Source organism: Polaribacter septentrionalilitoris (assembly GCF_009832745.1).
In the GTDB taxonomy this organism is placed as follows: domain Bacteria; phylum Bacteroidota; class Bacteroidia; order Flavobacteriales; family Flavobacteriaceae; genus Polaribacter; species Polaribacter septentrionalilitoris.
The window spans coordinates 1-115343 of the sequence record NZ_VRMJ01000028.1 but is presented as its reverse complement, the minus strand read 5'-3'; the positions used below and the strand labels follow the sequence as shown (position 1 = coordinate 115343).

General features: G+C 30.6%; 95 protein-coding genes, 2 tRNA genes, 2 pseudogenes and 2 riboswitches (1 of these 101 running past the window's edge). Of the genes and pseudogenes, 52 read left to right on the top strand and 47 right to left on the bottom strand.

Features of this window, described 5'->3' with window-relative positions; genetic code table 11:
• The 6 genes from FP421_RS06475 to FP421_RS06450 form a co-directional block, all read right to left on the bottom strand.
• Positions 1–2321: the 5' portion of an ELWxxDGT repeat protein gene (locus tag FP421_RS06475; RefSeq protein ID WP_159948803.1), read on the bottom strand. It extends 550 nt beyond the left edge of the window; only the first 2321 of its 2871 coding nucleotides appear in the window; its start codon is at positions 2319–2321; the stop codon falls past the left edge of the window.
• 62 nt (positions 2322–2383) lie between these two features.
• Positions 2384–2929, bottom strand: a complete 546-nt coding sequence (locus FP421_RS06470) for a hypothetical protein (protein ID WP_159948794.1) — start codon at positions 2927–2929, stop codon at positions 2384–2386.
• Between the two features lie 203 nt (positions 2930–3132).
• Positions 3133–3783 carry a response regulator gene (locus FP421_RS06465; RefSeq protein ID WP_159948792.1) on the bottom strand — a complete coding sequence of 217 codons (651 nt, stop codon included), beginning with the start codon at positions 3781–3783 and terminating at the stop codon, positions 3133–3135.
• Entirely contained in the window at positions 3783–5498 is a 1716-nt protein-coding gene (locus FP421_RS06460) for a tetratricopeptide repeat-containing sensor histidine kinase (protein WP_159948790.1), read from the bottom strand. Before FP421_RS06460 ends, FP421_RS06465 begins: the two co-directional genes overlap by 1 nt.
• A 303-nt stretch (positions 5499–5801) precedes the next feature.
• The gene (locus FP421_RS06455; RefSeq protein ID WP_159948788.1) at positions 5802–7700 is read right to left on the bottom strand and encodes an amidophosphoribosyltransferase; all 1899 of its coding nucleotides are present in this window, start codon (positions 7698–7700) and stop codon (positions 5802–5804) included.
• Positions 7701–7769: 69 nt separating this feature from the next.
• Positions 7770–8696 (bottom strand): PfkB family carbohydrate kinase, encoded by a 927-nt coding sequence (locus tag FP421_RS06450; RefSeq protein ID WP_159948786.1) that lies wholly within the window; start codon positions 8694–8696, stop codon positions 7770–7772.
• 168 nt (positions 8697–8864) lie between these two features.
• On the opposite strand from FP421_RS06450, the gene FP421_RS06445 reads away from it, so the two are divergent.
• From FP421_RS06445 to FP421_RS06420, 6 genes are all read left to right on the top strand, one after another.
• Positions 8865–9284, top strand: coding sequence for a SufE family protein (locus tag FP421_RS06445; RefSeq protein ID WP_159948784.1), 420 nt, complete (start codon positions 8865–8867; stop codon positions 9282–9284).
• Positions 9285–9300: 16 nt separating this feature from the next.
• Positions 9301–9621, top strand: coding sequence for a DUF59 domain-containing protein (locus tag FP421_RS06440; RefSeq protein ID WP_114427463.1), 321 nt, complete (start codon positions 9301–9303; stop codon positions 9619–9621).
• 85 nt (positions 9622–9706) lie between these two features.
• A complete protein-coding gene (locus FP421_RS06435; protein ID WP_159948782.1) occupies positions 9707–10216 on the top strand; it encodes a DUF2480 family protein in 510 nt (169 codons plus the stop codon).
• A gap of 50 nt (positions 10217–10266) precedes the next feature.
• Positions 10267–11127 (top strand): DUF3078 domain-containing protein, encoded by an 861-nt coding sequence (locus tag FP421_RS06430; RefSeq protein ID WP_159948780.1) that lies wholly within the window; start codon positions 10267–10269, stop codon positions 11125–11127.
• Between the two features lie 64 nt (positions 11128–11191).
• Positions 11192–12097 carry a DUF3078 domain-containing protein gene (locus tag FP421_RS06425; RefSeq protein ID WP_159948778.1) on the top strand — a complete coding sequence of 302 codons (906 nt, stop codon included), beginning with the start codon at positions 11192–11194 and terminating at the stop codon, positions 12095–12097.
• An 82-nt stretch (positions 12098–12179) separates the two neighbouring features.
• Positions 12180–13295, top strand: coding sequence for a CNNM domain-containing protein (locus FP421_RS06420; RefSeq protein ID WP_159948776.1), 1116 nt, complete (start codon positions 12180–12182; stop codon positions 13293–13295).
• A gap of 421 nt (positions 13296–13716) precedes the next feature.
• On the opposite strand, the gene hflX is transcribed toward FP421_RS06420, so the two are convergent.
• The gene (gene hflX, locus FP421_RS06415; protein WP_159948764.1) at positions 13717–14928 is read right to left on the bottom strand and encodes a GTPase HflX; all 1212 of its coding nucleotides are present in this window, start codon (positions 14926–14928) and stop codon (positions 13717–13719) included.
• Positions 14929–15189: 261 nt separating this feature from the next.
• Here hflX and FP421_RS06410 point away from each other — a divergent pair, with 261 nt between their 5' ends.
• Positions 15190–16152, top strand: a complete 963-nt coding sequence (locus tag FP421_RS06410; RefSeq protein WP_159948762.1) for an endonuclease/exonuclease/phosphatase family protein — start codon at positions 15190–15192, stop codon at positions 16150–16152.
• Here FP421_RS06410 and FP421_RS06405 read toward each other — a convergent pair.
• The gene (locus FP421_RS06405) at positions 16149–16367 is read right to left on the bottom strand and encodes a hypothetical protein (protein WP_236548059.1); all 219 of its coding nucleotides are present in this window, start codon (positions 16365–16367) and stop codon (positions 16149–16151) included. The genes FP421_RS06410 and FP421_RS06405 overlap by 4 nt on opposite strands.
• A gap of 68 nt (positions 16368–16435) precedes the next feature.
• Here FP421_RS06405 and glpQ point away from each other — a divergent pair, with 68 nt between their 5' ends.
• Positions 16436–17410: a glycerophosphodiester phosphodiesterase gene (gene glpQ / locus FP421_RS06400; RefSeq protein WP_159948758.1), complete on the top strand. Its 975-nt coding sequence runs from the start codon at positions 16436–16438 to the stop codon at positions 17408–17410.
• 150 nt (positions 17411–17560) lie between these two features.
• Entirely contained in the window at positions 17561–18085 is a 525-nt protein-coding gene (locus tag FP421_RS06395) for a hypothetical protein (protein ID WP_159948756.1), read from the top strand.
• On the opposite strand, the gene FP421_RS06390 is transcribed toward FP421_RS06395, so the two are convergent.
• The 3 genes from FP421_RS06390 to aspS form a co-directional block, all read right to left on the bottom strand.
• Positions 18082–19857 (bottom strand): chloride channel protein, encoded by a 1776-nt coding sequence (locus tag FP421_RS06390; RefSeq protein ID WP_159948754.1) that lies wholly within the window; start codon positions 19855–19857, stop codon positions 18082–18084. The genes FP421_RS06395 and FP421_RS06390 overlap by 4 nt on opposite strands.
• Before the next feature lie 78 nt (positions 19858–19935).
• Positions 19936–20643: a DUF6503 family protein gene (locus FP421_RS06385; RefSeq protein WP_159948752.1), complete on the bottom strand. Its 708-nt coding sequence runs from the start codon at positions 20641–20643 to the stop codon at positions 19936–19938.
• A 44-nt stretch (positions 20644–20687) separates the two neighbouring features.
• Positions 20688–22442, bottom strand: a complete 1755-nt coding sequence (gene aspS, locus FP421_RS06380; protein WP_159948750.1) for an aspartate--tRNA ligase — start codon at positions 22440–22442, stop codon at positions 20688–20690.
• A gap of 101 nt (positions 22443–22543) precedes the next feature.
• Between aspS and FP421_RS06375 the strand changes: the two are divergent.
• Positions 22544–22903: pseudogene (locus FP421_RS06375) on the top strand (cupin domain-containing protein).
• A 2-nt stretch (positions 22904–22905) separates the two neighbouring features.
• Complete coding sequence (gene rsmI / locus FP421_RS06370) at positions 22906–23583, top strand: 16S rRNA (cytidine(1402)-2'-O)-methyltransferase (protein ID WP_159948748.1); 678 nt, start codon at positions 22906–22908, stop codon at positions 23581–23583.
• An 83-nt stretch (positions 23584–23666) separates the two neighbouring features.
• Here the strand turns inward: rsmI and FP421_RS06365 are convergent, their stop codons facing one another.
• Genes FP421_RS06365 through FP421_RS06355 form a run of 3 tightly spaced genes read right to left on the bottom strand, consistent with a single transcriptional unit; the run spans position 23667 to position 25115 of the window.
• A complete protein-coding gene (locus tag FP421_RS06365; RefSeq protein WP_159948746.1) occupies positions 23667–24161 on the bottom strand; it encodes a hypothetical protein in 495 nt (164 codons plus the stop codon).
• Between the two features lie 29 nt (positions 24162–24190).
• Complete coding sequence (locus FP421_RS06360; protein ID WP_159948744.1) at positions 24191–24619, bottom strand: hypothetical protein; 429 nt, start codon at positions 24617–24619, stop codon at positions 24191–24193.
• The gene (locus FP421_RS06355; RefSeq protein WP_159948742.1) at positions 24600–25115 is read right to left on the bottom strand and encodes an RNA polymerase sigma factor; all 516 of its coding nucleotides are present in this window, start codon (positions 25113–25115) and stop codon (positions 24600–24602) included. Before FP421_RS06355 ends, FP421_RS06360 begins: the two co-directional genes overlap by 20 nt.
• A 116-nt stretch (positions 25116–25231) precedes the next feature.
• On the opposite strand from FP421_RS06355, the gene FP421_RS06350 reads away from it, so the two are divergent.
• Positions 25232–25576, top strand: coding sequence for a HopJ type III effector protein (locus FP421_RS06350; protein WP_159948740.1), 345 nt, complete (start codon positions 25232–25234; stop codon positions 25574–25576).
• Positions 25577–25588: 12 nt separating this feature from the next.
• Here the strand turns inward: FP421_RS06350 and FP421_RS06345 are convergent, their stop codons facing one another.
• Positions 25589–26191, bottom strand: coding sequence for a carboxymuconolactone decarboxylase family protein (locus FP421_RS06345; RefSeq protein WP_159948738.1), 603 nt, complete (start codon positions 26189–26191; stop codon positions 25589–25591).
• 84 nt (positions 26192–26275) lie between these two features.
• Here FP421_RS06345 and FP421_RS06340 point away from each other — a divergent pair, with 84 nt between their 5' ends.
• The 3 genes from FP421_RS06340 to FP421_RS06330 all read left to right on the top strand — a co-directional run bounded on the left by FP421_RS06340 (position 26276) and on the right by FP421_RS06330 (position 30003).
• Positions 26276–26701 (top strand): OsmC family protein, encoded by a 426-nt coding sequence (locus FP421_RS06340; RefSeq protein WP_159948736.1) that lies wholly within the window; start codon positions 26276–26278, stop codon positions 26699–26701.
• An 18-nt stretch (positions 26702–26719) separates the two neighbouring features.
• Positions 26720–28405, top strand: coding sequence for a single-stranded-DNA-specific exonuclease RecJ (gene recJ, locus FP421_RS06335; RefSeq protein ID WP_159948734.1), 1686 nt, complete (start codon positions 26720–26722; stop codon positions 28403–28405).
• Between the two features lie 143 nt (positions 28406–28548).
• On the top strand, positions 28549–30003 hold the full coding sequence (locus FP421_RS06330) for an ATP-binding protein (RefSeq protein WP_159948732.1): 1455 nt from the start codon (positions 28549–28551) through the stop codon (positions 30001–30003).
• 10 nt (positions 30004–30013) lie between these two features.
• On the opposite strand, the gene FP421_RS06325 is transcribed toward FP421_RS06330, so the two are convergent.
• From FP421_RS06325 to FP421_RS06295, 7 genes are all read right to left on the bottom strand, one after another.
• Entirely contained in the window at positions 30014–30385 is a 372-nt protein-coding gene (locus FP421_RS06325) for a VOC family protein (RefSeq protein ID WP_159948730.1), read from the bottom strand.
• Between the two features lie 183 nt (positions 30386–30568).
• Positions 30569–32971: a helix-turn-helix domain-containing protein gene (locus FP421_RS06320; RefSeq protein WP_159948728.1), complete on the bottom strand. Its 2403-nt coding sequence runs from the start codon at positions 32969–32971 to the stop codon at positions 30569–30571.
• 202 nt (positions 32972–33173) lie between these two features.
• Positions 33174–33758: a nicotinamide riboside transporter PnuC gene (gene pnuC, locus FP421_RS06315; protein WP_159948726.1), complete on the bottom strand. Its 585-nt coding sequence runs from the start codon at positions 33756–33758 to the stop codon at positions 33174–33176.
• A gap of 16 nt (positions 33759–33774) precedes the next feature.
• Positions 33775–34539 (bottom strand): 2OG-Fe(II) oxygenase family protein, encoded by a 765-nt coding sequence (locus tag FP421_RS06310; RefSeq protein WP_159948724.1) that lies wholly within the window; start codon positions 34537–34539, stop codon positions 33775–33777.
• 881 nt (positions 34540–35420) lie between these two features.
• Positions 35421–35789, bottom strand: coding sequence for a DUF2200 domain-containing protein (locus FP421_RS06305; RefSeq protein WP_159948722.1), 369 nt, complete (start codon positions 35787–35789; stop codon positions 35421–35423).
• A 325-nt stretch (positions 35790–36114) separates the two neighbouring features.
• On the bottom strand, positions 36115–37329 hold the full coding sequence (gene odhB / locus FP421_RS06300) for a 2-oxoglutarate dehydrogenase complex dihydrolipoyllysine-residue succinyltransferase (RefSeq protein ID WP_159948720.1): 1215 nt from the start codon (positions 37327–37329) through the stop codon (positions 36115–36117).
• Positions 37330–37361: 32 nt separating this feature from the next.
• Positions 37362–40088, bottom strand: a complete 2727-nt coding sequence (locus tag FP421_RS06295) for a 2-oxoglutarate dehydrogenase E1 component (RefSeq protein ID WP_159948718.1) — start codon at positions 40086–40088, stop codon at positions 37362–37364.
• Between the two features lie 185 nt (positions 40089–40273).
• On the opposite strand from FP421_RS06295, the gene FP421_RS06290 reads away from it, so the two are divergent.
• A tRNA-Asn gene (locus FP421_RS06290) sits at positions 40274–40347 on the top strand.
• Positions 40348–40707: 360 nt separating this feature from the next.
• Here FP421_RS06290 and metK read toward each other — a convergent pair.
• Positions 40708–41964, bottom strand: coding sequence for a methionine adenosyltransferase (gene metK / locus FP421_RS06285; protein WP_159948716.1), 1257 nt, complete (start codon positions 41962–41964; stop codon positions 40708–40710).
• A gap of 324 nt (positions 41965–42288) precedes the next feature.
• Positions 42289–42399, top strand: a riboswitch (SAM riboswitch).
• 120 nt (positions 42400–42519) lie between these two features.
• On the opposite strand from metK, the gene FP421_RS06280 reads away from it, so the two are divergent.
• The 24 genes from FP421_RS06280 (at position 42520) to FP421_RS06165 (ending at position 69390) form a co-directional block, all read left to right on the top strand.
• Positions 42520–43794: an O-acetylhomoserine aminocarboxypropyltransferase/cysteine synthase family protein gene (locus FP421_RS06280; protein ID WP_159948714.1), complete on the top strand. Its 1275-nt coding sequence runs from the start codon at positions 42520–42522 to the stop codon at positions 43792–43794.
• 173 nt (positions 43795–43967) lie between these two features.
• On the top strand, positions 43968–47369 hold the full coding sequence (thrA, locus tag FP421_RS06275; RefSeq protein WP_159948712.1) for a bifunctional aspartate kinase/homoserine dehydrogenase I: 3402 nt from the start codon (positions 43968–43970) through the stop codon (positions 47367–47369).
• A 74-nt stretch (positions 47370–47443) separates the two neighbouring features.
• Positions 47444–48613 carry a trans-sulfuration enzyme family protein gene (locus FP421_RS06270; RefSeq protein ID WP_159948710.1) on the top strand — a complete coding sequence of 390 codons (1170 nt, stop codon included), beginning with the start codon at positions 47444–47446 and terminating at the stop codon, positions 48611–48613.
• A gap of 28 nt (positions 48614–48641) precedes the next feature.
• Positions 48642–49055, top strand: coding sequence for an RrF2 family transcriptional regulator (locus tag FP421_RS06265; protein ID WP_159948708.1), 414 nt, complete (start codon positions 48642–48644; stop codon positions 49053–49055).
• 220 nt (positions 49056–49275) lie between these two features.
• The gene (locus FP421_RS06260) at positions 49276–49539 is read left to right on the top strand and encodes a DUF2061 domain-containing protein (protein ID WP_159948706.1); all 264 of its coding nucleotides are present in this window, start codon (positions 49276–49278) and stop codon (positions 49537–49539) included.
• The gene (locus FP421_RS06255; RefSeq protein ID WP_159948704.1) at positions 49539–50153 is read left to right on the top strand and encodes a phosphoadenosine phosphosulfate reductase domain-containing protein; all 615 of its coding nucleotides are present in this window, start codon (positions 49539–49541) and stop codon (positions 50151–50153) included. The genes FP421_RS06260 and FP421_RS06255 overlap by 1 nt, the downstream gene beginning before the upstream one ends.
• A 10-nt stretch (positions 50154–50163) precedes the next feature.
• Positions 50164–51069: a sulfate adenylyltransferase subunit CysD gene (gene cysD, locus FP421_RS06250; RefSeq protein ID WP_159948702.1), complete on the top strand. Its 906-nt coding sequence runs from the start codon at positions 50164–50166 to the stop codon at positions 51067–51069.
• An 86-nt stretch (positions 51070–51155) separates the two neighbouring features.
• Positions 51156–52403: a sulfate adenylyltransferase subunit 1 gene (locus FP421_RS06245; RefSeq protein WP_159948700.1), complete on the top strand. Its 1248-nt coding sequence runs from the start codon at positions 51156–51158 to the stop codon at positions 52401–52403.
• A gap of 155 nt (positions 52404–52558) precedes the next feature.
• Positions 52559–54661, top strand: coding sequence for a HEPN domain-containing protein (locus tag FP421_RS06240; RefSeq protein WP_159948698.1), 2103 nt, complete (start codon positions 52559–52561; stop codon positions 54659–54661).
• A gap of 5 nt (positions 54662–54666) precedes the next feature.
• Positions 54667–55443 carry a uroporphyrinogen-III C-methyltransferase gene (gene cobA / locus FP421_RS06235; RefSeq protein WP_159948910.1) on the top strand — a complete coding sequence of 259 codons (777 nt, stop codon included), beginning with the start codon at positions 54667–54669 and terminating at the stop codon, positions 55441–55443.
• Complete coding sequence (locus FP421_RS06230; RefSeq protein WP_159948696.1) at positions 55443–56021, top strand: precorrin-2 dehydrogenase/sirohydrochlorin ferrochelatase family protein; 579 nt, start codon at positions 55443–55445, stop codon at positions 56019–56021. Before cobA ends, FP421_RS06230 begins: the two co-directional genes overlap by 1 nt.
• 83 nt (positions 56022–56104) lie before the next feature.
• Positions 56105–57160: an NAD(P)/FAD-dependent oxidoreductase gene (locus FP421_RS06225; RefSeq protein WP_159948694.1), complete on the top strand. Its 1056-nt coding sequence runs from the start codon at positions 56105–56107 to the stop codon at positions 57158–57160.
• A gap of 233 nt (positions 57161–57393) precedes the next feature.
• Positions 57394–57723 (top strand): 2Fe-2S iron-sulfur cluster-binding protein, encoded by a 330-nt coding sequence (locus FP421_RS06220; RefSeq protein WP_159948692.1) that lies wholly within the window; start codon positions 57394–57396, stop codon positions 57721–57723.
• Positions 57724–57732: 9 nt separating this feature from the next.
• A complete protein-coding gene (gene epsC / locus FP421_RS06215) occupies positions 57733–58506 on the top strand; it encodes a serine O-acetyltransferase EpsC (protein WP_159948690.1) in 774 nt (257 codons plus the stop codon).
• A 4-nt stretch (positions 58507–58510) separates the two neighbouring features.
• Positions 58511–59398, top strand: coding sequence for a cysteine synthase CysM (gene cysM / locus FP421_RS06210; RefSeq protein WP_159948688.1), 888 nt, complete (start codon positions 58511–58513; stop codon positions 59396–59398).
• Positions 59399–59460: 62 nt separating this feature from the next.
• A riboswitch (SAM riboswitch) is annotated at positions 59461–59564 on the top strand.
• Between the two features lie 46 nt (positions 59565–59610).
• Complete coding sequence (locus FP421_RS06205) at positions 59611–60609, top strand: homocysteine S-methyltransferase family protein (RefSeq protein ID WP_159948686.1); 999 nt, start codon at positions 59611–59613, stop codon at positions 60607–60609.
• Positions 60610–60686: 77 nt separating this feature from the next.
• Positions 60687–61040 carry a four helix bundle protein gene (locus tag FP421_RS06200; RefSeq protein ID WP_159948684.1) on the top strand — a complete coding sequence of 118 codons (354 nt, stop codon included), beginning with the start codon at positions 60687–60689 and terminating at the stop codon, positions 61038–61040.
• Positions 61041–61042: 2 nt separating this feature from the next.
• Positions 61043–63745, top strand: a complete 2703-nt coding sequence (gene metH, locus FP421_RS06195) for a methionine synthase (RefSeq protein ID WP_159948682.1) — start codon at positions 61043–61045, stop codon at positions 63743–63745.
• A 3-nt stretch (positions 63746–63748) separates the two neighbouring features.
• Positions 63749–63985 (top strand): hypothetical protein, encoded by a 237-nt coding sequence (locus FP421_RS06190; RefSeq protein ID WP_159948680.1) that lies wholly within the window; start codon positions 63749–63751, stop codon positions 63983–63985.
• 161 nt (positions 63986–64146) lie between these two features.
• On the top strand, positions 64147–65103 hold the full coding sequence (gene metF, locus FP421_RS06185; protein ID WP_159948678.1) for a methylenetetrahydrofolate reductase [NAD(P)H]: 957 nt from the start codon (positions 64147–64149) through the stop codon (positions 65101–65103).
• 123 nt (positions 65104–65226) lie between these two features.
• Positions 65227–65544, top strand: a complete 318-nt coding sequence (trxA, locus tag FP421_RS06180; protein ID WP_159948676.1) for a thioredoxin — start codon at positions 65227–65229, stop codon at positions 65542–65544.
• A 228-nt stretch (positions 65545–65772) separates the two neighbouring features.
• On the top strand, positions 65773–68331 hold the full coding sequence (locus FP421_RS06175) for a M1 family metallopeptidase (protein WP_159948674.1): 2559 nt from the start codon (positions 65773–65775) through the stop codon (positions 68329–68331).
• Positions 68332–68333: 2 nt separating this feature from the next.
• Positions 68334–69254 (top strand): DUF58 domain-containing protein, encoded by a 921-nt coding sequence (locus FP421_RS06170; protein WP_159948672.1) that lies wholly within the window; start codon positions 68334–68336, stop codon positions 69252–69254.
• 62 nt (positions 69255–69316) lie between these two features.
• A tRNA-Asp gene (locus tag FP421_RS06165) sits at positions 69317–69390 on the top strand.
• 418 nt (positions 69391–69808) lie between these two features.
• On the opposite strand, the gene FP421_RS06160 is transcribed toward FP421_RS06165, so the two are convergent.
• From FP421_RS06160 to FP421_RS06140, 5 genes are all read right to left on the bottom strand, one after another.
• Positions 69809–70657 (bottom strand): hypothetical protein, encoded by an 849-nt coding sequence (locus FP421_RS06160; protein WP_159948670.1) that lies wholly within the window; start codon positions 70655–70657, stop codon positions 69809–69811.
• Positions 70657–70917, bottom strand: coding sequence for a helix-turn-helix domain-containing protein (locus FP421_RS06155; protein ID WP_159948668.1), 261 nt, complete (start codon positions 70915–70917; stop codon positions 70657–70659). Before FP421_RS06155 ends, FP421_RS06160 begins: the two co-directional genes overlap by 1 nt.
• Positions 70918–70993: 76 nt before the next feature.
• Positions 70994–71971, bottom strand: coding sequence for a hypothetical protein (locus FP421_RS06150; protein WP_159948666.1), 978 nt, complete (start codon positions 71969–71971; stop codon positions 70994–70996).
• A gap of 50 nt (positions 71972–72021) precedes the next feature.
• Positions 72022–75216, bottom strand: a complete 3195-nt coding sequence (locus tag FP421_RS06145; protein ID WP_159948664.1) for a type ISP restriction/modification enzyme — start codon at positions 75214–75216, stop codon at positions 72022–72024.
• Between the two features lie 56 nt (positions 75217–75272).
• The gene (locus FP421_RS06140; protein WP_159948662.1) at positions 75273–76574 is read right to left on the bottom strand and encodes a tyrosine-type recombinase/integrase; all 1302 of its coding nucleotides are present in this window, start codon (positions 76572–76574) and stop codon (positions 75273–75275) included.
• A 320-nt stretch (positions 76575–76894) separates the two neighbouring features.
• On the opposite strand from FP421_RS06140, the gene FP421_RS06135 reads away from it, so the two are divergent.
• Positions 76895–78523, top strand: a complete 1629-nt coding sequence (locus tag FP421_RS06135) for a sodium/sugar symporter (protein ID WP_159948660.1) — start codon at positions 76895–76897, stop codon at positions 78521–78523.
• Between the two features lie 48 nt (positions 78524–78571).
• Here FP421_RS06135 and FP421_RS06130 read toward each other — a convergent pair whose 3' ends face one another.
• Both FP421_RS06130 and FP421_RS06125 read right to left on the bottom strand, forming a co-directional pair.
• The gene (locus FP421_RS06130; protein WP_159948658.1) at positions 78572–79018 is read right to left on the bottom strand and encodes a thioesterase family protein; all 447 of its coding nucleotides are present in this window, start codon (positions 79016–79018) and stop codon (positions 78572–78574) included.
• A gap of 73 nt (positions 79019–79091) precedes the next feature.
• A complete protein-coding gene (locus tag FP421_RS06125) occupies positions 79092–81224 on the bottom strand; it encodes a carboxy terminal-processing peptidase (RefSeq protein ID WP_159948656.1) in 2133 nt (710 codons plus the stop codon).
• Positions 81225–81423: 199 nt separating this feature from the next.
• Here FP421_RS06125 and surE point away from each other — a divergent pair, with 199 nt between their 5' ends.
• Genes surE through FP421_RS06100 form a run of 5 tightly spaced genes read left to right on the top strand, consistent with a single transcriptional unit; the run spans position 81424 to position 86131 of the window.
• Positions 81424–82194: a 5'/3'-nucleotidase SurE gene (gene surE, locus FP421_RS06120; protein ID WP_159948654.1), complete on the top strand. Its 771-nt coding sequence runs from the start codon at positions 81424–81426 to the stop codon at positions 82192–82194.
• Positions 82182–82469: a hypothetical protein gene (locus FP421_RS06115; RefSeq protein WP_159948652.1), complete on the top strand. Its 288-nt coding sequence runs from the start codon at positions 82182–82184 to the stop codon at positions 82467–82469. The genes surE and FP421_RS06115 overlap by 13 nt, the downstream gene beginning before the upstream one ends.
• Position 82470: 1 nt before the next feature.
• Complete coding sequence (lpxB, locus tag FP421_RS06110; RefSeq protein WP_159948650.1) at positions 82471–83580, top strand: lipid-A-disaccharide synthase; 1110 nt, start codon at positions 82471–82473, stop codon at positions 83578–83580.
• 5 nt (positions 83581–83585) lie between these two features.
• Complete coding sequence (locus FP421_RS06105; protein ID WP_236548057.1) at positions 83586–84065, top strand: C40 family peptidase; 480 nt, start codon at positions 83586–83588, stop codon at positions 84063–84065.
• A 38-nt stretch (positions 84066–84103) separates the two neighbouring features.
• Positions 84104–86131, top strand: a complete 2028-nt coding sequence (locus FP421_RS06100; protein ID WP_159948648.1) for a ComEC/Rec2 family competence protein — start codon at positions 84104–84106, stop codon at positions 86129–86131.
• Here FP421_RS06100 and FP421_RS06095 read toward each other — a convergent pair.
• The 5 genes from FP421_RS06095 to FP421_RS06075 all read right to left on the bottom strand — a co-directional run bounded on the left by FP421_RS06095 (position 86121) and on the right by FP421_RS06075 (position 93009).
• Entirely contained in the window at positions 86121–86639 is a 519-nt protein-coding gene (locus tag FP421_RS06095; protein WP_159948646.1) for a thioredoxin family protein, read from the bottom strand. The genes FP421_RS06100 and FP421_RS06095 overlap by 11 nt on opposite strands.
• 37 nt (positions 86640–86676) lie before the next feature.
• Positions 86677–88227, bottom strand: coding sequence for a peptide MFS transporter (locus FP421_RS06090; RefSeq protein ID WP_159948644.1), 1551 nt, complete (start codon positions 88225–88227; stop codon positions 86677–86679).
• 68 nt (positions 88228–88295) lie between these two features.
• Positions 88296–89849: a peptide MFS transporter gene (locus FP421_RS06085; RefSeq protein ID WP_159948642.1), complete on the bottom strand. Its 1554-nt coding sequence runs from the start codon at positions 89847–89849 to the stop codon at positions 88296–88298.
• Between the two features lie 3 nt (positions 89850–89852).
• Entirely contained in the window at positions 89853–92084 is a 2232-nt protein-coding gene (locus FP421_RS06080) for a S9 family peptidase (protein WP_159948640.1), read from the bottom strand.
• 115 nt (positions 92085–92199) lie between these two features.
• The gene (locus FP421_RS06075) at positions 92200–93009 is read right to left on the bottom strand and encodes a prohibitin family protein (RefSeq protein ID WP_159948638.1); all 810 of its coding nucleotides are present in this window, start codon (positions 93007–93009) and stop codon (positions 92200–92202) included.
• A gap of 285 nt (positions 93010–93294) precedes the next feature.
• On the opposite strand from FP421_RS06075, the pseudogene FP421_RS06070 reads away from it, so the two are divergent.
• The 5 genes and pseudogenes from FP421_RS06070 to FP421_RS06055 form a co-directional block, all read left to right on the top strand.
• Positions 93295–94563 (top strand): annotated as a pseudogene (locus tag FP421_RS06070) (hydroxymethylglutaryl-CoA reductase, degradative); the annotation flags it as partial.
• A gap of 93 nt (positions 94564–94656) precedes the next feature.
• A complete protein-coding gene (locus tag FP421_RS15325; RefSeq protein WP_394350692.1) occupies positions 94657–95028 on the top strand; it encodes a DUF1569 domain-containing protein in 372 nt (123 codons plus the stop codon).
• A gap of 90 nt (positions 95029–95118) precedes the next feature.
• Complete coding sequence (locus FP421_RS06065; protein ID WP_159948635.1) at positions 95119–96048, top strand: GYDIA family GHMP kinase; 930 nt, start codon at positions 95119–95121, stop codon at positions 96046–96048.
• On the top strand, positions 96045–97259 hold the full coding sequence (locus FP421_RS06060; protein ID WP_159948634.1) for a BaiN/RdsA family NAD(P)/FAD-dependent oxidoreductase: 1215 nt from the start codon (positions 96045–96047) through the stop codon (positions 97257–97259). Before FP421_RS06065 ends, FP421_RS06060 begins: the two co-directional genes overlap by 4 nt.
• Before the next feature lie 2 nt (positions 97260–97261).
• Entirely contained in the window at positions 97262–97816 is a 555-nt protein-coding gene (locus FP421_RS06055; RefSeq protein WP_159948633.1) for a thioredoxin family protein, read from the top strand.
• Here FP421_RS06055 and FP421_RS06050 read toward each other — a convergent pair whose 3' ends face one another.
• Positions 97817–98251 carry a hypothetical protein gene (locus tag FP421_RS06050; protein WP_159948631.1) on the bottom strand — a complete coding sequence of 145 codons (435 nt, stop codon included), beginning with the start codon at positions 98249–98251 and terminating at the stop codon, positions 97817–97819.
• A 71-nt stretch (positions 98252–98322) separates the two neighbouring features.
• On the opposite strand from FP421_RS06050, the gene prfA reads away from it, so the two are divergent.
• Positions 98323–99399 (top strand): peptide chain release factor 1, encoded by a 1077-nt coding sequence (prfA, locus tag FP421_RS06045; RefSeq protein WP_159948629.1) that lies wholly within the window; start codon positions 98323–98325, stop codon positions 99397–99399.
• Positions 99400–99913: 514 nt separating this feature from the next.
• On the opposite strand, the gene FP421_RS06040 is transcribed toward prfA, so the two are convergent.
• The 11 genes from FP421_RS06040 to thrS all read right to left on the bottom strand — a co-directional run bounded on the left by FP421_RS06040 (position 99914) and on the right by thrS (position 114750).
• Entirely contained in the window at positions 99914–102319 is a 2406-nt protein-coding gene (locus FP421_RS06040) for a glycoside hydrolase family 31 protein (protein WP_159948627.1), read from the bottom strand.
• A 265-nt stretch (positions 102320–102584) separates the two neighbouring features.
• Entirely contained in the window at positions 102585–104492 is a 1908-nt protein-coding gene (gene glgB, locus FP421_RS06035) for a 1,4-alpha-glucan branching protein GlgB (RefSeq protein WP_159948625.1), read from the bottom strand.
• A gap of 5 nt (positions 104493–104497) precedes the next feature.
• Positions 104498–106126 carry a trehalose synthase gene (locus FP421_RS06030; RefSeq protein WP_159948623.1) on the bottom strand — a complete coding sequence of 543 codons (1629 nt, stop codon included), beginning with the start codon at positions 106124–106126 and terminating at the stop codon, positions 104498–104500.
• 3 nt (positions 106127–106129) lie between these two features.
• Complete coding sequence (locus FP421_RS06025) at positions 106130–108067, bottom strand: alpha-1,4-glucan--maltose-1-phosphate maltosyltransferase (protein WP_159948621.1); 1938 nt, start codon at positions 108065–108067, stop codon at positions 106130–106132.
• 33 nt (positions 108068–108100) lie between these two features.
• Positions 108101–109366 carry a glucose-1-phosphate adenylyltransferase gene (locus FP421_RS06020; RefSeq protein ID WP_159948619.1) on the bottom strand — a complete coding sequence of 422 codons (1266 nt, stop codon included), beginning with the start codon at positions 109364–109366 and terminating at the stop codon, positions 108101–108103.
• Positions 109367–109370: 4 nt separating this feature from the next.
• The gene (gene glgA / locus FP421_RS06015) at positions 109371–110576 is read right to left on the bottom strand and encodes a glycogen synthase (protein ID WP_159948617.1); all 1206 of its coding nucleotides are present in this window, start codon (positions 110574–110576) and stop codon (positions 109371–109373) included.
• Between the two features lie 208 nt (positions 110577–110784).
• Entirely contained in the window at positions 110785–111381 is a 597-nt protein-coding gene (locus tag FP421_RS06010) for a hypothetical protein (RefSeq protein WP_159948615.1), read from the bottom strand.
• Between the two features lie 81 nt (positions 111382–111462).
• Positions 111463–111807: a 50S ribosomal protein L20 gene (rplT, locus tag FP421_RS06005; RefSeq protein ID WP_159948613.1), complete on the bottom strand. Its 345-nt coding sequence runs from the start codon at positions 111805–111807 to the stop codon at positions 111463–111465.
• Between the two features lie 93 nt (positions 111808–111900).
• Entirely contained in the window at positions 111901–112098 is a 198-nt protein-coding gene (gene rpmI, locus FP421_RS06000) for a 50S ribosomal protein L35 (RefSeq protein ID WP_159948611.1), read from the bottom strand.
• A 76-nt stretch (positions 112099–112174) separates the two neighbouring features.
• A complete protein-coding gene (infC, locus tag FP421_RS05995) occupies positions 112175–112693 on the bottom strand; it encodes a translation initiation factor IF-3 (RefSeq protein WP_262885939.1) in 519 nt (172 codons plus the stop codon).
• Positions 112694–112809: 116 nt separating this feature from the next.
• Complete coding sequence (thrS, locus tag FP421_RS05990) at positions 112810–114750, bottom strand: threonine--tRNA ligase (RefSeq protein WP_159948609.1); 1941 nt, start codon at positions 114748–114750, stop codon at positions 112810–112812.
• Between the last annotated feature and the right edge of the window lie 593 nt (positions 114751–115343).

The following is a 115343-nucleotide window of genomic DNA, read 5'->3' as shown; positions in this document are numbered from 1 at the left end:
GTATCAATAACACCATTTGCTTTCCAGAGTTCATATCCAGAATCACTAGTGTAAGCAGCAAAGTACAATTTACCTTTAAGGTCTTTAAAATAAGAAGGATAGCTGCTTGCTGTTCCTGGGTTAATATCAAAAACTTGCTGAATTGTACCAATATATGTTACAGCCCAAAGTTCTGTTCCTTTTTTGTTAAAGTTAGAGGTGGATTCACCAGAAAAATACAACTCTGTATTGTAGATAATGTTAGGTCCACTTCTATCACCAATATCTCTAGAGCCTCCCAAAGTAAAGTTTGATGGGTTTTTTACAGATTGTTTAAACGTACTTGCAGTAGTTCCATCTGACTCCCATAAATTTGAACCACTACCATCATAAGCAGAAAAATATAGTTTTTTTAAGTATGGATGAAACGTTAAATACCGAATGTTAGCACCACCATTAGGATTAATATCTTTAACCATCTCAGTTCCTGCTTCTGATCCATCTGATTTCCATAATTCCAATCCGCTAGTTCCATCGTTTGCAGTAAAATAGAAATGAGTGTCAGCAGCAGTTAACTCTACATTAAAAACACTACTTTCAGGTAATCCGTTAATATCTTTTACTAGTTTGGTGCCAGCTTCTGTTCCATCGCTTTCCCAAAGTTCGTTTCCGTTAATGCCATCATCAGCAAAAAAGTAGAGTTTATTATTAAATGCTATTAAAGCCATAGTGTTAATTCCATTTTTAGCATTAGGATTGATATCTTTTACAATAGTAGTTCCAGCTTCTGTGCCATCAGTTTTCCATAACTCTTTCCCTTTATCTTTAGATGTTGCAAAAAAGTAAACTTCTGAATTTAACATTGTAAAATTAGAAGGGTTACTATACAATTGGCCTGGATTAATATCTTTTAATAAAGTCATGTTGCCAGATTCTATCATCCAAAGTTCTCTACCGTTTAAACCATTATCTGCAGAAAGTAATATTTTATCTGCAAATTGAAAGTGTTTTTGAGGATTGGAAGATCTGTTTCCTTGCGTATTAATGTCTTTTAAAAGTTGAGTACCAGCTTCAGTTCCATCAGAAATATACAATTCTTTACCTAACCAATTTCCATCAGATGCTGTAAAAAGTGCTTTTCCGTTTAAATCGATGATGCCTTCTATATTGTTGTCATCAAATTCTGGATGTATGTCTTTAACTAAGCCAGAACCAATAGCAGTTCCATCTGTTTTCCATATTTCATAACCAGCCTCATTATTTGCCTGAAAAAATAATTGGTTACCAACAACAGCATATTCATTGTTATGAAAAAACTCAGAAGTTGTGGTTTCAATTTTTTCAGAACCGTCAACTGTTCCATCAGAAACCCAAAATACATTACTGTAGGTGAATACATGAATTTTAGAGTTGAAGATAACTATAGCTTTTGGGTTGCTTTCTAACTCTAACAGTTCAACAGTTCCTGCTGTGTTTCCATCAGATTTCCAAAGTTTTGTACCATTGGTAAAAAATAATTCGTTATTGTAAACTTTTATTGGGGTGTTTGTAGAAAAAGAATTTCCAGAACCAGGATTGATGTCTTTAACCATTTCTGTGCCAGTTTCTGTACCATCAGATTTCCAGAGTTCAAAACCATTTGTACCATTGGTTGCAGAAAAGTATACAGTTCCATTTAAAGCGGCAAAATTATTTGGGTAAGAATCTTTATTTGAGCTAGGGTAAATGTTTTTTACTAATGAAACTGTCATTCCATCAGTTTTATATAATTCTTGGCCAATGCTAAAGGATGCCTCTCCAGAAAAATAAATCTCATTTCCAGATTTTATAAACCTTGTTCCTCCAAAAACAGGATAATTGGCAAGTTTAACAGTACCTGCTTCTGTACCATCTGTTTTCCATAATTGATTATTTGCTGAAAAAATTAAAACCCCAGAAATTTCATCATGTAAATAAGGTTGAGATCCTGCAAAAGTTTTTATTTTTTCTGTACCAGCTTCTGTGCCATCAGTTTTCCATAGTGCAAAATTTGCTGATTCATCATTTGTAAAGAAAAACAACGAGTTTAAAGCAATTTTAGCTTCAAAATTAAAAGGGATGCCGCTTTCATCTCCTGATACAAATTCTTTGAATAGCATTGTACCAGCTTCAGTTCCGTCAGTTTTCCATAATTCAGTTCCATGAATACCATCATTTGCAGGAAAGTAAGCTTGATTGTTAAAAACAATTTTATCTCCTGGAGAACTAGAATTATTTCCTTTATTAATATCTAAAACTAAAGTAGCTTGTGCATAGCTATTAGCTGCAACAAATGTTATTAATAATAGTAGTAGTTTTTTCATTTTTATAGTTTTACTTAGTAAAGGTATTTACATATAAAGAATAAAAATATAAGGCATTTGCCTTATATTTTTATTTCTCCTTTTTCCTCAGCTGCATCAATTAATATGGCAACTTTACCTCCCTTTCCTTTGGCTATTGCGTGAACAATTTTTATACCTGTAGCTTCATCAGTATATACTTTAAAGTTTTTAATGGTGTATTCTTTTCCTGAGTATTTTTTGTCCCAAGCATTTTCTTTTACATAACTTTTAGACACAACCTTACTTTGAAGAGATGTTACTGAGCCCTTAACTAGATTGCTTTTAGATATATTTTTTGTGGTATTAACAGCGTTTTTAATGCCTTGCGTATTTTTTAAATTCATGTTTTTAACATCATTTACATTTTTTACTGTTTTTACGATGTTACCAAAAGAAAGACTGGATTTAAACTTATACACGTAAGCAAATTTATCTTTATTACTTGGAGATTTTAAGGTGATTTTAGTCCCTTTTTTGTATTCTGTTCCTTTTATAGATGTAAAAGGTTCTTTAGAGTTTTCTCCTTTAATTTGTCCAAAAGTTAATAATGGTGCTAACATTAATAAGATGATTAGATTTTTTTTCATGATATTTTATTTTAGTTTATTAAAAAAACAGCATCCAATCTCAGTTGTTAATTCATCCTAAAAAAAAGGATTAGAGACGGATACTGTTACACAATATTTTTATTTATTTAGGATGTAATGAATTAACACCTCAAAAGTAAATTGAAGTATTAGTAAAGAAAATAGAGTGAAGTACGTAATTGGCTACGTTGTTTACCGTAGATTTAAGAAATTAATCCGTTTTGAAAAGCAAAACGTATTAAAGAAGCAACATTGTGGACATCTATTTTACGCATAATGTTAGTTCTGTGCGTATCTACAGTTCTTGGACTGATGAATAATTTTTCACCAATTTGAATATTGGTTAATCCTTGAGAAATGTATTTTATGATTTCTTTTTCTCTTGTAGTTAAGTCTTCTACTAATGGTGATGTTTTTTTGTATTTGTGAAAACCAGAATAATCTTCAGTTAATAAAGCTTTTGTGACATCAGAGCTAAAATATTCTTTGCCATTGTATATGTTTTTAATGGCCTGTAGTAGTTCTTCACTAGGTATTGTTTTTAGCATATAGCCTTTGACCCCAATTTCGATTAAGTTTTTAATAATTGAAGATTCTTGATGCATAGAAAGCATTGCAACTTTAACCTCATCAAAATCAGAGATAATTTTTTTTGCGCATTCAATTCCATCCATAATGGGCATATCTATATCTAGTAGGGCAATGTCTACTAAATGTTTTGAGATAAATTCTAATGCTTCTTTACCATTTTTAGCAATGGTAACTACTTGATAATCTTTCAGATTTTCGAAAATGTTTTTAATGCCCTCAGCAATTAAAGGATGATCATCTGCAATGAGAATTTTTATAGGCATTATTTTAACGGAATTTTTATGGTGACTAAAGTACCACTTTTAGGACTTGGTTCAAAATTAACATTTCCATTTACTATATCTAATCTACTAGAAATGTTTAGTAAACCTATTCCTTTTTTATTTTTCTCTTTTGCAAAACCTACACCATTATCTTCTACAATTAAAATAACAGTATTGTTTGCATTAAATAATTGTACACTTACTTCTGTTGCTTTACTATGTTTTATAATATTATTGATGAGTTCTTGTACAATTCTATAAATAGTTACTTCTATTTTTTCTGGAAGTCTTTCTTCGATATTAAAATGTTCTAAACTGTATTTAATATTAGCGTAAGATAAACTACCTTCTAGCAAATCGTTTAATGCTGATATTACACCCAATTCTTTTAAAGCCCTTGGCATCATTTGATGTGAAATATTGCGTAAGTCTTGGTTAGAATTTTCTAATCTTTGCAACACCTCTTTAGATTCATTATCTTGTGTAAGCTCTTTTTTGGTAAATAAATTACGCGCTTTTAAAATTACACTACCAATTTGTTGTACAACTCCATCATGCAATTCACGCGCAATTTTGCTACGTTCTTCTTCTTGTGCATCAATAATAGCTTTAAAACCACGTTCTTTTTCTTTTACAATAGCTTCTTGATTTTTTCTTTTAATTCTCTGTGAAATTCCAAAAAAGAGAAACACTGCAATTAACAAACTTGCCATTAAAATAAAAATCCAACCTTTACTTTTTGTTAATGCTAATTCTGTTTCTGCTTTTTCTGTTCTAGCCTTTAGTAGTTCTTTTTCTTTTTTTTCTGATTGATATTTCTCTGAAAGTTGCTTCGTGATTTTTAGTTTTTTTTCTTCATAAAAATCATTTTTTACACTGTCATATTTTTTAAAAGAATTTGATGCTAGCTTAAAATTATTTTTATTTATGTATGCTTGAGTCAATAATTTATAAGAGGAAATTTGAAATTCTAACAGATTATTTTTCTTTGAATATTCTAGAGATTTTAGAGAGGATTCAATTGCTTTATCATAGTCTTTGTTTTCTAAATATAGTGTTGATAAACCGTTAAATGAATTTGCTAATTCTGATTGATTGTCAAATTTAATATGAATTTTAATTGCTTTCAAGAAATAATTTTCTGCTAAATTGTCATTGTTAATTTTATTGTATGAAACAGCCATGTTATAATATGGATATGCTAAATATCTTTCAAAATTCATTTTTTTAAAATAAGCTAATGCTTTTTTTGCATTTTGAATAGAAAGTTCTGGCTTATTCATATCGTTATACAAATCAGATAAATTGTTGTAAACAAAATTGTCTAAAAACTCATTTTTATTGTTGTTAATTTTTAAAGCTTTTAAATAATAATTTTCAGAGTTTTCATAATCTCTTAGTTTTCTAAAATCATTCGCTAAATGAATATTAGTACCAATAATCATAAAAGTATCTTTTACTTTTTCAAAAAGTTCTAAAGCCTTTAAAAAAGATTTTGTTGCTTCTTCAAAACTTTCGAATTTACTGTAGTTGTTTCCAAGTCCGTTAAAACTATATGCTTTTAGTTTTGTATAGTCTTCATTTAACTTTATAGCCGTATTAAAACTTTCGAGAGAAGCATTATATTTAAACTTCTCTAGTAGGATATCACCTTTTAAATTAAAAGAATAGATTATTAGGGAGTCGTTATTAACTTCTTTTGACAGTTTCATCATTTTGTTTGCATAAACCAAACTACTATCAAGATTTATAAAACTGTAAGATTTTAGAATTTTTTCAAAAAGGAGTATCTTTTCTGTACCTTTTTTTTTAGTTAACTCTAATTTTAAACTATCTATTTTTTGTTGTCTTTTTTGACTGAAAAAACAATAACAATTAAAAAAACAAAGAATAAGTATAAAGATTATTTTTTTCATAGTTTAATTTTGAGAGGTTTTAAAAAACAAATATCAAAAAAAAAGCTCTATTAAAAAAAATAGAGCTCTTAATATATGTAATATCAGTTAGTTATAAGCTTATTAATAAGCTCTTTTGTCATTACCTTCATAAAAGTTGATGAAAGCCTGATTCACAACTCTCATACCTCCAGGAGTTGGGTAGTTTCCTGTAAAATACCAATCTCCAAGATTATCTGGACATGCTTTATGTAATCCTTCTATAGTTTGATAAATTACTTCAACCTCGGCTTCAACATCTTCTGTTTTTAGCATTTGTGCAATTTTATCAGAAATTTCTTCAGCTTTAAAAGGACTATAAACCTCTTTTACATAATTTATAATTTCAGCATCAGTTTTAGATTCTTGAGCTTTACATTTTTTATAAACCTCATCAATAATATGATATTGATTTGTTTCTTTTAGTAATTCTAAAGCTGCTTTAAATGCAATAAAAGCATCAATTCTTGCCATGTCAATTCCGTAACAATCTGGGTAACGAATTTGAGGAGCAGAAGAAACTACCACTATTTTTTTAGGACTTAATCTGTCTAAAATTTTAATAATACTTTTCTTTAAAGTAGTTCCTCTAACAATACTATCATCAATAATTACTAAATTATCTGTAGGTTTTACAACACCATATGTAATATCATAAACGTGCTCAACCAAATCATCTCTACTGCTGTCATCAGCAATAAAGGTTCTAAGTTTTGCATCTTTAATAGCAATTTTTTCAAAACGAGGGCGTTCTGATAAAATTTCTGTTACTTTCTGGGCAGATAACTGTTTTCCTCCTTCTAAAATTTTCGATGTTTTTTGTTTATTTAATAAATCTTCTGCAGCTTCTGTCATTCCATAAAAAGAAGTTTCAGCTGTGTTTGGGATGTATGAAAAAACAGTGTTTGAAATATCAGAATTTATGGATTTAAGAATTTGTGGGAATACATATTTCCCTAAATTTTTACGTTCTTCATAAATACCGGCATCACTTCCTCTAGAAAAATAAATACGTTCAAAAGAACAGGATAATTTTTCTCTAGGCTCATTTACCATTTTAATAGAAGTTTGTCCACTTTTTTTAATGATTAAAGCATGACCTCTTTCTAACTCTTTAACCTCTTCTATTGGAACATTAAAAACGGTTTGAATTACAGGTCTTTCTGATGCAACTACAACAACTTCATCATCTTCAAAGAAAAATGTTGGTCTAATACCATTGGGGTCTCTCAATACAAAGGCATCTCCATGTCCAACCAAACCTGCCATTGCATAACCACCATCCCAACTTTTAGAAGAACGTTTTAAAACCTTTTTTAATTTTAGATTTTTTTCTATAAAAGGTGATGCATCTTTTTTATTAAATCCTTTTTTCTTTGCTTGTTGGTATAACTTTGCTACTTCGTCTTCTAAAAAGTGACCAATTTTTTCCATTACAGTTACGGTATCTGTAAATTCTTTTGGATGCTGTCCTAATTCTACTAATTCTTGTAAAATTTCATTAGAGTTAGTCATGTTAAAGTTACCAGCAACAATTAAGTTTTTATGTTTCCAATTACTTTGACGCAAGAATGGATGAACACTTTCTATACTGTTTTTACCAAAAGTACCATAACGAACATGTCCTAAAAACAAGTTGCCAATGTAAGGCATGTTTTCTTCTTGCCATTTTACATTGTCTTTTTTATCTGGATGCTCTTCAAAAACTCCATTTAAACGTATGTTAATTTGTGAGAAAATATCTTGTATCGGCTGCGACTTGTTAGAGCGAATCCTGCTTACATATCTAGTTCCAGGATCTACGTTAAATTTTACGCTTGCAAAACCAGCACCATCTTGACCACGATTGTGTTGTTTTTCCATCAATAAATACATCTTGTTTATTCCGTAAAAAGCAGAACCGTATTTATCTTTATAAAATTGAAGAGGTTTTTTTAGTCGAACAAGTGCAATTCCACATTCGTGTTTAATAGCGTCACTCATTGGTGTTTTATCTTTTTTGTTGTGTTGTTGTAATAAAAAAATCCGCAGCAAAATAACCGCGGATTAAAATTAAGACATTTTTATGTCAAATTGTGTTAATTCTTTAAAAGCTTGTAATCTGCTTTTTACTTCTTGTTGAGTTAGCTCTTGCATACGCTCTGTTCCAAACTTTTCTACACAGAAAGATGCTAGATTAGAACCATAAATAATGGCATTTTTCATATTATTAAAAGAAATGTCTTCTGTTTTAGCCAAATATCCACAGAAACCACCTGCAAATGTATCACCTGCACCTGTAGGGTCAAAAACTTCTGCTAATGGTAATGCAGGAGCAAAGAACATACTACCTTCATTAAACAATAATGCACCGTGTTCACCTTTTTTGATAACCACATATTTTGGCCCCATTTCATGAATTTTCTTTGCTGCATTGACTAAAGAATACTCTCCAGATAATTGACGAGCTTCTTCATCGTTAATAGTTATTACATCTACTCTTTTTAGCACCGTATGTAAATCTGAAAGTGCAATATCCATCCAAAAATTCATGGTGTCTAAAACCACTAATTTCGGTCTCTCATTCATTTGATCTAAAACTGATGCCTGTGTCAATGGATGTAAATTACCCAGCATTACAATTCCAGCATTTTTATAATCTTCAGGAACAACAGGTTCAAAAGTTTCTAAAACATTTAGTTCTGTAATTAATGTATCACGCGAATTCATATCATTATGATATTTTCCGCTCCAGAAAAATGTTTTTCCTTCTTTTACAATTTCAATTCCATCTGTATTTATTCCTTTAGAATTCATCATTTCTAAATACGATTGTGGAAAATCTCCACCAACAACAGAAACAACACCTGTTTCTACTCCAAACTGGCTTGCTGCCAAACCTACAAATGTTCCAGAACCGCCTAAGATTTTATCTGTTTTTCCAAACGGAGTTTCAATAGCATCAAAAGCAACTGTACCTACAGCTAATAATTTACTCATAAATTAAACTTAACCTCTAAACGAGAAAGTGAGAAATATACATATAAGACCCACAAATTTGTTAATAATATATTTCTATTTAATAATGTGGTATTTATGGCTTTAATGCCTAATTTTGCACGACTATTGTACAACACATTTTTAAAAATGCAAAAATAAGTTTAAAAAATGACTATCAAAGAAATACAAGAAGAAATTATTGATGAGTTTTCTATGTTTGATGATTGGATGGAACGCTACGAATATATTATAGAATTAGGAAAATCTTTACCAATAATTGAAGAAAAGTACAAGTTGGACGAAAACTTGATAAAAGGTTGTCAGTCAAAAGTTTGGTTGTATTCTGAGTTAAAAAACGATACCATAAATTATTCTGCTGATAGTGATGCTATTTTAACTAAAGGAATTGTGGCATTATTATTGCGTGTGTATTCTGGTCAAAAACCAAGTGATATTTTAGCTGCGGATACTAATTTTATAGATGAAATTGGTTTAAAAGAGCATCTTTCGCCAACAAGAGCAAACGGATTGGTATCTATGATTAAGCATATTAAAATGTATGCCATTGCGCAACAAACTAAATTATAAAACTAAGATTTTAAAGATGACAGATAAAGAATTAGAAGAAATTGGAGATAAAATCGTTCGTGTTTTAAAAACTATTTACGATCCAGAAATTCCTGTAGATATATATGAGTTAGGATTAATTTATGATGTTTTTGTTTCTGAAGAAAATAATGCAAAAATTTTAATGACACTTACGTCTCCTAATTGTCCTGTTGCAGAAACGTTACCAGTAGAGGTAGAAGATAAGGTAAAAACATTGAAAGAAATCAATGAATGTGAAGTAGAAATTACGTTCGATCCTACTTGGACGCAAGAGATGATGAGTGAAGAGGCTAAATTAGAATTAGGAATGTTGTAAAAAAACTCTCATTACAAAGAGCAATGAAGAAGCAATCTTTATAAACAGATTTTTTCAACTTGTTCGTGATGACTAAGAATTTAATATGGCAGAAGAAATTATAAACAGAGTAGCAAACAGCAAACTAAAAACGTTTGATTTAGAAGAAATCTATCCAGAAGGAGAAAGAGTTTTGTTTGATGTAAAAGATTGGTTATTTGAAGAATTGATTTTAAAAGAGACAGATTTTAGAGCATCTGTAAAAAATCACGATTGGTCTCAATATAAAAATACCTTTGTTGCCGTTAATTGTTCTGTTGATGCAATTATACCTTCTTGGGCATTTATGCTAATTGCTGCAGAATTAACACCTTTTGCTAATAAAGTAGTCATAGGGAATTTAGAAATTTTAGAAACGGCTATCTATCAAGAATTAATTTCTTTTTTAGATTTTAAAGAATATGCTAACGCACCTGTTATTATAAAAGGCTGTGCAGAGAAACCAATACCTAATTCTGCGTATGCTTTTTTAATAGAAAAATTACAACCTGTTGTAAAATCAATTATGTTTGGAGAGGCATGTTCAACTGTGCCATTGTATAAATCAAAAAAATAATTTTATTATTCTAATCTCAAGTTTATCTTTGTTGTAAATTAAGTGTTTTTATGAGGCATTTTTTAGCTCTCTTTTTAATTTTATCTTCAATTACTATCTTTTCTCAAGATAAGAAAGCAAAAAAGCCAACTCCTAAATGGAAAATACACGGAAGGTTTACATTCCTTTTTAATCAATCATCTTTTACCAATTGGGCGTCAGGAGGTGAGAATACTGTTGCTGGAAATTTGAATGTCAATTACGATTTTAACTACAAAAAAGATAATTTAAACTGGGATAGTAGAATTATTTCTGGGTATGGGTTAAGTCATATTAGTGATAAAGGCTATAGAAAAACAGATGACCGTTTTGAGTTTAATACACTACTAGGTTTAAAAACAGGAAAACATTGGTTTTTATCTTTTATAGGCAATTTCAGAACCCAGTATACCAAAGGTTATGACTATAAGAAGGATCCAAAGCTACTGGTGTCAGAATTTTTCTCTCCTGCATATTTAACTTTTGGTCCTGGTATGTTATGGAAAAAATCTGATAATCTTAACTTAAATATAGCACCAGCCAATGTAAGATACACTTTTGTAAACGATTTTTTCTCAGGAAAATTTGGTGTTGAAAAAGGAAGAAATACTGCATTTGCTTTGGGGTTCAACTTATCTGGCTACTACAAGTTTGTCCTTATGGAGAATATTGAAATGGAGAATATTATAACCATGTATACAGATTATTTGGCTAATGTTGGAAATATTGATATTGATTATCAAACAAATATCCGCTTTAAAGTAAATAAAAGCATTAAAATGCAAATGACTTTCCACACTATTATGGATGATGATTCATCAAGCAGAGTTCAGTTTAGACAACTTTTTGGCTTGGGGGTTAATTATAGTTTCCATGAAAAAGTGACTTATTAAGATTTTTTAGGTCTAAAGAAGAAAAGTGTACATTTGCACTCCAAAAAACAAAAAATAATATAAAATGAAAAAACTATCAATCTTAATACTATTGGTATGTATCAGTTTTTCTGCTAATGGTCAAACAGCAGATGAATTAAAAAAAGAAGTAAATTCAAAAAAGGAATCAATTAAAAAACTTCAAGGAGAAGTAAAAGACTTACAATCTAAAATTGATGCTTTGCCAGGATGGAAAAAAGGTGCTTTTGGAACCATTGGTGCAAGTTTTTCTGGGTTTAATAATTGGTTTGCTAGAAACGAACCTAATGTTAGTGCAGGTAATATTGGGGTTACTGTAAATGGGTATGCCAACTTAATTCAAGAAAAATTCTTTTGGAGAAATTCTGCTAACGTAAATTTAGGTTGGGTAAAATTAGACGATAAAGATGATTCTACTGATAGCGGAGATTTCGAAACAGCAACAGATGTTTTTACATTAACTTCTTTGTATGGTAGAAGATTAAATAAAAAATGGGCACTTTCTGGTTTAGTAGAATATAGAACCACTTTAATCGATAATTTTAATAATCCAGGATTTTTAGATTTTGGTGTTGGTTTTACTTGGACACCAACAAGTAGATTAGTAGTAGTGATACATCCAGCCAATTATAATACTATCTTTAGTAAAGGAAGTTCTGTGTTTACCTCTTCTCCTGGTGGTAAGTTAGTTGCAGACTATACTGCAAAGCATCATAATATTAGTGTGAAATCTAACTTTTCGATGTTTCAAAGTTATAAAGACGGAGATTTATCTAACTGGACTTGGACAAACTCTTTAGGTTATAAAGTTTGGAAAAATATAGGATTAGGATTTGAATTTGGTTTACGTAACAACCAACAAGAAGCTGCTAATTCTCAAGGTGTTGCTTTAGCTGCTGCTGATAATAAATTGCAATCTTTTTGGTTGTTTGGTTTAAGTTACGGCTTTTAAGAAAAGTATTTTTTTAATGATTAACCTCAAGAAGTCATTCTTGAGGTTTTTTATTTTGTTATTTTTGCGTAAAATCATTTAGATGACGCTATTAATCATTTACGCTATTGTTTCTGTTTTCTTTTCATTTTTATGCTCTATTTTAGAAGCTGTTTTGTTAAGTATTACACCAACTTTTATCAATATTAAAAAGAGTGAAGGTCAAGAATATGCTTCTGAGTTAGAAACTCTAAAAAAAGATGTAGATAAACCTCTTATTGCCATTTTAACAATTAACACCATTGCTCATACTGTGGGTGCAATTCTAGTTGGTGTTCAAGCAAAAGTGGCTTATGCTGAAATGTATGGAAGTTCTGAAAGAGCAATTTTAGGTGTTAAAATAACTGAAGATGTAATGGTTGGAATTGTTTCTACAATTATGACTATTTTAATTTTAGTGGCCTCAGAAATTATTCCAAAAACCATTGGTGCAACCTATTGGAAACAATTGGCTAATTTTACTTCTAAAGCCTTAAAAGTGATGATTTTTCCTTTGAAATATACAGGTGTTTTATGGTTATTACAATTAACCACAAAACTAATTGGAGGTAAAGGTCATGGAAGTATTCTAAGTAGAGAAAGCTTTTTGGTGATGACAGAAATGGCTGAAAAAGATGGAGTTTTTAAAGAAAATGAAAGTAAAGTTATTAGGAATTTAATAGGTTTTAAAGAGATTCAAGTTAATGATATTATGACACCTAGATCAGTCTTAAAGCTAGCTGATGAAAGTGAAACCATTCAATCTTTTTACGATGCTCACAAAACTTTACGTTTTTCTAGAATTCCTCTTTTTTCTGAAAATCCAGATGAAATTACGGGTTACTTTTTAAAAGACGACTTGTACAAAGCTTTGATTGATGGTAAAGGAGAGGCTAAACTAGAAAGTATTAAAAGAACTATTTTGGTTACTAAAAAAGATTTATCAATTCCAGATTTGTTTGATAAGCTAATAAAAGAAAGAGAACATATTGCTTTAGTGGTGGATGAATATGGTTCTGTCAGCGGACTCGCTTCTCAAGAAGATGTTATTGAAACTTTATTAGGCTTAGAAATTATGGACGAAACTGATAACATAGCAGACTTGCAACTATATGCTAGAAAATCTTGGGAATCTCGCGCAAAAAAAATGGGAATTATTGAAGATGAAAAGGAAGAGTAGTTCTTAATTTTATTTCTTTGCTTAAGAGAATAGTTGGTCTAAAAAAAATTGAGTTCTTTCTTTCTTTCTTTCTTTCTTTCTTTCTGACAAGCCTAAAGTTTAGGTAAATAATTAAATTTACTATGACAAATATTAAAGGAATTAACCAAATTCCTTTAATCAATAAGGCCATAATAACAATGAATTCTAAAACTAATAATGTTTTGAGTAAGTAATTGATTGTTGATTTATATCAAGTTTGAGATTATAACTTTTTTATCATTTAAAGAACCAACGATTAGATAATTATTGGTGAAATTATTCCTTGATAACTCAAATCTATCTTTATGAATAAAACCATCATAAAACCCTCTTGAAACTAATACACTTAAGCTTTTTAAATTTCTTTTATTTTTTACAATTGTGAGATTCAATTTTAAGTTTATTCTTCCTCTTTATACTCATAATATAGAAAGTCGTTATAGGGAAAACGCTGAATATGAATCTTCTTTACTTCTTCATAAACAGTCTCTTTAAAGGTATCTAAGTTGTCTTTATTTATTGCAGAAATAAAAAGAGATTCAGCTTTATCATTGCCCATCCATGTTTTTTTCCAATCTTGTAAGGTATAGTGTTCTTTGCCTTTTTCGGTTACCAAATCATCTTCATCAATGGTTTCATGTTGGTAAGCATCAATTTTATTAAACACCATAACTGTGGGTTTATCTGCACAATTGATATCGTCCAAAATGGTATTTACAGAAGCAATGTGGTCTTCAAAATTAGGGTGAGAAATATCGACAACATGCAACAATAAATCTGCTTCACGAACTTCGTCTAAAGTAGATTTAAATGACTCTACCAATTGTGTAGGTAATTTTCTAATAAAACCAACTGTGTCTGTCATTAAAAAAGGAATGTTCTTAATAACTACTTTACGAACAGTAGTATCTAAGGTAGCAAACAATTTGTTTTCTGCAAATACATCACTCTTACTAATAACATTCATTAAGGTAGATTTGCCAACATTGGTATACCCCACCAAAGCAACACGTACCATTTTTCCACGGTTTTTGCGTTGCACAGCCATTTGTTTGTCAATGGTTTTCAATCGCTTTTTTAGTACGGCAATTTTATCACGAATAATACGTCTATCTGTTTCTATTTCAGTTTCTCCAGGTCCACGCATTCCAATACCACCTTTTTGTTTGTCAAGGTGAGTCCAAAGTCTTGTTAATCTTGGTAATAAGTATTCGTGTTGTGCTAATTCTACTTGTGTTTTTGCAGAACTTGTTTGTGCTCTTTGTGCAAAAATATCTAAAATTAAATTAGTTCTATCTAAAATTTTACAATCTAAAATTTTCTCAATATTTCTTAATTGAGCAGGAGAGAGTTCATCATCAAAAATTGCAGTACCAATATCATGTGTTTTAATAAAATCTCTAACATCATCTAACTTTCCAGTTCCTAAAAATGTTTTAGGATTGGGTCTCTCTAGCTTTTGTACAAAACGTTTTACAGGAACACCACCAGCAGTTTGTGTTAAAAAGTCTAACTCATCTAAATATTCTTCAGATTTTGCTTCGTCTTGTTGTTGTGTAATAATTCCGATTAAAACGGCTTTTTCAGAAGTTGCTTCTTTTTGATCTATCATAGAGTACAAAAGTAAGCAATTATCTATTTTAAATTCATAAAAAACCCCAATCTAATTGGGGTTTATTAATTAATTCAAATTCATTTTTGTACAAAGTTTCTTCTTATAGCCTATTTTTTAGTTTGTTGGTTTCTATTTCAATTACGGCAAAATTATACTTCAAAGAGTTAATTTAGACTATTTTCATGTTAAGAAAACATATCTTTTAAGTTAATAAATTGAACTTATAATTTTAGTACATTTACATTTAAAGACACTTTTATGTTTTCATTCAAAAAAGAAGATAATACCTTAACTGTTGGGTTTTATAATGTTGAAAATTTATTTGATACCAAAGACGACCCAAATACATTGGATGATGATTTTACTAAAAATGGTAAAAAGAAATGGGGATACAAAAGATATAAGTTAAAAATAAAAAAGTTGAGTTCTGTAATTTCTCAATTGGGTTTTTATCGTTCAAAATTACCTCCAGCAATTGTAGGTTTGGTTGAAGTTGAAAACGCCCAAGTAGTATCAGATTTAGCAAACTCTTCTAATTTAAGAAAACATCATTATGGGGTTGTGCATTATGACTCTCTAGATGAACGTGGTATTGATGTAGCACTCTTATACAACAAGCAATTTTTTGAATTGATAGATTCTGAGACCTATCCTGTGTATTTAGAAGATGAAGAAGGTGCTCGAGACTATACAAGAGATATACTTAAGGTTAGTGGTAATTTAAAAGGAGAATTGATCCATATTTTAGTCAATCATTGGTCATCTAGAAGAGAAGGTGCAGCAGAAACAGAACACAAAAGAATTACAGCAGCAGAAACCGCAAGAACTATTATTGATAGGATTAGAGATAAAGAAATGGACCCAAAAATTATCATTATGGGAGATTTTAATGACGATCCAACCAGCAAAAGCATAAAACAATGTTTAGTGCAAAATGACTTTTTTAATCCTATGGAAAGTCTGCTGGCAAAAGGAAATGGTTCATTGACCTACAATGGAAAATGGAATTTATTTGATCAAATTATTTTTAGTAAAAACTTTTTAGAGAAAAAAGAAGGTGCTTTGTATTTTAAACACGCTGAGGTTTTTAATCAAAAATGGATGAAAGTATTTAAAGGTAAATTTAAAGGAAGTCCATTTAGAACTTATATTGGTAAATGGTATCAAGGTGGATTTTCAGACCACTTTCCTGTATATGCCTTTTTGAAGAAGAAAAATTAATCTTTGCCTACGTTTTTAAAAGCATTTTTTAGTTTTTCATCATTAAGAATATACTTTTTATATTTACCATCTCTATACCTGTAGTAGATAAAAAAAGGCATAAATAAAAAAGAAAAATAGAAGACACCTAAGCCCATTACTATCTGAGCTTTTTCGTGTTCAGTTTTAATGAGAAAAACTCCAATGGTCATCCAAAGTATAAAGATGACAAACATTATTTTTAACGCTAACTTCATGTTGCAAAATTACAAAAGTTATATCTTTAAAAATAAATTTTTATCAAATGAAATCAATATCAGTATTTTTGATTGGTTTGTTGTTTTTCTCATGTGAAAAGCCTAAAAACAAAATGAAAATGAACAAAAAAATAGTCATTGCACACAGAGGAGCTTCAGCATATTTACCAGAACACTCTATGGAATCTAAAGTTATGGCTTTTGCTATGAATGTAGATTTTATTGAGCAAGATTTGGTGCTGAGTAAAGATAATGTGCCTATTGTTATTCATGATATTTATTTGGATGATGTTACTGATGTAGCTACAAAATTTCCAGATAGAAAGAGAAAAGATGATCGATTTTATGTGATTGATTTTACTTTTAAAGAATTAAAAACCTTACAAGTTTCAGAACGATTTAATCCTAAAACAAGACAGCAAGTTTACAAAAATCGGTATCCAAAAGGCAAAGGGAATTTTAAATTACACTCATTGCAAGAAGAGATTGAAATAATTCAAGGGTTGAATAAAAGTACTGGGAAAAATATTGGAATTTACCCCGAAATTAAAGCACCAGTATTTCATCAAAAAGAAGGGAAACAATTGACCGAAATTGTCTTAAAAGTTCTTTCTGATTATGGTTACATAACTAAAAAAGACAATTGTATTTTACAATGTTTTGATGCTACAGAATTAGAAAGAATTCGTGTTGATTTAAAATCAGAATTGTTTTTAGTTCAATTGATTGAATTTCCAGAGGACACAAAAAAACTCAAGCATTTTTCAACGTATGCTAACGGAATTGGGCCATGGTATAAACTAATTCTAAGCGAAATTATTGATGAAAAACATACGTTTACTTCGTTAGTTTCTGATGCACATCAATTAGGATTAAAAGTACATCCATATACATTTAGAGCAGACCAATTAGCAGAATTCTCAACTTTTAAAGAAATGATGCAAACCTTCTTAATTGAAGCAAATGTTGATGGTGTTTTTACAGATTTCCCTGATATAGTGGTTAATTTCTTAAGAGAGTAATTTTTTATAGAAATTTTATTTTTTTATTTTTATCATTATCATAAAAAGTATATCGTTTTTTTATGAATATCTAACCGTATTTTTCTCTCTAAATATTGGAAACTCAAAATACAACAACTAAATTTGGTGTATATTTTCAATACTATGAAATTGAAACATTTTTATATACATCAGAAAAACAATAAATTAGAAATTTTTGAGCCAAAAAAACAAGAACTTTTATTTAGTTCTTATTGGTTTATGGAATTTGGTAAGACTTGTGCAGAGATTCATGATGTAAATAACAAACTGATTTATTCTGTAACTAAAAGGTTTCAATTTTGGAAATGGCGAATGGTTTATCTAATCTACAGAAATGTTAGTGATAAGTCTTATTTAATTTCTCAGAATATAAGAAATACTATTTTTAAAATAGAATTGTTGTCTGGCAATTATGAAATTAGAGTTCATTATCAAAACAAAAAATCTATTTACAAAGACGATGTTAAAATCGCAGAAATAGATGAATCCTTTTCTGAAAATGAATATGTAAAACTCTTGGTTGTTGATGAGGATTATATTAAATTAATCTTCTTACTTTACACTTGTTTATTGATTGGAGAAAAAGAGTTGACTTCAAAGTTTGTGATAAAAAGTCAAAAGCGATTAGAGACTAATGAAGAGCCTTGGAGTTAAGCAGTAACCTCTACTAATTTATTTCTGTAAGCTGTTAGTAATTTCGATTTAGAGATAAAACCAATATATTTTCCACCTTTTACTACGGGTAAATTCCATGCACCACTAGTTTTAAATTTTTCCATTACAGTTTCTACAGCTTCAGATTCTTGAATAATTTCGGGTGCGGATTTCATAATTGCCTCTACAGTAATACTCTTATACATTTCTGTATCAAACATTATAGGACGAATATCATCCAACAACACAATTCCTAAAAACTGTTGATCATTATTAATCACTGGAAAAATATTTCTTGCAGAGGTAGCCACTGCTTTTTTTAACATTTCTCCTAACAACATTTGAGGTTGAACAGGCTTGAAATTGGTTTCAATTAAACTATCAATTTGCATCATCATCATCACATTTTTGTCTTTATTATGTGTGATGAGCTCCCCTCTTTGAGCTAATTTATAGGTGTAAATTGAATTAGAAACAAAGTATTTTGTAATAGAAAACGAAATGGCTGCAACCAACATTAACGGTACAAATAAATCGTAACCTCCAGTAATTTCAGCAATTAAGAATATTGCGGTTAATGGAGCATGTAAAACTCCAGCCATTAAACCTGTCATACCAATTAATGTAAAATTTGCCTCAGAAACCTGGAACCCTAAACTATTAATAATTTTAGCAAATGCGTTTCCTAAAGCACTTCCCATTACCAATGTTGGAATAAAAATTCCACCAACTCCACCAGCAGCAAAAGTAGTACTCATAGCAATAGCTTTAAAAGCAGTTATTAATAATAGAAGCAAAATTACAATCCAGATATTATCGTGATTGAAATTGAAAGGAGTATTTCCAATAGCAGCAATATGATCTCCTTTTAGTAGGTTGTTTATCAATCCATAACCCTCACCATATAAAGCAGGCATTACATATAAAATTACACCGATAATTACACTACCAATAATTAATCTAGTAAAACGTTTTTCAAATTGATAAAAGAATTTTCGAATTGCAAAATACACTACAGAAAAATATACAGAGACGATACCTGTTACAATCCCAAAAATTCCATAAAAACCAATTTCACTGATTTCAAATTTATCATTCAACTCAAAACCTAACAATACATCAGAGCCTAAAAATAAATAAGAAGTTACAATAGCAGCAACAGAAGCTAATAATAAAGGTACAAGTGATACAAAAGCAATATCTAAGCTAAATACCTCTAAAGCAAAAACAATACCAGCAATGGGGGCTTTAAACATAGAAGACATTGCGCCTGCTGTGGCACAGCCAATTAATAACATTCGTGTTTTGGTATTCATGTGAAATAACTTTGACGTGTAAGATGCCAAAGCTGTACCAGCACTAACTGCAGGTCCTTGCAATCCAACAGATCCTCCAAAACCAACAGTAAGCGGTGCTGTTAATAATGATGCATAAATATTATATTTTGGAATAATTCCTTTACGTTTAGAAATTGCATAAAGTGTTGTAGAAATACCGTGACCAATATGTTTTGTTAACCATGTTTTTTTGATGATTGCCACAATAAGCAAACCAATTATTGGAAAGATAAAATACATTGAATTTTGATAGCGTTGTAAAAAATCTATCGTCAGTATAAGCTGAATATAGTGCGTAAAGTTTTTTAAAATTACGGTTCCAAAACCAGCTAAAAAACCAACTAAAATGCTCAAAACATAAACAAACTGACGCTCGGAAATATGTTTGTATCTCCATATTAATATCTTTTTAAATATGTTTTTGGTTGATTGCATTTTTATTTTCTGTTATTACATGTAAACAAAAGAACCTCTAACTAAAAAGGAAATCACTGCGTATACTTGCTTTAACAATTATTTTGTTTTTGATAAAATATCAGTTCCTAGGTATTTGTTATCCTTATTGTAATACCAAGACCTTACTTTTGGCATTTTTACACCATTAATTGTTTCTAAACCCGATAATAATATATATTCTCCACTATCTTCAGCTTCTTTAAAAAACTGATAGACCTCCATTGCATAGGTTTTAGGGTTGAAATAGAAATACCAAGTATCTTGTCCAACTTCTTTTGTATAAGTTGCTTTTAAAACTAAATACTCTTTTCCTTTAAACTTTCTTTTCTCTACTTTTTGATGAATGATGGTTCCTTTATCTTTTAATTTCATCGGTAAACCATACAAATACGTATAATAATTTTTATACAAATTTGCTCGTTCGCAGTTTAAATTATATTTCTTTTTAAGTTTTTCTGAAGGGTTTTTATTACCGTTTAAGGCTGCAATACATTCGTTTTTACTGACAGTATATTCTGTAATAATAGTGTCTCTTTTTGCTAAAACAGAGAAATATTCTTTAGGTAAGTGAATAGAAATATTGCTAATTCTATTTGGTTTATTAGGTGTTTCCATAGTTACTAATAAGACTCCATTAAAAGTTTCCCAATTCTTATATGGATCATGAAATTGAATGGCTTTTTCTAACAAATCATTTCCTGACATTTCTTGAGAAAAAGAAATTGTTGAACATAAAAGCAGTAAAAATAGAGTTAGTTTTTTCATAACTTAAAAGTAATAAAAAATCCCGCAAAAGCGGGATTTAAAACTTATTCTTGAATATCTAATTTCAAATTTAATTCTTGTAATTGATCATCATCTATAAATGCAGGAGCATCAATCATAACATCTCTACCAGAATTATTTTTTGGAAACGCTATAAAATCTCTAATAGTTTCTTGTCCACCTAAAATGGCAACCAATCTATCTAAACCAAAAGCCAAACCTCCATGAGGTGGTGCACCGTATTCAAAAGCATCCATTAAGAAACCAAATTGTGCTTTTGCTTCTTCTTCAGAAAAACCTAAATGCTTTAGCATAGTAGCTTGAGTTTCTTTATCATGAATTCTTATAGAACCTCCACCAATTTCGTTTCCATTTAACACCAAATCATAAGCATTGGCTTTTACTGCTCCTGGAGCTGTGTCTAATAATTCTAATTGACCAGGTTTTGGTGATGTAAATGGATGATGCATAGCATGGTAATGCCCAGTTTCTTCATCCAATTCTAATAAAGGAAAATCAATTACCCAAAGTGGTGCAAATTCATTTGGTTTACGTAAGCCTAACTCTTCTGCTAAATGCATACGTAATGCAGACAATTGTGCTCTTACTTTATTGGTTTCACCAGATAAAATACAAATTAAATCACCAGCTTTAGCATTGGTAACTTCAGCCCATTTTGCCAAATCTTCTTGATTGTAGAATTTATCAACTGAAGATTTAAAAGATCCATCTTCATTTACTCTACAATATACCATTCCTAAAGCGCCTACTTGTGGGCGTTTTACCCATTTGATAAGATTGTCAATTTGTTTTCTTGTGTATGCATTCCCACCAGGAACTGCAATTCCAACTACCAATTCTGAGTTATTAAAAACGCCAAAATCTTTATGTTGCGTAACTTCATTCAGTTCACCAAACTCCATACCAAATCTAATGTCTGGTTTGTCATTACCGTACAAACGCATGGCATCATCAAACAGCATTCTTGGGAATTTATCTACTTCAATACCATTAATTTCTTTCAATAAATGACGTGTTAATCCCTCAAAAATATTTAGGATATCTTCTTGCTCAACAAACGCCATTTCACAGTCAATTTGTGTGAATTCTGGTTGTCTATCAGCACGTAAATCTTCGTCTCTAAAACATTTTACAATCTGAAAATATTTATCCATTCCACCAACCATTAGCAATTGCTTAAAGGTTTGAGGTGATTGAGGTAAGGCATAAAATTGACCTTCGTTCATTCTACTAGGAACCACAAAATCACGAGCACCTTCTGGTGTAGATTTTATTAAATATGGAGTTTCAACTTCTATAAATTCTTGGTCAGACAAGTATTTACGAACTTCCATTGTTACTTTATGACGAAAAATCAAACTGTCTTTTACAGGATTTCTACGTATGTCTAAATACCTGTATTTCATCCTTATATCTTCTCCACCATCAGTTTTATCTTCAATCGTAAAAGGCGGTAATTTTGCTTCGTTTAAAATTTCTAATTTAGAAACTAACACTTCAACCTCACCTGTAGCAATATTTTTATTTTTAGATTCACGTTCAATAACGGTTCCTGTAACCTGAATCACAAATTCTCTACCTAGTGATTTTGCCTTTTCCATCATTGCTTTTGGAGTGCGTTCTTCATCAAACATTAATTGGGTAATTCCGTAACGATCACGTAAATCTACCCAAATCATGAAACCTTTGTCACGACTTTTTTGAACCCAACCTGCTAAAGTAACTTCTGTATTGATGTGTGATGCTCTTAACTCACCACAAGAATGACTTCTGTACATTTTCTTTCTTTTAAATGTGCTGCAAAATTAATCATTTTTAAAGAAAAATGGATTGTTTTTATTACTGATTTATTCCTAGAAATTCTTTGTAGATTTGTTTCATGAGCGTAGTTAATATTCAAAAGAAACTTGACCTGTTTTCTGATTATTGGTCACCTAAAAAAATAGGTGAATTAAATAAGTAACAAATCTTATTAGCAAAACTAAAAGGCGAATTTGTTTGGCATGCTCATGATCATGAAGATGAGTTTTTCTTAGTGATAAAAGGTGTTTTAGAAATTGAGTTGAGAGAGAAGATAATTACTTTAAATGAAGGCGAGTTTTATATTGTACCAAAAGGAGTAGAACATAAACCTGTAGCCAAAGAAGAAGTTCACGTTTTATTATTTGAACCCCTATCAACAAAACATACTGGTGATGTTCTAGCAGATATTACTGTTAAAAATTATGAAAGTATTTAATTATGAGTAAGCTATATTTAGTGCCAACACCTATAGGTAATCTAGAAGACATGACTTTTAGAGCGATTAAAGTTCTTAAAGAAGTCGATTTTATCTTAGCAGAAGACACACGTACTAGTGGTAAATTGTTAAAACATTTTGAGATTGGAACACAAATGCACAGTCATCATATGCACAATGAACATAAATCTGTAGAGGGAATTCTTAATCGTTTAAAAAGTGGTGAAACTTGTGCAGTAATTTCTGATGCAGGAACTCCAGCTATTTCTGATCCTGGTTTTTTGCTAACAAGAGCTTGCGTTGAACATGGTATTGATGTAGAATGTTTGCCTGGGGCAACAGCTTTTGTGCCAGCTTTGGTAAATTCTGGTTTACCTAACGATAAGTTTGTTTTTGAAGGGTTTTTGCCCGTTAAAAAAGGGAGACAAACACGCTTGAATCTTCTTGCTGAAGAATCAAGAACCATGATTTTTTATGAATCGCCACATAAATTAATTAAAACGTTAGGCCATTTTGTAGAATATTTTGGAGCAGATAGAAAAGTATCTGTTTCTAGAGAGTTAACAAAATTGTTCGAAGAAACTATAAGGGGAACTGCCACAGAAGTTTTAAAACACTATACTATAAAACCTCCAAAAGGAGAGATTGTTATTGTTGTTGAAGGGAATTCTTCAAAATAAATTGATTAAAAAAAATCCAACTAAACAAAAACTTACTAAGTTTTATTTAATTGGAGATTCTTATAAGAGTAAATTTCAATAAATTACTTCTTCTTGGTAGTAATAACAATGACACCATTAGGAGCATTGTATTTTTTCATTGCTTTTTCATCTTTAAGAACTTCGATTTTTTCAATGTCATTAGTATGAAGTTTTTTTAATGTTTTTTGATTAGAAACTTTTCCGTCAATAATTACCATAGGAGCATTTTTATCAGAATAAATGTTTGATTTCTTAGGGTATTTTAAGTAAATACGTTCAGCTATTTTTACTCCCTTTGTTTTAATCAATATTACTCCATTAGGAGCATTGTATTTTTTTATGGCATCTTGTTTTTTTAAAACCATCATAGACGCAATTTTACTTTCATCTATCAATTCAATAGGAAAGTCAAATTTTTTACCATCAACATAAATATCAGGTTTTTTACCATCTTTAACTTTAATGTAAATTCTTTCTTTTTTCTCATTGTCTGTTTGAGCTTGAACTATTGATAATGAAAACGTCATTACAATAAGAGTGCATACTATTTTTCTCATTTTTCTCATTTAAATATTAATCACTGTTTTTACTCTATTTTGGTGTACACAATCACTAGTTCATCTTCGAGTAAAATTCGATGAATAGGGTTGTTTTCTATGGAATCTTGAAACATGTTTTTGGCTTCATTTAATAACGCTTCTTTTTCATTTTGGCGAAGTTTGTTATCACTTCTACTAAACAAATAAAAAGACATAATTAATGCAATTGAAGCAGCAGTAGAAACAAAACCAAGTTTAAAATTGTTCTTTTTCGCGGTTTTGTCTTCAAAAGATTTCCATAATTTTTCATTTAAATTTTCAGGAACTTTAGCTTGGTTTCTTTTTACATAAGTAGCCCAAGTTTTAAGATTTTCATTAGCTTCATCAGCATTGTTAAATAAAATCTTTTCTTCTACTAAAGATGATTTACCTGCTTCATATTTCTGGATGATATTATTAATATTTTCCTCGCTCATAATGATATTTTTTTTCTAATGATACTCCTATAAACTTTCTTGCTCTTGATATTAAAACTCGAACATGTTCAATTTTTATTGCTAATGCAGCTGCAATTTCTTTAAATTCGTAACCATCAAGATCTCGCATTACAAAAACCTCTTTCTGTTGTTCTGGTAATTTTTTTAGAATTTCTTGAATAATAGTATTTAATTCATGCCACTCTAAATCAGTTTGATTGTTAGAAGATTTTAAAACTTTTAAATGATTTGTTGAATCTTCTAACTCAAGTTTTTTTTTACGTAATATGTCTAAACAATGATTTCTAGCGGTTAAGAATACCAATCCTTTAATGTTAGGATGTTTTGCAACCTGATTTCTTTTCTCCCATAGTTTTAACATTATTTCTTGAATAGCATCTTCTACATTTTGATTCCCTCCAAGTAACCTTGCCACCATGGGATAAATACGTTCTGACAAGGAAAACACGATAAGCTTAAAATCTTGTTTGTTCATTCTATAGATATAACGTAAAAGTGAAGGTTTTCATAACAAAGAATCTCATTTTTCTTTAATATACAATTAAAAAAGTCTTCAGTTTGGTTTAAATTTGATCTAAAAAAAAATACTAAATGACATTAAAACAATTCTTAACCAAGCTAAAAACAACTCCATTACAAATTACATTTGCAGAGACAATGCAAGTAATAGAAGACAACTACAATTTTACCCCAACAGCTTTTACCAATGGAGAAATTGAAAATAAAATAGGTGAAAATTTAGGTTCTTGCAAGTTGTTTGCTTTTGCAATCCATCAACAATTCACAAAAGAAGAAACTTTGAGCTGTTTTGGAGAACATTATCAAAGTGTTTTAAATGATATAAGCGGAACTTCACATCAAAATATTAGAAACTTTATGAAAACTGGTTTTGAAACTTTATCTTTTAAAACCAAAACTTTAGAATTGAAAGTGTAAATATTATTTTTATTAATATTTAGAACCATCATGTTTGCCAACCTCAAAACCATGTTTTCCTAAATATTGATTTCCAGAATCTATGGCGTCTTCTTCTAAAGTTGTACCCATAGAATCATTCCAGCGATTTAAGTATCCAAATAAAGAAATTACACCTAACATTTCTACAATTTCACCTTCATCCCAATATTTATACAATTCTTTTTTGATATCAGCATTCACTGCATTTGGAACCATTGAAGCTGCCAATGAAAAATCTAATGCAGCACGTTCAGCGTCAGAAAAAGCAGGGTGTGTTTTATATTCCCAAATATTATCTAATTGTTCTTGTTCTGCACCATAACGTTCAGCAGCTCTAATAGCGTGTGCTTGACAATACCTACAGCCTGTTGCGTTGCTAGAAACCCATGCAATCATCCTTTTTAAAGCAGATGTAACTCTACCTTCGTTTGCCATAACTGCTTTATTCAAATTGATAAAAGCTTTAGAAATTGCAGGTCTACGTTGCATTGTTAAAACAGAATTGGGACAAAAACCCAAAGTTTCATTAAAAAATTCTGCTAATTTTTTTGTTTCTAAATCGTGTTCTGCTCCTAAAGGTGTTACTAATGCCATATTTTTATATCTTTAAGTTTAATATTGTGCTTACTTTTGTAAAAAATGACAATTTAAGACATCAATCTATAATAAAATAAAAATATGGCAACAAATATTGTAACAACTATCTGGAAAGAAAACATGCAATTTGAATCTGATAATCCAAGTGGGTTAAATCTCTTTATGGATGCAGGAGAAGAAAATGGTGGTAAAGGAGAAGGGTTTAGACCCAAAGCATTGATGCTTTCTTCTTTGGCAGGATGCTCTGGTTTAGATGTGGTTTCTTTATTAAAGAAAATGCATGCTGAAGTTGAAGATTTTAAAATTGAAGTCACTGCAGAATTGACAGATGAACATCCAAAATTTTATAACAAAGTAAAAGTTGATTATCATTTTACGGATGCTGATTTACAGCCTAAAAAAATTCAGAAAGCTGTAAATTTATCAGTCACAAAATATTGTGGTGTAATGGAAATGTTTAGACAGTTTGCTGATGTTGAAACAGAAATTCACTTGCACGAAAATTAAAATAAACTCAGAATTGCTATGAGATGGACACTAAAACCTAAACCAGAAAAAGAAAAAGTACAGAAATTAGCAAACGAACTTCAGGTGGACTTGACAATAGCATCAATACTCTGTCAAAGAAATATTGAAACTTTTGATGCTGCAAAAAAGTTTTTTAGACCCAATTTAGAAGACATTCATAATCCTTTTTTAATGAAGGATATGGATGCTGCTGTTGATAGAATTGAACGTGCAATTTCCAATAATGAAAATATTTTAGTGTATGGAGATTATGATGTTGATGGCACCACAGCTGTATCTTTGGTTTCTTCGTATTTAAAAACAATTTACCCTAATATTGCTACTTATATTCCAGATAGATATGCAGAAGGTTATGGAGTTTCTTATGCAGGAATTGATTTTGCTCAAGACAATGATTTTTCGCTAATTATAGCCTTAGATTGTGGAATAAAAGCTATTGAAAAAGTAGTGTATGCAAATGAGAAGAATATTGATTTTATCATTTGCGACCACCACAAACCAGGAGATAAAATTCCTGATGCCGTCGCAGTTTTAAATCCGAAACAAAAAGATTGTAGCTACCCTTTTGACGAATTGTGTGGTTGTGGAGTTGGGTTTAAATTGATTCAGGCTTTGGGTTCAAAACGCAATCAAACTATTGAAGATTTTGTACCTTATTTAGATTTAGTAGCTACTGCCATTGCTGCTGATATTGTGCCTATGAATGGTGAAAACCGTGTATTGGCTTATTTTGGTTTGCAAGTAATTAATCAACAACCCAGAAACGGAATTAAAGCCATTATTCATCAAGTTAAAAAAACTGAGTTAACTATTACAGATGTTGTGTTTATTATAGCACCAAGAATCAATGCTGCTGGACGAATGAAACACGGAAATTATGCTGTAGAATTATTAACTGAAATGGATTTTGATTCGGCTATAGAATTTGCGGCAGCAATTGAAATTTTTAATGCAGATCGAAAAGATTTGGATAAAAAAATTACTAATGAAGCGTTAATTCAGATTATTGATAATGAAGAAGAACAACGTTTTACAACAGTTGTTTACGATGAAAATTGGCATAAAGGTGTTATTGGTATTGTTGCTTCTAGATTAATAGAAACGTATTACAGACCAACTTTAGTTTTTACAAAAAGCGGAGATAAATTAGCAGCCTCAGCACGCTCTGTAAAAGGGTTTGATGTCTATAACGCACTGCAAGAATGTTCAGAATTTATTGAACAATTTGGCGGTCATAAATATGCTGCTGGACTTACTTTATTGCCAGAAAATTACGTCAATTTTAAAAATAAGTTTGAAGAAGTTGTAGAAAAAACTATAGATAAAAAACTGCTAACTCCAGAAATATCGATTGATGCCGAAATAGAACTCTCTGAAATTACTCCAAAATTCTTTAGAATTATTCAGCAAATGGCGCCTTTTGGACCACAGAATATGAAACCCGTTTTTAAAAGTACTTGTGTTAGAGATAATGGCTATGGTAAAAAAGTAGGGAAGGAGCAAACCCATTTAAAACTCAATGTTTTTCAAGGTGATAATAAAACTACTTATAATGCTATTGGTTTTAATTTAGGTGATAAAATGGACTATGTACAAAACGATTTTGATATTGTTTATGCTTTAGATGAAAACGAGTGGAATGGGTATAAAACTTTACAATTGTTGTTGAAAGATTTGAAATAAATTCTTATTTAACCTAAAACTTAAAATACAAAAACCTTATAAACAGGTGTTTATAGGTTTAAAACAATTAAAAACCTAATAAGGTGAATCAATTAATCTTATTTGACTATATTTGATTGTAGGATTAATTAATTCACTCTATAATGAAATCTTTAAAAGCTTTTTCAAAAGAACAAATAAGAAATAAAATCGAGTTTGAAAACCCTTGGTGGGTTTCAAAAGAAATTGATTCTTATTATTCTAAAATGAAAAGAAGGTTATATTTTAAGCTTTTTTCACCTCTTGTTTATGAAAAAAATATAAAAAGAGCAGTAGTTCTAATGGGACCAAGAAGAGTTGGTAAAACAGTAATGCTTTTCCACCTTGTACAAGATTTGATAAACCATAAGATTTCCCCTAAGAAAATATGCTATTTATCAATTGAAAACCCAATATACAATGGTCTTTCTTTAGAAGAAATGTTGCTTCACTTTTTAGAGATAACAGAACAACAATCATCAGAAGAACTTTACTTAATATTTGATGAAATTCAATATTTAAAAAATTGGGAAGTACATTTAAAAACCCTTGTAGATTCTTATCATAAAATTAAATTTATTGTTTCTGGGTCAGCGGCAGCTGCGTTAAAACTTAAAAGCATTGAGTCTGGTGCAGGACGATTTACTGATTTTATGTTACCTCCTTTAACCTTTCACGAATATATTGATTTAAAAAATCTTTCACATTTAATTAACTTAAAAAAGAAAGAGTGGAAAGGAATAATTGGGAATTATTATCAAACGGATAAAATTGATCTATTAAATAACCATTTTGTTGATTACATTAATTATGGTGGTTATCCTGAGGTGTCATTATCTGCTGAAATTCAATCTGATCCAGGAAGGTATATAAGAAATGATATTATTGATAAAGTTTTGCTAAGAGATTTACCAAGTTTGTATGGAATTAAAGATGTTCAAGAATTAAATTCTTTATTTACAACAATAGCCTATAATTCGGGTAACGAATTTACATATCAACAACTTGCAATTAGTTCTGGAGTTGATAAAAATACTATAAAAAAATATATAGAATATTTAGAAGCTGCTTTTTTAATTAGAGTTATAAATAAAATAGATCAAAACTCTAAAAAATTTAAGAGAGCTACTTCTTTTAAAATATATTTAACTAATCCATCTTTAAGAAGTGCGTTGTTTTCACCTCTAAAAAAAGATGATGACTTTATAGGTAATATGGTAGAAACAGCCATTTTTTCACAATGGGGGCATAATACTGGATTCACTCCATATTATGCAAGATGGAAAAACGGCGAAGTAGATATTGTTAGTTTATCTAACGAAAAACAAAAGCCATTATGGGCTGTTGAAATTAAGTGGAGTAATAGATTTGTAAAAAGTTTACAAAAATTATCTAACCTTAAATCATTTTGCCTTAAAAATAAATTAGATAGAACTTTAGTTACAACTTTAGATATTGAAGAAATTAAAGAAGATGATGGCTTAACTTACGATTTTACACCAAGTAGTATTTATTGTTATACAGTTGGTAAAAATGCGATTGATAGAAAAATAAGCAATCCTATGACAATTAATCATTAAATCTCTCAACCTAAACATGCTGATCAATTAAAATAGTATTTCCATCTGGATCGAAAAAGACAACACTTGCTGGACCAGAAGTGCTTGCATCAGCTTCCCTTTCTAGTTTTATATGATTTGCTTTTAAGTGTTTTTGGATGTCTCTTACATCATCAAAATCATCCAACTTGTTGGCGCTTTCATCCCAACCAGGATTAAAAGTTAAAATGTTATTTTCAAACATTCCTTGAAATAAACCTACCAAAGCATTTCCGTTTTTGAGTATTAAATAATTTTTCTCTATTTGACCTGCAAAAACAGTAAAACCTAAAGTTTCATAAAACGTTTTCGATTTCTGGATATCTTTTACTGCTAAACTGATGGACATGGCTCCTAATTTCATCTTTAAAAATGTTTTGGTTGATTTTTTAAAGTTATAAAATTATTTTTAATGAAGATTTGTTTTCATAAAAAACCCACTCCTAAAATTAGAAGCGGGAAAATTGCTATGAAAAAGATGTGATAAGAAAGTTCTTATTACACTTTATTAGACGAGTGTTTTTATAAACCTTACGTTTATATTCAATTAATTTTCAATAGATAACAGTACCATTCTTAATTCCATATAAGTAAAAGATTGATCTACTTTTTCTTTGAGTTCTGTAAGGTTTTTAAACTCTACTTCTTCGATTTGACTCATGATTTTTTTGTATTTTCTTAATGGAATGAGTTCTAAAATATCAACATCACCAGTTGTAATAAAAGTCATTAAATGACTTTGAATAGTATTTAACGTTAAGCTACGTTCTTTGGCAATTTCTTTAGGAGATAAGCCAGACTTGAACAACTCAAATGTAATTTGTTTTGTGTTTTTCTTGTCTTCTTTTTTCTGTTCATTGAATTTGTTAATGCCATTTTCTTGACAATAAGCTTCAATAACTTCTAGAATTTCTTCTCCGTATTTTTTTACACGGATTTTCCCCATTCCATTTACTTTTAATAACTCTTTTTCAGACCTTGGTAGAGCATCACACATTGCGTACAAGGTTTCTTGCGTAAAGATTTGAAATGCTGGTATGTTCTCTGCAATTCTAATTTCGTCTCGTAATTCTCGTAATTTTAAAGCCAATAAAGGATCTCTTTTAGATGATAATTTTTTCTTCTTTTTTGGTTCTATTTTTTGCAAAACGGAATCTGCTCTTACTTGCAAATACTCTTTTACTTTAAAGCCATCCGAAATTTTTTGTAGCGCAAATAGTTTTTCCTCTAACTTTTCTTGTAAGCTATCAAACTGTTTTGAAAAATCCTTTTTTACGGCTTTATTATCTGTAGAAAATGAGACGGCATCCAAAGGTTTTTGAATGTTTGTTTTGGTGTGATTTAAAAAATAATCTACTCCTTTTGTAAAACGTTCTTGAATTTGAGAGCTGTTTTCAGGTAAAATATTGGCTTCAGAAAGTTTTTGTAACTGATTTTTAAATCCGTTTGAAACTTTCATTAAAGCAACAACTCCATCATCTTTTATGGTTTGTAAATGATCGATGACATCACCTTTAATAGAAGTTTGATTTTTGTAAAAGATATCTATTAAACGTGTAATTGGATATAAGAATGGTTGATAATCGAACAATTCAGCAATTAAATTGAGTTGAAATTCTTTTTCTGATTGTAATAATTCTTTTTCATCAGGATGATTTTCTTCCACACTTTCGTTAAATGAACTTACAGTACTGTCATTAATAATGGCATTACTAGAAATTGGCGTTTTTAAGACCAAACCTTCTAAAGAAGTACATCTACTTAAAGCCACATAAGTTTGTCCGTGCGCAAAAGAGGCTTCTGCATCTATAATGGCTTTTTCAAAGGTTAATCCCTGACTTTTATGAATGGTAATTGCCCAAGCCAATCTTAATGGAATTTGAGAAAAAGAACCAATTACATCTTCTTTAATTTCTTTAGTTTCTTCGTTGATGGAATAATTTACGTTGTCCCAGTTTTCTCTTTCTGTGACAATTTCATCCACTTCATTAGCACATTGAACGGTTACATTTTCTCTAGAAATATCAGTAATGATTCCTATTTTACCGTTAAAATATCTTTTTTCTGGTGAAGAATCATTTTTGATAAACATCACTTGTGCACCCACTTTTAATTCCAATTTTTGGTCATTAGGAAAAGAGTTTTCATTGAATTTACCAGAAACTTCTGCATCAAAAAAGTAGCTTTTATTTTTGAGTTTGTTAAGTTCAGAACTGTTAATGGTGTTTGCTCTTTTGTTATGGGTGGTTAAGGTAATGTAACCTTCTTCTTTAGTAGGAGAGAAGCTAGGGTTGTATCTTTTGTTTAAAATTTCTTCAGATGCTGAGGATAAATTATCGTTTCTAATTTCATTTAAAATTTTGATAAAATCTTCATTTTTTTGACGATAAATATGCTTCAATTCAATAGAAACTACATTGGCTTCTTGATATGCTTTTGAGCTGAAGAAATAAACGGTATTGTAATATTGTTGCAATAAACTCCATTCATTGGGTCTCACTACAGGTGCTAGTTGCTGCAAATCGCCAATCATTAAAACCTGTGCACCACCAAATACTTTGTTTCGGTTTTTATAACGCCTCATCACTTGATCTATACCATCTAACAAATCTGCACGAACCATAGAAATTTCATCTATAATTACTAAATCTAAAGATTTGATTATATCAATTTTAGTTTTAGAGAATTTGCGCTGTTGATTGGTATTGGCAATCTGGTTAGGTAGAATAGGGCCAAAAGGCATTTGAAAGAAAGAATGAATGGTAACTCCTTTTGCATTAATAGCGGCAACACCAGTTGGAGCCACAATAACCATTCTTTTTAAAGATTCGTTTTTAATTTTGTGTAAAAACGTAGTTTTTCCTGTCCCTGCTTTTCCTGTAATAAACAGGTTTCTGTCTGTTTTATTAATAAAGTCGAAAGCAAGTTCTAGTTCAGGATTTTTTGGCATTTTAGCTTTTTGATGCAAGGTAAATAATTAAAAATTATTTACTAAAAAAATGATGCTTATATTCAATGTTGTGATGCAACAATTAGTTATTAATTTTCGATGAAGTATTCATCTAAAAACTTTTTTATTTTAAAGCTAAATAAAAAGAATTTGGCGGACTTTTTTAAAAGCAAAAAACTTTGAATTCAGCACCAAACCTGAATTAATTATAGTTAACATTCGCTTTATTTATTTGATGTTTTTTCTTCCAATCAATATATCCTATAAATGAAAACGCAATATAAATAACAGTGAGCAATAGATAGTAGTCTAGACTTTGCTGAAAGTATAGTAGAATTGTGGCAGTATTAATGAAAATCCAAAAAAGCCAAGAGCTAAGAATTTTCCTTGCTTCTAAAAAACTTGCAATGAAGCTGAAAGTTGTAGTAAAAGCATCAAGATATGGATTAACAGCATTAGTATATGATTTAAAACATTGACCTGCAATTAGAGCAAGTAAAATTCCAGATATTACAATTAAGAAATGTTTTTTTAGACTTACTGTTTGTATTTTTAAATTGTCTTTCGGATTATTTTTTTTCTTCCAGAGTTGATACCCATATATACCTATAAATACATAGTAGATGTAAAGAATAGATTCAGAATACAACCCTATTGAATAAAAGAGATATATACTAACTATTGATCCTAAAACACCAAAAAACCAACAAGCAATGCGCTCTTTTATTAATAGAATTAAATAGATTAAATTTAAAACAACAGCAATTATTTCTAAGTAAAGATTCATTAAATAAAATAGTGTTTTAAAAAAGAGATAGATATTTTTTATAATAATCAGTGCTATTTATTGCCATTCCATTACCTGAAAAAGTAGTATTTGGTTTTGGAATAGAAAAAACAGCAAATGAAAAACGTTCAGATTCTAAATCTTTTGGTAAATTTACTTGATGGTTAAGTGCAGGTATTTTTTTGTGAGTCATAAATTCTAAGAAATAACCAGAAAATAAAAAGGTTTTCTCTTTTTTGTCTATTTCTACATAATTATTATTAATGTCTAAAACTGAGAGTCCATTATCAACACCATATGGAAAAGTGGTAAAAAGAGAAACATCTTTATGTGCTGATAAGCGAGTATTATTTTTAGCATTCGATTTACAATTGATAGGTTTAGGGTAATAGTTGCAAGACATCATATATCCTATGATATTATCTTTGTAAAGTTGAGTTAATTCAGGAATGTTAAGTTCTTTAATTTTAGTCAATTCAGCATTTTTTACAGTAGAAATCAGTTTTTCCCAATCATCTTTAAGGAAACTATGAAATTCTTTAGGGAAATCTTCAATATTCTGAAATTCTGATATTACAAATGAATGGAGCATATCATTTTCATATTGATTTAAGCTGTCTTTCTGACCTATATATGAATATCCATCAAAAGCTGTATTATACCTTGACTGTAAGAACTGTTTCTTGTATTTGCTGTCTTTTTTTACAAAATTTAAAAGAGCAGTTCTAATTTTTAAATTTGATTTTTTTGAAAAATATAGTTCAGTTATTATTGGGTTCACATTTTTATAATTATACCTAACTTAATGCGCATATAACGTTGTTTCAATGACCTGTATTCGTCTTAAGTCAGATTTTTAGTTGAAAATATACAATAGAATAGGTAAAAATACCTTATTTCATAACGTAATACAAAGCTAACTAATAATTTAGTTTTATTCATTGAACTCTAGTCTTATAATCTGTCTTTTTTTCTTTAATATTTGATTATTAAAATATAGTTAAGCTGAATTAATATCAGTAATAATACAAAATGGAAAGGGTGTAAATGAAAACTCGAGAATAAGTATCAGAGAAAACCAAAACTCTGTAATTTATTATTTATACACAATTTTTAATAAGTGAATAAAACAAACATTTATAATTGCAAATTCTGTATAATATATGTCATACCTATATAAATATCTTTAGAAGTACTATAGTAAAAAATTAATAAGTTTTTTCTAGTTTTCTTATAACACTATTTTTTAAGACAAAATGATATTTATAAACACCCTCAGTTTGCTCTAAAGAATAATGAATGGTGTTTTGTTTCTTAGCTTTAATTGGACCAAAGTCTAAACCTGTATTTTGAAGTGTTACATTGGCTGTTTGAATATTTGCATTAGAAATGTTTTTAACAGTTATACTGGCATTCCATAAAAGTTGATGAAGTAAGCGGTTATAGCAATTAAAGAAATTACAATTGATGTTTAATACTGTTTTTATTTGGGTTTAATGGGTGTATAGCTAAAGACAAATAAGACGTCGTTTTAATGACTTATATTCGACGCTAACGAAATTATTTTTTTAATTGCAAAAAGTAATAAATACAAACTCTTGTTTTATATGGTGATATAAATCAAACTAACAAAATCAGTTTTAAATGATTGTAAATAAATGATTAAGCACGTAAAATCTTTTCCATTTTTCTGCCTTTAGCCAATTCATCAATGAGCTTTTCCATTTGTCTACATTGTTTATATGTTTCAAACTCATCTTCTATTTCTTCAATTCGATAGCCACAAACAACTCCTTTAATCATGTGTGCGTTTTGGTGAATTTTTGCATTCTCAAAAAACATTCTAAACGTAACTTTATCATCAATTAATTCTTGTAGTTTTTGTTCATTATATCCTGTAAACCATTCTATTACTTTGTGGAACTCTTCTTTTGTTCTACCATTTTTTTCTAATCTATTCCAGTAATGAGGATAGACAGATGCAAAAATCATATTTGCAACTTGTTCGTTTTTTTTAGTTGTAACCTTCACTTTATAAATTTTTAAAGTAGCAATTTACAAAATTATATAAAACAACAAGTTTAGCTCCGATTGAAGTGAGACCTTTTTTTTAATAGCCTCATTACCAATAAGAAACTAATGAGGTAATCTGTTCTTTAAAGATAAGGTTGCTTGGTAAGTTAATAGTGACGTTTTTATTTAAAAAGGAAAAAGATATAGTAGAAAGTAAGAAATAGCTTCAAAAAAAATCCCAAGCAAAAGCTCAGGATTTTAATATTTTATGATAAACTTAGACAAGCTTCAGTTCAAGACTTCGAAAGTTCTGCTTGACATACTTATAAACCCAGATTCTGGGCTACATTTCTAATGCTTTTGTTGGGTTGTTATCCATTAATAACTCCACAGGATTTTCTAGTGCTTCTTTAACAGCCACTAAGAAACCAACAGATTCTCTACCATCAATAATTCTATGATCGTAAGACAATGCTACATACATTATAGGTTGAATTACAACTTCTCCATTTACAGCCATTGGTCTGTTTACGATATTGTGCATTCCTAAAATTCCACTTTGAGGAGGGTTGATAATTGGCGTAGATAACATAGAACCAAATACACCACCATTGGTAATGGTGAAGGTTCCACCAGTCATTTCATCAACTGTAATTTGGCCATCTCTTGCACGTAAAGCCAAACGTTTTACTTCAGATTCAACTCCTCTAAAACTTAAGTTTTCTGCATTTCTAATTACAGGTACCATTAATCCTTTAGGACCGGATACTGCAATAGAAATATCTTGAAAATCGTGTTTTATTTGGAAATCTCCATCGATCATAGAGTTTACATCTGGATACATTTTTAAAGCTCTAACAACCGCTAATGTGAAGAAAGACATAAAGCCTAAACCAACACCATGTTTTGCTTTAAAGTCTTCTTTATATTGTTTACGTAAATCGAAAATTGGTTGCATGTTTACTTCGTTAAACGTAGTTAACATTGCAGTTTCATTTTTTACAGAAACCAAACGCTCTGCTACTTTTCTACGTAACATCGACATTTTCTTACGCTCTGTTCCACGAGTTCCGTTTGCAGGTTGCGTTCCCATAGAAGGTACTGCTTTTACAGCATCTTCTTTGGTAATTCTACCATCTTTTCCAGTTCCTTTTACTGTTGATGCGTCAATTCCTTTTTCTGCCAATACTTTTTTAGCGGCAGGAGAAGCAGTTCCTGTTGCATAGGTATCTGCTTTTTGAGCAGGAGCAGCATCAGTTTTCTTTTCTTCTTTTGGAGCTTCTTCTTTGGCAGGAGCAGCATCACCTTCTGGTTTTGCAGCATCCATATCAATCAAACAAACTACAGCACCAACTTCTACAGCATCACCTTCTTCTGCTTTTAAAGTGATAATTCCACTTTCTTCAGCAGGCAATTCTAAAGTTGCTTTATCAGAATCTACTTCTGCAATGGGTTGATCTTTTTCAACATAATCTCCGTCTTCAACTAACCAAGTTGCAATTTCTACTTCTGTAATTGATTCTCCTGGAGAAGGAACTTTCATTTCTAAAACACTCATGTTTTCTATTTTTATTCTGAAATTTTATAATCTTAACTATTAAAAACGCTATCGATAACAGCTCTATGACGCTTTTTAAAACGCGTGCTTGAACCAGCAGCTGGAACTGCATAGTATTTACGAGAACAAACACTTAAGTTTTTCAACTCAAAGCGTTGTAACATATAACTCCAAGCCCCCATATTTCTTGGTTCTTCTTGTGCCCAAACGTAATCTGTTACATTTGGATATTTATCAATAATTTTTTGAATTTTCTCTTTGTGTAAAGGAAACAATTGCTCTATTCTAATCAATGCGACATCTTCTCTTTGCAACTCTTCTCTTTCTGCTAATAAATCATAATAGAATTTTCCCATGCAGAATACCATTTTCTTAATTCCATCAGGGTTTAACGTATCGTCAATTATTTCTTGAAATTCTCCTGTTGCCAATTCTTCGATTGAATTTACGGCTTTTGGATGACGTAATAAACTTTTAGGTGTAAATACAATTAACGGTTTTCTATAATCGCGTTTCATTTGACGACGCAATAAGTGATAGAAATTGGCTGGAGTTGTACAGTTGGCAACTGTCATATTATCCTCAGCACATAATTGTAAATAACGTTCTATTCTTGCTGATGAATGCTCAGAACCTTGACCTTCATATCCATGAGGTAACAAAACAACAATTCCGTTTTGAACTTTCCATTTATCTTCTGCAGCAGAAATATATTGGTCAAACATAATTTGTGCTCCGTTAGAAAAATCTCCAAACTGAGCTTCCCAAATGGTTAGCGTGTTCGGATTTCCCATAGCATAACCATAATCGAAACCTAATACTCCATATTCAGATAATAACGAGTTGTAAATCGTCATTTTTCCTTTTGTATTCGGATTTGTGTTTAATAGGTTGATTCTTTCTTCTGTAACTTCGTCTCTTAAAACAGCATGTCTGTGAGAGAATGTCCCTCTTTCTACATCTTGACCAGAAATACGTACATTATAACCTTCTTCCATTAAAGATCCGTAAGCTAAATTCTCTGCCATTCCCCAATCTAATTGATTGGTTTCAAATGTCATTTTTGATCTACCTTGTAAAATACGTTCTGCTTTTCTAACAAAATTTGCTCCTTCTGGAACTGTAGAAACTACTTTGGCAATATTTTTTAAATCTTCTAAAGGATAGGTTGTATCTAAAGGAGCTAACATAGCTTCTTTGTCTTGACGTTCAAAACCTTCCCAAGTAGATTTCATAAACTCTTTTACTTTAGAAGTTGTATCTTCTTTAGAATTATCAAACTCAGTATTTAGCATCTCTTTAAATTCTGATGTAATTTCTTTGATGTAATTATTATCAATAGAACCTTCAGAAACTAACTGAGAAACATAAATATCTTTTGGGTTTTTGTGTTTAGATATTGCTTTGTATAACTTTGGTTGAGTAAAACGAGGTTCATCACCTTCGTTATGACCGTATTTACGATATCCTAATAAATCTATAAAAACATCCGATTTAAAACGCATTCTAAATTCTAGTGCCATTTCCATTGCATGACAAACAGCTTCTGTATCATCTGCATTTACGTGTAAAACTGGAGATAAAGTAACTTTACCAACATCTGTACAATAGGTGCTTGAACGGGCATCTAAATAGTTGGTAGTAAAACCAATTTGATTGTTTACAACGATATGAACTGTACCACCAGTTTTGTAGCCATTTAGTTTTGCCATTTGAACTACTTCGTAAGCAATTCCTTGACCAGCAATGGCTGCGTCACCGTGAATTACAATTGGTAAAATCTTATCAGAATCACCATCGTATTTTCTATCAATCTTTGCTCTAGTAATTCCTTCTGCAACTGCGGCAACTGTTTCTAAGTGGGATGGATTTGGAACCAAATTCATTTTGATTTCATTACCATCTCTATACGTTTTGCTTAGTGTTAAACCTAAGTGATATTTTACGTCTCCGTCGATGTCTTCATCTTCAAAATCTTTTCCTTCAAACTCACTAAAAAGTTCTCTTACGGGTTTTTTAAAGATGTTAACCAAGGTATTTAAACGACCTCTATGTGCCATTCCTAACACACATTCTTTTACACCATATTTTTCTGCAGCTTCTCTAAGCATTACAGCAATTCCTGGTATTAATGTTTCACCTCCTTCTAAAGAAAACCTTTTTTGACCAACATATTTGGTTTGTAAAAAGCTTTCGAAAGTAACCGCTTGATTTAATTTACCTAAAATATATTTTTTTGCGTCTACGGAGTAATCAGGATGGTTTGCATTTTTGTTTAATCGATTTTGCCACCATTTTAACTTTTCTGGATTTCGCATGTAGGTATATTCAACCCCAATAGAATCACAATATACACGCTTCAAAAAATCAATGATATTTGAGAGTGTTGTTTTTCCTAGACCTAAAATTTCACCTGCAGAAAACTCGTTTTTTAAATCTTCTTGAGTTAATCCAAAATTTTCAATATCTAAAGTTGGTTGATATTGCCTTCTTTCTCTAACGGGATTTGTTTTAGTAAATAAATGACCACGAGTTCTGTATCCATTAATTAAATCTACCACTAAAAATTCTTTACGAACTTCTTGAGGTATTTCAATTGTTTCATCATCTGTTAAAGAGTAGTTTTCATTAGCTAAATCGTAACCTTGAAAAAAACTTCTCCAACTCGGTTCTACAGAGTCCGGGTTTACTAAATATTGATCATATAAATCGGCAATGTAGCCTGAATGTGCTGCGTTTAAAAACGAAAATTTATCCATAGTTTAGTCTCTGCTTTTTTGATAAGCATTTGGAACGAACAAAAATACAATATTTAGTTGTTAAACAAGTTTTAAAATTTTAATTATAACAATAAACTTTTTATTGAAAAAAAAATAAAAAATATTTGGGGATATTCTAAAAAGGTATATATTTGCACTCGCTAATCCCAATTAGGGAAGTAAACTCCTCCTTAGCTCAGTTGGTTAGAGCATCTGACTGTTAATCAGAGGGTCCTTGGTTCGAGCCCAAGAGGGGGAGCAAAAAAAGCCTTATCATAATTGATAAGGCTTTTTTGTTTGCTGTAAATCAGTTGTTTATGTTTTGTTTTTAAGGTGTTGGAAATTATTCTAAGAAGATAGAGTAATATTAAAAAAGTTGTATTAGTACCCTTTAAGTGATTGTATTTCTCTTGTTTTAGAAAAAAATGTAATAAACATTATAACCCAATAATTGTTAATCTTTGTTAAACTGAATTGCTTTTTATGGTTATTTTTTTTAATAACAAAAAACAGTTAAGTCTTGCAGCAAATTATTATTTTAATACATGTTAAAAATAAAAAAAAGCCTTATCATTTTAGATAAGACTTTTTCCTATATTTTAATTTTTTTTAGTAATTGTTACAAGTTAAAAGCTTCTTTGACTTGGGTAACATAATCTAATTTTTCCCAAGTAAATGTTTCAACTTCTTCAGAAACTGTTTCTCCCATCGGATTTGTAAACGAAACCGTTTTTATTTCTGGAGTTCTACCCATGTGACCATAGGCAGCAGTATCAGAATAAATAGGAGTTCTTAATTTTAAACGTTGTTCAATAAAATAAGGACGCATATCAAAAATTTTCGCTACTCTTTTACTGATTTCCCCATCTGTTAAATCAACTTTTGCAGTCCCAAAAGTTTCAACATTAATGCTTGTAGGTTCAGCAACACCAATAGCATAAGAAACTTGAACTAAAACCTCTTTACACAAACCAGCAGCAACTAGATTTTTTGCAATATGTCTTGTGGCATATGCTCCAGATCTATCTACCTTAGAAGGGTCTTTTCCAGAAAAAGCGCCTCCACCATGTGCACCTTTTCCTCCATATGTATCTACAATTATTTTACGTCCTGTTAAGCCAGTATCTCCATGAGGACCACCAATTACAAAAACACCAGTTGGGTTTATGTGATAGGTAATATTATCTGTAAACAATTTCTGAATTTCAGCAGGTAGTTTTGCAACCACTCTAGGAATTAAAATTTCTACGATATCTTTTTTAATTTTAGCTAACATTACATCATCAGAATCATTAAAATCATCATGTTGTGTAGAAATAACAATAGCGTCTATTCTTTGAGGTATATTGTCATCAGAATACTCAATAGTTACTTGGCTTTTTGCGTCTGGTCTTAAATAAGTAATATCTTTATTTTCTCTTCGTAATTCAGCCAATTCTTTAAGTAGTCTGTGAGATAATTCTAGTGCCAAAGGCATGTAGTTTTCTGTCTCATCAGTTGCATAACCAAACATCATTCCTTGGTCTCCTGCACCTTGTTCTTCAGGGCTAGATCTATCTACTCCTTGGTTAATATCTGGAGATTGTTCGTGTATTGCAGATAAAACTCCACAAGAATTTCCATCAAACATATATTCTCCTTTGGTATAACCAATTTTATTAATTACGTCTCTAGCAATTTTTTGAACGTCTAAATAGGTTTTAGATTTTACCTCTCCAGCTAAAACAACTTGACCGGTAGTAACTAAGGTTTCACAAGCAACTTTACTAGATTTGTCGAAAGCTAAAAAATTATCGATTAAAGCATCAGAAATTTGATCTGCTACTTTATCTGGATGGCCTTCTGAAACACTTTCTGATGTAAATAAATACGACATAATTCAATTTATCTTTTTTGTTTTTATTAAAATTGATTGCATTGTCGCTAAAAGAAGTAGAAAATTACTGCTTTAGCATTTTGTTTCTTCCGAATATTTCAGAAAAAGAGGTTGCAATCAGTTCAAATTTTTCCTCTTATTAAAATGCAAATTTACATCATTATTATAAATTAGATGAAATTTCTTTGAAAATTATTTAAAATGCAATCGATCTTTTAAAATTCTATGAAAATCTAAAGAGAAATAAAATAATTCGAATTTTATTTGGTTTTTAAATATTTCTGTTGCAATATTTGTACTCACAAAGTTCAATAACTTATTGAAATGTTATCAAGAAAGGTGTAGGGATTAGACCCGTTGAAGCCTTAGCAACCCTTTAGCTTTTTAAAGAAGGTGCTAAATTCTACCTAAGTTTATAACTTGGATAGATAACAAAAAAGATTTTTCTAAATCAAGAAAATTCTAATTCTTAATAACATTTTTCTAGTAAGTACATCAATATTTTGATGCATTTGACTTTTGTTTTAATTATTTATTAACTCAAAAAATAGAAAAATGAGTACACACAAATTAGCAACAAATGCGTTGCACGCAGGTCATGATGTAACACAAACTTCAGGTACAAGAGCTGTACCAATTTATCAAACTACATCTTACGTTTTTAATGATTCAGACCATGCCGCAAATTTATTTTCGTTAGCTGAATTAGGTTTTATTTATACACGTTTAAATAACCCTACAAATCAAATTCTACAAGAAAGATTGGCAGCTGTAGAAGGCGGAATTGGAGCGGTAGTTTTTGCATCTGGTACAGCAGCAATTTCTACAGGTTTGTTAACGCTTTTAAAAGCAGGAGACCATATTGTGGCTTCAAGTAGTTTATATGGAGGAACATATAATTTGTTAAATGTTACCCTACCTAGACTAGGAATTACAACTACATTTGTAGATGCTTCAAATCCTGATAATTTTGGAGCTGCTGTGCAAGAGAATACAAGGGCGTTTTTTGTAGAATCTTTAGGAAACCCAAAATTAGATGTATTAGATTTAGAGGCTATTTCTGTACATTCTAAAGCAGCAGGAGTTCCTTTTATTGTGGATAATACAGTGGCAACTCCAGCCTTGTTAAATCCATTAAAACACGGTGCTAATATTGTAATTCATTCCTTAACAAAATATATTGGAGGTCAAGGAAATTCCTTGGGAGGAGCAATTATTGATGGTGGAACTTTTGATTGGGCTAATGGTAAATTCCCGGAATTTACAGAGCCGTCTGCAGGTTACCATGGATTAAAATATCATGAAACTTTGGGTGCAGCATCGTACACTTTTAAACTAATTTTAGAAGGGTTACGTGATTTTGGAGGAGCAATTAGTCCAACAAATGCATTTAATATTATTCAAGGTTTAGAGACGTTGCCAATTCGTATCAAACAACATTCTACAAATGCTTTAGAATTAGCAAAATGGTTAGAAGCGCAAGATGAAGTTGCTTGGGTAAATTACCCTGGATTAGAAAGTAGTAAATACAATGAATTAGCTAAAAAATACCTGCCAAATGGACAAAGCGGAATTGTTACTTTTGGTCCAAAAGGTGGTTTTGAAGCAGCAAAAACAGTTGCAAACGAAACAAAAGTGTTTTCTTTGTTGGCTAATATTGGTGATACAAAATCTTTAATTATTCACCCATCAAGTACCACTCACCAACAATTGGATGAAGCAGCACAAGAAAGCGCAGGAGTAACTTCCGATTTAATTAGATTATCTGTTGGTATTGAAGATATAGAAGATTTAAAAGCTGATTTAAAAGCGGCTTTCGCAAAAATATAATTAAATTTTAACCTGCAAGGTTTCAAAGACTTTGTAGGTTAAAATAATAATAAGAATCTAAAGTTCTTTAGTATGTCATTTTGAGCGAAATAAAATGAAGTAGAAAAATCTAATTTTAGATTTCTCCACAAGGTCGAAATGACATACTAATTGATTTTTTATTAAAAAAAGATTTGAAACATCCATTGCAACATATCAAAATTAAAAATTTCAGCACAGAATTGGGAGCTAAAATTCCTGAGTTAAATTTAAGTTACCAGGTTTTTGGTCAAGAATTAGGTACAGCTCCTGTTATCTTAATCAATCATGCTTTAACTGGTAATAGTGACGTTGGAGGTGAAAATGGTTGGTGGCAAGATATTGTAGGTAAAGAAAAAGCTATAAATACAGATGTGTATACAGTACTATCTTTTAATATTCCAGGTAATGGTTTTGATGGTTTTTTAATTGATAATTACAAGGATTTTATTGCTAGAGATGTTGCACAAATTTTCTTAGAAGGATTAGGTACTTTAAAAATTAAGCAATTATTTGCATTGATTGGTGGTTCTTTAGGAGGTGGAATTGCTTGGGAGATGATGGTGTTAAAAAGCGATTTAACCAAACATTTTATACCAATTGCAACCGATTGGAAATCTACAGATTGGTTGATTGCCAATTGCCAAATTCAAGAACAATTTTTAATCAATTCTAAAAATCCTGTGCATGATGCTCGTATGCACGCAATGTTGTGTTATAGAACTCCAGAATCTTTTAAAGAGCGTTTTCATCGTTCTAAAAACGAAAACTCAAACTTTTTTAATGTAGAAAGTTGGTTGTTGCATCATGGTAAAAAATTACAAGAGCGATATCAATTATCATCTTATAAATTGATGAATCAGTTGTTAAAAACAATTGATGTAACTGTTGGTGGAGAAAAAGCACTCGATATTTTAGATAAAATTGATGCGAATATTCATATTATTGGTGTGGATTCTGATTTGTTTTTTACAGCTGAAGAAAACAGAGAAACTCACAAACAAATTGCACTTACTAAAGAAAACGTGACCTATAACGAAATAAATTCTGTGCATGGTCATGATGCTTTTTTAATAGAATATGATCAATTAGAAAAAATTATTGAACCTATTTTCAATAAAAACTATAGAGAGAAAAAAATGAAGATCATTAAATTCGGTGGCAAGTCTTTGGCGAATGGTAAAGGCTTACAAAATGCTATCGAGATTATTTCGAATAAATATAAAAACGGAGATAAAATTACTGTTGTAGCTTCTGCAAGAGGCAATACTACAAACGATTTGGAAGTTATTTTAGAAAAAGCAGCTTCTAAAAAAGACTATAAAAATAAGTTTCAAAAGTTTAAAGATTATCAACAAGAACCTAATGGGAGAGTAGATTTATCAAAAGAATTTTCAACTTTAGAAACCATTTTTGAGGGTGTTTCTTTGTTAGGTGATTACAGCCAGAAAATAAAAGATGAGGTTTTGGCTCAAGGAGAATTATTGTCAGTAAAACTAATTACAAGTTTGTTAGATGCTCAAGAAATTTCAGCAGAATCTGTGGATGCAAGAACATTAATTGTTACTGATGAAAACTTTGGAAATGCACAACCTCTAAATGCTGCTTCAAAAGAAAAAGTAGCTGAGTACTTTAAAAAGAACAACAATAAAATTAATATAGTTACAGGGTTTATTGCATCAAATAAAAAAGGAGAAACCACAACATTAGGTAGAAATGGGAGCAATTATTCAGCAGCTTTATTAGCCAATTATTTAGATGCGGATGAACTGCAAAATTACACACATGTAAGCGGAATTTACACTGCAAATCCAGATTTGGTAGCTGATGCAAAAAAGATTGAACAACTTTCATTTTCCGAAGCTAATGAATTGGCAAACTTTGGAGCCTCAATTTTACATGCAAAAACAATTATTCCGTTATTAGAAAAAAACATCAATCTTAGAATTTTAAATACGTTTAATAACACAGATAAAGGAACTTTAATCACATCAGAATCATCAACAAAAGGTATCAAATCTATTTCTACAATTGATGATGTTGCTTTAATTAATTTTGAAGGTAGAGGTTTGTTAGGAAAAGTGGGCGTAGATGCACGTATCTTTAGAACATTAAGTGATAAAAATATTAGTGTAAGCATTGTTTCTCAAGGATCATCAGAAAGAGGAATAGGTTTAATTATTGATGCTCATAATTCTGATGAAGCTGTTGCTGCTTTACAAAAAGAGTTCGAAAATGATTTTTATGCTCAGGATGTAAATCAGATTTCAATTGTTAAAAATGTATCAGTAATTTCGATTATTGGTCAAGATTTAAGTGAGTTTCATCACCCTTATAATGCCTTAATCAAAAACCAAATTGTACCTGTTTTATTCAATAATACAGTGACAGGTAAAAATGTGAGTTTGGTGGTGAAGAAAGAGCAATTACACAAAGCAGTAAATGTAATTCACGGACAAGTTTTTGGAGTTACCAAGAAAATAAATATTGCCATTTTTGGAAAAGGTTTGGTTGGTGGTACATTAATCAATCAAATTATAGAAAATACACAATCTGTTTTAGAACGACGAAAAATTCAGTTGAATGTTTTTGCAGTTGCAAACTCTAAAAAAGTATTGCTAAATAAAAATGGAGTTTCTAAAAACTGGAAAGAAGATTTATATAATACAGGTGATGAAAATACTACTGTAAATGACATCATAGCATTTGCAAAAACACATCATTTTGAAAATTTAATTGCAGTTGATAATACTGCAAGTGTTAATTTTGTAGATAATTATATTCCGTTAATTGAAGCTGGTTTTGATTTGGTTTCTTGTAATAAAATTGCCAATACCTTATCATTTGAATTTTATCAAGAAGTAAGAGCTAAGTTAAAAGAATATAAAAAGCAGTATTTATACGAAACCAATGTAGGAGCAGGCTTACCATTGATAGATACAATTCGATTATTACATGAGTCAGGTGAGAATATCACTAAAATTAGAGGGGTTTTTTCGGGTTCATTAAGTTATTTATTTAATAATTTTTCAGTAAAAGATGTTCCTTTTTCAGAGGTTTTGCAAGAGGCCATTGATAAAGGATTTACAGAACCAGACCCAAGAGAAGATTTAGGTGGTAATGATGTGGGTAGAAAATTGTTAATTTTAGCTAGAGAACTAGAATTAGAAAACGAATTGAACGAAGTTGAAATCAAAAATCTAATTCCAGAACAATTAAGAGAGGGTTCAGTTGATCGTTTTTTAAGTAATTTAGAATTATTAAATGAAGAATATCAAAATCTAAAAGAGAATCAAAAGCCAAATCATGTGTTGCGTTATATTGGTGAATTAAGCGGAGATTTATCTAAAGAAAAAGGTAATTTAGCTGTAAAATTAGTTTCAACCCCATCAAATACACCTTTAGGATCTTTACAAGGTTCTGATGCCATTTTTGAGATTTACACAGAATCTTATGGAGAACAACCTATTGTAATTCAAGGAGCAGGAGCAGGTGCAAGTGTTACTGCAAGAGGAGTTTTTGGAGATATATTACGATTAGCAAAGCATAATAATTAGTTTTTGGTTGATGGTTTTTGGTTGTTAGTTAGCACCAAAATCCAACAACTAATAACCAACAACTATCAACCAACATGAAAAAAAATTTCGAAACAGAAGCCATAAGAAATCAAACAGAAAGAACTCAGTTTTCTGAACATTCTACACCTCTATATGTAACCTCAAGTTTTGTTTTTGAAGATGCAGAAGAAATGAGAGCTTCTTTTGCAGAAGAAAAACAACGTAATTTATACAGTAGATTCACAAACCCTAATACTACTGAGTTTGTAGATAAAATTGTACAAATGGAAGGTGCAGAAGCAGGTTATGCTTTTGCAACAGGTATGTCAGCAATTTTTTCATCATTTGCAGCTTTGTTAAATGCTGGTGATCATATTGTTTCTTGTCGTTCAGTTTTTGGTTCAACACATAGTATGTTTACCAAATATTTGCCAAAATGGAATATCGAAACCTCTTATTTTAAGGTAGATGAAGTTGATATCGTTGAGAGCTTAATCAAAGAAAATACAAAGATTTTATATATAGAAACTCCAACAAATCCTGCTGTAGATATTTTAGATTTAGAAATGATTGGTAATATTGCTAAAAAGCACAACCTTATTTTTATTGTTGATAATTGCTTTGCTACACCATACATTCAACAACCTATAAAATTTAGAGCAGATTTAGTAATTCATTCAGCTACAAAATTAATGGATGGACAAGGAAGAGTTTTAGGAGGTGTAACTGTTGGTTCATCAGATTTAATAAGAGAAATCTATTTGTTTGCAAGAAATACTGGGCCAGCGATGTCTCCTTTTAATGCTTGGGTTTTATCTAAAAGTTTAGAAACTTTATCTTTAAGAGTAGAAAAACACTCAGAAAACGCATTAAAAGTAGCCCGATTTTTAGAAGAAAATGGGCATGTAGAGTTGGTGAAATATCCTTTTTTAAAATCTCATCCACAGTATGAAGTTGCAAAAAAACAAATGAAATTAGGAGGTAATATAGTAGCTTTTGAAATTAAAGGAGGAATTGACGCTGGTAGAAAGTTTTTAGATCATATACAAATGTGTTCTTTATCTGCAAATTTAGGAGATACACGTACAATTGTAACCCATCCTTCATCAACCACTCATGGGAGGTTGTCAGAAGAAGATCGTTTAGAAGTTGGTATTACAAACGGTTTGGTAAGAGTTTCTGTAGGCTTAGAGAATGTAGAGGATATTATTGAAGATTTAAAGCAAGCATTAGAAGCGAATTAATTAGATTTATTTTGCTTAGTTTTGTTTTATGCTTTCTAAGAAAACAAAATACGGAATTAAAGCACTTACATATTTAGCAAGACAGGAAAATAAAACTCCTGTTCAAATAGCAACAATATCTAAAAATGAAAATATTTCATTAAAGTTTTTAGAAAGTATTTTGTTAACGCTTCGTAAAAACGGATTGTTAGGTTCTAAAAAAGGAAAAGGTGGTGGTTACTATCTTTTAAAAGAACCTAAAGAAATTCAAATGACTACTATAATGAGAATTTTAGAAGGACCTATTGCAATGGTGCCTTGTGTAAGTCTCAATTTCTATGAAAAATGCGAAGATTGTCCAGACGAAGAAACTTGTGCTGTAAATAAGCTAATGGTTCAAGTTAGAGACAGTTCTTTACAAATCTTTAGAAATACCACTTTGGCAGATTTATGTAATTGCTAAAATGAGAATTTTTATCACACTTTATATTTAGAAAATTATTTTTTAACTACATCCTTGTAGTAATTTCATATTATCAATGATTTACATCTTTTTTTATTAATCTACTAAATCTATAGGGTTTAAGTAATTTTTAAGTTTTTTATTCGACTTGTATGTCATAAATACTGTATGTTTGCATACCCTATTAAATAAGTAGGGTAATTATTTGAATTGATTTTTTATGATTTTAAACCAAATCATTTTTAGCAAAAAAGCACACAGTAAAGGTTTTGAAGAGGATAAGAATTCTGAAAAACCTTTACGAAGTGTACTAAAGGCATTAAGTTGGAGGGTAGTAGGAACGCTAGATACCTTAGTTGTTTCGTATATTTTAACAGGAGAAATTGCTTTAGCAACATCAATTGCATCAGTAGATTTTATAACAAAACTAATTTTATACTTTTTTCACGAAAGAATCTGGAATAAAATAAAATGGGGAAAATAATGAGTTTAAATTTAGATCAAATAAACAAAGAGTTAGAAGCTAAAAGTCCTAAAGAAATTATCGCTTGGGCCGTTTCTTTTGCACAGAATCCGGTAATTACAACAAATTTTAGACCTTATGAAGTGGCTATTTTAAAAGCAGTTACGGATGTAAAAAAAGACATAAAAGTTATTTGGTGTGATACAGGATATAATACTGTGCAAACCTACAAGCATGCCGAAGAAATTACAAAAAAACTAAATTTAAACATCCATTTATATACACCAAAACAAACTGCCGCTCATAGAAATGTAGTTTTAGGAGTGCCATCTATAGAAGATCCTAAACATGCTGTTTTTACTGAGCAAGTAAAGTTAGAACCATTTTCTAGGGCGATGCAAGAACATCAACCAGATGTTTGGTTCACAAATTTAAGAAAAGGACAAACTGCTTTTAGAAATAGTATTGATGTAGTTTCTCAGAGTAAAGATGGAGTTATAAAAGTAAGTCCTTTTTACAATTGGTCTGATGAAGAATTGGATGCCTATTTAAAAGAAAAAGAATTACCAAATGAGTTTACCTATTTTGATCCAACAAAAGTAGAAAGTAACCGCGAATGTGGTTTACATATCTAAAACAAAATATATGAGTCAAGAAACAATACAAGTAGCAGCTTTAGAAAGTGAAGCAATTTTTATTTTTAGAGAAGTAGTAGCTCAGTTTGAAAAACCAGTGTTATTATTTTCTGGAGGAAAAGATAGTATAACCCTAGTAAGATTAGCGCAAAAAGCATTTTATCCTGCAAAAATCCCTTTTCCTTTAATGCATATAGATACAGGGCATAATTTCCCAGAAACTATCGAATTTAGAGATCGATTAGTTAAAGAATTAGGTGTTGAATTGATTGTGAGAAATGTACAAGACAATATCGATTCAGGAAGAGTTAAAGAAGAAACAGGGAGATATGCAAGTAGAAATATGTTGCAAACTGAAACCTTACTTGATGCTATAGAAGAATTTGGTTTTGATGCGTGTATTGGTGGAGCAAGAAGAGATGAAGAAAAAGCAAGAGCAAAAGAAAGAATCTTTTCTGTAAGAGATGATTTTGGGCAATGGGATGAAAAAAACCAACGTCCAGAAGTGTTTGATATGCTAAATGGACGAATTGATTTAGGGCAGAATGTGCGTGTATTTCCAATTTCGAATTGGACAGAATTAGATGTTTGGTCTTACATAGAACAAGAAGAAATCGAAATTCCTTCTATTTATTTCGCACACAAAAGAAAAACTTTTGTTCGTGATGGAATGATTTGGTCTGCAGACGATGAAGTAGTATATAGAGATAAAGAAGAAGAAGTTGTAGAAAGAATGGTGCGTTTTAGAACTGTTGGAGATATGAGCTGTACAGCTGCTGTATTGTCTGATGCAGTAGATATTGTTAAAGTGGTAGAAGAAATCAGAGATTCTTCCATTTCAGAAAGAGGTGCAAGAATTGACGATAAGCGCTCTGAAGCAGCAATGGAAAAAAGAAAACAACAAGGGTATTTTTAACATTTAGTTGATAGTAATTAGTTTTTAGTTGATGGTTTCAGTGAGAACTAAAAACCAAAAACTATCAACCAAAAACCAAGAAAAAAATGAAAGTATTAAAAATAGCAACAGCAGGAAGTGTAGATGATGGTAAGAGTACCTTAATTGGTCGTATTTTATACGATACAAAATCATTGACTGATGACAAGTTAGAAGCAATTGAAGAAAAAAGTCGTCAAAGAGGATTTGACTATTTAGATTTTTCTTTAGCAACAGATGGTTTAGTTGCAGAACGCGAACAGGGAATTACCATTGATGTAGCCCATATTTATTTTTCAACCAGAAAAAAGAGCTTCATCATTGCTGATACACCTGGCCATATAGAATATACCAGAAATATGGTTACAGGAGCTTCAACTGCTCAAGCTTCTATTGTTTTAATTGATGCAAGAAATGGAGTTGTAGAACAAACTTATAGACACTTTTTTATCAATAATTTATTGAGAATAAAAGATGTTGTAATCGCTGTTAATAAAATGGATTTGGTTGATTTTTCAGAGGAGAAATTCAATGTAATCAAAGGAGAAATCGAATATTTAGCAAGTAAAAGTGAGTATAAAAATCAGAATTTGACATTCATTCCATTATCAGCTTTAAAAGGAGATAATGTAGTTGATAAGTCTGAAAATATGGATTGGTATCAAGGTGAAACCTTAATGCATCATTTAGAAAGATTAGACTCTGATGATATCAATGATGATTCTCAAACACGCTTTCCTGTGCAAACGGTTATCAGACCAAAAACTGAGGAATACCACGATTACAGAGGTTATGCAGGTAAAATTTACGGTGGAGATTTTGAAGTAGGTGATGAAGTTGCGGTATTGCCGTCGTTAACCAAATCAAAAATCAAGAGCATTAATTTCTTTGATAAAGAATTTCAAAAAGCAAAAAGAGGAAGTTCAGTAACTATCACTTTAGAAGATAATGTAAACGTTAGTAGAGGTGATATGTTAGTAAAAGTTGATGAGCAACCAACTATTGCAAAACAATTAGAGGCTACCATTTGCTGGATGGATAAGGAGCCATTACAAGCATTGCAAAAATATTACATCAAACACGGTGTAAATGATGCTCAAGCAAAAATTACTCAATTAAATAGTATCATCAAAACCGATTTCTCTGGAATTGAAGAAAATCCATCAGAATTAGAGTTGAATCAAATTGGCGATATACAATTAAAGCTAAGTAAACCATTAGCTTTTGATGCTTATAAAGATAATAAATCAAATGGATCATTCATTTTAGTGAATCCAAAAACAAACAACACAGTTGGTGTAGGGTTTATTAAGTAAAAGTTTACCAAAAATTAGGGTTATTATGGTAAAGTTTATAAAGATTATTTTGATTAAATCTATTAACCCTATAGGATATAAAGAAAATAAATAACAGTATTCTTACACCCAAGTAAGAATCCCTTCCTCTTAGGAAGGTTAGGATGGGGTATAAAATGCAAAGTTTTAGAACAGAAATAGAAAATCCAGTTGTAGAAAAAGATATTATTGAGTTGGCTGATAAAATTGCTGCATTCAATAACCTACAAATTGACGAAGAAAAATTTAGAAGTTTACGTTTAGCAAGAGGTGTTTACGGTCAGCGTCAAGAAGGCGTTCAAATGATTCGTATTAAAGTACCTTATGGAAAACTAAAAACAAATCAGTTAAATAGAATTGCTGCTGTTTCAGATGAATATTCAAGAGGAAGATTGCACATTACAACACGTCAAGATATTCAAATTCACTATGTAGACTTAAACAGAACTCCAGAGTTGTGGGCAGAATTAGAAAAAGATGATGTTACCTTAAGAGAAGCTTGTGGTAATGTGGTTAGAAATGTAACTGCGTCAGAAACTGCAGGGATTGATGTAAACGAGCCTTTTGATGTTTCTCCTTATGCAGATGCATTGTATAAATTCTTTTTACGTAATCCAATTTGTCAAGAAATGGGGCGTAAATTCAAAGTTTCTTTTTCTTCTTCAGATGAAGATACTGGCTTGTCTTATATGCACGATTTAGGCTACATTGCTAAAATTCAAGATGGTGTAAGAGGTTTTAAAGTAATGGTTGGTGGTGGTTTAGGTTCTCAACCTAGACACGCAGATGTTTTGTATGATTTTTTACCATCAGATAAAATCATTCCAGTTATGGAAGGTGTTTTAAGAATTTTTGATAGATATGGTGAACGTAAAAGTAGAGCCAAAGCTAGAATGAAATTCTTATTAAAAGATATTGGTTTAGATGCTTTTAGAGAATTGATTGCACAAGAACAGAAAGCAATAGAATTCAAAAGTGTAGCAATTGATGCAGATAGTTACGTTCCATCAGAACCAGTTTCTGTTGAAATTCCTGAAGTTTCAATCAAAGATCAAAAAGCATTTGAATTATGGAAATCAACAAACTTAATTCCGCAAAAGCAAGAAGGTTATGTTGCCATCGGAATTAAAGTTTTATTGGGTGATTTTTACACAGACAAAGCAAGATTATTAGCTAATTTAGTAGATGAATACGCAGCTGGAGAAGTAAGATTAACATTACGTCAGAATATTGTAATTCCTTTTGTTAAGGAAGATTTAGTGCCTTATTTCTATCAAGAGTTAGAAAAATTAGGATTTGTAGAAGCAGGTTATAACAAAGCAGTAGATATTACAGCTTGTCCAGGTACAGATACGTGTAATTTAGGTATTGCAAGTAGTACAGGAATTGCAGAGGAGTTAGAAAGAGTGATTGCTGCAGAATATCCTCAGTATTTAGAAAACCAAGATTTGGTGATAAAAATAAGTGGATGTATGAATGCTTGTGGGCAGCACAATATGGCTAATATTGGTTTTCAAGGAATGACTGTAAGAACTAAGGATAAACTAGTTGCACCAGCTTTACAAGTTTTACTTGGCGGAGGAAATTTAGGTGATGGAAATGCGGTTTTTGCAGATAAAGTTGTAAAAGTGCCAAGTAGAAGAGGACCAGAGGCATTGCGAAGAATCTTTAATGATTTTGAAGCCAATGCAAACGGAAAACAGTTTGTTGAATACTATAAAGAAAAAGGAGAAAAATATTTTTATAATTTCTTACAAGATTTACAGGATGTAACCAACTTAACTCAAGAAGATTTTATTGATTGGGGTGAAGAAGAAAAGTATGTAAAAGCAATTGGAGTTGGTGAATGTGCAGGTGTTGTTATCGATTTAATTGCAACCTTATTTTTAGAGAGCGAAGAGAAAATTGATAACGCAAGAAAGGCTTATGAAAATAAAGTGTATTCAGGAGCCATTTATTATGCATACCAATCTTTGGTAAATACAGCAAAAGCGATGTTACTGGCTGAAAATAAAAAGACAAATACACACGCAGGAATTATAAAGCAGTTTGATGAGTTATTTATCGCTTCAGGTAAGATTGAGTTAAATACATCTTTTAGTGAGTTAATTTATCAAATTAATAAAAACGCACCAACAAAAGAATTTTGTTCACAATATATCAATGATTCTGCAAAATTGTTAGAAAAAGTGAAAAGATTTAGAGAGCTATCTAATACTTTTGTTGAAAGCGTAATCTAAAAATGATGAATTTTAAAATCCCAAAATTAACAGTTGTAGGTGCAGGACCTGGAGATGTAGATTTAATCACAGTAAAAGCAATTAAAGTATTAAAATCTGCTGATGTGGTATTATATGATGCTTTGGTAAACGAAGAATTGTTAAATTATATCAACCCAGAAGCAGAACAAATTTTTGTTGGAAAACGAAGAGGTTGTTATAAATATCAACAAGAACAAATCAACGAATTGATTGTTGCTCGAGCAAATTCAAATGGACACGTGGTTCGCTTAAAAGGAGGAGATCCTTTTATTTTTGGTAGAGGTGCAGAAGAAATGGAATACGCTGCAAATTTTGGAGTAGAAGTTGCTATGGTTCCTGGTATTTCATCATCAATGGCAGTAGCTGCCAATCAAAATATACCAGTTACCAAAAGAGGAAGTTCAGAAAGTTTTTGGGTAATTACAGGCACAACCAAAGAACATAAAATATCAGAAGATATCAAGCTAGCAGCAAAATCTAATGCAACAGTAGTTGTGTTGATGGGAATGAGCAAATTGCCACAAATTGTAAAATTGTTTCAGGCAGAGGGTAAAAATGATTTACCTGTTGCTATTATTCAAAACGGAACAAGAACAGATGAAAAAATCGGAATTGGAACTGTTGATACTATAGAACATATTGTTGCAGAAAATGAGTTGAGAAATCCTGCGATTATTTTGTTAGGTGAAGTTGTAAATCATCGTCAAAGTATTTTAGAATTACACGAGTTTTATGAGAATGATTTAAGAGGTTTGGTGTAATGGAAAGAAATAATTTATATCCAATTTTCTTAAAAGCAAAAAACTTAAACTTTCTAATTATAGGTGGAGGATTTGTTGCAGAAGAAAAACTAACGTTCTTATTAAAATCGAGTCCAGATGCAAAAGTAACCATGGTTTCACCAATGTTTAGAGAAGGAACAATTGCTTTAGCAAAAAAAGGCTGTGTTACATTGATTAAAGACGTATATCATAAAAAATACTTAGACGGAAGACACATTGTGGTGGCAACTACAGATATCCCTGAAGTAAATGTACAAGTTTGGAAAGATTGTAGAGCAGAAGCTAAATTGGTAAATGTTGCTGATAATCCACCGTATTGCGATTTTTATATGGGCGGAATTGTAACGAAAGGAAACGTAAAGGTGGCAATTTCTACCAACGGAAAATCGCCAACAACAGCCAAAAGATTACGTCAATTTTTCGAGGAAGTAATTCCAGAAAATATCGACGATTTAGTACAGAATTTAAATGAATATAGAAAAACCATCAAAGGAAACTTTGAGGAGAAAGTGGAACAATTAAATGAGTTCACAAAAAGTTTAGTAGAAAAAAAGTAGAAGAATAACTGTCATTTCGAGTGTTTTTTGAAGAATGAAAAAAATATATCGAGAAATCTCAAAATGACAAATTTTAAATAGAAATGATACAAACAGATATTCTAATTATCGGAGCAGGACCAACAGGATTATTTACAGTTTTTGAAGCGGGTTTATTAAAGTTAAAGTGCCATTTAATTGATGCGTTACCACAACCAGGTGGTCAGTGTTCAGAGATATATCCAAAGAAACCAATTTATGATATACCAGCGTATCCAGAGATTTTAGCAGGAGATTTAACACATAAATTAATGGAGCAAATCAAACAATTTGAACCTGGTTTTACTTTAGGAGAACGTGCTGATACAATAGACAAACAAGATGATGGTACTTTTATTGTTACCACAAATAAAGGAACAAAACATCACGCAAAAGTAGTTGCAATTGCAGGTGGTTTAGGTTCTTTTGAACCAAGAAAACCATTGATTTCTAATATTGCAGATTTTGAAGATAAAGGGGTTGAGTATATCATTAAAGAACCAGAATTGTATAGAGATAAAAAAGTAGTAATTTCTGGTGGTGGAGATTCAGCTTTAGACTGGGCAATTTTCTTGTCAGATGTAGCATCAGAAGTAACCTTAATTCATAGAAGAAATGAGTTTAGAGGTGCTTTAGACTCTGTAGAAAAGGCACAAGAATTAAAAAATCTAGGAAAGATTAATATCATTACTCCAGCAGAAGTAAAAGGAATTATTGGTACAGATAAAGTTACAGGTGTTGCAGTTGAGAAAAAAGGTGAAGATGCTTTTATTATTGATACAGATCACTTTATTCCATTATTCGGATTGTCTCCAAAATTAGGGCCAATTGGTAACTGGGGATTAGAAATTGAGAAGAACGCCATTAAAGTAAATAATGCGTTAGATTATCAAACCAATATTCCAGGAATTTATGCAATTGGTGACGTAAATACATATCCAGGGAAATTAAAACTGATTCTTTGTGGTTTCCACGAGGCTACATTAATGTGCCAAAGTGCATACAAGAGAATATTTCCAGATAAAAAATATGTAATGAAATATACCACAGTTGGTGGCGTTCAGGGTTTTGATGGAACAAAAAAAGAAGCACCAAAAGCAGTTGTAAAAGCAATTCAGTAATTTTTTTAGAAGCTATTTCCAGCTTTCAGTACTCGCTTTTTTGCTCCAAAAAGCAAAAAGAGCTCAAACAAATACTTCAATCTGGGCTAGACTTGTCTAAAGCCTATAGATTTATTGCAATTAATTGCGAATTTAAACCTTAAAGGCTTTCTTGTTTATTTAGGAACAATCTAAGTGTAAATTTGTTAGGTTTGTATAAATTTGCAGACAACATAAATAATGAAAATAGATAGATGCAAGACATCAATATAAAAATAACAGACAGAAATGGTGAGACGCACGAAGTTGTAGCACCTACAGATATGGCAATGAACCTCATGGAAGTGGTACGTTCTTACGAATTAGCAGAAGAAGGAACTATCGGTATTTGTGGAGGTATGGCTATGTGTGCATCATGTCAATGTTATGTAAAATCTAATCACGAATTACCAGAAATGACAGATGATGAAGATGCGATGTTAGCAGAAGCATTTAATGTAGAAGACAATAGTAGGTTAGGTTGTCAAATACAAATGACTCCAGAAATGGATGGTTTAGAAGTAGAATTAGCACCAGAAAGTTAAGGTGATATCATGGAACAAACAGAACAAATAAAAACAAAACAATTGGTTAGTTTTAAAAACTACAGCATGTGTTTGCGAGATGCAGTTGCATCTTTTACAAAACAATTAATCAATAATTTGTTCGATGTAAATCATTTGTCAGAAAGTGGGGCAAAAACTAAAGCACAGTTCCTAAAGATTTTAGAAAGACTGTCAATTGAGAACGGTGAAGAAATTTGGTGTTCTTATGAAAGTCATTTTACAGAAATAAGAAAAAAATTGGATTTAGATGCACAAGCTGCTCATAAAAATGATCCAGCTTCTAAAAGTTTAGAAGAAGTGTATTTAGCATATCCCGGTTTTTACGCTATTGCTGTTCATCGTTTAAGTCATCAATTGTTGCAATTAGAAGTGCCTATTTTACCAAGAATGATGAGCGAGTTTGCACACAGTACAACAGGTACAGATATTCATCCAGGAGCAGAAATAGGGGATTCTTTTTTTATAGATCATGCAACAGGAATTGTAATTGGAGAAACTACCATCATAAAGAATGATGTACAAATTTTTCAGGGTGTTACCTTAGGTGGAATTCAAGTAAAGAAAAGTTTAGCATCAACCAAAAGACATCCAACCATAGAAAACGGAGTGGTTATTTATGCAAATGCCACTATTTTAGGAGGTGATGTTGTTATAGGTGCAAATTCTGTAATCGGTGCAAATGTATGCATTACAGAATCAGTATCAGAAAATTCTGTGGTTACAGTACAATCAGAAAATAAAATATTTCAAAAGAGAAAATAGAAAGATGAAAACTAAAAGTATTATAGATTTTGTTGGAAATACTCCTTTAGTGGAAGCTCAAAATATATTTCAAAAAGACGGAGTAACATTATTGTTAAAGTTAGAAGGAAATAATCCAGGAGGAAGTGTTAAAGATAGAGCTGCTTATTATATGATTTCTGAGGCAATCAAAAGAAAAAACATAAAAAAAGGTGATACTTTAGTTGAGGCAACTAGTGGAAATACAGGAATTGCTTTAGCGTTAATGGCTAAAGTATTAGGAGTAAATATGGTGATTACTATGCCAGAAAATTCAACCATTGAACGTGTAAAAACAATGCGTGCTTATGGTGCAAAAGTAATTTTAACACCTGCTGATAAAGGAATGGAAGGTGCAATTGATCACGCTTTAAAGTTAAAATATAAAAAAGGATATTTTAGATTAAATCAGTTTGATAATTTCGATAATCCAAAAGCACATTACAACACTACAGGTCCAGAAATTTGGAGAGATACAGAAGGTCAAGTAACCCATTTTGTCTCAGCAATGGGTACTACAGGAACTATTACAGGTGTTTCAGACTTTTTAAAAGGAAAGAATGAAAATATTCAAATTATTGGAGCACAACCAAAAGATGGTGCTAAAATCCCAGGAATCAGAAAATGGCCAGAAGAATATTTACCTGCAATTTTTAAGGCAAACAAAATAGATCAAGTTTTAGAAGTTAGTGAAGAAGAAGCTAAAGCAATGACCATTCGTTTGGCACAAGAAGAAGGAATTTTTTCAGGAATGAGTAGTGGAGGTTCAGTAGCTACAGCTATAAAAATTGCCAATTCAATAGATAAAGGTGTTGTTGTGGCTATAATATGTGATAGAGGAGACAGATACTTATCATCAGATATCTTTGAATAAATTATAAAATAAAAAAAAAAGTTCGTTACTTTGTCTCGAATTTGGTTCATAAACTTATTAATATGTTATCACGAAAGGTTGAGGGAATAGACCCTGTGAAACCTTGGCAACCTCTCGTTTTTGAGAAAGGTGCTACTTTCTACAAGATTTACTTGAAAGATAACAGCGAAAAATTTCACTTTTCCTGATGACATATTAAAGAAAAATAAAATATGTCAAACATACATAAAGCTTTACAAGAAAGAATTTTAGTCTTAGATGGTGCAATGGGTACCATGCTACAAGCTTACAAATTCACTGAAGAAGATTTTAGAGGAGAGCGCTTTAAAGATTATACAACACCTCTGCAAGGTAATAATGATTTATTGTCAATAACACAACCAGAAGCTATCAAAACCATACACGGTAAATATTTTGAAGCAGGTGCAGATATTGTAGAAACTAACACCTTTTCAGGAACTACAATAGCAATGGCAGATTATCAAATGGAAGATTTGGTATATGAACTCAACTATCAGTCTGCAAAAATAGCCAAAGAGGTTGCTGATGAATTCACTGCAAAAGAACCACACAAACCTCGTTTTGTAGCGGGTTCTATGGGACCAACCAACAGAACTGCAAGCATGTCTCCAGATGTAAATGATCCTGGGTATAGAGCAGTTACTTTTGATGAATTAAGAATTGCTTATAAACAACAAGCTGAAGCCTTATTAGATGGTGGTGCAGATTTATTGTTGGTAGAAACTGTATTTGATACTTTAAATGCTAAAGCAGCTTTATTTGCTATAGAAGAAGTAAAAGATGAAAGAAATATAGAGGTTCCAACCATGTTAAGTGGTACCATTACAGATGCTTCTGGTAGAACATTGTCAGGGCAAACAGCAGAAGCTTTTTTAATTTCTGTTTCTCATATTCCTTTATTATCTGTTGGATTTAACTGTGCTTTAGGAGCAAATTTATTACAACCTCATTTAGAAGCAATTGCTAATAAAACAAACTTTGCAATTTCTGCTCATCCCAATGCAGGTTTGCCAAATGCTTTTGGCGAGTATGATGAAACTCCAGAAGAAATGGGCGAGCAAATAGAAGAATATTTAAAGAAAAATTTAATTAATATTATTGGTGGTTGTTGTGGTACAAGTCCAGAACACATTAGAGTTATCGCAAGTATTGCAGCAAAATATAAACCTAGGTTGGTTGGTGGTTTTTAGTTTTTGGTTGTTTGTCAAATATAAACTAATTAAAGAGTAAGTCTAATAACCATAAACTATTAACTAAAAACCAAAAGATGAATTATACAGATTTAGATGTTTGGAAATATTCAAGAGGACTTGTAAAAGAAGTATATCTCTTAACAAAGAAATACCCAAAAGAAGAAATGTATGGATTAACAAATAAAGTAAGAAGATGTGCTGTTTCTGTTCCTTCAAATATAGCAGAAGGAATTGGGAGACAGTCAAATAAGGAAACTATTCATTTTTTATTTATAGCTAAAGGTTCTTTACAAGAAGTAGAAACACAATTGTATTTATCCTTTGATTTAGGTTATATGTCAAAGGAAGATTTAAAAAATATTTTAGAAAAAGTGATTTCATGCAAGAAATTATTAAATGGTTTTATCAATTATTATAAAAAATTATAAGTATGAGTGAGACCAAGAACCAACAACCAATAACTATCAACCAAAAACGTTACATGAAATTGTCTGGATTAGAACCCCTAGTTCTAAACAAAAACAGCAATTTTATAAACGTTGGAGAACGAACAAATGTTGCAGGTTCTCGTAAGTTTTTACGTTTAATTAAAGAAGAAAAATTTGACGAGGCTTTAGATATTGCAAGACATCAAGTAGATGGTGGTGCACAAATTATCGATATTAATTTTGATGATGGCTTAATAGATGGAAAAGAAGCCATGGTTCGTTTTTTAAATTTAATTGCTGCAGAACCAGATATTTGTAGAGTTCCAATTATGATTGACAGTTCTAAGTGGGAAATCATAGAAGCTGGACTGCAAGTTGTACAAGGAAAATGTGTGGTAAACTCCATTTCTTTAAAAGAAGGAGAAGAAAAATTTATTTGGGAAGCCAAACAAATAAAACGTTATGGTGCAGCAGTAATTGTAATGGCTTTTGACGAAGTTGGTCAAGCAGATAATTATGAAAGACGTATAGAAATTTCACAAAGATCTTATGATGTTTTAGTGAACAAAGTCGGCTTTCCTAGTGAGGATATTATTTTCGATTTAAACATTTTTCCTGTAGCAACAGGAATGGATGAACACAAAAGAAACGCTATCGATTTTATAGAAGCTACAAAATGGGTAAGAGAAAATTTACCTAATGTTTCTGTAAGTGGTGGTGTAAGTAACGTGTCATTTTCGTTTAGAGGAAACAATGGTGTTCGAGAAGCAATGCACTCTGTGTTTTTATATCATGCCATAAAAAACGGAATGAATATGGGAATTGTTAATCCCGCTTTGTTAGAGGTTTATGATGATATTCCAAAAGATTTATTAGAGCACGTAGAAGACGTGATTTTAGATAGAAGAGAAGATGCCACTGAACGTTTATTAGATTTTGCAGAAACTGTAAAAGGTTCTAAAAAAGAAGCTGGTGCAGATTTATCTTGGAGAGAAAATTCATTGCAAGAAAAAATTACACATGCCTTAGTAAAAGGTATTGATGCTTTTATTATAGAAGATGTAGAGCAAGCAAGACAAGAAGCTGATGCACCTATAGAAGTCATAGAAGGTCATTTAATGATTGGTATGAATGTGGTAGGCGATTTATTTGGAGCAGGAAAAATGTTTTTACCTCAAGTGGTAAAATCCGCAAGGGTGATGAAAAAAGCTGTTGCATATCTAAACCCATTTATTGAGGCTGAAAAATCTGACAAATCAGAACCCGTTGGTAAAATTTTAATGGCAACTGTTAAAGGGGATGTGCATGATATTGGTAAAAATATTGTGAGTGTTGTTTTGGCATGTAATAACTACGAAATTGTAGATTTAGGTGTGATGGTTCCTCCAGAAAAAATTATACAAACTGCTATAGATGAAAGAGTAGATGCTATTGGTTTAAGTGGTTTGATAACACCATCCTTAGATGAAATGGTGTATTTAGCCAAAGAAATGCAACGTCAAAATTTTGAAGTACCTTTATTAATTGGTGGGGCAACAACTTCTAAAGCACATACAGCAGTAAAAATAGATACACAATACAATAATGCTGTGGTGCATGTTAATGATGCCTCAAGAGCTGTAACTGTGGTTGGAGATTTGTTAAATAAGAAAACCAATAATGATTACGTTGCAAAACTGAAAAAAGATTATGACGAATTTAGAACCAAGTTTTTAAAACGAGGGAAAGAAAAATCATATATCTCCATAGATGAAGCTCGCAAACGTAAATACAAAATCGACTGGGAAACTTCAGAAATTATAAAACCTAGAGAATTAGGGATTCAAACATTAGAACAACTAAGTTTAAAAGAATTGGTTCCGTTTATTGATTGGAGTCCATTTTTTAGAAGTTGGGATTTACACGGTAAATTTCCAGCTATTCTAACTGATAAAGTAGTTGGAGAACAAGCTTCAATAATGTATAAAGAAGCACAAGTAATGATTGATGAAATCATTGCAAAGCAACTTTTAAAACCAAAAGCAATATTTGGTTTATTTGAAGCAAATTCAATTCATAACGATGATATTTCTGTTCAGAAAAAAGGAAAAGAAGTAGCAGTTTTTAGAACTTTACGTCAGCAATTAAAGAAAAGAGAAGGAATCCCCAATTTAGCATTAGCAGATTTTATTGCACCAAAAGAAACAGAAAAAACAGATTATGTAGGTGCATTTTGTGTAGCTATTTTTGGCGCACAAGAATTAGCAGACAGTTACAAAGCAAAAGAAGATGATTATAATGCAATTATGGCGCAAGCTATAGCTGATAGGTTTGCAGAAGCATTTGCAGAATATTTACACAAACAAATAAGAATAAAACATTGGGGTTATGCTGAAGATGAATTTTTAACCAATGAAGATTTAATAAAAGAAACTTACAAAGGTATTCGTCCTGCTCCAGGTTATCCTGCATGTCCAGATCATTTAGAAAAAGAAACCATTTGGAGTTTGTTAGATGTCGAAAATCAAATAGGAGTTAGCTTAACAGAAAGTTTAGCCATGTGGCCAGCAGCTGCAGTTTCTGGATATTATTTTGCCAATAAAGAAGCTAAATATTTTGGTTTGGGTAAAATTACTGATGATCAAATAACAGATTATTCTGAACGTAAAGGAATTACAAAAGAGAAAGCAAGAAAATGGTTGCACCCAAATATTGCAGATCAATAAAATATGGAGTTTTTAGAATTAACATTAGGAAGTTACATTATTTCTCATGGTTATGATAAAAATAATAAAGAGATTATTGTACATGTTCCTGCAGAGAATTTTGGAAAGAAATTAATTGCAGTTTCTAGAATTAAATCTTTGAGCGAAAAATATATTTTGACAGATTATGTAGATGGAAGATGGATTTATTGGGAATATAAAGAAGACTTTGAAGATGTAAAAAAGCTGCTAAGTAAGTAGCGTTAGCGATTGCAGTGACATCCTTTTTTTGAGGAACGATAAAAAAGATAAAACGAAAAGCGCGACCCTTGTGGTAACGCCCAAATAAATATGTTTAAAGTTGCAATGTTGAGGTTTATTTTTACCAAAAACGAACAACCAAAAACGAACAACTAAATTAAATGAAAGTAACAGATCATATTAAAAATGCAAACGGAAAAACTTTATTTTCTTTTGAAGTAATTCCGCCAAAAAAAGGAAAAAATATTCAAGATTTATATAATAATATAGATCCTTTAATGGAGTTTAATCCGCCTTTTATAGACGTTACAACTTCTAGAGAAGAGTATGTTTATTTAGATAAAGGAAATGGGCTTTTAGATAAGAGAATTACCAGAATGCGTCCAGGAACTGTTGGTATTTGTGCGTCTATTATGCATAAATATAAAGTAGATGCAATTCCGCATTTACTATGTGGAGGTTTTACCAAAGAAGAAACAGAATACGTTTTGGTAGATTGCCATTATTTAGGATTAGATAATGTCATGGCGTTACGTGGAGATGCTATGAAAGATGAGCCTTATTTTACACCTGTAAAAGGAGGAAATGCTTTTGCAAGTGATTTGGTTACACAAGTTGCTAACTTAAATAAAGGCCAATATTTACATGATGATGTTCAAGTAGAACATCATTCAGATTTTTGTATTGGTGTTGCTGGTTATCCAGAAAAACATATGGAAGCTCCTTCTTTAGTATCAGATTTAAGAAGATTAAAAGAAAAAGTAGATGCAGGAGCAGATTATGTAGTAACACAAATGTTTTTTGACAATATTAAATATTTTGAATTTGTAAAAGCTGCAAAAGAAATTGGAATTAATGTTCCTATTATTCCAGGAATCAAGCCATTAGCAGTAAAAAGACATTTACATATTTTACCTCAAGTTTTTAAAATAGATTTACCTCAAGATTTAATTGATGCAGTAGATGGATGTAAAGATAATAAGGCTGTAAGACAAGTTGGTATAGAGTTTGCTATTCAACAATCAAGAGAATTATTAGCTGCAGGAGTACCTGTGTTACACTATTATTCTATGGGTAAAAGTGATAACATTCATGCCATTGCTTCTGAGTTATTTTAATACTAAGCATAAGAACAATTGATAGACAGATAGTAAAAAGTAATTTTTTAAAAATTTAATAAGTAAATAAAATGTTTACTTTTGTCTATCAGAATCATTAAAATAACATTAAATAATATATAAATGGCATTAGAAATAACAGATGCAACTTTCGAAGAAGTTGTATTAAAATCAGACAAACCAGTATTAGTAGATTTTTGGGCAGCTTGGTGTGGACCTTGTAGAATGGTTGGACCAATTGTTGACGAAATTCACACAGAATATGATGGTAAAGCAGTAGTAGGTAAGGTTGATGTTGATGCAAACCAAGAATTTGCTGCAAAATATGGTGTAAGAAATATACCAACAGTTTTAATCTTTAAAGGAGGAGAAGTAGTAGACAAGCAAGTAGGTGTTGCACCTAAAAATGTGTATACAGGTAAAATTGATGCTGCATTATAGTAGTTTAACAATTTATAAAGTAATTAAGGTTTGGCTAACGTCAAACCTTTTTTTATTTTAGGAGTTCAGTATTCTTGTAATTAGAATGTTTGTTACCCTCACAAATTTTACTCATTCTTTACAAAATTATTAGAGCTGATATAACATTTTGTTACATACAATAATTCCTTTTTATTCGAATTGTAAATAGTTGATATTTAATAATAATTATCGAAAAAAACTTAATTAATGAAAAAAATAGTATTTCTAATCGCTTTTCTTTTTATAATTTCTTGTGATAAAAAAGAAGAAAAATTAAAATTAGAAACAGGAATTTCATATGAATTAGCCAAATATAGAAAACAACAAATTTCTGATGTTGTTTACAATCTACACTTTAAAATTCCCAAAGAAAAAGAAAAACCAATTTCATCAAGATTAGTAATCAATTTTATAACTCATAATTTAAAAAATGATGTTTTTTTAGATTTTAATGAAGAAAATAAAAAAATAAAAACTGTTAAGATAAATGGAGTAATTTCAGAAATTAATCATCAGAAAGAACATGTAATAATTGATCAAAAAAAACTAGATTTAGGTAAAAATTCAGTTGAAATCTTTTTTGATGCTGGAGAACAATCATTAAATAGAAATGATGAATTCTTATATACCTTACTAGTTCCAGATAGAGCAAGCACTTTGTTTCCTTGTTTTGATCAGCCAGATATAAAAGCCAAGTACAACTTACGAATTACGGCACCCAACGACTGGAAAGTATTATCAGGTGCATCTGAAAAAAGTGCAATAGAAATTGATGGTTTTATAGAACATACTTTTGCAACATCAGATTTAATGAGTACCTATTTATTCTCTTTTGTAGCCGGAAAATTTACAGAAGAAACTAAAAACCCTGGTGCTTTTGATATGCGTTTTTTATATAGAGAAAATAACAAAGAAAAGATTGATGAAAGTGTGGGAGAAGTGTATAAAATTCATCAAAATGCACTAGATTTCTTAGAAGAATATACAGATGTAAAATTTCCGTTTCAAAAAATGGATTTTGCTGCAATTCCGCCATTTCAATATGGAGGTATGGAGCATGTTGGTGCTATTCAATACAGACAATCATCTTTATTTTTAGACAAGAATGCAACTCAAAATAGAAAATTAAGTAGAGCAAAATTAATTGCTCACGAAACTTCTCACATGTGGTTTGGAGACTTGGTTACCATGCGTTGGTTTAACGATGTTTGGATGAAAGAAGTTTTTGCCAATTTTATGGCAGATAAAATTATAAATCCTGTTTATCCTGAGATTAATCATAGCTTAAGTTTTATGATGTCTCATTATCCAAGTGCGTATTCAGAAGACAGGACAAAAGGCACAAATGCTATTCGTCAACATTTAGATAATCTCAAAAATGCAGGTTCTTTATACGGAAGAATCATCTATAATAAAGCGCCTATTATGATGCGTCAGTTGGAGTATTTGTTAGGTGAAGATGCTTTTCAAGAAGGTATTCAAGAATACATTAAAACTTATCAAAATTCAAATGCAGATTGGAGTGAGTTGGTGACTATTTTTGATAAAAAATCAACAGGTGATATTAAAATTTGGAGTGATGTTTGGGTAAATTCATCAGGGCGACCTGTTTTTTATGAAGAAATAGAAACAAATGAAAAAGGGAATGTTACTAAGTTTGTCATTCATCAAAAAGCAGAAGACGGTTCTGGTAAAATTTGGACACAATCCTTCAAAATAAAATTGATAGACGAAAGAGGATACCAAAAAATTATCGGAATAAAAAATATGGGTAAATCTTTTGATATTACTGCTGCAACTAAAGATTTTAAACCAGGTCAAGTGTTGTATAATACAAACGGATTTGGTTATGGTGTTTTTCCAATTTATAAAGATAATATTAACACATATAAAGAAATTAAAAACGAGGTGTCAAGAGGATATCAATTCATCAATTTGTATGAAAACATGTTGATTGGAGAAGTTGATCCTTTGCAAACTTTTCAAGTTTTTTTAGAAGCAATACAATCTGAAAAAAACGAGTTGATTGTGAATTATTTGTCAGGAAGACTTCAGAATATATTTTGGACTTTTTTAAATAAAGAACCTCAAATAAAATTGCAAGATAAAATCAACATTGATTTATTTAAAATCTTAGAAAGTGAGTTACCTTCTAATATTAAAAAAACAATTTTCAGATTGTATCAATCAATAGCAATTTCAGATTTAGGAAAAGAAAGATTGTATCAAATATGGGCAAGAGAAAAATCTATAGTAAAATTATATCTAAACGAAAATGACTACACTTCTTTAGCAATGAAGTTGGCAGTTTTAAATCATCCTAAAGCGTCGGAAATTTTAGCAAAACAACAGGGAAGAATCTCTAATCCAGATAGATTAAAACGTTTTAAATGGTTATTACCTTCATTATCTTCTGATGAAAGTGAAAGAGATGTTTTTATGAAATCGCTTTTACAAAAAGAAAACAGAGCAAATGAGTCTTGGGTTCAAACAGCATTAAATAATATACATCATCCTTTAAGACAAAATTCGTCTGTAAAGCATTTAAAATCAATTTTAGAAAAACTAGAGGAAGTGCAATTAACAGGAGATATTTTCTTTCCAAAAGGTTGGCTAGCGAGTTCCATAGGAAACTATTCGTCAAAAGAAGCGTTTAGTATCGTACAAGACTTTTTAGAACAAAACCCAGATTATAAAAAGAGTTTGTTGCAAAAGTTACATCAAACCACAGACGATTTAGTTAGAGCACAAAAAATAAAAAATTAGATATGAATTTATCCAATGTTCAGTCCTCAGAAATCAAAAACCTAGATTTGTTAGCAAAACAAGTGGTAGAAGGTTTTATTACAGGAATGCATAAAAGTCCATTTCATGGTTTTTCAGTTGAATTTTCAGAGCATAAACTCTATAATAAGGGAGAAAGTACACGTCATATCGATTGGAAATTATTTGCAAAAACTGAAAAATTATATACCAAAAAGTACGAAGAAGAAACCAATTTACGATGTCATATTATTATTGATAATTCAGCATCTATGCATTATCCAATTGTAAAAAAACAAACTTTAGATAGTTTAAATAAAGTTGGTTTTTCTGCAGTTGCAGCTGCTGCAATGATAGAGTTGCTCAAGCGTCAAAGAGATGCAGTGGGTTTAAGTATTTACGCAGATACTTACGAATATTATGCACCAGAAAAAGGAAGTGAGCGTCATCGAAAAATGTTATTGCACCAATTGGAAAAATTGTTAGTTTCTTCTTCTAAAGCAACTACAGAAACGTATCAATATTTGCATGAAATAGCAGAGAAGATTCATAGACGTTCTTTAATTTTCTTATTTACGGATATGTTTCAGACCACAAAAGAAAATACAGAACTTTTTGAAGCTTTACGTCATTTAAAATACAATAAACATGAGGTGGTTTTGTTTCATACTTATGATGCAAAAACTGAATTTGAATTTAATTATGACAATTCTCCTAAAAAATTTGTTGATGTAGAAACTGGGTCTGAAATTAATGTATATGCTGAAAACATTCAGCAAAAGTATAAGGAGATGATTTCTGATTATTTTAAAGAATTGAAAAATAAATGTTTACAATATCAGATAGATTATATTCCTGTAGATATTAAAAATGGTTATCAAGAAATTTTGACATCTTATTTGGTAAGTCGAAAAAAAATTAAATAAATTTCAATTTTATATTTGCTTATCTAAAAATCTGTATTATATTTGCATCCGCTATAAGCAACGGTCTGGTAGTTCAGCTGGTTAGAATACCTGCCTGTCACGCAGGGGGTCGCGGGTTCGAGTCCCGTCCAGACCGCTTAAAAAATCCTTAACAGTCTAATTATTAGAAAGTTAAGGATTTTTTGTTTTTAAGAGTGGCAACATAAATGGCAACATAAAGTCAAAAACTTACTTTTAAGTCTCTAATTTCTCATTTTTTAGTATTTAATTAATTAATAAAAATTAATTTTTAATTCTATCTTTTATTTAAAGTAGATTTTTAGTTAACTGAATTAAACTAATTTGATTATTCAATTTTTTTCAAGATTTGTCATTCTTTTTTAACGTGCGAAAAACAATTAATAATTTTCTTTTTAGCGTTTCTAAATCAAATCTGATTTTTAAAATATAGAAGTGTTTTTATAACGGTAAAAAGGGGTTAATAAGGAGTAGGGGTAATTATAGAATTGTATATGTTTTAACCAGTATAATAAGTAGTTAATTCATATACATTTTTAAATCATTAATGATTTGTATTGATGTTCTATTAAAGTGCTTATTTGGTGGTGGGTGTTTGCTCCATATTCTAAAGACAAAGTTTGTAGTAATTTCTTTTGTCTGGTTCTTTCTACACTGGTTAAGTTTAACCAATAGTTTTGATTTTGATATTCCAAAGATTTGCTTTTATAAAGTGGTCTTAATTGGCTTTTGTCAATCGTAAAATCATAAAGCAATACTTTGCTCCATTTGTCTAAAAGAATGGCTAAAAGTTGATGGTGGAGGTCTTTATTTTTTAAGTCTTCAAGGGTGTATAAACCTATTTTATTTAAGTCTATCATTTTTTTATATTTTAACTCTACTCTTAAAATATTATCTGGTCTATTAAAATGTTTGCCTTTGTTGTAAACTTTAACCCAATAGCGTTGATGTTTGGTAACTTTATAATCAAAATGATAGGGTTTTAAGAACTCTTTTTGGTTATGGATAAGTAAGTTGTTGGTTATGTTAGTAACGTTGTAAGGTAGCTTTAAATTAATCCCAAATTCTATATTTTGTAATCTAAATTGATACAATTCTATCTCTAATAAATTGGCAACCTCATCTAGTGTATTTATTAAGTTGGTAAATGTAAAATTGTTGTAATTGTGGATGCCATCATTATAGAAATAATGGATGCTACCAGTTAAAATAACAATCTTATTTTTAATGATAGTAATTGTTAAATTTTTATACTCCAGTATCAATCTTGAACATTCGCCATAGTCATCTTCTTTGTATGTTACACTTTGCTTAAAACGTTTATCACTAATTAATTTAGGTATGTCAACATTAAACAATCTAGCTTTTATAAAGTCAACTGGCATTATTGACTTAATTTATTGTCAATAGCTTGTCTGGTGTATAAAACTCTATTACCAATGTAAAGAGGCTCTAAAATTCCGTTTTTGCTCCAATTGTCTAAAGTACCAATTGAGACTCCTAAAAGTTTACTGGTTTCTTTTTTGCTTAAATATTCTGTTTTGGTGGTGGGTTGTAAATGGTTTAAAAGTATTTCAAACTTACTATCAAAAATGTCATTTACTAACGTCGTTAACTCTTCTGGTGTTACTTGTATTAATCTCATATCAAACGTATTTTTTATTGTTTGATACAAATAATGTGAGGGTCTAAAAAGGGGTCGTATAATTTTGACCCCTTTGTTATAATTCTATCTTATTTCGATACAAAAAGTCTTTTACTTCTGCTTTGTCTTTTTCTGTAATACCTTTCTTATAAGAGTTGCAAATTAGTTTTTTGGCATTATCTGGACTAATACCCATTATAGATGCTAATACCTTGTATTTTGAACCTTGAATGTCTGTTTTTAGTTGGTGTATGGAAGTTTCTAAGCCTAGTAGTTTAAAAAGGTAAAATCGTTGTAATAGATTAAATTTAGGTATATCTTTTATTGATAAATCTGGGGTTTCTATAATTTTAGTTTCCTTTTTAACTTCTACTGTTTTGTTTTCTATTTTTGGTTTAGGACTATAAAAATTTCTATTTTGTTCTGCTTTCTTTTTGAAAATCTCATTAAATAGTGGTCTATTCTCTAGTATTATTTCCCAAGCCTTATAAAATAAACCTCCTTTATATCCATCGTCATATATGTCTTTTTTGGTTATTTGATAGAATTGTGAATGATAATAGCTTTCTTCTAAATCCTCTATTATTTTGCGAATAGTAATCTCGTTTTTAGAAAGAAAAGTAGTCGAAATTACTCCATAAGGTTGAGGTTCTTTGTGTGCTATAATATCGTAAATTTTAGATATTAATTTTCTGTTTCTATCAATATTTTTAGGTATATGGGGTCTAAGTGGGTTTTTGTAGCTGAAATAACTTTCACGAAACCCTTTGCCATACTCTTTTAAAATCTCAATTACAGTTTTATCATTTAATACCTTATAATTTTCATCTACTATCCTATGATTTTTATAATTGTCTCTAAAAGTGTCAAGGTATCTATCTAAAATATAAAACTCAATATCATCAAATTTAAGAGGTTCTAAAAAAGGTTTAATAAAATCATAAGTACCATAATATTTACCAAGTTTATGAAAAGAACTTTCTATTTCTGGAGTAAAATATTTTCTTGAATACTCGTCATAGATTTTGTTTAAATCCTTTATTGATTCTTTCATAACTTTTTAATCATTAATTTTTAAAAGTTCATTAGTATCTGGGAGGGGGGTTACACCTCTTCAATATCAATTTTATCAATTTCTTGCATTATTCTATGGGTTTCAGATAGGGCAACAATTATTTTTTGATAGTGTAAAATATCTTCAAAAGTTAACTCTCTGCCTTTTCTATCTTTTAACCATTTTTGTGCAGGTTGATACCCTCCAATATAGTACTCCCAAGCTACTAAAGGCACGTTATTAAAATATTGATTATCATTTATCCAAACTTTGCCTAAAGTATCTGAAATAGGCTCGTAACCAATATCGGTTTTGGTTAATTTTCTGGTAATTATATTGTCTCCAGTTTCTGGGTAACTGGTTATGTAATTTTCTACGGTTTCACTTTCTAGTAAATGGACTTCTCTAATTTCTTTGCCTAATTTTACCAACTGCCAAAAAGTAGTTTGGTTTTTTGGATAAGGTACTCTAGGAAAATCTATCTTTAAAAATTCTTTGTATTTATCTCTATATGTTGGGCTGTGCAATACTGCATAGATATAGTCTAAAATATCTATTGGAGCAAAGGTGTTTGGGGTTTGCTCTTTCTCATTTGTAAAGGTTAAATCTAATTGTTTACTAATTTCGCTTACTATCTCTAAGTTGAGGTTTGGTATTCTTTCTGGGGTGTCTTCTGTGGTTTGTTGGTTGGTTTTTTCTGGGTAAAGGTATAAAGGAAAAACGCAACCTGTTCCAAATAGTTTTGCACTTGCTGTAAAATTTCCTTCGATTATTTTATTTGTTATAAAATTATGCCTGTATGTTTGAGTTGTTTGTCTAGGTATTATTAAACCAATATTTGGTTGTAATAAATGTTGCATAACTTCAAATCTTGAACGTCCAATAAAACCTCCAGATTTCTTTGTTATAATTGTTTCTCTTACATCAAAAGGGCGATAGTTTATTTTAGTCTTTTGAAATGTATCTTTTAAAATACTTTCTTTTGCCTTTAAAAAAGTCCATCCACTAGAATCTTTTTTTTCTGGATAAGTTGCTTTTAAGTTTTCTACAGTTTCATTTTGAAAATCACTTATAATGTTTTGTAATTGCTTTTCTTGAAATTGGATAGCTAAAGCGTCGCATTTGGTTTCGACTCCATTTGAATTTAGGTTAAGTAAATAATTAATTTTCAGTCCTTTATTGTATTTTTCTTCTGCTTCAAAATCTTTAGGTACAAAAAAGTAGTAAGGCTTTTTATTTTCTAGTTTTTCCCATTTAATCGTTTTAGGTTTTAAGTTGTTTAACTCTTCATATTTAGAATTTCTCTTACCAAATAATTCAGAATGAAAAATTTGTCCTAGTTCTTTCTTCTTTTTTATACCAGTTTTTACAAAGATGTTTATAGAAACTCCTTGCATAATATCAAATACATTTTGGTCTGCACTTCCATCTGGTGCAGTTTCTTTTTTCTTTGCGTTTCCGTGTAAATCTAAAATATAAACCTTATCAAAAGTTTCTAAAATGTTTTTACGCATTTGCCTATGCGTTATACCATCAATAAAACTATTATTAGAAATATAGGCTAAAATTCCAGTTCCGTTTTTCTCTATATAATGTTGTCCATAACGTATAAATTTAATGTAATCGTCGTCTAAATTTATTTTACGTTCATTGAGGTTTTTCTTATAATCAACTAAAAGATTTTGTATCCAGTCGCCTTTATTTGTACTGCTAACTGCATAAGGAGGGTTTCCAATAATACACATAACTGGTGTATCTCTTTTAATATGGTTTGCCTCGTTTGCTTCACTACTTAACCAATTGGCAAATAGTGTGCCTGTGTCTGGGTGGTACTCTTCTAAACTATTGGTTAAATATATTTTTGTACGTTGGTTTCTGGTGGCTTTAAAGCCTGTTTCTTTTAATAGTAAATCTATTTGTAAGTGTGCCATTGCATAAGATGCCATTAACAACTCAAAACCGTTTAAACGAGGTAACAAGTTGTTTTCTGCATAACTGCTCCAAATACCCTCTTGTCCTTTAAATTTTTTATGTACGTGTTTTATAACCTCTGCTAAAAATGTTCCTGTGCCTGTGGCTGGGTCTAGTATTTGTACTTTATGAAATTCTTTGTCAACCTCTTTATATCCGCTTTTAAAATTCTTATTTGGTATGTCTGTTTTTACTCTTACTTTAGTTTTAGAACTATCTGCCAAACCCTGTGGTAAATTAAACTCGGTTTTTAAAATATCGTCAACCGCTCTTACTATAAAATTAACAACTGGAGCAGGGGTGTACCATACTCCTCTGGCTTTTCTAAGTTTAGGGTCGTATTCTGCTAAAAAGGTTTCGTAAAAATGTATAATAGGGTCTTCCATCTTTGTAGATTTCCCGTAATTTTTTAAAATCTCTTCTACGTTACAAGCCAAAAAGATTTCTGCTAAATTGTCTACTATCCATTTAATACGGTCATCTATGTCTGCACCTGCTATGTAACCAAATAACTTTCTTAAAAAAGGGTTCGATTTTGGTATTAATTCTGATGCCTCTTGTCTGGTAAATGTATCTAAAGTAGGGTCGTGCAAACGTGCTGCAAATAAGCCATAAGCTATGGTTTGAGCGTAAACATCTGCAAAACCTTTGGGAGTGATGTCGTGAATTAATATCTCTTTAAAAGCCATCATTTGCTCTCTAAGTGTACTATTCTCTAGGTTTTCTACATCACTATTTAAAGCCTTTTCTATAACGTCTGATAATAAACGAGCTTTACCCGCCATCATTTCTGCCAAACGTTTAGAACTCTTTATGGTTTGCCCTATATGGGTGGCAAAATCTTTAATTAAATTGGTAAACGTTGCAAAGTTTTGGGGTAGTGGTTTTATTTGATTTTCTAAAACCTCTGCAATAGCTATTTTGGTAATAAATTCGCCATCTTGATAAATATGAAAATCGATATAATCTGTAAAAATAAGATTGGTTAAACTGGCTTTGTATCTGGTAAACTGTTCTTTGTTTCCTGTTTTCTTTTTACCCTCTAAATCTTTGTCGCCAATGTCTTTGGCTTCAATAAAACCAATAGGAATATCTTTTTTAGTTAAAATATAATCTGGTGCGCCACATTTCTGCCTTTTGGGTTCGTTGGTGGCTCTTACTTCTGGTAATAGTGTTTCTAATAATTGTTGTAAGTCTCCTCTAAAGGTGTGTTCTGTGGCATTGCCTAACGTATAACGTTGGTTGAGGTTGTCTAGGTAGCTTTCTATTGTCATTTAATCTTTTTCTTTTGTAGCTTAAAAATACAAAAGTAAAACAGATAACCTATGTTTTAGACTACTTTTAAATCTGACTTTGGTTTAAAAAAGTTGCTTTCTGCAATCTTTATGGCTCTTTCATCTTTAGAGACTTTAATATAATTTAAAAAGGTCTTCTCTGACTGATGTCCGCTAATTGCCATAATGTCTAAAGTATTCATTCCAGATAAATAAGCATTTGTACAAAAAGAACGTCTAGCAGTATGATTTTTAATCATTTTGTATTTTGGCTTTGTGGTTGTAGTTACTTTGCCTCCTATGGTTTTTTTTGTGGTTATTAACTCGTTTATTTTTGCTTTACCTCCAATAATTTCTAAACAATCATTAATTTTTTGATTAGGCATTTTGTTTGGTGGATTTCCATCTCTTTTTTTAAGAATTTTTTCTACTTCTGGGTGTATTGGAATAGGTAAATAGGTATTTGTTTTTTGTTGATATAATCTTAAAACTCTTACTCCTTTATGTTCGTGAATATTGTCTTTAGTTAAACCGTTAAAATCTGAAACTCTTAAACCAGTATATGCACCTATAATAAATAAGTCTCTGGCATTGTCTAGTTGTTCGTTTTCTGATAAGTCTAGTTTTATAATATCTTTAAGTTCTTTTTCGTTGAGGTAAATTTGTTCTGATTTTTCAGTAGGTTTTACAAAATGTTTCGATTTGTAAGATAGGTTTATGTTTACGCCTCTTTCTGTGGCTTCATTCATAAATACTTTAATCACTTTAAAATATTTGCCTATAGTATTTAAAGCATAGTCTTTGTCTTCTAAGTAATCTTTAAAAGCATAGTAAAAATCTAAGTTGATGGTATTAAAAGTAATTTTATACTTTTCTTTAGTTTCAAAGTCTTTAATATGGTCTAATACCGTTTTATAATCTTGAATAGTTCTATTAGAAATAGGTTTACCAGTTTTTTCTATAATCCTGCCTTTAGACTGATTTTTAAAACGTTCTAAAAATGGATAAAAAGAGTTGTCTACTTTTTTTTCAATAGTTGATTTGTTTTGATATTTTTTAATTTCTTCTTTGAGGGTGGTTTTAATAGTATCGTTTTTTAGTTTTTTGGCTTTTAGTTCGTCTATAGTGTCTAATACAAAACTTTCAAATTCTCTAAGCCATTTGTTTACCTCTTTTCTTTTTTTAGATACCTCTGCAATTTTTCTAATTTCCTGTTTTTCTTCATTCCAATACTTAGGATTGATGCTAAAAGAAGTACCTCCTCTTAGTCTATTACCTCTGCTAATGCTTATATAATAGGTTATAGGTGTTTCTTTTATAGATGTAAGGTCTTTTAATTTAAAATTGATAGTTGCCATCCGTTTTGGTTTTTAAGTCTATGTAAATGTACTTTATTTTGCAATAAGTGGCAACATAAGTGGCAACATATTTTATGTATGTTTGTGTAGGATTGTTTTTTATTGTTTGTTATGTGTTGATTTTATTGCCTTTAAGACTTGTTGTAGTTGGAATACTGAATAATTGGAAATAATATTTGTAGTCCCGTCCAGACCGCAAAAAGCATCTCATTTGAGATGCTTTTTTTGTTTTGTATTTTTTAAATTCATTTACTTTTTTAATTTTAAGCTAAAATATATATGTATATATTTGAAACATAACAATTAACTAACTAACAATTATGACAGCAGGATTTGGTATGTGGGACTACGTAGTATTTATAGCTTACGCCATATTAATTTTAGGTGTAGGTCTATGGGTCTCAAGAGATAAAAAAGGGCATCAAAAAAATGCAGAAGATTATTTTTTAGCAAGTAAATCTTTGCCATGGTGGGCAATAGGTACTTCATTAATTGCAGCAAATATTTCAGCAGAACAATTTATAGGAATGTCTGGTTCAGGTTTTGCACTTGGTATTGCAATTGCCTCTTATGAGTGGATGGCTGCACTAACTTTAATTATTGTAGGTAAGTACTTTTTACCTATCTTCATTGAAAAAGGGTTATATACCATTCCAGAATTTGTTGAAAAACGTTTTTCGACAAACTTAAAAACAATTTTGGCTGTTTTTTGGTTAGCACTATACATCTTTGTAAACCTTGCTTCTGTATTGTATTTGGGAGGTTTGGCTATTGAAACTATTATGGGAATAGATATGATATATGCCATTATAGGTTTAGCATTATTTGCTGCAGCATATTCGCTTTATGGAGGATTATCTGCAGTTGCTTGGACAGATGTTATTCAGGTTGTATTTTTAGTTTTAGGTGGATTGATAACAACTTATTTAGCATTAAACACCGTTTCAGGAGGTGAAGGAATGTTAGCAGGATTTTCTAAGGTTTGGGAGGCTGCACCAGAAAAATTCCATATGATTTTAGAAGAGACGAATGACAACTATGTTAATTTACCTGGTATTTGGGTTTTAGTTGGAGGATTATGGGTAGCGAATTTATATTACTGGGGATTCAACCAATATATTATTCAAAGAACATTGGCTGCTAAATCATTAAAAGAATCTCAAAAAGGTATTTTATTAGCTGCATTTTTAAAATTAATTATTCCGTTAATAGTTGTGGTTCCAGGAATTGCTGCTTATGTTATGGTAAATGATCCAGCAATTATGGCAAATTTGGGTGAAGTAGGTGTGTTAAATACACCATCAGTAGCACAAGCTGATAAAGCCTACCCTTGGTTATTACAGTTTTTACCAACAGGACTTAAAGGTGTTGCTTTTGCTGCGTTAGCAGCAGCAGTAGTATCTTCTTTAGCTTCAATGTTAAATTCAACATCTACTATTTTTACAATGGATATCTACAAACAATATATTAATAAAAATGCAAGTGATAAAACAACTGTAAATGTTGGTAGAATCTCTGCTGCAGTTGCTTTAATTACAGCAGTTGTAGTAGCTCCTTTATTAGGGGGTATAGACCAGGCATTTCAATTTATACAAGAGTATACAGGTATTGTGAGTCCTGGTATTTTAGCAGTTTTCTTATTAGGTTTATTTTGGAAAAAAACAACAAATAATGCTGCAATTTGGGGAGCAATATTATCAATACCAATTGCCTTTGCGTTAAAATTAATTCCTATCCCAGTTTTTGAACCTTGGATGCATCAAATGGGAATAACAACTGTACTTACTTTAATTATTATCATGATTATGAGTAATATTCAAAATAAAGGAGCTAATGACGAAAAAGGAATTGAAATTTCTAAAAATTTATTTAAAACCACACCATTATTTAATATTGGCTCTATTGTTGTTTGTATTTTGTTAGCCGTATTGTATTCTTTGTTTTGGTAAACAGTAAGTTTTATCAAAAAAAAAAGCCCAATTTAGTTGGGCTTTTTTTTACTTTCTTCTTAATTGAATCACTTCAAATTCATCACTTTTTTCAGCATTATCAAACAAGTATTGAGCTTCTTTAGGTGGAATTGTTAGCTTTCTTTTAGATAAATCTATCCAAGCTCCATATACTTTTACGGTTGCAGATAATTTACCTGCTTCATTAAAAATTCGATGTTCTATTTTCCAACGCTCATTATTTTCTGATAAACCCAATAATTTAAAATCAACAGTGATGGTTTCTCCTAAATGAATTTCTTTTCTAAAAGATGTTTCTTCGGTAAATAAAATTGGACCAATATTATGTGCAGTGAATTTTTCTATAGAAAAGTTCTGATCTCTAAAAAAACGTACTCTAACTTCTGCTGCATAATCATTATAGGCAGTATGACGCATATGTCTGTTAGGGTCAAAATCTGACCATTTTGTATTAAAAGCTACTTTAAAACTCATGTTTTTAAATTAAAAATACCTGATGAATTTTAAAAAGGAAATTCATCAGGTATTAATTGTTATTTATTACTTGTTAATTTTTTACGATTTCGTTTTTGTTTTTCAATTTTAATTCACTCAGCACATTTAATGCTTCAGAAACATAAACATCTTTAGATAAGTTTTTATGCCATGCAACTCTTTTGTCTTTTAAAACAGGATCTTTCTCAAAAAGAGAAAACTCATATTTTGGTGAAATAAATTCTAAATTAGATTTATAATCAAAAACAGATTTAAATTTCTTAGAAACTTTTTCTTGTTCTTTTTTTTCTGCTGTAAATTTCTTGAAGTTTAAAGAATAAGAAGTATCATCTTGATTTTCTTTTAACCATTTGGCGTATTCATTAATCAGTTTAAATTTTGGATCTGTACTAATTCTTTGTTTGCTGTTAAAAATTACATCAGCAAAATTAGCGTAAGAATTTGTTTGTACGTAGTTAGCTTGTTTTACTTTGTCCCAAATCAATGCTCCGTTTAAATCTCTTTCTCCAAATTTCATATAACTATATCTGCTAGGAATTGCAATATCAGAATAGACGCCTTCAATTTGAGTTGAGCCACCATTAATTCTGTAAAATTTCTGAATGGTCATTTTTAGTGCGCCTAGATTCTTTTGGTATTTGGTAAACTGATTGATGGGTAAAACACTTTGTACAGTTCCTTTTCCGTAAGTTTGGTTACCACCAATAATTACAGCTCTTTTATAGTCTTGCATTGCAGCTGCAAAAATTTCTGAAGCAGAAGCAGAAAATTCATTTACTAAAACCACAACAGCTCCATCCCACTGAATTTTTGGATCGATGTCTTTTTTTACAATCGGGTTTTCTCCTCTATATTTTATTTGTACAATTGGGCCTTTATCAATAAATAAACCACTAATTTCAATGGCTGTTTTTAAGGAACCACCTCCATTATTTCTAAGGTCAATAATTAATCCAGAAACACCTTCGCTCTTCAACCTCTCAATTTCTTTCTCCATATCTTTTGCAGAGTCTCTATAATTCTGGTCATCAAAACTGATATAAAATTTAGGTAAATCTATAATGGCATATTTTTTTCCGTCTTTTTTAACGATACTAGATTTTACAAAAGTTTCTTCTAACTCTACAACATCTCTAATGATAGAAATAATTTTTGTAGATCCGTCTAATTTTTTCTTAACAGTTAATCGTACTTCAGTTCCTTTTTTCCCTTTAATAAACTTAATGGCATCGTCTAAACGCATTCCAACAATATCTAAAGGTTCTTTATCTCCTTGTGCAACTTCTAAAATGATGTCACCAGCTTCTAGGTCTCCTTGTTTCCAAGCAGGACCACCAGAAACCAACTCAAACACATGGGTGTAAATTCCTTTTTTCTGTAAACGCGCTCCAATTCCTTCTAACTTTCCAGACATGTCTTGGTCAAAACGCTCTTTTATTCTTGGAGCCATATAAGTTGTATGTGGATCAAAAGCACCAACAACACTGTTTAAAAATGTAGAAAACCAATCTTCATGCTCTAGTTCTTCTATTCTTAAATAGAGTTCATCCATATTTTTCAAAACTTCTGCTCTTGCTTCTTTTTCTAATTGAGCAAAAGTTTTTATTTTATACTTTTTATCTTTCTTTTTAGTTGCTTTTTCTTTTTCTATTTTGTCTTGAATACGGATTAATGTACTCAATTTCATTTGCTTTCTCCAGTAGTCAATCAATTGATTTTCGTTTTTTGCAAATGGTACTTTATCATAATCTACATCTATAGTTTCATTTTTTTTGTAGTTAAAAGGTGATGCTAATAAATCTCCATAATACAACTTTGCATTTTTAATTTTTTCTGTAAATCTGCTATATACTAAATTGTAAAAACTTACGTCTTCTTTTAGCAATTGGTTGTCTATTTGGAATTTGTACTTAGAAAACTCTTTTAAATCTTTTTGGGTAAAGTATCTTTTGTTTGGATCTAAACCATTTATAAATTCTTCAAAAACATATTCAGAAAAATCATCATTCATATCTTTGACTACAAAATGACTTCTGGTTAATATATTTCTTAAAATGTAGATGAGTACTTTGTCTTTTTCTGGATCAGAATTTGTTTTTTCAAAAGTATTTGCTTGAATTTGAAAACTGTTAACTAACAGTAATGTTGATAATGCTACTAAGGTAATTCTTAATTTCGTCTTCATAAATCTTCAGTCGTGATTTTTATTTTTAATTACAAGTTCTGCTTTGCTAATCTACTAAAATAATGCCAAAGTTTATAATGCAATCATTGCCATCATCATGTAATTATAGATGTGTCTAAATTACAAAAGTTTGTTCTTTATAAAATGTTAAAAAGAAAATCGTATAAAATCAATTACATTTGTAATAAAATTTAAAAATATGCAAGACAAACCTTTAATTTTGGTGACTAATGATGATGGTATTACTGCACCTGGACTAAGAGCTTTGATACGAATTATGAATAAAATTGGAGAAGTTGTGGTTGTGGCTCCTGATAGTCCACAAAGTGGAATGGGACATGCTATTACTGTTGATAATGTTTTAACTTGCAATCCTATTACTATTGATGAAGGTCCTCAGCTAGAGTATACTTGTTCTGGAACTCCTGCAGATTGCGTAAAAATGGCCGTGAATAATATCTTAAATAGAAAACCAGATTTATGTGTTTCTGGAATTAATCACGGATCAAATTCATCAATAAATGTGATTTATTCTGGAACAATGAGTGCTGCTATTGAAGCTGGTATTGAAGGGATTCCTGCAATCGGATTTTCATTGTTAGACTTTAAATGGCATGCAGACTTTAAACCATCTGAAGAATATGTAAAAAATATTACTTTAAATGCGTTGTTAAACGGAATTCCAGAAGGTGTTGTATTGAATGTAAATATCCCAGATTTAAAAAAGGAAGAAATAAAAGGCGTAAAGGTTTGCAGACAAGCTAACGGATACTGGAGAGAAGATTTTGATAAACGTAAAAGTCCGTTTGGCAAAGAGTATTATTGGCTTTCTGGAGAGTTTATAAATAAAGATAAAGGTCAAGATACAGATGTATATGCCTTAGAAAATGGATATGTTTCTGTGGTTCCTGTTCAATTTGATATGACTGCACATCATATGATTCAAAAATTAAATTCTTGGGAATTATAAAAAAAGATGTTTTCATAGGTGTTTTAGTTGCTTTTTTTGCAACCTTTGGAGGATTGTTTCTCTACCTAGAGTATTTTTCTAGATTTGGTTTTGATGAAACATTGACAATGATTCAAGAAGGAAAATTATATGGAAAAGTGTTGTCTATTGCAGCAATTCCTAATTTATTTGTTTTTTTTATTTTTATCAAAAAGAAACAAGACCTTAGAGCAAAAGGAGTATTATTAGCTACTATTTTAATTGCACTAACCACTTTTATCCTAAAGTTTATTTGATATGAAATATTACATTATTGCAGGAGAGGCTTCAGGAGATTTACACGGATCAAATTTGATGAAAGCATTGTACAAAGAAGATGCAAAAGCTGACATTCGTTTTTGGGGTGGAGATTTAATGAAAAGTGTTGGTGGTTCTTTGGTAAGTCATTACAAAGAAAGAGCGTTTATGGGCTTTTTTGAGGTAATACTAAACCTTAGAAAAGTAATGATTTTCATTAAGTTTTGTAAGAAAGATATTGAGCAATTTAATCCAGATGTAATTGTTTTTATAGACAATTCAGGTTTTAATTTACGTATTGCAAAATGGGCAAAAAAGAAAGGATTTAGAACCAATTATTATATTTCGCCACAAGTTTGGGCAAGTAGAGCAAGTAGGGTAAAAGGGATTAAAAGAGACATCGATAAAATGTTTGTGATCCTTCCTTTTGAAAAAGATTTTTATAAAAAGTTCGATTATGAAGTTGAGTTTGTTGGTCATCCTTTAATTGATGGAATTGCCGGTAGAAAACAAACAGACATTCATCAGTTTAGAAAAGATCACCAACTTAATAATAAACCTATTATTGCTTTATTACCAGGTAGTAGGAAACAAGAAATTACTAAAATGTTGTTGGTAATGTTATCTTTGATTGATGATTTTCCTGAATATCAATTTGTTATTGCTGGTGCCCCAAGTCAAGATTTTAATTTCTATCAAAAAATTATTGGAAAGAAGCAAGTAAATTTTATCAATAATAAAACTTACGATTTATTAAGTGTTTCTTATGCTGCTTTAGTGGCATCTGGAACAGCAACTTTAGAAACAGCATTATTTAAAGTTCCTCAAGTGGTTTGTTATAAAGGAGGAAGTGTTTCTTATCAAATTGCAAAAAGAATCATTACTTTAAAATACATTTCTTTGGTGAATTTAATTATGGATAAAGAAGTTGTGAAAGAATTAATTCAGTATGATTTTAACCAAAGAAACCTCAAGAAAGAACTAACTAAAATCTTAGACGAAAAACATCGAGAAAAACTGTTTTTAGATTATTTTGAGTTAGAGAAAAAATTAGGAGGTAAAGGTGCCTCAGAGAAAGTAGCAAAACAAATTATAGCACAGTTAACATAAATCGTTTGAAAAAAATTGTTTTTTTGTGGGTTGTCTTTTCATTGTTGATGAGTTCTTGTTCATCATCTAAAAAAGCAGTGAATATCAATAAAAAACCCGCTTCAAAAGTAGATAGAATTGTAGCTAATGCAATGCAATATAAGGGCGTTCGTTATAGATTTGGAGGTACTACAAAAAGAGGAATGGATTGTTCTGGTGTAGTCTATGTAGCTTACGGTAGTCAGAATGTTTTATTGCCAAGAGTTTCTAGAGATATGGCTAAAAGAGGTAGAAAAATCTCTTTACGCAAAGTTAAAAAGGGTGATTTGGTTTTTTTTAGAACTAGCAAAAGTAGAAGAGGTATCAATCATGTAGGTTTGGTTGTTTCTCACAAAAAAGGAGTTATTCGTTTTATACATTCCACTTCTTCTAGAGGTGTAATTGTCTCTTCATTATCAGAAAAATACTGGAAAAAAGCTTTTGTAAAAGCAACGACAATTTTATAGCAGATTATTTTCAATTTTTTTAGTAACTTTATCTTGCTATGAAAAGGTTATTGAATTATTTACCCTTGCACTTTGTCGTGCTTGGAGTTTCTGGAATTTGTTTCCAGTTTTTCACTCAGTTTTGGAAATATGGTTTTCTAAATCTATTTCTTGTACTTACCTTTTCACTACTTTTCTTTCTTATAAAAAATAGAGTTGTAATCACTATTACATGTTTGTGGTTGTTCTTTTTTACTGGAATTTCTTCTGTTTATATTTCTGATGACAGAAATTATGATGACTATTATAAGAATCATTTTAAAGAACAATTATCAGTAGTATTACAAATTCATAAAATTTTAAAACCTGGTAATTATTATCAGAAATACCAAGCAAATGTAATCTCTGTAGATGATAAAGATACTAGAGGAACCATTCTTTTAAATGTATTGAAAGATAGTTTGTCTAACCTTTTAAAAGTGGATGACAAAATAATACTAAAACCTACCTTTAAGAAATTAATCCCACCTCTAAATCCACATCAATTTGATTATAGGTCATATTTAGCAAAACAAGGAATACACCATCAGGTTTTTATAGAGAAAAATCAGTTTTTTAAAAAAGAAACACAACAATCAAGTTTATACGGATGGTCTGCAAAATTGAGAGCTGAAATTCAGAAATCATTAGCTAATTATAACTTTAAAAAAGATGAATTAGCAGTGATTAATGCATTGCTATTAGGACAAAGACAAGATATTTCTAAATCTCTAATTAGTGATTATCAAAATGCAGGAGCAATTCATATTTTGGCAGTTTCAGGTTTACACGTTGGTGTTATTTTGTTGATACTGTCTTTTGTTTTTAAACCACTAGAAAAATTAAAAAATGGTAAGGTCTTAAAAACTGTTATTATCGTTTTGTTATTGTGGGTTTTTGCTTTTATTGCAGGTTTGTCAGCTTCTGTTGTAAGAGCAGTAACGATGTTTTCATTTGTTGCTTTTGGCATGTCTTTTAGACGTAAAAATATTGTAGAATTTTCATTTATTTCATCACTATTTTTCTTGTTGTTGATTAAGCCAATGTTCTTATTTGATGTTGGTTTTCAACTCAGTTATTTGGCTGTTTTTGGTATTTTGTGGACACAATCAAAACTCTATTCTATTTGGAAACCTAAATACAGAATAATCGATTTCTTTTGGAAATTATTTACAGTTTCTATTGCTGCGCAAGTTGGAATTTTTCCTTTAAGCATTTATTATTTCCAACAGTTTCCAGGATTGTTTTTAGCATCCAACTTGATAATTATTCCGTTTTTAGGAGCAATTTTAATTGGCGGAATTTTAGTAATTGTATCATCACTTTGTAGTTTATTGCCACAAATTATTGCTGATGTATATGGAGCAATTATTTCTTTAATGAACAGTTTTGTAAGTTGGATTTCTCATCAAGAAGATTTTCTCTTTAAAGATATTTCAATCTCACTTTGCATGATGTTGCTATGGTATATAGCACTTTTTACATTGATTTATTTACTAATCAAAAAAACAGGAAAACAGTTAATATTGTTTTTAATAGCTGTAGTTTTTGTACAATCACTTTTTTTGGTTGAGAAGAATAGAACTCAGAACCAAAAAGAATTTATTGTTTTTAATAAAAGTAGACATAGCTTACTAGGAGAGAGAAGAGGAGAAAAACTATTTGTACATCACAACTTAGATAGCTTACAATTTTTGAGAGATAATACTATAAAATCTTATCGAATTTCTGAAGATATTCAGGAAGTAAAAAAGATAAATTTTAGAAATATAAAGCAATTTTCTAATCACACTATTTTATTAGTAGACAGTTTAGGTGTTTATAAAATTAGAAATCTTAAAAAGCCAATTGTAATTTTACAATACTCACCAAAAATTAATTTAGAAAGATTGATAAAAAGCACTCAACCCACACAAATAATTGCTGATGGATCTAATTATAAAAGTTATGTAATTCGTTGGGAAAAGACTAGTTTAGAATATCAAATTCCTTTTCATTATACAGGACAACAAGGTGCATTTGTTTTAAAAGAACAATCTATAAATTAGATTTAAAATTTTTATCAAAATCTTCCCAATTTTTAGTTTTGTAAACTTCTTTAGAAAAATAAACCAAAACCTTTTCCATAATTTTTTTGTCTAAATAACCAGGTATTCTGTCTAATATTTTTTCATTTTTAGATAAAAAAATAGTAGTAGGGTAAGATAATTTTCCATTCATTAAAGCAGCTGGTAATTGATGATAACCACGTCTACCTTCTTTTTGAAATTTAAAAGTATACTCATTAAAAACAATATCATTTTTTTCTTCACCGTCTAATTTTACAGCGTAGAAATTATCATTGATATACTCAGAAATAGTTTTATTCGAGTAGGTATTTAAATCCATTTTCTTACAGTAACCACACCAATCTGTATATACATCTATTAAAATAGGTTTCGGTGTTTCTTTATTCAATTCAATCGCTTTTTCAAAAGAAAGCCATTTTACGTTCTCTTGAGCAGATAAGTTAATGCTAAAACAAACTAAGGTAAAAAGTATAACTATTTTTTTCATATTTATATTGTCGCAAATTGTATATCAAATTTACAATTTATTTAATTCCGTGCATTAATTTTTTAATTATTGGATTTAAAATAAAAAAGATAAAGCCTACAGCAATTGGAATTATTGTAAAAATTAAAAAGAAATAAGACATTGAATATTGTTCAACAATAGGGTCTATATAACTTCCTGTTTTTGCAGCTAAATAATTACCAACAGCATTTACCAAATACCAAATACCAAACATCATTCCTATTTTCTTTGCAGGTACTAGTTTAGATACATAGGATAATCCTACAGGAGAAATACACAGTTCTCCCATTGTGTGAAATAAATAGGCTAAAACCAACCAAATTAAACTTACAGATGCTGTTTTTGCTCCTTGCGGAATAGCAGCAGAACCATATGCTAAAGCACCAAAACCAATCCCTAATAAAATCATACCAACTCCAAATTTTAAAGCAGCAGTTGGGTTGTATTTACTTTCCCACCATTTAGAGAAAATTGGTGCTAAAAATATGATAAATAAAGAGTTTAAAATTAAAAACCAAGACGCTTCAATTTCAGCTGATTTTGATGAAAAAATTACGGATAATTTCCAAATTACAAATCCCCAGATACTTAAAAAACTAATTCCTAAAACAATGTTTGATAGTTTAATTTTAAAGATGGTTTGTTTAAATAATTTAATCAACACCCAAGAAATTATAAGTAATGGTATTGTAGATATTAACACATCAATTACTTTGAAAATAATGGCAGAATTACCTGATAATGCTCTTTGTGTGTAATCTCTTGCAAAGATGTTCATAGAACCACTAGCTTGTTCAAAAGCCCACCAAAAAAATACTGTAAAGAATGCCAACAGCCCCACTACAATATACCTATCTCTTTGAATATTTTTAGGAATATCTTTTTCTTCTTTAACCTCTGAAATATCGGCTGCTACAGCATCAGATAAATCTATTTTTTTAGAAGGTGAGGTTCCTACATTTTCGAAAATAGATCTACCAAACCAAAATTGTAAGGTTCCTAAAAACATAAAAATTCCAGCCAAACCAAATCCCCAAGAATAGCTCAGGTTATTTGCCAAAAAACCACAGAGTAACACTCCTAAAAAACCACCTGAGTTCACACCCATGTAGAATATGGTAAATGCCCCATCTTTACGTTCTGGATATTTATCATATAAACCACTAACCATAGAAGTTACATTGGGTTTAAATAAACCATTACCAATGATTAGAAATGCAATTCCTAAATACAAGGTAAGTTCAGTTTCTAGAGCCATAGAAGCATGTCCTAAAGTCATTACAAAAGCACCTAATGCAACCGCTTTTTGATATCCTAAAAGCTTGTCAGCAATAATCCCTCCTATTAAGGGAGTAATGTAAACTGAGCTTGTGTAAATGGCTAGCATACCAAGCGCTCTTTCTCTGGTCCATTCCCAACCACCATCTGCAAAAGAGTCTGTTAAAAATAAAACAAAAATAGCTCGCATTCCATAATAGGAGAAGCGTTCCCACATTTCTGTGAAAAACAAAACAAATAATGCAGGCTTATGATTTAGTAAGCTAAATTCTTTTGTTGATGAATTCATAATCGTTAAATTTTAAAAACAAAAAACCTCATAAAGTAATATTTATGAGGTTTTTATATGTAATAATTTTATTGGTCAGCTAACTCGAAACCTTCTGTTAGTTCATTTTTTAAATCTCTTTCTTTTTCTTCTACTCCATGAGTTAATCTTTTAAGAGGCTTTAACATCAAAATAAATATACCACCAATGATTACTGTAAAAATCAATATTCCTGAAAAAATGGTTAATTCTCCGTAATCAGAAGCAGATTCCCCTACAATACCAGCGACTTTGTTTCCTAAGCCAGTTGCTGCAAAATAAACTCCCATCATTAAAGCTGCATATTTTACTGGAGCTAATTTTGTAATAAAGGATAGTGCAACAGGAGATATACAAAGTTCACCTATTGTATGAAATAAATAAGCTAGAACTAACCAAAGCATGCTTGAAGATCCTGATTTTTCAAATTCCATTGCTGCAAATACCATAAAAAGGAAACCAAATCCCATAATGATAATACCAAGAGCCATTTTAAATAAAGAAGAAGCTTCTTTTCCTTTTAATTTTCTTTTAGCCCAAAAACCAGCAACCCCAGTTGCAAATAAAATTATAAAGCCAGCATTTAAACTCTGAAACATAACAGTAGGTATCATCCAACCAAAAAAGTTTCTGTCAGTATTAGTTTCTGTGTATAAATTCATTAAACCTCCTGCTTGTTCAAATGCTCCCCAAAAAATAATAACCATGATAAATGATAAAAGAAGAACTAAAAACCTGTCTTTAAAAACTTGTGATTCAAGTTCTTTGTATATCATCATTAATAAAGAAGTAATAGCAGTTAAGAATAAAAATAACAAACCATATGCCCAATCTAGAGTGTACCAGCCATAAATTGATAATACAAGTAAAATCGAAGCAAAAGTTAATTGTTTTGGAGACTTGAATAATCTTGAATATAGTTGCCCATAAGAAATTTCATTTTCACTTCCTTTACTTGGGGTAAAATTTCCAACTTCAACTAAATATTTTTGACCATATATATAATTTATCAAACCTAAAACCATTACAACTCCTGCTAAACCAAAACCAGCATGCCAACCCCATTCAGCAACAACTAAACCAACAACCATAGTGGCAAGTAATGAACCTAAATTAATACCTATATAAAATATTGAAAAACCTTTATCTCTTCTAATATCTCCTTCTTTGTACAAACCGCCAACCATTGTAGAAATATTAGGTTTTAGCAATCCAACTCCAAGAATAACTAAACCTAAACCTAAATAAAATGCCCAAATATCTGTCATAACTAGCACACCATGTCCTAAACATAAAATAATGGCTCCAAATAAAACTGATTTTTTTTGACCTAATAATTTATCAGCAATCATACCTCCAGGTATAGACATCACATATACTAACATGGTATACCAACCATACAGTGCTAATGCTTCTTGATTTGTCCATCCTAAACCTGCACCTCTGTCATCTCCAACAGTTTGCGTAGTCATGTATAACACTAATAATGCTCGCATTCCATAATAAGAAAAACGTTCCCACATTTCTGTTAAGAATAAGATGTATAATCCTACTGGTTGTCCAAATAACTCTTTTTGATGTGGTAATTTAACAGTACTACTCATAATTTATCCTTTTATTTCAATTGATTTATCTGATTTTTTATTTAGGTTCTCATCAATATAATTTGTCATTTTTGTGTACAAATTTAAGCGAGTGTTTTTTCCTTTTCTAATTCCATGTGCTCTGTCTGGAACAATAAACATATCAAATTGTTTATTGGCTTCTACCAAAGCGTTTATCATTCTATATGAATTTTGTACATGTACGTTATCATCACCTGTACCATGAACTAACAAATAATTTCCTTTTAATTTATCTGCATAATTTATTGGCGAATTATCATCATAACCACTTGCATTTTCTTGTGGAGTTTGCATGTAGCGTTCTGTGTAAACAGTGTCGTAAAATCTCCAAGAAGTAACTGGAGCTACAGCAATTGCTGTAGTAAAAATATCGTTTCCTTTTAATAGACAGTTTGTACTCATAAATCCGCCATAAGACCAACCCCAAATTCCGATGTTATTTTTGTCGATATAAGAACGTTTTGCCAATTCTTTAGCAGCTGCAATTTGGTCTTCTACTTCGTATTTACCCAATTCTTTTTGAGTTACTTTCTTAAAATCTCTACCTTTTAAACCTGTTCCACGACCATCAACACAAACTACAATCATTCCTTTTTGCGCTAACATGTTGTGCCAATAATCATTAGTTCCATTCCATTTGTTTCCAACTTGTTGAGAACCTGGACCAGAATATTGAAACATTAGTAATGGGTATTTTTTGTTTTCATCAAAATCTGCAGGTTTAATCATCCACATGTTTAAGTCATTACCATTAATGTTAATGGTTGTAAACTCTTTTGGAGTCATTTTATACTCAGCTAACTTTTCTTTTAAATCAGCATTATCTTTAATTACTTTTAGCATCTCACCCTCACCAGAATATAAAGAGTAAATTGGCGGAATTTCAGCAGAAGAATACGTATTGATAAAATAGTTTAAATTTTTACTAAATGCAGCTGTATTTTGCCCATCTTCATTGCTTAGTAATTTTTTATTTTTTCCATCTAAATCAATAGAATAAACACCTCTGTTAATAGAGCCATTTTCTACAGATTGGTAGTAAATAGTTTTCTTATTTTCGTTAAAGCCATAATAACGAGTTACTTCCCAATCTCCTTTTGTAATCTGATTGATGAGTTTACCATTGAAATTATAATGATAAATATGATTGAAGCCATCTTTCTCACTAGTCCAAATAAAGCTGTTATCGCTTAAAAAAGTTAAGTTGTCATTAACGTCTACATAAGCATCATCAGTTTCATTTAATAATAAAACCGAACTTGTTCTTAACGCATTTACTTTGTATAATTTTAAATTATCTTGATGACGATTTAAGGTAGTTGCTACTAAAACAGCATCATTATTAGACCATTTAATTCTTGGAATATATTCGTAGTTTCCTAGACTGATTTTCTTCTTACTTCTAGTTGATAAATTGTACATATGAAGTGTAACATCAGCATTTTTTTCTCCCGCTTTTGGATATTTAAAAACTTGTTGATCTGGATACAATTCATTACCTACAATATCCATAGAAAAAGTAGGTACATTAGTTTCATCAAAACGTAAAAAAGCCAAATAATTACCTGTTTTGTTCCATTCAAAAGCTCTTACAAATCCAAACTCTTCTTCATAAACCCAATCTGTAATTCCGTTGATGATTTTATTGATTTTTCCATCTTTAGTAACTTGAGTAATTGCGTTAGAAGTAACATTTTTGATAAAGATATTATTCTCTTTTACGTAAGCAACATTTTTGTTATTAGGTGAAAATTTGGGTTCTTGAATATCTTTTCCTATTAATGTTAGCTTTTTGGAAGCAATATCATAAGCATAATAAGTTCCTTTTTTAGAGCGTCTGTAAATTTTCTGTAAGTTAGTACCTAAAATCAATTTGGTTTCATCATCATTAAAACTATAAGAAGAAAAAGCATCTATAGATGCAAAATCTGCGCTACTTACAATGGTTGCTACTTTTTCTAAACTAGCGTAACTGTATTTATCAACAGTTGTGTTTCCGTCTTTTCTATTCAATAAAGAATAAAAATCACCGTTCATAGAGTTGAGAGCGTTCATCCTTTTTGGAGAAAAAGTTCCGTTCCAAATTTCTTCTAAGGTAATTTCTTTAGATCCAGTAGTGTAGCTTGAAGTTGTTTTTTGGTTTTCTTTACAGCTGATAAAGAATAATAATGCTGTTAAAAGGTAAAAATGCCTCATTAATATTTTGTATTTCATAAAACTTCGTCAAGTTTACGAAATTATTGGTAAAAAAACGATTAAAAATAAGGTTTACATTGTTAAAATAAAAAAGCCTAATCGTAATATTAGGCTTTTTGGTTTGAGTATTTTTTTATTTTTTACTTTTATTTCCGTTTTGTTTGGTGTCTGTTTCATTACCAACAATTAAAGGTGTTTTACCATCTGTAATAATTACTTTAGCATTTTGAGATCTTGCCAATTCTCTAAAAGCTTCAATTGCTTTAATTCTAATAATTCCTGATGTTAAACCTTCAGCTATAATTAATTGAGCATCTCTTTCACCTTTGGCGTTAATAATTTTTCGTTCAGCTTCTAATTTTTCTTGTTTAAGTACAAATTCCATACGCATTGCATCTTGTTCTGCTTGTAATTTCCTTTCAACAGAGCTTGCTAGACCTCTGGGAAGTTGAATTCTTTTCATTAAAACAGCTATTAATTCAATACCATCAGCTTGTTTTTCAAGATTAATTTTCATTTTCTCTAAAATAGCTTTTTCAATATTGGCTCTCATGCCAGAGTGCATGTCTTTTGCAAAGAACTGTGCACAAACATCAGAGGCTGCAGATCTAAACACACTTGTAATCACATTTTCATAATTTGGACCAAGATTTTTTAAAACAGATGCCACTTTGTCTCCTTGTAATCTATGTAAGATTGATATTTCAGAATTTACACTCAAGCCCTCTTTACTGGGTAGACTTAGTACTAACTTAATGTTTTTAGTTTGCGTAGATTCTTTTACAATTTTACTTGTTAATGGATTATAGAGTATAGTGCCCTCGGTTTTTACATCATTTGAAAACTTTCCTAATGTTTGCTTAATACCTACTTCACCTGGTCTAATTACAGCACAACTAGAAAATAAAATTATTGCGAGTAATAGCGAGCTAAAATTTTTCATACGTATATAGTTTAAAGTTAAATAAATATTACACACAAATATAATAGTAATACTTTTGAATAAGCGATATATTTAATCAATTTTACTTATAAAATAATTGCTAAACATTATCAATTATTGGTTTACTGTAACTGATTATAAAAATTTACGATCACCTTGTTAAAGTTCTAAAAAAATAGACTCGATTTAATAATTAAATATCTATTCAAACAATTAAATAGTTGTGTAAATATATTTATGGTTTATGATAGTTCATTTATCTTTGTAATGAACAGATTATAATATATGAGCAAAATTATATCAGGATTTTCGAAGTTTACCAAAGAAGAAAAACTCAACTGGTTAACTGAAAATTACTTTCATAATTCATCGGAAGCCTTAAAGATTATATCACAATATTGGAATGATGATAAAGATTTACAACAACTTCACGATGATTTTATAGAGAACACAATCACTAATTTTTATATGCCTTTTGGTATTGCACCAAATTTTATCATTAATGATAAACCTTACACAATTCCTATGGTTATTGAAGAAAGTTCTGTGGTTGCAGCAGCTTCTTTGGTGGCAAAGTTTTGGAGTACAAGAGGAGGCTTTAAAACTACAGTAATTTCTACCACCAAAATAGGACAAGTTCATTTTATGTTTGCTGGTAATAAAAGTGATTTAGAAAATTATTTTATAAAAAATAAGATAGAATTATTTGCAGCTACAGCATCCATTACTAAAAACATGGAAAAACGTGGTGGTGGAATTTTAGATATTGAGTTGATTGATCAAACAGATAAGTTAGCAAACTACTATCAGTTACATGTTACCTTCGAAACTAAAGATTCAATGGGCGCAAATTTCATTAATTCTTGTTTGGAGGCTATTGCTCAGGAATTTAAAAATGATGAGATAGAAATAGTGATGAGCATATTGTCTAATTATGTTCCAGAATGTTTGGTGAGAGCTGAGGTAAGCTGTAAAGTTGAAGATTTAGTAGGAGAAAATCCTCAGAAATTTGCTCAAAAGTTTGCACAAGCTGTTCAAATTGCAGAAGTAGAACCTTATAGAGCAGTTACCCATAATAAAGGGATTATGAACGGAATTGATGCTGTGGTTTTGGCAACTGGGAATGATTTTAGAGCCATTGAAGCAGGAGTTCATGCTTATGCATCAAGAAATGGAGAGTATTCTAGTTTATCTCATTGTGAAGTAAAAGATGGAGTTTTTAGATTTTGGATTGAGATTCCTTTAGCTTTAGGTACAGTTGGCGGTTTAACAGCTTTACATCCTATGGCAAAATTATCTCTAGAAATGTTGCAAAAACCATCAGCAAAAGAATTAATGCAAATTATGGCTGCAGCAGGATTAGCGCAAAATTTTGCAGCATTAAGGGCTTTAACAACTAAAGGAATTCAGCATGGTCATATGAAAATGCACTTGCAGAATATTTTAAATCAGTTTGATGCCACTGATGTAGAAAAAGAACAAGTGGTTGCTTATTTTGATAATAAAACAGTATCTCACTCAGCAGTTGTTGAAAAATTAGCATCACTCAGAAAACCAAAAATCAAATGGATAAACTTTTTAGATGAAGATTTGATTCGTGAAAAACTATCCACTTTAGATAATCAGATTAAACCTGTTTTTGGTAAAATGAATGCCCAACAAATGATAGAACATTTAAGTGCAGTAACAAAAATTGCGAATGGTAATTGGGATGTTGATGTATTTGTTTCTGATGAAAAAACGGCGAGAAGAAAGCCTTTTTTAGATACAGAAAACGAATTACAACCTGGTTTTAAATCTTCTTTTTTAGCTCATGAACCCAATGCATTAACGTTTTCAACTATTGACTTAGCTATTGATGATTTAATACATCAAATAAAAAGATTTGTCCAAGTTTTTGAAGACGATAAAAACAGAACCATAGTACATCCATTTTTTGGAACGCTTGATTTTGAGTATTGGAAGAAATTTCAAGTAAAACATTTTACGCATCATTTTAAACAATTTAGCTTAGTGTAATTCATGTCACCTCGAGCGCAGTCGAGAGGTCATATTTAGTAAGATTATTTTTAATTAAGGTCTCGACTGCGCCCGACCAGACAAGATGTTTTGAAAAACTTTTATTCTAACGGAAAATTATTATTAACAGGAGAATACCTAGTGTTAGATGGCGCAAAAGCTTTAGCTGTGCCTACAAAATTTGGGCAAGATTTAACAATTGAATCCATTCAAGAACCTCAAATTATTTGGGGAAGTTTTACCAATACAGGAGAGTGTTGGTTTGAAGCTGTTTTTGATTTGGCAAAATTAAGATTGGTCTCAACTACTTTTAATTCAGACAAAGAGGGTAATACTGATGTTATTGCAGAAACTTTATTAGAAATTCTAAAAGAGGCTAAAAGATTAAATCCTAGTTTTCTAATAACAAATGGAGGTTTTATCGTAAAAACTGAATTGACTTTTCCTAGAAATTGGGGATTAGGAAGTTCATCAACTTTAATAAACTCTATTGCTACATGGGCAAATGTTGATGCGTTTACATTGCTTTGGAATTCCTTTAAAGGAAGTGGTTACGATATTGCATGTGCACAAAATGAATCGCCAATTTTTTATCAAATTCAAAACAAAAAACCCATTGTAAATCAAGTTGATTTTAACCCTGACTTTAAAGAAAACGTATTCTTTGTTCACTTAAATCAGAAGCAAGACTCTAAAGAAGGAATTGCAAAATTTAGAGAATCTCAACAAGATTTTTCTAATGAAATAAACAGAATATCAGAAATATCTCATCAACTTTTAGAAACAAAATCTATTACAACCTTTAATGATTTTATTGTAGAGCATGAGAAAATTATCAGCTCAATAATCAAACTAAAACCCGTAAAAGAGCGTTTATTTCCTGATTATTTTGGAGCAATAAAAAGTCTAGGTGCTTGGGGCGGAGATTTTATTATGGCAACAGGAAATGAAGAAACTCCTAAATATTTTAAAGAAAAAGGATTTGAGACAATACTTCCTTATAATGATATGGTTTTATGAAGAAAATAGTTATTATTGGAGGTGGAGCAGCAGGATATTTTACGGCAATCAATGCTAAAGAAAATAATCCTGATTTAGATATCACTATCTTAGAAAAAGGTAACGATGTTCTTCAAAAAGTAAAAATTTCTGGAGGTGGACGTTGCAATGTTACTCATGCGTGTTTTATTCCAAAAGAGTTATGTGATTTTTATCCTAGAGGCAAAAAAGAGTTGTTAGGACCTTTTCATCAGTTTATGACAGGTGATACTTTTGAGTGGTTTGAGAATAGGGGAGTTCCTTTAAAAATTGAAGAAGATAATCGTGTTTTTCCTGAAGCAAATACAAGTCAAGCTATTATAGATTGCTTTCAAAATGCAGTTGATAGATTGAACATAAAAGTGCTCACAAATTGTGGAGTAAATGAAGTTTATAAAGAAAGTGATGATTGGTTTATCATTACCAAAAGAGAAACTTTTAAAGCAGATAAAGTAGTTTTTGCAGCAGGAAGTTCTAAAAAAGTTTGGGAATTATGCAAAACGTTAAATCATTCTATAATAGAACCTGTACCATCATTGTTTACATTTAATATTAATGATAAAAGACTCATAGATTTATTAGGAACTTCAGTTCCAAATGCAACTGTGAAAATTATACACACAAAACTAGAAGCATCTGGACCTTTGTTAATTACACACTGGGGAATGAGTGGACCAGCTGTATTAAAATTATCTGCATTTGGTGCAAGAATTTTAGCTGATAAAAACTATCAATACAATATTGAGGTAAATTGGTTGTCAAGACCTACAGATAAAGTGTTGAATGTTCTTTTAAATTTAAAAAAGAAAGAACCTCGTAAAACAGTTATTTTAAAATCTCCTTTCTCAGAGATCTCAAAAAGATTGTGGGAGCGTTTTGTGTTATTTTCAGGAATTAAAGCAACTCAAAATTGGGCAGATGTAAAAAATAATCAATTAGAAAAACTGGCAAATGAACTCACAAAAGGAATCTATAATGCAAATGGAAGAACTACGTTTAAAGATGAGTTTGTTACTGCAGGTGGCATTGATTTGAAAGAAATAAACTTTAAACGTTTTGAAAGTAAATTATATAAAAACTTGTTTTTTGTTGGCGAAATTTTAAATATTGATGCGGTTACAGGCGGATTTAATTTTCAAAATGCATGGACAGGTGGTTATATTTGTGCAAAAGCTTTGGCAGAAACTAAATAATTATGGCAAGAACAGAATCAAACAAATTTGAAATTGGAACAAAGGCTCCTAACTTTACTTTAATCAACACAATTGATGATAAACATTATTCTTTATCAGAATTAAAAGGAGAAAAAGGAACAGTGATCATGTTTATTTGCAATCATTGTCCGTTTGTAATTCATGTAAATGAGCAATTGGTAAAATTAGGAAATGAGTATCAACCTAAAGGAATAAATTTTATCGCTATTAGTTCAAATGATGTTGAGAATTATCCTCAAGATGCTCCACATTTAATGAAGAAATTGGCAGAAGATCTTCAATATCCTTTTCCGTATTTGTATGATGAAACTCAAGAAGTAGCTAAAGCTTATGATGCAGCTTGTACACCAGATTTTTATGTTTTTGATGGGGATTTACAATCTGTTTATCATGGTCAACTAGATGATTCTAGACCAGGAAATGGAAAGACAGTTACAGGAACTGATATGCGAAACGCATTAGATACTCTCTTAGAGATTAAAACTCCTATAGAAAACCAAAAACCTAGTGTAGGTTGTGGTATTAAATGGAAATAATTATTTAATTTTTTTAAAAACAAAATTAATCTTATAATCATCAGAAGAAACTTCAGCTTTTAAGAATTTATTTTCGGTGTAGTATGTTATCTTTTTTGGGAATTCATTTTTTGAATTTTCACAAACAAAAGAAGTATCTGTTTGAGAAGTGAATTTAAAAAAGGTAGGATTTTCATTTACACCTTCTACTTTTAGAAATAAAGTGTCATTTACTTCAACAATGCTTAAAATTTCTTTAAAAGTTGTGTCTTTACTTTTCAAAGTAAAACCTAATCCTATAAAATCTTTTTTCCAAAACTCATATGTACTACTTTCTTTTTTATTGTTGGTTCTTATCCAATCACCAATTAAAAAGTTAGGTTTTTGTGATTTCTTGGTGTAGTTTTTACAAGAAAATATGGATAATAAACAACACATAATCAGAAGAGATTTCATAAAAAGTAGTTTGGTTGTCTTAAATATAGGTATAAAAATTGTAAATTCGCAATCCAAGAAAAGAGTTATAAATGTTAGATAAATTAAGGATTGTAAAACAGCGTTATGATGAGGTTTCTGATTTGATTATTCAACCAGAAATTATCATGGATCAGAAACGTTATGCGCAATTGAGTAAAGAATACAAAGACTTAGGTGATGTTGTTAAGAAAGGTAAAGAATACGAATCTTTATTAAACAATATAGAAGAAGCCAAAGAAATAATAGCTGATGGTTCTGATGCAGAAATGGTAGAAATGGCAAAGATGGAAATGGATGAAGCAACTACCAGAATTCCAGAAATAGAAGAAGAAATTAAATTTCTATTGATACCTAAAGATCCAGAAGATTCAAAAAATGCAGTTGTTGAATTACGTGCTGGTACAGGAGGTGATGAAGCAAGTATTTTTGCTGGTGATTTATTTAGAATGTATACTAAATATTGTGAGGGTAGAGGTTGGAAAGTATCTACAGTAGATTATTCTGAAGGAACTAATGGAGGTTTTAAAGAAATTCAATTTGAGGTTTCAGGAAATGATGTTTATGGAACTTTAAAATTCGAAGCAGGTGTACATCGTGTACAACGTGTTCCACAAACAGAAACACAGGGACGTGTACATACTTCTGCAGCAACCTGTATGGTTTTTCCAGAGGCAGAAGAGTTTGATGTAGAAATCAACCCAAAAGATGTAAGAATAGATTTTTTCTGTTCTTCAGGTCCTGGAGGTCAGTCTGTAAATACTACGTATTCTGCAGTTCGTTTAACACACATTCCTACAGGTTTGGTAGCGCAATGTCAAGATCAAAAATCACAACATAAAAACAAAGAGAAAGCCTTTAAGGTATTGCGTTCTCGTTTATATGATTTAGAATTGGCAAAAAAGCAAGCAGAAGATGCTGCTAAACGTGGATCTATGGTAACTTCTGGTGATAGAAGTGCCAAAATTAGAACCTATAATTATCCTCAGGGTCGTGTAACAGATCATAGAATTAATTTAACATTATATGATTTATCTAATATTGTAAATGGTGACATACAAAAGATAATAGACGAATTAATGTTGGCTGAAAACACCGAAAAACTTAAAGAATTAGGAGACGGATTTTAAGCTACTTAAAAAAACAAAAAAAGCTCAAAATGTAAATTTACATTTTGAGCTTTTTTTTGCAATCATTTTAAATCATAAAAAAAGCGACTAAAGTTTAGGGGACCTTTTAATCGCTTTTTGTCAAACAAATATTTAAGTAACTTTAAATACTATTTCTTATTTGGGGATAAGAATAACACTTCAAATATATATTGATATTAAGTATCCTACAATACCCATTTATGGGGTTTTTTTGCCTCACTGAAAACAGTGAGAAAACTCACCGTTTTCAGTGAGAAGCCTTAACATTTATGCACAAAAAAAAAGCGATTAAAGTTTAGGGGACCTGTTAATCGCTTTTTGTGTTAAACAAATATTTAAGAAATCTTAATTAACATTAAATAATGCTGGGGATAGATTACTTATACTACAAATATATAGCAGTAAAAACACCCGTGCAATACCCATTTATGGGGTTTTTTTTACCTCACTGTTTTCGGTGAGAGAACTCACTGAAAACGGTGAGATTTTTAATTTATTCTCCTAATAAATGAAGTTCTGTGAACTCTTTGTCTAGTATAATAGTTTGTGTTCCAAAATTTTCTGAACTATCGATAGAGATTTCTACATTATCAATTTGTACGGAAGTAATGGTAAAAGGCAAGTTATGTAAAACTACATTAAACTTTGTATAACTAGCATTATAAGTACCTTCTTTATGTTGTTGTAAGATAAATTCATTCTTTTTTCCTGTTACCTTAAAAGTACGTAAACTATATCTTCCTTTTTTGTAATCATATCCATCATGTGCATCATCATAAAGTTGAGATTTTTCTTTACCTTTTTTGTAATAAACTTCTAAAGTAATTTCATCAAAATCTTTTTCACCAACATATTGTTGTACGGGATACTTTGGTATTACAGCTCCTTCTTTGATAAAGATTGGCATGCTGTCTAAATCTGCATCAACCCAAGTCTCTTTTCCACCTTCTATTAATTCATTTGTCCAGAAGTTATACCATTTTCCTCTAGGTATGTACATTCTTCTACCTTTAGCATTTGGTTCTTGTATTGGACAAACTAAAATATGTTCTCCATATACAAATTCATCACTTCTATAGTGTGTTTGTTGGTCTTCTTGGTCAAATAATACCAAGGATTTTAAAATTGGTGTTGCATTTTTGATGTGATTCCAAAAAGCAGTATATAAATACGGCAACAATTGATATCTAAGTTCAACGAATTTTCTTACAATATCAGTAATTTCGTCACCAAAAACCCAAGGTTCTTGATCTCCGTGATCACCTGAAGAGTGTACTCTACAGAAAACATGAAAAATCCCTAATTGAATCCATCTCGCAAATAACTCTCCTTGTGGTTGCTCTGCAAAACCTCCAATATCTGATCCAGCAAAAGAGAAACCAGACATTGCCATTCTTTGTGCTTGGTTGTTGGCTATTGCTAAATGTTCCCAAGTTGCAACATTGTCTCCCATCCAAGTAGAGGTATATCTTTGCGTACCTGAATACGCAGCTCTAGTAATTACAAAAGGACGTTTTGGATACGAATATTTTTTTAATCCATGGTATGTTGCACGTGCCATTTGCATTCCATAAACGTTATGTGCTTTTCTATGTGAACAATGGTTACCATCATAATTATGACGAACATCATCTGGAAAAGATTTATTAGGAACATCCATTACTGCAGGTTCATTCATATCATTCCAAACACCTTTTACACCAATATCTTCTATTAATTCTTGGAATAAACCAGACCACCACTCTCTAACTTCTGGTTTTGTGTAATCTGGAAAATAACATTCTCCAGGCCAAACTTTACCTTTCATATAAGGACCATCTGCGCGTTTACAGAAGTAATCTTTGTCTAAGGCTTCTTTAAAGACATCGTATTCTAAATCGATTTTAATTCCTGGATCTATAATAACAACGGTTTTAAAGCCATCATCTTCTAGTTCTTTCACCATTCTTTTCGGATCTGGGAAATAATTTTTATCCCAGGTAAAACAACGGAAACCATCCATATAATCGATATCTAAATAGATAGCATCACAAGGGATTTGTAAATCTCTAAATGTTTTTGTAACTTCTTTTACATTGCTTTCTGGGTAATAACTCCATTTACATTGATGAAATCCTAACGCCCATAAAGGAGGAAGTGCATGTGGTTTACCCGTTAAATCTGTGTAGTTGGCAACAACATCGCTCATTTGTGGTCCGTAAATAAAGTAGTAATTCATTTCACCACCTTGTGCCCAGAAACTAGTTACATTTCTTCTTTCTTGTGCAAAATCAAAATGAGTCTTAAACGTATTGTCAAAGAAAATACCATAAGATTTGTTGTTGTGGATAGAAGTATAAAAAGGAATGGCCTTATAAATTGGATCTGTATTTTTGCCAAAAGCGTAAGAATCTGTTACCCAGTTTTCAAAACGTTTTCCTTTTAAGTTGACATCAACAGGCTTATCTCCTAAACCGTAATAGCTCTCTGCTTTTTGAGAAACTTTACTCATTTTTACAATATCACCACCATATTCGTAACTTTCTTCCCAATGAAACCCAATCTCATCTTGGTTTATTAAGACATTATCTTTGGCATCATATAAACTAACTTGTAAACTTGCTTTTTCAACTTTACAAATTAATTTTGATGTAGTAACAATGTAGTTTGTTTTATCTTCTGAAACTTCTAAGAAGTTATAACCTCTGGAAGCATGAATGGTTACACCATAAGAAAAATCGTTTTCAAATTTCCCAGTGGTAGCATATCTAAATCTTATAACACTGTCTCTTACTACAGTAAGTTGTAAAACAACATTATTTTTTGTGGTAAAGAAAAGTGTATCTACATCTTTTCTGTAATCGACAATTTCTGATGGAAATAAATTTCCTTTTTGTTCTAATTCTGTATTAACAATCATTGATTTGGTTGTTTATGTGACTTGTAAAAATCGTAAATCTTTATTAAAAAGTAAACTTTTACCTCTTTTTTTTACGACATATTATTCGTCTTAATTAACTTCAAAAATATTGCTTATTTATTTAAAAATTAGGGAATTGAAAAATGTTTTGTAAGATTTTTTAAAGTCTTAAAATAGATTACATATTTTGTTAAGTGTAAAAAAAAAGGCCTTCTTTTTTGTTATTTTCATAGTAAAAATAAAAAAAAGAAGGCTTGATGTAAGTTTATTTGTATTTGTAAGCAATCATACCTAATGGAGGTAATGTTAATTCTACTGAATTTTCTCTACCATTCCATTCTTTTTGATCTGAAGTTAATTTGGTGTTTTTGTAATTGTTAGTGCCATTGTATTTTTTGGCATCACTATTAAAAACTTCTTTTAAAGTTCCTGCTTTTGGTAAGCCTACTCTATAGTTTTCTCTAGGAACAGGAGTTAAGTTTAAAATAACAATAACATTATCTTTTTCATTTTCTCCTTTTCTAATATAAGACATCACCGAATTTTGGTGATCTCCATGGTCAATCCACTCAAAGCCTTCGTGTGAAAATTGCTTTTGATGTAAAGCAGGTTCTTTTTTGTATAGTTTATTTAAGTCTTTAACTAAAGCTTGCGACCCTTTATGAACATCATAATCTAAAAGATGCCAATCTAAACTTCCTTGGAAATTCCATTCGCTTGTTTGTCCGAATTCACCACCTTGAAATAATAGTTTTGTTCCTGGATGAGTGAACATTAGGCTGTATAATAATCTTAAATTCCCGAATTTCTGCCACTCATCACCAGGCATTTTATCTACGATTGCCTTTTTACCATAAACAACTTCATCATGAGATAAAGGCAACATAAAATTTTCTGTAAATGCATAATTTAAACTAAAAGTCAAATCATTTTGATGATGCTTTCTGTAGATAGGTTCTTTTTCAAAATAATCTAAAGTATCGTGCATCCACCCCATCATCCATTTCATACCAAAACCTAAACCTCCATCATAAATTGGTCTAGAAACTTTAGGGAAAGAAGTAGATTCTTCTGCAATGGTTTGTACATCAGGGAAACTTTCATAAACAGCAGCATTCATTTCTTTGATAAAACTAATCGCTTCTAAATTTTCTCTTCCACCAAATTCATTTGGTTCCCATTGACCTTCTTCTCTTGAGTAATCTAAGAATAGCATTGAAGCTACAGCATCAACTCGTAAACCATCTGCATGATATTGGTCTAACCAAAAAATTGCATTACTGATTAAGAAAGATTTTATTTCGTTTCTACCATAATTAAAAATTAAACTTTTCCAATCTTGGTGGTATCCTTTTCTTCTATCTGGATGTTCATATAAGTGAGATCCGTCAAAGAATCCTAAGCCATGGTCATCAGAGGGAAAGTGAGAAGGCACCCAATCTAATAAGACTCCAATTCCTTTTTCGTGAAACTTATCTACTAAATATTTAAATTCATCTGGATATCCAAAACGAGATGTTGGTGCAAAATATCCTGTTAGTTGATATCCCCAACTTGGGTCATAAGGATATTCCATAATCGGCATAAATTCTACGTGCGTAAAATTCATATCATCAACATAATCAACCAATTCATCAGCTAAATCTCTGTAGCTTAAAAAGCGGTTTTCTTCAATTTGTTTTTTCCAAGAGCCTAAATGAACTTCATACACAGAAAAAGGCGCATCTAAAGCGTTGTTTTTCTTTCTGTTTTTCATCCACTTTTTATCTTGCCACTCGTAATTATCTTCCCAAACTTCTGATGCCGTTCTTGGAGGATGTTCACATCTTCTAGCAAAAGGATCTGCTTTTTCTGTGCTTATATCGTTATTAGCACTTTGGATTTTGTATTTATAAGTTGCTCCTTTTCCAACTCCAGGAATAAATCCTTCCCAAATCCCACTTCCGTCCCAACGAACGTTTAGTTGGTGTTCTCCTTCTAACCAAAAATTAAAATCTCCTACTACAGAAACCATTTTTGCACTTGGAGCCCAAACTGAGAAATATGTTCCTTCTTCACCATCTACAGTAATAATATGAGAACCAAATTTTTCGTAAAGACGATAATGTTTACCAGCTTGAAAAAGATTGATATCGAATTCTGAAAAAAGACTGTGTACTTTTGTTTGTGCCATAATTTTTATGAGTTCAAAATGTTTGCAATACCCTTTAGCGGAATAATTGTCCATTTGGGTCTTGAGTTAAGTTCATAGCCTAACTCGTAAATTGCTTTTTCTAATAAGCAATATTTTAGTAAATATATTCTTTCGTTTGTGTAACCAATAGATAAATTTTCTTGTTGGGTTACTTCTCTGTAGGTTTCTAAAAATACTGAAACCATGTATTTGTATAATAATTCTCCAAAATCAAAAAGCTCTTCTTGAGATTTAGAATAGTTCTTTTGGTTATTGAAAATTGTAGAATAAATTGCATAATGAAAAGATCTAAATAAACCAGCAACATCTTTTAAAGGAGGTTGTTTTACTTTACGATCTCTAATGGTGCTTTCTGGTTCTCCTTCAAAATCTAAAATACAGAAATCATCATCTTGTACTAAAACTTGTCCTAAATGATAATCGCCATGAATTCTAATGCGTTCTCCTTTTAATTTTGTCCAATCAAAATTTACTAGACGTTTTCTGATTTCATTTTTATTGTCTAAAAATTCTTGAGCCAATTGTAAAGAATTGCCCTCTAATTTATGCAAATTATTTTCTGTAAGATTTAATCTGTTTTGAAATTGATAGGTTAACCTGTTCTTTAACCAAACTGTATAATCGCCATTAAAACGAGTAGGAGTAAATGCAGTTTCTTCGAATTCAGAGCCTAAAGCAATGTGCATTTCTGCAGTTCTTTTGGCTAAGAGTTGAATTTTATTTAAAAAATTTAAGCCAATCCAATCTACAATTTGAGGAGGAAGTTCAGCTATTTTTTTTCTTTTAAAAATTTCAATATCTGGTAATTCTTTAAAATCTATTTTTTTACTGTCTATTGAGGCATAAATAACATTCAGCTCCTTTAAAAAGTATTCCCAAGCATCACCATTATTGGCAACTAATTTTTGCATCAGTCCAATAGTAATGTTAGTGTTTTCAGAATCGATGATATTCATACTCCCTAAATACGGAGGAGTATTTTTAAAATCTTTTTTATCTGATAAAAAACGACTCATTTCATAGTCTGGATTTTTATCTGCATAAATTCTTCTAAAAAACTTTAAAATAAATGCATCATTGTAAATAATTGATGTGTTGCTTTGTTCAACTCCCATGAACCTTGATGATTCATATTTTGGAAAATTAAAACCTTCTGTTTTATGATATTGAACTGGAGTTTTATCAATAGGTAATGCAGAACTTATTCTTTCATAAACTACTTTTCTAAAGGCTTCTAAATGCATTGCATCAATAATAAAACCTTCTTGATTTTTTAGTTTTATAGGTAAAATTCTGTTTTCTTTAGCAAAGTTTTCATCGGAAATAAATGCTATTGGTAAAAAGTAATGATGATAGAAGGCCTCTACAAAATCGACTTCTAAAATCAATCCAAAATAAACTTCTCCTCCTTGTTGAATTCGGAAATATTCGCTTAGTTCTATGTATTTGAGTTTGCTAGATTTTCCTCCATACCAACGTTGCTTAATAATATAATCTTCTAAAACATCTGATAAAAAAACGTTTACAAAATCTTTGTCTTCTATTAATTCTTCCCATTTACTTTCGGATGAAAATAGTTTTGAATTAGATTTTGTATTTGTTTTTTCGATCATATATTATTTGTTGATTTTAAAGATATGAAAAGGTAATGTTGCATGTAGTTCTACATAATTCCATTCGTTATACCAATTGTAACTATTTCTAGTTACCAAATCGACAACCTCAATTTTATGCCCGTGATTGATCCCTAAATCATGTAATGGTAATTGAACAGAACCTGTTTGCGCGTTCCAAGCATCTAAACTTATAATGGTTAAGGTTTCGTTAGTTTTATCATTATTCCATTTATAAAATGCAATCAATTGATCGTTACCAGTTTCTACAAATTTAATATTATTGGTTTGTTGAAAAGATTCGTTCTCTTTTCTAATATGATTTATTTTAGAAATTAAAGTAGTTACTTTATTTTCTTTGAACCAATCGTAATGACAAAGTTGAAATTTTTCAGACATATAATATTCCTCTTTTCCAGGAATAGGTTCGCTAATCATTTGTTCAAAAACAGGACCGTATATTCCGATACTAGAACTTAAGGTTGCTGCCAAAGCATAGCGTTGCAAATATTTGCTTTCTGGAGCTCCTTGTAAATGAAAAGGATTAATATCTGGTGTGTTTGGCCAGAAATTAGGTTGCATATATTCTTTTTGTTCTGTTTGAGTTAAATCGTTCATGTATTCAATCAACTCATGTTTAGAATCTCTCCAAGTAAAGTAAGTATATGACTGCGTATAACCTTGCTTAGCCAATTGTTGCATTACTTTAGGTTTGGTAAATGCTTCTGCCAAAAAGATAATATCTGGATGCTGTTTTTTTACTTCAGTAATCACCCAATTCCAAAAATAATAAGGCTTTGTGTGTGGATTGTCAACTCTAAAAACGTTAACTCCACAATCAATCCAGTACAATAAAGTATCTAAACATTCTTGCCATAGGTTTTTATAATCTTTGCTTTCCCAATAAATAGGTAAAATATCTTGGTATTTTTTTGGTGGATTTTCTGCGTATTGCACAGTTCCATCTGGTCTCCATTTAAACCAATCTGGATGTTCAGTTACCCATGGATGATCTGGAGCTGCTTGTAAAGCATAATCCATTGCGATTTCAATATCTAATTCTTTTGCAGCAGCAATTAAGTTTTTAAAATCTTCTACGCTACCTAATTGTGGATGCAAATCTTTATGACCTCCATGTTTAGATCCAATTCCCCAGGCAGAACCTACATCACCATCTTGAGCAACTGTAGTATTATTTTTTCCTTTTCTGTTTACTTCACCAATTGGATGAACAGGAGGGAAGTACAACGTGTCAAATCCCATTTTAGAAATTCTAGGTAACAATCGATGGCAGTCATTAAAGGTGCCGTGTTTACCTTCTTCTTCTGATGCAGATCTTGGAAAAAATTCGTACCAAGTAGAAAACCTAGCCTTTTTACGGTCTACGTATACTTGATATTCATTAGAAAAGGTTGATAGAATTTTATCTGGATTATTTTTAAAAACAGTAGTTAACCTCTCTGAAACGGCTTCTTTAATGGCTTCGTTATAAGTTTCTGAGTTTTTAAAAATATAGATTAAATGCAACAAGTAATCTTTGTCTTCTGCAGGAACACTATCAATAATTACCTGAATTATTTCTGCTCCTTCTAAAAGTTCTGAATTTACGTGCTGATAATCATCAATTTTACGCTCAATTCCATGTTGCCAGTTTAAGGCATAATCTACCCAACCTTCAACTTTATAAGAATAAAAACCTTGTTTTGTTACTTGAAAACTAGCAGCATATTCATCATTAAAAGTTGGAGTCATTCTTAATTCAGACCAGTCATTATCGCTTTCGTGCTTGTAATGAACAGCAGCTTGAAGAACATCATGCCCATCAATTAAAACATCTGCACTTATATTTACTATTTCATCAAGAACTCTTTTAATAAAGACATTACCACAATTTATTTGTGGAGCAACATTTTCTACTACAATTCTACTTTGATTTTGCATTAGTTTAGTTAATTTTTGAAAATAAAAAAGTGATTATCCGATGATAGTTCCTTTAGCAATAGTTGCATCTTTTTTGATAACAACAATTCCATCTTTCACCATATAAGTATCAGTTTCAGTATCTTTTATATGAGTACCGCCATTAATTCTTACATCATCTCCAATTCTACAGTTTTTGTCTACAATACAGTTATGAATATAGCATCTATCTCCAATTCCCATCATAATATCTATATTGTTTTTGGCAACTTCTTCTAGGCTTTCATAAAAGTCATTACCCATCATATAGGTATTAGAAATTAAAGAGTTTTTACCAATTCTAGAACGGATGCCAATTACAGATCGTTCAATTTTTTCTGCTTGAATGATACAACCATCACCAATAACGGCTTTGTTTAAAATAGAACCAGATATTTTTGATGTTGGTAAAATACGTGCTCTGGTGTAAATACCTTTTTCATTGTATAAATCAAATTGAGGAACATCATCTGTTAAACCGATGTTTGCTTCAAAGAAAGAATCTATATTTCCAATATCTTCCCAATAACCTTCATATTGATAGCTTAATGTTTTGTGGTTTTCAATAGCCTGAGGTATAATTTCTCCACCAAAGTCATTAGTATCAGGGTTTTCCATCAACTTTTTCAATAAATTTCTATTGAAAATATATATACCCATTGATGCGAGATAATCTCTGCCTTGAGCTTTCATTTCATCACCCACATCAGAAGTCCAATCTGGTAATAATTCTGCTCCTGGTTTTTCGATGAAAGAAGTAATAATATTTTCATCATTTGTTTTTAATAACCCAAAAGAAGTAGCGTCTTTGGCGTTAACAGGATATGTAGCTATTGAAATTTCAGCTCCACTTTCTTCGTGTTTTTGAATCATATCATTAAAATCCATTTGATACAATTGGTCACCAGAAAGAATTAAAGCATATTCAAAATCATTTTGTAAAAAGTGATGCATACTTTGTCTAACAGCATCTGCTGTTCCTTGGAACCACTTGTCACTATGAATGGTTTGTTCTGCTGCTAATACATCTACAAAAGCAGAACTAAAAAAACTAAAGTGATAGGTATTTTTTATATGTGCATTTAAAGAAGCTGAATTAAACTGTGTTAATACATACATCCTTTTAATATCTGAATTGATACAATTTGAAATAGGAATATCTACTAATCTATATTTACCAGCAATTGGTACAGCAGGTTTAGATCTATCTTTTGTTAATGGATATAATCTTGATCCTTGTCCTCCACCTAGGATAATTCCGAGTACTTTATTGTTAATCATTTAGTTATTTTTTTAAGGATTTGTATAGTTCTTCTACTTGTTTTGCAATGGATATCCAGTCAAAATAGTCTTCCACTCTTTTACGGCCCTTTTTAGCCATGGTGTTTCTTAATTCTGGATTATTAATTAATGTATTTACTCCTTCTGCTAAGTCTCTGGCAAATTTATCTGGATTAACAGGTTCAAATGGTGCTGAGCCTTGTTGTTCTACAGGAACTAAAATACCTGTTTCACCATCAACAACAACTTCTTTAATTCCTCCAACAGCACTAGCAACTACAGCAGTGTCACAGGCCATCGCTTCTATGTTTATGATTCCAAAAGGCTCATAAATCGAAGGACAACAGAAAACATCTGCATGAGAATATAGTTGAATAATTTCTTCTTTTGTAACCATTTTATCAATCCAGATTACATTTTTACGAGTCTTTTTAACTTTGTTTACTGCATCTTCCATTTCTTTACCAATTTCTTCTGTGTCTGGAGCACCAGCACAAAGCACAATTTGAGTATCTGGATCTATATATTTAATAGCATTTACTAAATGGATAATTCCCTTCTGTCTAGTTATTCTTCCCACAAAAAGAACATAAGGTTTGTTTTTATCAACACCATATTCGTCTAGAGTGTCGGTTTCAGAAGTTTTTACATATTGTTGTAGATTAATACCATTGTATATTACTTTTACTTTCTTTTCATCAACATCAAAATGTTTTAACACATCTTCTTTTGTTTCTTCAGAAACAGCAATTAAAGCATCTGCCATTTCTATTGCTGTTTTTTCAACCCAAGAAGAAGCGTCGTAACCACGACCTAATTGTTCTCTTTTCCAAGGGCGTAAAGGCTCTAAAGAATGAGTTGTAATTACTAAAGGAATTCCGTAGCATAATTTAGCAACAATACCAGCAAAGTGGGCATACCAGGTGTGGCAGTGCACAACGTCTGCATCAATTGCTTCAGCATTCATATGAAGCCCTGTGCTAAGTGTTTTAAAAACCGCTTTTAATTTATCATCAGTATTGTCAAAAAGTGGGTTTTCATAAGGAAAGCCTTTTACAGTTAGATTTTCACTACTGTCATTTTGATCCCCAAAACAACGTACATCAATATCGATAAGTTTGGCTAATTCTGCTGCAAGATATTCAACATGAACACCAGCACCACCATAGACATAAGGAGGGAATTCTCTGGTAAAAAAAAGGGCTTTCATAAATAATTTGAAGTTTAAATTGTTGGTTGATTTGAACTCATAATATAGTTAAATACTATTAAAAAAGCCAAAAAACAGAGTTCATTTATTTGTTAAATATTATTTTGTTAAACCTTTAAAAATAAAACTAATATATTAAGTTCTATTGCAAAATCATCAGTATAATTTGAAATATATTGAGAATATATTAGCTGTAAATAGTTAAGGTTTAACTATTTCTTTGTTTGTTGATTTCGTCTTGAAGTTGCCTCCTCAATTTTTGCTCTCTTTCAAGAGATTTTTTTCTGTGTTGCTCAAATTGTTGTTCAACATCTAATAAATTATCTTGAGCTTCTTTAGTTAAAACGTTACTTCTTGTATACTTAAATATAAAGTAAAATAAGCCTGTTAGCATTAGTATAATTATTGACCATAAAATTAGGTTATATGAACTTTTACTAAGATGTATACCAAATAAAGAAATGGAATTTTCTTTTTGCAGCGCAATATCTAAATCTGATTTTGTTTTAGATAGTAAATCTTTGGTTTTAGAAATGTTATCTCTTTCAGTTTTTAGAAGGTTTTCTTTTTCTGAAATAATTTTGATAGAAGATTTTAACGAATCCAAGACATTTTCTTTTAATGATATGTATTTTTGAATATCAATTACTTTGTATCTTTTGGGAGTGTCTTTAGGTTTGTAAGTGGTAGAGGTTCTGAATATTTTATCAAATTGACTCTCAATAGAGTTTGATTCTTCAGTAGTTTCTTGAGCAAAAGTTAATGAGATAAAAAGTAAAAATATTGTGGTTGTGTAAAATTTCATTGTAGAATAGTTTAGAAATGTAAATTTATAAAAAAAACCCAAACAAAATGTTTGGGTTTTTTTATAAGCAAGTATTATTATTTATTTTATTTTTTCTACAACTGCCTTAAAAGCTTCTGGGTTGTTTACAGCTAAATCTGCTAAAACCTTACGGTTTAATTCGATGTTATTAGCTTTCACTTTTCCCATAAACTGAGAGTAAGACATTCCGTGTAAGCGGGCTGCTGCGTTAATACGCGTAATCCATAAAGAACGGAAGTTTCTCTTATTGTTTTTACGGTCTCTGTATGCGTATAGCATACCTTTTTCAACCGCATTTTTTGCTACTGTGTAAACGTTTTTACGTCTTCCAAAGTAACCTTTTGCTGCTTTCAAGATTTTTTTTCTTCTATTTCTTGAAGCTACTGAATTTACTGATCTTGGCATAATTTCAATGTGTTTTGTAGTAGGCGATTCATTAAAGAATACTTTCTATTTTTGCCTAACTCCATGGTTAATAATTAAATTCCCTTGTTAAACTTATTTCAAGTTTAATTGTTGTTTAATGTTAGCTTCATCAGACTTGTGTACTAAAGTATCATGAGTTAACTTTAACTTACGTTTTTTAGACTTCTTTGTTAAGATGTGACTTTTAAACGCGTGCTTTCTTTTTAATTTACCAGTACCAGTAACTTTAAATCGTTTCTTAGCACTAGATTTTGTTTTCATTTTAGGCATCTCTCCTTCGTTTTAACTACTTGCTTAATTTTATATCAAACTACGTCATCAGTAAAAAACTGATTTTATAGACTTGTTATTTTGTCTTTTTTGGAGCGATAAACATAATCATACGTTTACCTTCTAACTTTGGTAATTGCTCCACTTTACCATATTCTTCAAGTTCTTGGGCTAATTTTAATAATAAAATTTGACCTTGCTCTTTAAAGATAATTGACCTTCCTTTAAAAAATACAAATGCTTTTAATTTAGCTCCATCTTGTAAGAACTTAATTGCATGTTTCTTTTTAAACTCATAATCATGCTCATCTGTTTGAGGTCCAAAACGTATTTCTTTAATAGTCACTTTTGTTGCTTTAGACTTTAAAGCTTTTTCACGTTTCTTTTGCTCATACAAGAATTTCTTGTAATCAATAATTTTACAAACAGGAGGTTTAGCTTTTGGTGATATCTCAACCAAATCTAACTCTTGTTCTCTGGCCATTTCCTTAGCTTTCGCTAACGGATATACACCAACTTCAACGTTATCGCCAACTACACGAACTTCATCAACATATTTGATTTTGTCGTTAATTCTGTGTTGATCCTCTTTGATTACTCTTAGTGGTCTTCTAGACCTGCTTCTTCTAATTGCTATGACTTATAAATTTAAATTTAACTTATGACTGATTTCCAGTCGCTTATTTTTTTCTTGACGAAATTCAAATTTAATTAAAATTTCTTCAAAGTTTTACTTTCTTCCTCTTTTATTAAAGATTTAAACTCTTCTATGGTAAAAGTTCCTAAATCTCCTTCACCGTGTTTTCTAACAGAAACTGTGCCATCTTGCTCTTCTTTCTCTCCAACAATCACCATAAATGGGATTTTACTCACTTCTGCATCACGAATCTTACGTCCAGTTTTTTCACTTCTGTCATCTACGAGGGCGCGAATTTCGGAATTTTCTAGCGATTCTAAAACTTTTTCTGTATAATTTTGATATTTCTCACTGATTGGCAGTATAATAACTTGATCTGGTGTTAGCCAAAGTGGGAAATTTCCACCTGTATGTTCAAGTAATACCGCAATAAAACGCTCCATAGAGCCAAATGGTGCTCTGTGAATCATTACAGGTCTGTGAGATTGGTTGTCAGATCCTGTGTAAGTTAAATCAAAACGTTTTGGTAAATTGTAATCAACTTGAATTGTACCTAATTGCCAGCTTCTTCCTAAAGCATCTTTTACCATGAAGTCTAATTTTGGTCCGTAAAAAGCAGCTTCACCTTCTTCTATCACAAAATTCAAGCCTTTATCTGTTGCTGCATTAATAATTGCTTGTTCAGCAATTTCCCAAGTTTCAATATCACCTATATATTTATCCAAGTTTTCCATATCTCTAATAGAAACTTGTGCGGTAAAATCTTCAAAACCTAAAGAACCAAATACATATAATACTAAATCAATAACATCTTTAAATTCTTGATCCAATTGTTCTGGAGTACAGAAGATATGTGCATCATCTTGTGTAAACCCTCTAACACGAGTTAGCCCATGTAGTTCTCCACTTTGTTCGTATCTATAAACTGTTCCAAATTCTGCAAATCGTTTTGGTAAATCTTTATAAGAATAAGGTTTAAAGTTGTAAACTTCACAGTGATGTGGACAGTTCATTGGTTTTAATAAAAACTCCTCATCCATTTTAGGAGTTTTTATCGCTTGAAAACTATCTTCTCCATATTTTTCATAATGCCCAGAGGTAACATACAATTCTTTCTGTCCAATATGAGGAGTCATTACCATTTCGTACCCTGCTTTTTTCTGAGCAGCTTTTAAGAAGTTTTCCAAACGAGCACGTAAGGCAGCTCCTTTTGGCAACCACAAAGGCAAACCTTGACCTACTTTTTGAGAGAAAGTAAACAATTCTAATTCTTTACCTAATTTTCTGTGATCTCGTTTTTTTGCCTCTTCTAAAAGTTCTAAATACTCTTTCAACATTTTTTGTTTCGGGAAAGAAATTCCATAAACACGTGTCAACTGATTATTCTTCTCATCACCACGCCAATACGCACCAGCAACATTCATGATTTTCACAGCTTTTATAATGCCTGTATTTGGAATGTGTCCTCCTCTACATAAATCAGTGAAATTACTGTGGTCACAAAACGTGATGTCTCCATCAGTTAAATTTTCAATCAATTCAACTTTGTATTCGTTATTTTCTTTTTGGTATTTAGCTAAAGCATCTGCTTTAGAAACTTCACGCATTTTAAACTCGTGTTTTCCACGTGCTATTTCAAGAAATTTTTTCTCGATAGCATCAAAGTCTTTTTCAGATATGGTTTTATCACCTAAATCTAAGTCATAATAGAACCCATTGTCAATTGCAGGACCAATAGTTAGTTTTGCATTAGGATGAAAACTTAAAATAGCTTCAGCTAAAACATGCGCAGAGCTATGCCAAAAAGCTTTTTTACCACCATCATCATTAAATGTGTATAAAACTAAAGAACCATCTGAGGTTAATGGAGTAGTGGTTTCAACAGTTGTACCGTTAAAATTCGCAGAAATTACGTTTCTTGCCAATCCTTCACTAATGCTTTTAGCTACATCTATAGGAGTGCTGTTTTTTGCAAACTCCTTAATACTTCCGTCAGGTAAAGTAATTTTAATCATTTAATGTAAATTATTTTGAGGCTGCAAAGATATTAGAAAACAATTTTTCATACAATATATATATGTACTTATTAATAAGGATTATTTTGGTGTTACCTTCCTAAGGTCAGGTCGGGCTTTTCACTATATCTTTTTATGTCTGATTTATTTCAGAATCTCATAGCTTAATAAAATATTTTGATCATTAAGAAGTATGGATTGTAACTCATCATAAAAAGGATGCCGTTTCAATCCCTAACACGAGCCATTGAATAGATTTTTTTGAAAAGCAATACATTTAATTCGTTTAAAGCGTATTAAAAGTTTTATAAATCAATAATAATTTACACCCAATAATTATTTGGGAATGGTAGTTTGGTTTATAACTTGTATAAGTTATTAAATAAACCATAAAAAACTTACAGGTATAAGTGGCGATTAATAAGGGAGTTAAAATAGAATTTAAGAATAAATAAAAAAAGATGCTAAAAAGACTTGTGAGATTAAAAATGGGTTGTATATTTGCACCCGCTAAGCGAAAAAACAAATAGTTTTTAGAGCGAGGATTAGTTCATTGAGAAGTTGTTTTAGGTTGTATTTATTAGTTGTTTTAA

Coding starts and splice junctions, on each gene's coding strand:
- FP421_RS06085 (WP_159948642.1), bottom strand. CDS start 89,849: ATGAGTAGTACTGTTAAATTACCACATCAAAAAGAGTTATTTGGACAA.
- FP421_RS06050 (WP_159948631.1), bottom strand. CDS start 98,251: ATGAAATCTCTTCTGATTATGTGTTGTTTATTATCCATATTTTCTTGT.
- FP421_RS06410 (WP_159948762.1), top strand. CDS start 15,190: ATGTTTTCATTCAAAAAAGAAGATAATACCTTAACTGTTGGGTTTTAT.
- FP421_RS06155 (WP_159948668.1), bottom strand. CDS start 70,917: ATGAGATTAATACAAGTAACACCAGAAGAGTTAACGACGTTAGTAAAT.
- FP421_RS06445 (WP_159948784.1), top strand. CDS start 8,865: ATGACTATCAAAGAAATACAAGAAGAAATTATTGATGAGTTTTCTATG.
- FP421_RS06355 (WP_159948742.1), bottom strand. CDS start 25,115: ATGAACAAACAAGATTTTAAGCTTATCGTGTTTTCCTTGTCAGAACGT.
- FP421_RS06465 (WP_159948792.1), bottom strand. CDS start 3,783: ATGCCTATAAAAATTCTCATTGCAGATGATCATCCTTTAATTGCTGAG.
- FP421_RS06345 (WP_159948738.1), bottom strand. CDS start 26,191: ATGGCATTAGTAACACCTTTAGGAGCAGAACACGATTTAGAAACAAAA.
- FP421_RS06140 (WP_159948662.1), bottom strand. CDS start 76,574: ATGGCAACTATCAATTTTAAATTAAAAGACCTTACATCTATAAAAGAA.
- FP421_RS06245 (WP_159948700.1), top strand. CDS start 51,156: ATGAAAGTATTAAAAATAGCAACAGCAGGAAGTGTAGATGATGGTAAG.
- FP421_RS06090 (WP_159948644.1), bottom strand. CDS start 88,227: ATGAATTCATCAACAAAAGAATTTAGCTTACTAAATCATAAGCCTGCA.
- metH (WP_159948682.1), top strand. CDS start 61,043: ATGAGTGAGACCAAGAACCAACAACCAATAACTATCAACCAAAAACGT.
- cysD (WP_159948702.1), top strand. CDS start 50,164: ATGAGTCAAGAAACAATACAAGTAGCAGCTTTAGAAAGTGAAGCAATT.
- FP421_RS06230 (WP_159948696.1), top strand. CDS start 55,443: ATGGAAAGAAATAATTTATATCCAATTTTCTTAAAAGCAAAAAACTTA.
- FP421_RS06025 (WP_159948621.1), bottom strand. CDS start 108,067: ATGCAAAATCAAAGTAGAATTGTAGTAGAAAATGTTGCTCCACAAATA.
- FP421_RS06340 (WP_159948736.1), top strand. CDS start 26,276: ATGGCAACAAATATTGTAACAACTATCTGGAAAGAAAACATGCAATTT.
- metF (WP_159948678.1), top strand. CDS start 64,147: ATGAAAGTAACAGATCATATTAAAAATGCAAACGGAAAAACTTTATTT.
- FP421_RS06460 (WP_159948790.1), bottom strand. CDS start 5,498: ATGATGAAACTGTCAAAAGAAGTTAATAACGACTCCCTAATAATCTAT.
- FP421_RS06030 (WP_159948623.1), bottom strand. CDS start 106,126: ATGATCGAAAAAACAAATACAAAATCTAATTCAAAACTATTTTCATCC.
- FP421_RS06430 (WP_159948780.1), top strand. CDS start 10,267: ATGAGGCATTTTTTAGCTCTCTTTTTAATTTTATCTTCAATTACTATC.
- pnuC (WP_159948726.1), bottom strand. CDS start 33,758: ATGAATCTTTACTTAGAAATAATTGCTGTTGTTTTAAATTTAATCTAT.
- FP421_RS06100 (WP_159948648.1), top strand. CDS start 84,104: ATGAAAAGGTTATTGAATTATTTACCCTTGCACTTTGTCGTGCTTGGA.
- FP421_RS06255 (WP_159948704.1), top strand. CDS start 49,539: ATGAGTTTAAATTTAGATCAAATAAACAAAGAGTTAGAAGCTAAAAGT.
- FP421_RS06080 (WP_159948640.1), bottom strand. CDS start 92,084: ATGAAATACAAAATATTAATGAGGCATTTTTACCTTTTAACAGCATTA.
- FP421_RS06360 (WP_159948744.1), bottom strand. CDS start 24,619: ATGAGCGAGGAAAATATTAATAATATCATCCAGAAATATGAAGCAGGT.
- FP421_RS15325 (WP_394350692.1), top strand. CDS start 94,657: ATGAATGCCCAACAAATGATAGAACATTTAAGTGCAGTAACAAAAATT.
- FP421_RS06365 (WP_159948746.1), bottom strand. CDS start 24,161: ATGAGAAAAATAGTATGCACTCTTATTGTAATGACGTTTTCATTATCA.
- FP421_RS06390 (WP_159948754.1), bottom strand. CDS start 19,857: ATGCAATCAACCAAAAACATATTTAAAAAGATATTAATATGGAGATAC.
- cobA (WP_159948910.1), top strand. CDS start 54,667: ATGAATTTTAAAATCCCAAAATTAACAGTTGTAGGTGCAGGACCTGGA.
- FP421_RS06425 (WP_159948778.1), top strand. CDS start 11,192: ATGAAAAAACTATCAATCTTAATACTATTGGTATGTATCAGTTTTTCT.
- lpxB (WP_159948650.1), top strand. CDS start 82,471: ATGAAATATTACATTATTGCAGGAGAGGCTTCAGGAGATTTACACGGA.
- FP421_RS06160 (WP_159948670.1), bottom strand. CDS start 70,657: ATGCCAGTTGACTTTATAAAAGCTAGATTGTTTAATGTTGACATACCT.
- FP421_RS06175 (WP_159948674.1), top strand. CDS start 65,773: ATGAAAAAAATAGTATTTCTAATCGCTTTTCTTTTTATAATTTCTTGT.
- FP421_RS06145 (WP_159948664.1), bottom strand. CDS start 75,216: ATGACAATAGAAAGCTACCTAGACAACCTCAACCAACGTTATACGTTA.
- FP421_RS06220 (WP_159948692.1), top strand. CDS start 57,394: ATGCAAGACATCAATATAAAAATAACAGACAGAAATGGTGAGACGCAC.
- FP421_RS06190 (WP_159948680.1), top strand. CDS start 63,749: ATGGAGTTTTTAGAATTAACATTAGGAAGTTACATTATTTCTCATGGT.
- FP421_RS06095 (WP_159948646.1), bottom strand. CDS start 86,639: ATGAAAAAAATAGTTATACTTTTTACCTTAGTTTGTTTTAGCATTAAC.
- glgA (WP_159948617.1), bottom strand. CDS start 110,576: ATGAAAGCCCTTTTTTTTACCAGAGAATTCCCTCCTTATGTCTATGGT.
- FP421_RS06150 (WP_159948666.1), bottom strand. CDS start 71,971: ATGAAAGAATCAATAAAGGATTTAAACAAAATCTATGACGAGTATTCA.
- rplT (WP_159948613.1), bottom strand. CDS start 111,807: ATGCCAAGATCAGTAAATTCAGTAGCTTCAAGAAATAGAAGAAAAAAA.
- surE (WP_159948654.1), top strand. CDS start 81,424: ATGCAAGACAAACCTTTAATTTTGGTGACTAATGATGATGGTATTACT.
- FP421_RS06420 (WP_159948776.1), top strand. CDS start 12,180: ATGACGCTATTAATCATTTACGCTATTGTTTCTGTTTTCTTTTCATTT.
- FP421_RS06225 (WP_159948694.1), top strand. CDS start 56,105: ATGATACAAACAGATATTCTAATTATCGGAGCAGGACCAACAGGATTA.
- FP421_RS06010 (WP_159948615.1), bottom strand. CDS start 111,381: ATGAAATTTTACACAACCACAATATTTTTACTTTTTATCTCATTAACT.
- cysM (WP_159948688.1), top strand. CDS start 58,511: ATGAAAACTAAAAGTATTATAGATTTTGTTGGAAATACTCCTTTAGTG.
- FP421_RS06200 (WP_159948684.1), top strand. CDS start 60,687: ATGAATTATACAGATTTAGATGTTTGGAAATATTCAAGAGGACTTGTA.
- FP421_RS06470 (WP_159948794.1), bottom strand. CDS start 2,929: ATGAAAAAAAATCTAATCATCTTATTAATGTTAGCACCATTATTAACT.
- FP421_RS06330 (WP_159948732.1), top strand. CDS start 28,549: ATGAAATCTTTAAAAGCTTTTTCAAAAGAACAAATAAGAAATAAAATC.
- FP421_RS06350 (WP_159948740.1), top strand. CDS start 25,232: ATGACATTAAAACAATTCTTAACCAAGCTAAAAACAACTCCATTACAA.
- FP421_RS06325 (WP_159948730.1), bottom strand. CDS start 30,385: ATGAAATTAGGAGCCATGTCCATCAGTTTAGCAGTAAAAGATATCCAG.
- glgB (WP_159948625.1), bottom strand. CDS start 104,492: ATGGCACAAACAAAAGTACACAGTCTTTTTTCAGAATTCGATATCAAT.
- aspS (WP_159948750.1), bottom strand. CDS start 22,442: ATGTACAGAAGTCATTCTTGTGGTGAGTTAAGAGCATCACACATCAAT.
- rsmI (WP_159948748.1), top strand. CDS start 22,906: ATGAGTAAGCTATATTTAGTGCCAACACCTATAGGTAATCTAGAAGAC.
- FP421_RS06455 (WP_159948788.1), bottom strand. CDS start 7,700: ATGAGTGACGCTATTAAACACGAATGTGGAATTGCACTTGTTCGACTA.
- FP421_RS06320 (WP_159948728.1), bottom strand. CDS start 32,971: ATGCCAAAAAATCCTGAACTAGAACTTGCTTTCGACTTTATTAATAAA.
- FP421_RS06435 (WP_159948782.1), top strand. CDS start 9,707: ATGGCAGAAGAAATTATAAACAGAGTAGCAAACAGCAAACTAAAAACG.
- FP421_RS06055 (WP_159948633.1), top strand. CDS start 97,262: ATGGCAAGAACAGAATCAAACAAATTTGAAATTGGAACAAAGGCTCCT.
- hflX (WP_159948764.1), bottom strand. CDS start 14,928: ATGATAGATCAAAAAGAAGCAACTTCTGAAAAAGCCGTTTTAATCGGA.
- FP421_RS06385 (WP_159948752.1), bottom strand. CDS start 20,643: ATGAAAAAACTAACTCTATTTTTACTGCTTTTATGTTCAACAATTTCT.
- FP421_RS06075 (WP_159948638.1), bottom strand. CDS start 93,009: ATGAAAAATTTTAGCTCGCTATTACTCGCAATAATTTTATTTTCTAGT.
- odhB (WP_159948720.1), bottom strand. CDS start 37,329: ATGAGTGTTTTAGAAATGAAAGTTCCTTCTCCAGGAGAATCAATTACA.
- thrS (WP_159948609.1), bottom strand. CDS start 114,750: ATGATTAAAATTACTTTACCTGACGGAAGTATTAAGGAGTTTGCAAAA.
- recJ (WP_159948734.1), top strand. CDS start 26,720: ATGAGATGGACACTAAAACCTAAACCAGAAAAAGAAAAAGTACAGAAA.
- FP421_RS06270 (WP_159948710.1), top strand. CDS start 47,444: ATGAAAAAAAATTTCGAAACAGAAGCCATAAGAAATCAAACAGAAAGA.
- FP421_RS06440 (WP_114427463.1), top strand. CDS start 9,301: ATGACAGATAAAGAATTAGAAGAAATTGGAGATAAAATCGTTCGTGTT.
- FP421_RS06020 (WP_159948619.1), bottom strand. CDS start 109,366: ATGATTAACAATAAAGTACTCGGAATTATCCTAGGTGGAGGACAAGGA.
- FP421_RS06405 (WP_236548059.1), bottom strand. CDS start 16,367: ATGTTTGTCATCTTTATACTTTGGATGACCATTGGAGTTTTTCTCATT.
- FP421_RS06125 (WP_159948656.1), bottom strand. CDS start 81,224: ATGAAGACGAAATTAAGAATTACCTTAGTAGCATTATCAACATTACTG.
- rpmI (WP_159948611.1), bottom strand. CDS start 112,098: ATGCCTAAAATGAAAACAAAATCTAGTGCTAAGAAACGATTTAAAGTT.
- FP421_RS06130 (WP_159948658.1), bottom strand. CDS start 79,018: ATGAGTTTTAAAGTAGCTTTTAATACAAAATGGTCAGATTTTGACCCT.
- glpQ (WP_159948758.1), top strand. CDS start 16,436: ATGAAATCAATATCAGTATTTTTGATTGGTTTGTTGTTTTTCTCATGT.
- FP421_RS06280 (WP_159948714.1), top strand. CDS start 42,520: ATGAGTACACACAAATTAGCAACAAATGCGTTGCACGCAGGTCATGAT.
- FP421_RS06170 (WP_159948672.1), top strand. CDS start 68,334: ATGAATTTATCCAATGTTCAGTCCTCAGAAATCAAAAACCTAGATTTG.
- FP421_RS06240 (WP_159948698.1), top strand. CDS start 52,559: ATGCAAAGTTTTAGAACAGAAATAGAAAATCCAGTTGTAGAAAAAGAT.
- FP421_RS06205 (WP_159948686.1), top strand. CDS start 59,611: ATGTCAAACATACATAAAGCTTTACAAGAAAGAATTTTAGTCTTAGAT.
- prfA (WP_159948629.1), top strand. CDS start 98,323: ATGTTAGATAAATTAAGGATTGTAAAACAGCGTTATGATGAGGTTTCT.
- FP421_RS06295 (WP_159948718.1), bottom strand. CDS start 40,088: ATGGATAAATTTTCGTTTTTAAACGCAGCACATTCAGGCTACATTGCC.
- FP421_RS06450 (WP_159948786.1), bottom strand. CDS start 8,696: ATGAGTAAATTATTAGCTGTAGGTACAGTTGCTTTTGATGCTATTGAA.
- FP421_RS06040 (WP_159948627.1), bottom strand. CDS start 102,319: ATGATTGTTAATACAGAATTAGAACAAAAAGGAAATTTATTTCCATCA.
- FP421_RS06260 (WP_159948706.1), top strand. CDS start 49,276: ATGATTTTAAACCAAATCATTTTTAGCAAAAAAGCACACAGTAAAGGT.
- epsC (WP_159948690.1), top strand. CDS start 57,733: ATGGAACAAACAGAACAAATAAAAACAAAACAATTGGTTAGTTTTAAA.
- trxA (WP_159948676.1), top strand. CDS start 65,227: ATGGCATTAGAAATAACAGATGCAACTTTCGAAGAAGTTGTATTAAAA.
- metK (WP_159948716.1), bottom strand. CDS start 41,964: ATGTCGTATTTATTTACATCAGAAAGTGTTTCAGAAGGCCATCCAGAT.
- FP421_RS06135 (WP_159948660.1), top strand. CDS start 76,895: ATGACAGCAGGATTTGGTATGTGGGACTACGTAGTATTTATAGCTTAC.
- FP421_RS06265 (WP_159948708.1), top strand. CDS start 48,642: ATGCTTTCTAAGAAAACAAAATACGGAATTAAAGCACTTACATATTTA.
- FP421_RS06060 (WP_159948634.1), top strand. CDS start 96,045: ATGAAGAAAATAGTTATTATTGGAGGTGGAGCAGCAGGATATTTTACG.